The 83,883-nt window shown below is 62.0% G+C and carries 73 protein-coding genes and 2 pseudogenes; 26 read left to right on the top strand and 49 right to left on the bottom strand.

The annotated features are described in order from the left end of the window. Positions 1-64: 64 nt before the first annotated feature. The 9 genes from ACO6VD_RS07410 to ACO6VD_RS07370 form a co-directional block, all read right to left on the bottom strand. On the bottom strand, positions 65-388 hold the full coding sequence (locus tag ACO6VD_RS07410; protein ID WP_285863107.1) for a DUF3392 domain-containing protein: 324 nt from the start codon (positions 386-388) through the stop codon (positions 65-67). A 9-nt stretch (positions 389-397) separates the two neighbouring features. Further along, positions 398-1,612, bottom strand: a complete 1,215-nt coding sequence (gene hemW, locus ACO6VD_RS07405) for a radical SAM family heme chaperone HemW (protein WP_422418015.1) — start codon at positions 1,610-1,612, stop codon at positions 398-400. Beyond that, positions 1,609-2,205, bottom strand: a complete 597-nt coding sequence (gene rdgB, locus ACO6VD_RS07400; protein WP_400173713.1) for an RdgB/HAM1 family non-canonical purine NTP pyrophosphatase — start codon at positions 2,203-2,205, stop codon at positions 1,609-1,611. The genes hemW and rdgB overlap by 4 nt, the downstream gene beginning before the upstream one ends. Further along, positions 2,202-2,636: a DUF4426 domain-containing protein gene (locus ACO6VD_RS07395; protein ID WP_422418013.1), complete on the bottom strand. Its 435-nt coding sequence runs from the start codon at positions 2,634-2,636 to the stop codon at positions 2,202-2,204. The genes rdgB and ACO6VD_RS07395 overlap by 4 nt, the downstream gene beginning before the upstream one ends. 24 nt (positions 2,637-2,660) lie before the next feature. Then, a complete protein-coding gene (metW, locus tag ACO6VD_RS07390; protein WP_038997652.1) occupies positions 2,661-3,281 on the bottom strand; it encodes a methionine biosynthesis protein MetW in 621 nt (206 codons plus the stop codon). A gap of 7 nt (positions 3,282-3,288) precedes the next feature. Next, on the bottom strand, positions 3,289-4,428 hold the full coding sequence (gene metX, locus ACO6VD_RS07385) for a homoserine O-succinyltransferase MetX (protein WP_422418012.1): 1,140 nt from the start codon (positions 4,426-4,428) through the stop codon (positions 3,289-3,291). 125 nt (positions 4,429-4,553) lie between these two features. After that, positions 4,554-5,144, bottom strand: a complete 591-nt coding sequence (locus ACO6VD_RS07380) for a YggT family protein (protein ID WP_400174105.1) — start codon at positions 5,142-5,144, stop codon at positions 4,554-4,556. Between the two features lie 10 nt (positions 5,145-5,154). After that, positions 5,155-5,973 carry a pyrroline-5-carboxylate reductase gene (gene proC / locus ACO6VD_RS07375; RefSeq protein ID WP_422418011.1) on the bottom strand — a complete coding sequence of 273 codons (819 nt, stop codon included), beginning with the start codon at positions 5,971-5,973 and terminating at the stop codon, positions 5,155-5,157. Between the two features lie 37 nt (positions 5,974-6,010). Further along, complete coding sequence (locus ACO6VD_RS07370; protein WP_422418010.1) at positions 6,011-6,697, bottom strand: YggS family pyridoxal phosphate-dependent enzyme; 687 nt, start codon at positions 6,695-6,697, stop codon at positions 6,011-6,013. Positions 6,698-6,763: 66 nt separating this feature from the next. Here ACO6VD_RS07370 and ACO6VD_RS07365 point away from each other — a divergent pair, with 66 nt between their 5' ends. Beyond that, positions 6,764-7,792, top strand: a complete 1,029-nt coding sequence (locus ACO6VD_RS07365) for a type IV pilus twitching motility protein PilT (protein WP_422418009.1) — start codon at positions 6,764-6,766, stop codon at positions 7,790-7,792. Here the strand turns inward: ACO6VD_RS07365 and ACO6VD_RS07360 are convergent. Continuing rightward, positions 7,789-8,214: pseudogene (locus ACO6VD_RS07360) on the bottom strand (C40 family peptidase); the annotation flags it as partial. The gene ACO6VD_RS07365 and the pseudogene ACO6VD_RS07360 sit on opposite strands and share 4 nt — an antisense overlap. A gap of 92 nt (positions 8,215-8,306) precedes the next feature. Continuing rightward, positions 8,307-8,409 (bottom strand): annotated as a pseudogene (locus tag ACO6VD_RS07355) (peptidase P60); the annotation flags it as partial. Positions 8,410-8,655: 246 nt separating this feature from the next. Between ACO6VD_RS07355 and ACO6VD_RS07350 the strand changes: the two are divergent. After that, positions 8,656-9,075, top strand: a complete 420-nt coding sequence (locus ACO6VD_RS07350; RefSeq protein ID WP_422418008.1) for a TM2 domain-containing protein — start codon at positions 8,656-8,658, stop codon at positions 9,073-9,075. 41 nt (positions 9,076-9,116) lie between these two features. On the opposite strand, the gene ACO6VD_RS07345 is transcribed toward ACO6VD_RS07350, so the two are convergent. The 3 genes from ACO6VD_RS07345 to ACO6VD_RS07335 all read right to left on the bottom strand — a co-directional run bounded on the left by ACO6VD_RS07345 (position 9,117) and on the right by ACO6VD_RS07335 (position 13,943). Next, entirely contained in the window at positions 9,117-9,806 is a 690-nt protein-coding gene (locus ACO6VD_RS07345) for an SPOR domain-containing protein (RefSeq protein WP_422418007.1), read from the bottom strand. A 1-nt stretch (position 9,807) separates the two neighbouring features. Then, positions 9,808-11,544 carry an arginine--tRNA ligase gene (gene argS, locus ACO6VD_RS07340; RefSeq protein ID WP_422418006.1) on the bottom strand — a complete coding sequence of 579 codons (1,737 nt, stop codon included), beginning with the start codon at positions 11,542-11,544 and terminating at the stop codon, positions 9,808-9,810. Between the two features lie 179 nt (positions 11,545-11,723). Beyond that, positions 11,724-13,943, bottom strand: coding sequence for a primosomal protein N' (locus tag ACO6VD_RS07335; RefSeq protein ID WP_400174099.1), 2,220 nt, complete (start codon positions 13,941-13,943; stop codon positions 11,724-11,726). A gap of 168 nt (positions 13,944-14,111) precedes the next feature. Between ACO6VD_RS07335 and rpmE the strand changes: the two genes are divergently transcribed. The 3 genes from rpmE (at position 14,112) to ACO6VD_RS07320 (ending at position 16,595) form a co-directional block, all read left to right on the top strand. Next, entirely contained in the window at positions 14,112-14,324 is a 213-nt protein-coding gene (gene rpmE / locus ACO6VD_RS07330; protein ID WP_038615552.1) for a 50S ribosomal protein L31, read from the top strand. A gap of 2 nt (positions 14,325-14,326) precedes the next feature. Beyond that, positions 14,327-15,148, top strand: a complete 822-nt coding sequence (locus tag ACO6VD_RS07325) for a thermonuclease family protein (RefSeq protein WP_422418005.1) — start codon at positions 14,327-14,329, stop codon at positions 15,146-15,148. Between the two features lie 178 nt (positions 15,149-15,326). Further along, complete coding sequence (locus tag ACO6VD_RS07320) at positions 15,327-16,595, top strand: malic enzyme-like NAD(P)-binding protein (RefSeq protein ID WP_422418004.1); 1,269 nt, start codon at positions 15,327-15,329, stop codon at positions 16,593-16,595. Between the two features lie 239 nt (positions 16,596-16,834). On the opposite strand, the gene ACO6VD_RS07315 is transcribed toward ACO6VD_RS07320, so the two are convergent. Continuing rightward, positions 16,835-19,282 (bottom strand): penicillin-binding protein 1A, encoded by a 2,448-nt coding sequence (locus ACO6VD_RS07315; protein WP_422418020.1) that lies wholly within the window; start codon positions 19,280-19,282, stop codon positions 16,835-16,837. A 180-nt stretch (positions 19,283-19,462) separates the two neighbouring features. On the opposite strand from ACO6VD_RS07315, the gene pilM reads away from it, so the two are divergent. The 11 genes from pilM (at position 19,463) to ACO6VD_RS07260 (ending at position 34,465) form a co-directional block, all read left to right on the top strand. Beyond that, the gene (pilM, locus tag ACO6VD_RS07310) at positions 19,463-20,401 is read left to right on the top strand and encodes a type IV pilus biogenesis protein PilM (protein ID WP_422418003.1); all 939 of its coding nucleotides are present in this window, start codon (positions 19,463-19,465) and stop codon (positions 20,399-20,401) included. Continuing rightward, a complete protein-coding gene (locus ACO6VD_RS07305) occupies positions 20,389-20,916 on the top strand; it encodes a PilN domain-containing protein (protein ID WP_422418002.1) in 528 nt (175 codons plus the stop codon). Before pilM ends, ACO6VD_RS07305 begins: the two co-directional genes overlap by 13 nt. A gap of 2 nt (positions 20,917-20,918) precedes the next feature. Further along, positions 20,919-21,851, top strand: coding sequence for a pilus assembly protein PilP (locus ACO6VD_RS07300; RefSeq protein WP_422418018.1), 933 nt, complete (start codon positions 20,919-20,921; stop codon positions 21,849-21,851). A 42-nt stretch (positions 21,852-21,893) separates the two neighbouring features. Further along, positions 21,894-23,165: a type IV pilus secretin PilQ gene (locus ACO6VD_RS07295; protein ID WP_422418001.1), complete on the top strand. Its 1,272-nt coding sequence runs from the start codon at positions 21,894-21,896 to the stop codon at positions 23,163-23,165. 4 nt (positions 23,166-23,169) lie between these two features. Continuing rightward, positions 23,170-23,688 carry a shikimate kinase AroK gene (aroK, locus tag ACO6VD_RS07290; RefSeq protein WP_274294971.1) on the top strand — a complete coding sequence of 173 codons (519 nt, stop codon included), beginning with the start codon at positions 23,170-23,172 and terminating at the stop codon, positions 23,686-23,688. A gap of 99 nt (positions 23,689-23,787) precedes the next feature. After that, positions 23,788-24,885 carry a 3-dehydroquinate synthase gene (aroB, locus tag ACO6VD_RS07285; RefSeq protein ID WP_422417999.1) on the top strand — a complete coding sequence of 366 codons (1,098 nt, stop codon included), beginning with the start codon at positions 23,788-23,790 and terminating at the stop codon, positions 24,883-24,885. Positions 24,886-24,901: 16 nt separating this feature from the next. Then, the gene (locus ACO6VD_RS07280) at positions 24,902-26,506 is read left to right on the top strand and encodes an SPOR domain-containing protein (RefSeq protein WP_422417997.1); all 1,605 of its coding nucleotides are present in this window, start codon (positions 24,902-24,904) and stop codon (positions 26,504-26,506) included. A gap of 363 nt (positions 26,507-26,869) precedes the next feature. Next, the gene (gltB, locus tag ACO6VD_RS07275) at positions 26,870-31,315 is read left to right on the top strand and encodes a glutamate synthase large subunit (RefSeq protein WP_422417996.1); all 4,446 of its coding nucleotides are present in this window, start codon (positions 26,870-26,872) and stop codon (positions 31,313-31,315) included. Between the two features lie 33 nt (positions 31,316-31,348). After that, positions 31,349-32,767, top strand: coding sequence for an FAD-dependent oxidoreductase (locus tag ACO6VD_RS07270; protein ID WP_422417994.1), 1,419 nt, complete (start codon positions 31,349-31,351; stop codon positions 32,765-32,767). 174 nt (positions 32,768-32,941) lie between these two features. Continuing rightward, positions 32,942-34,006 carry a uroporphyrinogen decarboxylase gene (hemE, locus tag ACO6VD_RS07265; protein WP_422417992.1) on the top strand — a complete coding sequence of 355 codons (1,065 nt, stop codon included), beginning with the start codon at positions 32,942-32,944 and terminating at the stop codon, positions 34,004-34,006. 111 nt (positions 34,007-34,117) lie between these two features. Next, the gene (locus tag ACO6VD_RS07260; RefSeq protein WP_422417990.1) at positions 34,118-34,465 is read left to right on the top strand and encodes a YgiW/YdeI family stress tolerance OB fold protein; all 348 of its coding nucleotides are present in this window, start codon (positions 34,118-34,120) and stop codon (positions 34,463-34,465) included. A gap of 30 nt (positions 34,466-34,495) precedes the next feature. Here ACO6VD_RS07260 and ACO6VD_RS07255 read toward each other — a convergent pair whose 3' ends face one another. Further along, the gene (locus ACO6VD_RS07255) at positions 34,496-35,725 is read right to left on the bottom strand and encodes an MFS transporter (RefSeq protein ID WP_422418017.1); all 1,230 of its coding nucleotides are present in this window, start codon (positions 35,723-35,725) and stop codon (positions 34,496-34,498) included. A gap of 153 nt (positions 35,726-35,878) precedes the next feature. Between ACO6VD_RS07255 and ACO6VD_RS07250 the strand changes: the two genes are divergently transcribed. Next, positions 35,879-36,781: a LysR substrate-binding domain-containing protein gene (locus ACO6VD_RS07250; protein WP_400172013.1), complete on the top strand. Its 903-nt coding sequence runs from the start codon at positions 35,879-35,881 to the stop codon at positions 36,779-36,781. Positions 36,782-36,809: 28 nt separating this feature from the next. On the opposite strand, the gene ACO6VD_RS07245 is transcribed toward ACO6VD_RS07250, so the two are convergent. Genes ACO6VD_RS07245 through ACO6VD_RS07165 form a run of 17 tightly spaced genes read right to left on the bottom strand, consistent with a single transcriptional unit; the run spans position 36,810 to position 51,650 of the window. Continuing rightward, the gene (locus tag ACO6VD_RS07245) at positions 36,810-38,036 is read right to left on the bottom strand and encodes a beta-ketoacyl-ACP synthase (RefSeq protein WP_422417988.1); all 1,227 of its coding nucleotides are present in this window, start codon (positions 38,034-38,036) and stop codon (positions 36,810-36,812) included. Continuing rightward, positions 38,036-38,764, bottom strand: coding sequence for a 3-oxoacyl-ACP reductase FabG (gene fabG / locus ACO6VD_RS07240; protein ID WP_422417986.1), 729 nt, complete (start codon positions 38,762-38,764; stop codon positions 38,036-38,038). Before fabG ends, ACO6VD_RS07245 begins: the two co-directional genes overlap by 1 nt. After that, positions 38,757-39,227: a 3-hydroxylacyl-ACP dehydratase gene (locus tag ACO6VD_RS07235; protein WP_422417984.1), complete on the bottom strand. Its 471-nt coding sequence runs from the start codon at positions 39,225-39,227 to the stop codon at positions 38,757-38,759. Before ACO6VD_RS07235 ends, fabG begins: the two co-directional genes overlap by 8 nt. Beyond that, a complete protein-coding gene (locus ACO6VD_RS07230) occupies positions 39,224-40,423 on the bottom strand; it encodes a beta-ketoacyl-[acyl-carrier-protein] synthase family protein (protein ID WP_422417983.1) in 1,200 nt (399 codons plus the stop codon). The genes ACO6VD_RS07235 and ACO6VD_RS07230 overlap by 4 nt, the downstream gene beginning before the upstream one ends. Next, positions 40,420-40,905: a DUF3261 domain-containing protein gene (locus ACO6VD_RS07225; protein ID WP_422417981.1), complete on the bottom strand. Its 486-nt coding sequence runs from the start codon at positions 40,903-40,905 to the stop codon at positions 40,420-40,422. The genes ACO6VD_RS07230 and ACO6VD_RS07225 overlap by 4 nt, the downstream gene beginning before the upstream one ends. Next, positions 40,902-43,217 (bottom strand): MMPL family transporter, encoded by a 2,316-nt coding sequence (locus ACO6VD_RS07220; protein ID WP_422417979.1) that lies wholly within the window; start codon positions 43,215-43,217, stop codon positions 40,902-40,904. Before ACO6VD_RS07220 ends, ACO6VD_RS07225 begins: the two co-directional genes overlap by 4 nt. Beyond that, a complete protein-coding gene (locus ACO6VD_RS07215) occupies positions 43,207-43,809 on the bottom strand; it encodes an outer membrane lipoprotein carrier protein LolA (RefSeq protein ID WP_422417977.1) in 603 nt (200 codons plus the stop codon). Before ACO6VD_RS07215 ends, ACO6VD_RS07220 begins: the two co-directional genes overlap by 11 nt. Then, complete coding sequence (locus ACO6VD_RS07210) at positions 43,806-44,231, bottom strand: acyl-CoA thioesterase (protein WP_422417975.1); 426 nt, start codon at positions 44,229-44,231, stop codon at positions 43,806-43,808. Before ACO6VD_RS07210 ends, ACO6VD_RS07215 begins: the two co-directional genes overlap by 4 nt. Beyond that, complete coding sequence (locus ACO6VD_RS07205; protein WP_422417973.1) at positions 44,221-45,768, bottom strand: HAL/PAL/TAL family ammonia-lyase; 1,548 nt, start codon at positions 45,766-45,768, stop codon at positions 44,221-44,223. Before ACO6VD_RS07205 ends, ACO6VD_RS07210 begins: the two co-directional genes overlap by 11 nt. Then, complete coding sequence (locus tag ACO6VD_RS07200; protein ID WP_422417971.1) at positions 45,749-46,687, bottom strand: glycosyl transferase; 939 nt, start codon at positions 46,685-46,687, stop codon at positions 45,749-45,751. Before ACO6VD_RS07200 ends, ACO6VD_RS07205 begins: the two co-directional genes overlap by 20 nt. Next, on the bottom strand, positions 46,684-47,418 hold the full coding sequence (locus tag ACO6VD_RS07195; protein WP_422417969.1) for a glycosyltransferase family 2 protein: 735 nt from the start codon (positions 47,416-47,418) through the stop codon (positions 46,684-46,686). Before ACO6VD_RS07195 ends, ACO6VD_RS07200 begins: the two co-directional genes overlap by 4 nt. Further along, positions 47,411-49,090 carry an AMP-binding protein gene (locus ACO6VD_RS07190; RefSeq protein WP_422417967.1) on the bottom strand — a complete coding sequence of 560 codons (1,680 nt, stop codon included), beginning with the start codon at positions 49,088-49,090 and terminating at the stop codon, positions 47,411-47,413. Before ACO6VD_RS07190 ends, ACO6VD_RS07195 begins: the two co-directional genes overlap by 8 nt. Then, a complete protein-coding gene (locus ACO6VD_RS07185) occupies positions 49,087-49,632 on the bottom strand; it encodes a hypothetical protein (protein ID WP_422417965.1) in 546 nt (181 codons plus the stop codon). The genes ACO6VD_RS07190 and ACO6VD_RS07185 overlap by 4 nt, the downstream gene beginning before the upstream one ends. Next, complete coding sequence (locus tag ACO6VD_RS07180) at positions 49,629-49,883, bottom strand: acyl carrier protein (protein ID WP_422417963.1); 255 nt, start codon at positions 49,881-49,883, stop codon at positions 49,629-49,631. Before ACO6VD_RS07180 ends, ACO6VD_RS07185 begins: the two co-directional genes overlap by 4 nt. Before the next feature lie 9 nt (positions 49,884-49,892). Further along, positions 49,893-50,165: a phosphopantetheine-binding protein gene (locus ACO6VD_RS07175; RefSeq protein WP_422417961.1), complete on the bottom strand. Its 273-nt coding sequence runs from the start codon at positions 50,163-50,165 to the stop codon at positions 49,893-49,895. Next, entirely contained in the window at positions 50,140-50,952 is an 813-nt protein-coding gene (locus ACO6VD_RS07170) for a lysophospholipid acyltransferase family protein (protein ID WP_422417960.1), read from the bottom strand. The genes ACO6VD_RS07175 and ACO6VD_RS07170 overlap by 26 nt, the downstream gene beginning before the upstream one ends. Further along, on the bottom strand, positions 50,928-51,650 hold the full coding sequence (locus ACO6VD_RS07165; protein ID WP_422417958.1) for a beta-ketoacyl synthase chain length factor: 723 nt from the start codon (positions 51,648-51,650) through the stop codon (positions 50,928-50,930). The genes ACO6VD_RS07170 and ACO6VD_RS07165 overlap by 25 nt, the downstream gene beginning before the upstream one ends. Before the next feature lie 316 nt (positions 51,651-51,966). On the opposite strand from ACO6VD_RS07165, the gene ACO6VD_RS07160 reads away from it, so the two are divergent. Continuing rightward, positions 51,967-52,740, top strand: a complete 774-nt coding sequence (locus ACO6VD_RS07160) for a ParA family protein (RefSeq protein ID WP_422417957.1) — start codon at positions 51,967-51,969, stop codon at positions 52,738-52,740. On the opposite strand, the gene trxC is transcribed toward ACO6VD_RS07160, so the two are convergent. The 7 genes from trxC to betI form a co-directional block, all read right to left on the bottom strand. Continuing rightward, positions 52,737-53,171, bottom strand: a complete 435-nt coding sequence (trxC, locus tag ACO6VD_RS07155) for a thioredoxin TrxC (protein ID WP_422417956.1) — start codon at positions 53,169-53,171, stop codon at positions 52,737-52,739. The genes ACO6VD_RS07160 and trxC overlap by 4 nt on opposite strands. Before the next feature lie 138 nt (positions 53,172-53,309). Continuing rightward, positions 53,310-54,770 carry a protein adenylyltransferase SelO gene (gene selO, locus ACO6VD_RS07150; protein ID WP_422417954.1) on the bottom strand — a complete coding sequence of 487 codons (1,461 nt, stop codon included), beginning with the start codon at positions 54,768-54,770 and terminating at the stop codon, positions 53,310-53,312. 58 nt (positions 54,771-54,828) lie between these two features. Beyond that, positions 54,829-58,182: a mechanosensitive channel MscK gene (gene mscK / locus ACO6VD_RS07145; protein ID WP_422417952.1), complete on the bottom strand. Its 3,354-nt coding sequence runs from the start codon at positions 58,180-58,182 to the stop codon at positions 54,829-54,831. A 39-nt stretch (positions 58,183-58,221) separates the two neighbouring features. Beyond that, positions 58,222-59,964: a potassium/proton antiporter gene (locus ACO6VD_RS07140; protein ID WP_422417950.1), complete on the bottom strand. Its 1,743-nt coding sequence runs from the start codon at positions 59,962-59,964 to the stop codon at positions 58,222-58,224. 277 nt (positions 59,965-60,241) lie between these two features. Then, complete coding sequence (gene betA / locus ACO6VD_RS07135) at positions 60,242-61,939, bottom strand: choline dehydrogenase (RefSeq protein WP_422417948.1); 1,698 nt, start codon at positions 61,937-61,939, stop codon at positions 60,242-60,244. Positions 61,940-62,019: 80 nt separating this feature from the next. Then, positions 62,020-63,492 carry a betaine-aldehyde dehydrogenase gene (betB, locus tag ACO6VD_RS07130; RefSeq protein WP_422417946.1) on the bottom strand — a complete coding sequence of 491 codons (1,473 nt, stop codon included), beginning with the start codon at positions 63,490-63,492 and terminating at the stop codon, positions 62,020-62,022. A 31-nt stretch (positions 63,493-63,523) separates the two neighbouring features. Further along, complete coding sequence (gene betI, locus ACO6VD_RS07125) at positions 63,524-64,189, bottom strand: transcriptional regulator BetI (RefSeq protein WP_422417944.1); 666 nt, start codon at positions 64,187-64,189, stop codon at positions 63,524-63,526. A gap of 419 nt (positions 64,190-64,608) precedes the next feature. Between betI and ACO6VD_RS07120 the strand changes: the two genes are divergently transcribed. Both ACO6VD_RS07120 and ACO6VD_RS07115 read left to right on the top strand, forming a co-directional pair. Beyond that, the gene (locus ACO6VD_RS07120) at positions 64,609-66,612 is read left to right on the top strand and encodes a BCCT family transporter (RefSeq protein WP_422417942.1); all 2,004 of its coding nucleotides are present in this window, start codon (positions 64,609-64,611) and stop codon (positions 66,610-66,612) included. Positions 66,613-66,780: 168 nt separating this feature from the next. After that, positions 66,781-67,347, top strand: coding sequence for a hypothetical protein (locus tag ACO6VD_RS07115; RefSeq protein WP_422417940.1), 567 nt, complete (start codon positions 66,781-66,783; stop codon positions 67,345-67,347). A gap of 5 nt (positions 67,348-67,352) precedes the next feature. On the opposite strand, the gene ACO6VD_RS07110 is transcribed toward ACO6VD_RS07115, so the two are convergent. The 4 genes from ACO6VD_RS07110 to gpmI all read right to left on the bottom strand — a co-directional run bounded on the left by ACO6VD_RS07110 (position 67,353) and on the right by gpmI (position 72,493). After that, positions 67,353-68,123, bottom strand: coding sequence for a divergent polysaccharide deacetylase family protein (locus ACO6VD_RS07110; RefSeq protein WP_422417938.1), 771 nt, complete (start codon positions 68,121-68,123; stop codon positions 67,353-67,355). 8 nt (positions 68,124-68,131) lie between these two features. After that, positions 68,132-69,454, bottom strand: coding sequence for a S41 family peptidase (locus ACO6VD_RS07105; protein WP_422417936.1), 1,323 nt, complete (start codon positions 69,452-69,454; stop codon positions 68,132-68,134). A gap of 91 nt (positions 69,455-69,545) precedes the next feature. Continuing rightward, the gene (locus ACO6VD_RS07100; protein WP_422417934.1) at positions 69,546-70,829 is read right to left on the bottom strand and encodes a murein hydrolase activator EnvC family protein; all 1,284 of its coding nucleotides are present in this window, start codon (positions 70,827-70,829) and stop codon (positions 69,546-69,548) included. 128 nt (positions 70,830-70,957) lie between these two features. Further along, positions 70,958-72,493 (bottom strand): 2,3-bisphosphoglycerate-independent phosphoglycerate mutase, encoded by a 1,536-nt coding sequence (gene gpmI / locus ACO6VD_RS07095; RefSeq protein ID WP_422417932.1) that lies wholly within the window; start codon positions 72,491-72,493, stop codon positions 70,958-70,960. Positions 72,494-72,708: 215 nt separating this feature from the next. Here gpmI and ACO6VD_RS07090 point away from each other — a divergent pair, with 215 nt between their 5' ends. Genes ACO6VD_RS07090 through secB form a run of 3 tightly spaced genes read left to right on the top strand, consistent with a single transcriptional unit; the run spans position 72,709 to position 73,911 of the window. Further along, positions 72,709-73,125: a rhodanese-like domain-containing protein gene (locus tag ACO6VD_RS07090; protein WP_038615496.1), complete on the top strand. Its 417-nt coding sequence runs from the start codon at positions 72,709-72,711 to the stop codon at positions 73,123-73,125. 1 nt (position 73,126) lies between these two features. After that, entirely contained in the window at positions 73,127-73,381 is a 255-nt protein-coding gene (gene grxC / locus ACO6VD_RS07085) for a glutaredoxin 3 (RefSeq protein ID WP_107024930.1), read from the top strand. A gap of 41 nt (positions 73,382-73,422) precedes the next feature. Beyond that, a complete protein-coding gene (gene secB / locus ACO6VD_RS07080; protein WP_422417930.1) occupies positions 73,423-73,911 on the top strand; it encodes a protein-export chaperone SecB in 489 nt (162 codons plus the stop codon). Positions 73,912-73,963: 52 nt separating this feature from the next. On the opposite strand, the gene ACO6VD_RS07075 is transcribed toward secB, so the two are convergent. Beyond that, positions 73,964-74,419 carry a tRNA (cytidine(34)-2'-O)-methyltransferase gene (locus ACO6VD_RS07075; protein ID WP_400172310.1) on the bottom strand — a complete coding sequence of 152 codons (456 nt, stop codon included), beginning with the start codon at positions 74,417-74,419 and terminating at the stop codon, positions 73,964-73,966. On the opposite strand from ACO6VD_RS07075, the gene ACO6VD_RS07070 reads away from it, so the two are divergent. After that, positions 74,418-74,855, top strand: a complete 438-nt coding sequence (locus ACO6VD_RS07070; RefSeq protein ID WP_157194523.1) for a hypothetical protein — start codon at positions 74,418-74,420, stop codon at positions 74,853-74,855. The two genes, ACO6VD_RS07075 and ACO6VD_RS07070, sit on opposite strands and share 2 nt — an antisense overlap. Before the next feature lie 266 nt (positions 74,856-75,121). Here the strand turns inward: ACO6VD_RS07070 and ntrC are convergent, their stop codons facing one another. From ntrC to glnA, 4 genes are all read right to left on the bottom strand, one after another. Beyond that, positions 75,122-76,558, bottom strand: a complete 1,437-nt coding sequence (gene ntrC, locus ACO6VD_RS07065) for a nitrogen regulation protein NR(I) (RefSeq protein WP_400172308.1) — start codon at positions 76,556-76,558, stop codon at positions 75,122-75,124. Beyond that, positions 76,555-77,640: a nitrogen regulation protein NR(II) gene (gene glnL, locus ACO6VD_RS07060; RefSeq protein ID WP_400172307.1), complete on the bottom strand. Its 1,086-nt coding sequence runs from the start codon at positions 77,638-77,640 to the stop codon at positions 76,555-76,557. The genes ntrC and glnL overlap by 4 nt, the downstream gene beginning before the upstream one ends. 256 nt (positions 77,641-77,896) lie before the next feature. Continuing rightward, positions 77,897-78,445, bottom strand: coding sequence for a chorismate mutase (locus tag ACO6VD_RS07055; protein WP_422417927.1), 549 nt, complete (start codon positions 78,443-78,445; stop codon positions 77,897-77,899). A 141-nt stretch (positions 78,446-78,586) separates the two neighbouring features. Further along, the gene (gene glnA, locus ACO6VD_RS07050) at positions 78,587-79,993 is read right to left on the bottom strand and encodes a type I glutamate--ammonia ligase (protein WP_400172305.1); all 1,407 of its coding nucleotides are present in this window, start codon (positions 79,991-79,993) and stop codon (positions 78,587-78,589) included. A gap of 331 nt (positions 79,994-80,324) precedes the next feature. On the opposite strand from glnA, the gene thiI reads away from it, so the two are divergent. Then, positions 80,325-81,779: a tRNA uracil 4-sulfurtransferase ThiI gene (gene thiI / locus ACO6VD_RS07045; protein ID WP_400172304.1), complete on the top strand. Its 1,455-nt coding sequence runs from the start codon at positions 80,325-80,327 to the stop codon at positions 81,777-81,779. Positions 81,780-81,907: 128 nt separating this feature from the next. Beyond that, positions 81,908-83,731 carry a translational GTPase TypA gene (gene typA, locus ACO6VD_RS07040; protein WP_400172303.1) on the top strand — a complete coding sequence of 608 codons (1,824 nt, stop codon included), beginning with the start codon at positions 81,908-81,910 and terminating at the stop codon, positions 83,729-83,731. Positions 83,732-83,883: the final 152 nt, after the last annotated feature.

Here is an 83,883-nt window from a genome sequence, read left to right as displayed (position 1 = left end):
TGAGAGCTGAGGGGGGGGCAGCCCTCCCTCCGGTGGTGGGGGGGTTTTTTTCCCCGCGATGCTTTTAGCGGCGGTCCGCAACTACGCCAATCAATACCAGCACAATCAGCAATACCGGCGCCAACGCATAGTTGTTGAACTGCGCCAGGCCTTTCACCACCCACGGCGTGGCATAGATCAGCGCCGCACCGCTACCGATCATCACCAGCAAGGCCATGAAGGGAACCCGCAAGGCGCCTGCCAGGCCGCCCAGGCGTTGCTCTACCCAGCCTTTGATGTCGGTGCCGAACAGCACCAGCAAACAGCCCACAAGCGCCAGTGAGATCTCCGACAGATTGCCGCGACTCCAGCGGGAAACAGTCGATAGCAGGTCGAGTACCAAGTCCATTCGCAATCCTTAGGTCAAGAAATACTGCAGCAGGTCGTTGAGGAACAACTGGCCCCGTGGAGTGGCGACCAGTCGCGTGGTTTCGACCTGCAAAAGGCCCTTTTGTTCGGCTTCACGCCGCGCCGCAGTCAGTTGTTCCAGCGCCAACCCTGTGCGCTGGCTGAACAACTCGGCGTCTACACCTTGGGTCAGGCGCAAGGCGTTCATCAGGAACTCGAACGGTAGCTCATCCACCGGCAGCAGCTTTTCGCCGGCCTTGAAGGCCTTGGCCGGGTTCAGGTAGTCCTTGGGCAGACGGGTTTTCCAGGTGCGCAGGATGCGCCCGTCCGGATGGCTGAGTTTGCCGTGGGCACCCGCACCGATGCCGATGAAGTCGCCGAAACTCCAGTAATTGAGGTTGTGCCGTGCAGCCCGGCCAGGCTGGGCGTAGGCCGAGACTTCATACTGGGTATAGCCGTGACTGGCCATCAGGGCCTGGCCGGCTTCCTGGATGTCCCAGAGGATGTCGTCCTCGGGCAGCAGCGGTGGCTGGTTCCAGAACACCGTGTTCGGTTCCAGGGTCAGCTGGTACCAGGAGAGGTGCGTAGGGTTCAGCGCGATGGCCTGGCGCAAGTCACCCAGGGCATCCTCCAGCGACTGATCGGGCAGGCCGTGCATCAGGTCGAGGTTGAAGTTGTCGAACCCGGCATTGCGCGCCATGTCGGCGGCGCGAATCGCTTCGTCACCGTTGTGGATGCGGCCCAGCGCTTCGAGTTTGGCCTGCTGGAAGCTCTGGATACCGATCGACAGGCGATTGATACCCAACTGCCGGTAGGCCTTGAACTTCTCCTGCTCGAACGTCCCGGGGTTGGCTTCCAGGGTGATTTCGATATCGCTGGCAAACGGTATGCGTTGCTCCACAGCCTGCAACAGCCGACCCAAAGCGCGGGCGCTGAACAGGCTGGGGGTACCGCCGCCGAAGAAGATCGAGCTGATCGGCCGGCCGTAGACCGCACTCAGTTCCTGATCGAGGTCAGCCAGCAGGGCATCGACGTACGCTTCTTCCGGCAGCTCCGGCGTAGCCGCGTGGGAGTTGAAGTCGCAGTACGGGCATTTACGCACGCACCAGGGGATATGGATGTACAGCGCCAGGGGCGGCAGCTGTGGCAAGGCCGCCCGCGGTGCTTGGGAAGTAAAGCCAGCCTCGCCCAGGTGCAGTGGCTGTGCCGGCGAACGATCGGTCATGCCAGGCCCAGACGTTGACGCAACAGGCTCATGGCACGGGCACGGTGGCTGATCTGGTTCTTGTCGGCGGGGCTCAGTTCGGCGCTCGAGCAGTTACGCTCCGGCACCCAGAACAGCGGATCGTAGCCAAAGCCGTGCTCACCGCTGGCCTCGGTCAGGATGCGACCGTGCCAAAGGCCTTCGCAGAGGATCGGCAGCGGGTCGTCGGCATGCCGGACCAGTGCCAGGACGCAAACGAACTGGGCGCCACGTTGTTCCTGTGGAACCTCTTTGAGCACATCGAGCAGCTTGGCATTGTTGGCCGCATCGCCCTTGCCGTCGGCGTAGCGCGCCGAGTAGATACCCGGGGCGCCACCGAGGAAGTCCACTGCCAGGCCAGAGTCGTCGGCCAGTGCCGGCATGCCGGAAATACGCGCAGCATTGCGCGCCTTGAGGATGGCATTCTCGACGAACGACAGGCCGGTTTCTTCCGGCTCGACGCTGCTGAATTCGCCAATGGAACGCAGTTGCACGGTATCACCGAGCATGGCCTGCAGTTCCTTGAGTTTGCCGGCGTTGTGGCTGGCCAATACGATTTGCTGAAAAGTCATCATTCGCCTGGGAAAAGCTCTTGGTTGAAACTGATGGTTTCGGTTTTGCCGCCAGTATCAACATTGATGGTGAAAGTACGGGTTTCCTGCTGCTCCACAGGGAACTGGGCGAGGTAGTAGATCGCACCTTGTTCGTTGACCTGCTTGAACTTCAGCGGGATCGAATTGCTGGTGAGGTCTTTGACGCTGCCGCTGACCTGGGTGACCACGGGCTTGCCGGCCTTGATCACCGAAATGTTGATCACGCCCTGATTCTTGCTGCGAACCAACTCGGCAGCTTTGGCGATATCCGGCTGCAGGAAGGTCGAGATGAAGGTGCTGTAGTGCACCGTGGTATCCCCGAACACCTCCTGGCGTTCGCCCTTGATGGCGTCGGCGGCGACTGCGCTCATGCTCAGGCAGGCAGTCAGTAAAAAGCTCAACAAGCGACCCATGATCGTTCTCCTCCAGTGTGCGGGTTAAACCGCGACCTTGTGTTCGGTAAGGCCGGGGCTGCTGACACGGTAAATGCCGATCTCCCCTAGAAGATTAGGCCATAGCTTGCTTGCCCACCCGTGGCGGTGCAAATGGTCGACGGCCAGACGGTCGAGGACCTGGGCGCGACGTTCGCTGCACAGCGCCTCGAAGTCTTCAAAGGTGCAGAAGTGAATGTTCGGCGTGTTGTACCAGGTATACGGCATGAAGTCCGAGACCGGCATGCGACCTTTGGTCGCCAGGTACCAGCGGCAACGCCAATGGCCGAAATTGGGGAAGGTAATAATGCACTGGCGGCCTACACGCAGCATTTCGTCGAGGATCCGGTCCGGGTACTCCACGGCCTGCAGGGCCTGGGTCATGACCACCACGTCGAAGCTGTTGCTGGCGAAATTGCCCAGGCCCTTGTCGAGGTCCTGTTCGATGACGTTGACGCCCTTGGCTACGCACTGGGCGATGTTGTCGGGGTCGATTTCCAGGCCGTAGCCGGCGACCTGCTTGTGGTCGCGCAGCGAAGCCAGCAGTTCACCGGTACCGCAACCGAGGTCGAGTACCCGGCTGCCGGCGGGGATCCAGTCTTGGATGATTTCCAGGTCGGCTCTCATAGCTTCCTCAGCAGACGATGCGGTTCATGTAGTTCGTGAATCCCGTGATGTAGCGCGGGGTCGGGATCAGGAAGGCATCGTGGCCATAGGGCGAGTCGATATCCAGGTAGCAGACGTTCTTGCGCGCGGCGATCAGGGCGTCGACGATCTCCCGCGAACGGGCCGGCGAGAAACGCCAGTCGGTGGTGAAGGACATCACGCAGTAGTCGGCGGTGACATTGGCCAGGGTCGCGGCCAGGTCGCCACCGTGGGCGGCGGCCGGATCGAAGTAGTCCAGGGCCTTGGTCATCAGCAGGTAGGTGTTGGCGTCGAAACGGCCGGAGAACTCCTCGCCCTGATAGCGCAGGTAGCTTTCGACCTGGAACTCGACACTGTGGAAGTCGTAGTTGAGCTTGTCGCTTTTCAGCTCGCGGCCGAATTTCTCGCCCATGGAGTCATCGGACAGGTAAGTGATGTGCCCAACCATGCGCGCCAGCATCAGGCCGCGCTTGGGGATCACGCCCTGGTCCTGGAACGAGCCGCCGTGGAACTCGGGGTCGGTGAGGATGGCCTGGCGGGCCACCTCGTTGAAGGCGATGTTCTGCGCCGAGAGCTTGGGTGCCGAGGCAATGTCCAGGCAGTGACGCACGCGATCAGGGTAGGTGATGGTCCACTGCAGCGCCTGCATACCGCCCAGGCTGCCACCGACGACGGCGGCCCACTGCCGGATGCCCAGGCGGTCGGCCAGGCGCGCCTGGCTGTGCACCCAGTCTTCCACGGTCAACACCGGGAAGTCGGCGCCGTAGGGCTTGCCGGTGAGCGGGTTGATGCTGCTGGGGCCGGTGCTGCCATTGCAACCGCCAAGGTTGTTCAGGCTGACCACGAAGAAACGATTGGTGTCGATCGGCTTGCCCGGGCCGATGCAGCTGTCCCACCAGCCCGGCTTGCGGTCGTCGGGGCTGTGATAGCCCGCCGCATGGTGGTGGCCGGACAGCGCATGGCAGATCAGCACGGCGTTGCTGGCCGCGCTGTTCAGGGTGCCGTAGGTTTCGTAGACCAGTTCATAGGTGGCCAGCGAGCGACCGCAGGCCAGGGCCAGGGGCTCGTTGAACTGTGCCAGTTGCGGTGTTACCAGACCGACCGAATCTTCGGGAAAGACAGTGGACATCGACCCTGCTCACGCTTAAATGAGGCGTAAGTCTAAAGACCGCGGGGGTGGGGGGCAAGGAGCGTATCGCGGGGCAAGCCCGCTCCCACAGTGCTTCTGTGGGAGCCGGCTTGCCCCGCGATAGATCAGACCAGCAAGCGCAGCATCTCCGGCATCCCGGTCATGGCCGCCAGGTTGTTGATGACCAGCATATCGATCAGTTTCAGCGCCATGAACGCCAGGATCGGCGAGATATCCAGGCCACCGAGGTTCGGCAGCAGGCGGCGGAACGGCGCCAGGAACGGGTCGCAGATCTGGTTGATCAGCTCGGCGCCCGGATTGTGGCTGCCCGGAGCAACCCAGGAGAGGATCACGCTGATGATCAGAGCGAAGAAGAAAATCTTCAGGAACAGTGCGGTAACGCCAATCATCGACCAGACCAGCAGTTGCAGCGGATTACCGGTGGTGCCGTAGGCCAGCAGCAGGGTCAGGCCCATGATCAGCAGCTGGACGATGATCGCCAGCAGCAGCGACGACATGTCCAGGCCGAACAGGCTCGGAACGATCCGGCGCATGGGCTTGAGCAGCGGCTGGGTAGCGCGCACGGCGAACTGGCTGAGCGGGTTGTAGAAGTCGGCACGAACCAGCTGCAAGATGAAGCGCAGCATGATGATCAGCAGGTAAAGACTGCCCAGGGTTTGCAAAATGTAGATGGCAGCGGTGTTCAATCCGATCATGTTCGGCTCCTTAGTTGCCCAGTTGTTCGGCCATCTCGGCCGAGCGGTGTGCGGCAGCGCTCAGCGCTTTCTCCACCAGCGCTTCGAATCCATCGGCCTGGAACGACTTGATCGCCGCTTCAGTGGTACCGGCAGGGGAGGTGACGCGGCGACGCAGTTCGGCGGCGTCGACGTCGCTGCTGACGGCCATGTGCGCAGCACCCAGCGCGGTTTGCAGGGTCAGTTTGGCTGCGGTTTCGCGTGGCAGGCCAAGTTTTTCACCGGCTGCGGTCATGGCTTCGATCAACAGGAAGAAATACGCCGGTCCGCTGCCGGAGACGGCGGTAACGGCGTCCAGCTGTTGTTCGCTGTCCAGCCACAGGGCAATACCCACGGCCGACAGCAGTTGTTCGGCCTGCTGGCGTTGCGCCGTAGAAACCTCGCTGGTGGCGTACAGGCCGCTCACGCCCTGGCGCAGCAGCGCCGGGGTGTTGGGCATGCAGCGTACGATCGGTTGCGCACCGAGCCAGTTGTTCATGCTGGCGCAGGTGATCCCGGCGGCAATGGAAACCACCAGTTGCTCGGGCTTGAGGCTGGGTTTGAGTGCTTCGCACACGGCTTTCATGGCCTGGGGTTTGACCGCCAGCACGACAACGTCGGCGCCGTCGACGGCCTGGGCATTGTCGGCGAACAGTTCAATACCGTGCTCGGCATGGACTTTCGCCCGCTGCTCGGCACCCGGATCACTGGCGCGGATCTGTGAGGCGTCCAGGCCCTGGGCGCGCAGGCCGCCAATCAGGCTGGCCGCCATGTTGCCGGCGCCGATAAAGGCAATACGAGTCTTGCTCATGTCAGGTCCTTTAGGAAAAAGTTGAAAAAGGCATAGGTCAGGGCTGGCCGTAGTCACGCGCGCCAAACAGCGCAGTGCCGATACGCACCCAGGTCGCGCCCTGGGCAATTGCCGCTTCCAGGTCGTGGCTCATGCCCATGGAAAGGGTGTCCAGGTTCAGGTCCAGGCTGGCTTGCAGCTCGCGAACCCGGGCAAAGGCGGCTTCCTGAGCGAGGCGATCGTCGGTCGGCTCGGGAATCGCCATCAATCCGCGCAGCCGTAGTCGCGGCAAGGCGGCGATGGCAGTAGCCAGCGCGGGCAGGTCTGCGGGCGTGCAACCGGATTTGCTGGCCTCGCCGCTGACGTTCACCTGCAGGCAAATATTCAGCGGCTCAAGGCCCTCGGGTCGTTGTTCGGACAGGCGTTGGGCGATTTTCAGGCGGTCCACGGAATGTACCCAGTCAAAATGCTCGGCAATCGCGCGAGTCTTGTTCGACTGAATGGGGCCGATGAAGTGCCAGGTCAAGGGCAGGTCGGTCAATTCGCCTTGTTTGTTCAAGGCTTCCTGCAGGTAGTTCTCACCGACATCGCGAACCCCGGCGGCGAAGGCTTCACGCACGGCGGCGGCAGGTTTGGTCTTGCTCACCGCCAGCAGGCGGATGTCGGAAGATGCGCGTCCAGCGGCTTCGGCGGCAGCGCTGATGCGTGCGGCGAGCGTGGAAAGGTTGTCTGCTATGGTGGACATTGATCGATGCCAGCGGCTCTTTGGGTCTGCGGCATTCTACCTGCTTGGCAGCCTTTGGGGAGTCTCATGGATGTGACTGAACTGTTGGCCCCGGCAATAAAGGCCGGGGCCTCGGATATACACCTTGCGGCAGCAGAGGTGCCGGCCATGCGCGTGGAGGGGCGCGTGTGCCGTCTGGATTTACCGCAGTTGAACACTGAGCAGGTGCTGACGCTGCTGGGGCAACTGATGACTGAGGGGCAGAAAAAGGATTTCGAAACGCTTCAGGACGTCGATTTCTCTGTTGCCGTACCAGATCTGGCGCGCTTTCGGGTCAATGCGTTTATTCAATGCAGAGGCCCTGCAGTGGTGCTTCGGGTGATTCCGAACCGGGTGAGCAGCCTTGCCGAGCTGGGCCTGGGCCGCGTGTTTGAGCAAATTGCCGAGCTGCCTGCGGGGTTGGTACTGATCACCGGTCCCTCCGGGTCGGGCAAGTCCACTACCCTGGCCGCGTTACTTGATCACCTGAACCGTGAGCGGCAACTGCACATCATCACCCTCGAAGACCCCATCGAGTTTATCCACAGCCCTCGTCGCAGTCTGATCAGCCAGCGTGAAATAGGCAGACATAGCCGTGGCTTTACCGAGGCTTTGCGCGGCGCGCTGCGTCAGGACCCGGATGTGATCATGCTCGGTGAGCTGCGCGATGCGCAGAGCATACGATTGGCCCTGACTGCGGCTGAAACCGGGCACTTGGTGCTGGCGACCGTGCACGCAGGCTCGGCGGCCAAGACCATCGACCGGCTGGTGGACGTTTTTGCCGCTGAGGAAAAACAACTGGTCCGCGCCATGCTGGCCGAAGCCCTGCAGGCGGTGGTGTCGCAGGTTCTGGTGGAGAAGTCCGGCGCAGGGCGGGTGGCCGCTCACGAGATACTGCTGGCCACGCCGGCGGTGCGCAACCTGGTGCGCGAGGGCAAGGTGGCGCAGCTGTATTCGGTGATGCAAGCCGGCGGCGCGCTGGGTATGCAGACCCTGGACAGTTGCCTTCAGGGCTTGGCGACACGGGGAGTGATCAACCTTGAAAGTGCCCGCTTGCTGGCACATGAATGGCGTTAGCGCTTGGCCAGGGCCAGCTGCTGGCTTTTCGGTAGGACACGCTTGGCAACGACATAGCGGCTGCGCCAGTAGGGCTTGTTCAGGGTGTCGATGCTGACACGCTTGCCGGTGCGCGGGGCATGGATGAAGCGATCGTTGCCCAGGTAGATGGCAACATGGTTGACCCGCCGACTCTTGATGTTGAAGAAGATCAGGTCGCCGGGCTTGAGGTCGTTGCGATCGACCTTCACGCCGTGACCCTGGGCCATGGCGTTGGAGGTGCGAGGCAGGTCGACTTCATCGATGTCGTTGAAGGCGTACTTGACCAGGCCGCTGCAGTCGAAGCCTTTGCTCGGGCTGCTGCCGCCCCAACGGTACGGGGTGCCGAGGACGTTGACGGCGCGACTGAGTACATCGCTGCTCTGTTCGGGCGACATCGAGGCGATCGGCAGGCTCGGCTGGTTGCTGCGCGACCGATGCTGGGCTTTGCTGCTGACATTCTTGTTCGAACGCGCAGCCGCGGAATAAGTGGACTTGGTGGAGAAACCGTTGGGTAAACGTTGCTCACGGTTGGTGGCGTGGGCGGCCAGTGGCAATAATAGGCAAAGGGTCAGCCATGTCTTGAAAAAATGACGCATGGGCAGGGCTCTTGTTGGTTAGCGCGAAACTTTATAACAGCTTTTTGGTCAATTTCTGATCCGTCTGTCGATTGCAACGACCGCGAAAACCGGCCACATTGCGGCAAAAAAACATAAATAAAGCGCGCAGGCCAGGCAGGATAGGCCTTTGCGCGAAGGGGTGGGGCCAATTGCCACACGTCGGCTCGTCACCAGAAAGTCACATTTTTTCTTAGAAAATTTTTCGATAACCCGCAGAGGCTATGAATGAACAGTTATCAACAGGACGGACAGCTGCATGACACTCACAGCAAAGTGATCGGTTATCTGCTGTGGATTTTGGGTTTCACCGGCGCTCACCGTTTCTACTACGGCAAGCCGGTCACCGGGACGATCTGGTTCTTCACCCTGGGCCTGCTGGGTATCGGCTGGCTGATCGACCTGTTCCTGATTCCGGCGATGGACCGCGAAGCCGACCTGCGCTTTCATGCCGGCCCTCTGGACTACAGCCTGAGCTGGATCCTGCTGACCTTCCTGGGCATTTTCGGCGTGCACCGTATGTACCAGGGTAAATGGATCACCGGGATCATCTACCTGTTCACGGGCGGGCTGTTTCTGGTGGGGGTCTTGTATGACTTCTGGACGCTGAACACCCAGGTGTCACTGGCCAACGCCCAGCGGCGTTGAACGCGCTGGCCTTGCCGTTGCCGGCAAGGCCATCTGCGGGATTACTGGCGGGTCTGGCGCTGCTGCAGCAACAGGTTGCTGAAGCCGCTGCCGGCCAGTTGTTTCTGAGCCACGGTCAGCTGCTCGCGATTGCTGAACGGGCCGACCAGCACCCGGTACCAGGTTTCGTCCTTGACGGTACCGGACTCCACCTTGACCGCCTGGCCGAGCAGAATGATCTGCGCGCGGACCTTGTCGGCATCTGCCTGTTTTCGGAACGAACCGGCCTGCAGGAAGAACTGCGTGGTGGCCGCCGGCTTGATCACCGGTGGCGCCGGTGGTGGCGTCTGCCCCATCAGCGCTGCCTGGGCCCGTGCGGTATCGATCTTCGCCGCTTCCGCCGGGGTGACCGGCGGTTGTGCCGGTACCGGTGGGGTCTTCTCCGGTACGGCTTCAGGCGGCACGATCACTTCAGACTCGGGCAGCAAGGTATAGAAGTCGTACTTGGGCTTGACCGGTTGTTGCGGGCTTGGCGCGGTCTTGTTGGCTTCGGCGGCCTTCTCGGCTTTCTGCTGTTCAGGCTTGCTGCGCTTGACCTCTTCGTTGCCCGGCTCAAGTTTCATCAGAAAAACGACGAAGGCGCCGACGGTCAGGCCGATCGCCAGCCACAACCAGCCCGGAATCGGTTGCTTTGCCGGGGCCTGGTTGCGGCTGGCGCCGCGCTTGGGTGCAGGTTTTTTCTTGGCAGCCAACTTACATACGCTCCAGGGTTTCCAGGCCGAGCAGCTCCAGACCTTGCTTGAGGGTACGGCCAGTCAGGGCGGCCAGGCGCAGGCGGCTCTGCTGTTGTTCGGGCGTTTCGGCACCCAGGATCGGGCAGTTCTCGTAGAAGCTGGAGAACAGGCCGGCGACGTCGTACAGATAGGCGCAGAGTACGTGCGGGGTACCTTTTTCGGCGACGTTGTTCAGGATTTCGCCGAACTGGGCCAGGCGCGCGGCCAGATCTTGTTCCTGGGCGGCTTGCAGAACGATCTGACCGTCCACTTCCTCGAAGTTTTTGCCCAGCTTGCGGAACACACCGGCAACGCGGGTGTAGGCGTACAGCAGGTACGGCGCAGTGTTGCCTTCAAAGTTGAGCATCAGCTCGAAGTTGAAGCTGTAGTCGCTGGTACGGTGCTTGGACAGGTCGGCGTATTTCACCGCATCGATGCCGACCACCTGGCCGATAGCGCGCAGTTCGTCTTCTGGCAGCTCCGGATTTTTCTCTTTGACCAGGGCGTAGGCGCGCTCCTTGGCTTCGGTGAGCAGGTCGATCAGCTTCACCGTGCCGCCGTCGCGGGTCTTGAACGGGCGGCCATCGGCGCCGTTCATGGTGCCGAAGCCCATGTGTTCCATCTGCATCGGGTGGCCGACGAAGCCGGCAAGGCGGGCCACTTCGAACACCTGGTTGAAGTGCAGGGCCTGACGTTGATCGACGAAGTACAGGGCGCGATCAGCGTTGAGTACGTTGCTGCGGTAGCGGATGGCAGCCAGGTCGGTGGTGGCGTACAGGTAGCCGCCGTCGGCCTTCTGTACGATTACCGGCAGTGGCTCGCCCTCGGCATTCTTGAATTCGTCGAGGAACACGCACTGGGCGCCGTTGCTCTCGACCAGCAGACCCTTGGCCTTGAGGTCGGAGACCACGTTGGCCAGGTCGTCGTTATAGGCACTTTCACCCATGACGTCGGCCATGGTCAGTTTGACGTTGAGCAGTTCGTAGGTTTTCTGGCAGTGCGACAGCGAGATGTCCTTGAAGCGGGTCCACAGCTTCAGGCATTCCTCATCACCCGCTTGCAGCTTGACCACCAGGCCGCGAGCACGGTCGGCGAACTCTTCCGACTCGTCAAAACGCTTTTTCGCGGCGCGGTAGAAGTTTTCCAGATCCGACAGTTCGTCGCTGGTGATTGGGTTTTCCTGCAGGTAAGCCATCAGCATGCCGAACTGGGTACCCCAGTCGCCAACGTGGTTCTGACGAATCACGGTGTCGCCAAGGAATTCCAGAACGCGCGACACAGCGTCGCCGATGATGGTCGAGCGCAGGTGACCGACGTGCATCTCTTTGGCCAGGTTAGGCGCCGACAGATCGACCACGACCTTCTGCTGCGGGCCGGCCTTGCTGACGCCGAGCTTGGCATCGGCCAGCGCGGCATCCAGGCGAGCGGCCAGAGCCTGGGTATTCTGGAAGAAGTTGAGAAAGCCCGGGCCGGCGATCTCGACCTTGCTGACCTGCTCGTCGGCAGGCAGCGCGGCAATGATTTTCTCGGCCAGGTCACGCGGCTTCATGCCGGCCGGCTTGGCCAGCATCATCGCGATGTTGCTGGCGAAGTCGCCGTGGGTTTTGTCCCGGGCGTTTTCCACCTGGATCGCCGGCGTCAGCCCTTCAGGCAACACACCGTCGGTGACGAGTTGGGTGAGGGCTTGCTGGATAAGCTGGCGAATGGTGTCTTTCATGGGCTTCTCTTTCGACCGCAAGCGCGGCGGCGCTTCGATGCGCAGGTGGAAAAACTGGACATTATCCGTTGCCGGGGCGAGGTTGCCAACCTTTGGTGTCGCAAGTACACCGCAGACCTGTAGGAGCGAATTTATCCGCGAAGGGTGTTCGCGGATAAATCCGCTCCTACAAAGGTTCATCAATACAGATCCACCGGATCTACATCCAAAGACCAGCGTACCTGGCGCCCGGACGGCATTTGTTCCAACAGTAGCAACCAGGCACTGATCAGTCGATGCAAAGGCGCCCGTGCATTGGCCTGGAGCAATAGTTGTGCACGAAAACGTCCCGCGCGTCGTTCCATCGGTGCCGGAACCGGGCCGAGCAGCTCGATGCCCTGCAGGTTGTGTTCGGCAAGTAGCTGTTCTGCTGCGCTGCAGGCTTCGTCGAGGAAACCTTCGGCCTGTCCCGGTTTATGCGCTTCAGCCCGCAGCAGGGCCAGGTGGGCGAACGGCGGAAGACCCGCTGCACGCCGCTCGCTTAGCGCTTGCTCGGCGAAGGCGAAGTAACCCTGTTCGGTCAATTGCACCAGCAGCGGGTGGTCAGCCAGATGGGTCTGGATGATCACCTTGCCGGGCTCCTCGGCGCGTCCGGCGCGACCGGCAACCTGCACGATAAGCTGGGCCATGCGCTCGCTGGCGCGAAAATCACCGGAAAACAGGCCGCCATCAGCATCGAGAATCGCCACCAGCGTCACCCGCGGAAAGTGGTGTCCTTTGGCGAGCATCTGAGTGCCGACCAGAATGCACGGCTGGCCGCGCTGGATGGTGGCGAACAGCTGGTTCATGGCGTCTTTGCGCGAGGTGCTGTCGCGGTCCACGCGTAGCACCGGAAAGTCGGGAAAAAGAATGCTCAGGCGTTCTTCCGCCCGCTCGGTGCCGGCGCCCACCGGGCGCAGGTCGACCTTGTTGCATTGCGGGCATTGGCGCGGCACGCGCTCGTCGTATCCGCAGTGGTGGCAGCGTAGTTCGTTGGAGCGCTGGTGTACGGTCATGCGCGCATCGCAGCGCGGGCACTCGGACATCCAGCCGCAGTCGTGGCACAACAGGGTCGGGGCAAAACCGCGGCGATTGAGGAACACCAGTACCTGTTGGCCGGCGGCCAGGGTCTGGCCGATGGCCTGTTGCATTGGCCCGCTGATGCCGCTGTCCAGTGGCCGGCTCTTCACGTCCAGGCGCAGGAAGCGCGGTTGCTGGGCGCCACCGGCGCGCTGATTAAGGCGTAGCAGGCCATAGCGGCCACTGTGGGCGTTGTGCAGGCTTTCCAGTGATGGCGTTGCCGAACCCAGTAAAATCGGGATGTTTTCCTGGCGCGCGCGCACCAGGGCCAGGTCGCGGGCGTGGTAGCGCAGGCCTTCCTGCTGCTTATAGGAGCCGTCGTGCTCCTCGTCGATGATGATCAGACCGGGGTGCTTCATCGGCGTGAACAGCGCCGAGCGGGTGCCGATGATGATGTCGGCCTCGCCATCGCGGGCTGCCAGCCAGGCGTCCAGGCGTTCACGGTCGTTGACCGCCGAGTGCAGCAGGGCGATGCGGGCGTTGAAACGCTGTTCGAAGCGCGCCAGGGTCTGCGGCCCGAGATTGATCTCCGGGATCAGGATCAGCGCCTGCTTGCCGGCCTCCAGGGTTTCGCGGATCAACTGCAGGTAAACCTCGGTCTTGCCGCTGCCGGTAACACCGGCCAGCAGGAAGGCATGAAAACTGTCGAAGCCTGAGCGCACAGCGTTGAAGGCGGCACGTTGTTCGTCGTTCAGGGGCAGTTCGGGTTGTGCCAGCCAGTGTTCATGGCGCTCCTGGGGCAGGTGGCGGCGCACCTCGACCTGAACCAGCTCCTTGGCCAGCAGCAGGTCGAGGCTGTCCTTGCTCAGCATCAGTTTGCTCAACAAGGTATGTGCGACCCCGTGAGGGTGTTGCGCCAGTGTCGCCAGGGCCTCGCGTTGGCGCGGAGCACGGGCGATGCGCGGATCGTCCTGGCGGGCGCCCGGCGCAACTTGCCAGAAACGTTCCTGGCGGGCTTCGGCCGGTTCGCCCTGGCGCAACAGCACCGGCAAGGCCCAGCTCAACGTGTCGCCAAGGCTGTGTTGATAGTACTGGGCTGTCCACAGGCAGAGCTTGAACAGGGCCGGGGGCAGCGGCGAAACCGGGTCGAGCAGAGCGATTGCAGGCTTGAGTTTGTCTGCCGGGACTTCGCTCTTGTCGGTGATTTCGATCAGGATGCCGATCATTTCCCGTCGCCCGAACGGCACGCGAATACGCATGCCCGGGCTCAGCGCCTGGCGTGCCATGCTCGCCGGGGCCCTGTAGTCGAACAGCCGCCGCAGGGGCGAGGGCAGGGCGAGGCGCAGAATGACGTCGGACACGCGATGAGTTCTCTGAAGAGGATTTCCAAGACCCGGCGAGCCTAGCAGACGACAGCCGGTGCAAGCGACAACTTGCGTTGCCTGGATGCTCTGGTATTATTCGCCGCCTAATTACGTGCGGTATTCAACAATGGTGTTGGGTGGCGGCACGCAGTCGAGGAAGTGACCATGAAGCCAGAAATTCACCCGAATTATGAAGTAATCGCAGTCACCTGCAGCTGCGGTAACAAGTTCGAAACTCGTTCGACCCTGTGCTCCCCGCTGGGTACCGACGTATGCAACGAGTGCCACCCGTTCTACACCGGTAAGCAGAAGACTCTGGATACCGGCGGCCGCGTCAAGCGCTTCGAAGACCGCTTCGCAGCGTTCGGCAAGAAGTAAGATTGCGCGTAGCCGGCCCGATGGGTTTGGCAATGCTGCTGAAAAAGGCGTCCCTCGTGGGCGCCTTTTTTGTGGGCGCAATTTGGCAACTGCCGGCTCTGGCCTTCTGCCCGCTACCGGTTGATCCACAGGTTGTCAGTGTGCGCCAAGTGGTCGATGGCGATACCTTGCGTCTGAATGATGGCCGCAGCGTGCGCCTGATCGGTATCAATGCCCCGGAGATCGGCCGCAAGGGCCGTACCAGTGAAGCCTTCGCCGAGGCTGCGCGCCAGCGTTTACAGGCCTTGGTCAAGGGGAGCGGCGGCCAGGTCAGCCTGGTCCCGGGCGTCGAGTCGCGTGACAAATACGGACGCACACTGGCGCACGTCTACGGCCGCTCTGGCGACAATTTTGAAGCACAACTGCTTAGCGAAGGTCTCGGTTACCGGGTCGCGGTGGCGCCGAACGTGTCGCTGAGCGGCTGTCAGCAGCAGGCTGAAAACGCCGCTCGTCAGGCGGGCAAAGGCCTGTGGCGGCAATCGCCGCTGACGCCGGCCAGCCAGATTCGGCAGTCCGGCTTTGCGTTGATCAGCGGCAAGGTTCAGGGTATCGAGCGCAATCGCGGGGGCATCTGGATCGAAATCAATGATTCGCTGGTGCTTCAAGTGCCTGCGCGTTTGCAGCGCAACTTCCCGACTGCTTTTCTCAATGATCTGAAAGGTCGATCCATCGAAGCTCGCGGCTGGGTGCTGGATCGTTCCCGCAAAGGCGGTCTGAAACCTGGGCAGCAGCGTTGGCTGCTGCCGTTGACCGACCCTTCGATGCTGGAACGGGTCGAAAGATAAAATATTGTCTACATTTTTTATTTCGATTGTACACATCGAAACCCTTGCAGGCCGCGGCTCTTGGCGGAAAGTCGTAGGTTAAAGGCCTTGACACAAGTGACCGACCAGTCTTGTCGGCCCATTGCTCTTTGCGTATCCTCGGCGGTCCGTCAGAACAGTAAATAGCGGAATGCCCACCATGTCAGATTTGAAAACCGCCGCTCTCGAATATCATGCTCAGCCTCGTCCGGGGAAACTGAGCGTCGAGCTCTCCAAACCTACCGCGACTGCTCGCGACCTGGCGCTGGCCTACAGCCCCGGCGTGGCCGAGCCGGTACGCGAAATTGCTCGCGACGCAGAGCTGGCGTACAAGTACACCGGCAAGGGCAATCTGGTAGCAGTCATTTCCGACGGCACCGCCATTCTCGGCCTGGGCAACCTCGGCCCATTGGCGTCCAAGCCTGTCATGGAAGGCAAGGGTGTTCTGTTCAAGCGTTTCGCTGGCATCGACGTATTCGACATCGAAGTCGAATCGGAGAGCCCGCAGGCTTTCATCGACACTGTCCGCCGCATTTCCATCACCTTCGGTGGCATCAACCTCGAAGACATCAAGGCACCTGAGTGCTTTGAGATTGAACGCACCCTGATCGAGCAGTGCGACATCCCGGTTTTCCACGATGACCAGCACGGTACCGCTATCGTCACCGCGGCCGGCATGATCAACGCCCTGGAAATCGCTGGCAAAACCCTGGCCGACGCCAAGATCGTCTGCCTGGGTGCCGGTGCTGCCGCCATCTCCTGCATGAAACTGCTGGTGAGCATGGGTGCACAGATCGAAAACATCTTCATGGTTGACCGTACTGGCGTGATCCACGCTGGCCGTGACGACCTGAACCAGTACAAGGCAGTGTTTGCCCACGCTACCGACAAGCGCAGCCTGGCTGATGCCCTGGACGGCGCTGACGTGTTCGTCGGTCTGTCCGGTCCGAACCTGCTGAGCGCCGAAGGCCTGAAGTCGATGGCGCCAAACCCGATCGTCTTCGCCTGCTCCAACCCTGATCCGGAAATTTCTCCAGAGCTGGCGCACGCTACCCGTAGCGACGTGATCATGGCCACCGGTCGTTCCGACTACCCGAACCAGGTCAACAACGTACTGGGCTTCCCGTTCATCTTCCGTGGTGCTCTGGACGTTCGCGCCAAGCGCATCAACGAAGAAATGAAGATCGCTGCTGCCAACGCCCTGAAAGACCTGGCCAAACTGCCGGTGCCGAAGGAAGTGTGCGCAGCCTACGGCGTCGACGCGCTGGAGTTCGGCCGTGAGTACATCATTCCGAAGCCAATGGATGCCCGTCTGATCACCGTCGTCTCCGATGCTGTAGCCAAGGCTGCCATCGAAACCGGTGTGGCGACCCTGCCGTATCCGAAGAACTACCCGCTGAAAAGCGTGGATGACGTGTTCAACGGCTGAGCCGTTGTAGCGTTGTAACAAAAAGCCCCGGCTCGTGAGAGCCGGGGCTTTTTTGTTCCATTGGCATAACCATGTGTTGCGGTACCACACCCCCGGTGGGAGCGGGCTTGCCCCGCGATTGCGGTGTATCAGTCACATCGCATCGCGGGGCAACCTCGCTACCCTCCTCCCCCCCCCCCCCTCCCCACCCCCCCCCCCCCCCCCCCCCCCCCCCCCCCCCCGCTCCCACCTATGGCCGGTCAGAACAGGTCGATCGGTGCTGCTTCATCTGCCGGCAGCGGGCTGCCCGGCGCCGAGCCATTGAGTTCATTGACCGACGGCGGTGTGTCCTCGGCCTTGAACAGCTCGAAGTAGGCATTCGGCGTGCTCGGCGTTGCCGCCCGGCCACTGACCGGGTCAACCCGCAAACTGAGGATACCTTCTGGCTCTGCCGGGGTGTGGTTGGGCTTGTCCTTGAGCGCCGGGCCCATGAAGTTCATCCAGATCGGCAGCGCCACGGTGCCACCGTATTCACGGCGACCCAGGGTTTCAGGCTGGTCGAAACCACTCCAGACGGTAGTCACCAGGTCCGCGTTGTAGCCGGAGAACCAGGCGTCCTTGGATTCGTTGGTGGTGCCGGTCTTGCCCGCAAGGTCAGTGCGACCCAGCGCCAGGGCGCGGCGCCCGGTGCCGCGCTTGATTACGTCCTGCAGCATGCTGGTGAGGATGTAGGTGGTACGGCCGTCGACGATGCGTTCGGCCACCGCTGGTGCCTGGGGGAAGGCCGGCTGATTGCCGGTAGGCGTGGCAGCCGCTTCACCGGGGAACTGAGTGCTGATCGGCGCTTCTGGCGCGCCGATACCGGCTTCGACCTGTTCCACTTGCGGTACCCGTGGCGGGTTGGCAGTGAACAGGGTTTCACCGTTACGGCTCTCGATGCGCTCGATCAGGTACGGGGTGATCTTGTAGCCGCCGTTGGCAAAGGTGCTCCAGCCCGTGGCGATTTCCATCGGCGTCAGGGTGGCGGTACCCAGGGCCAGGGACAGGTTGGGCGGCAGGTCCTGCTTGTTGAAGCCGAACTTGCTGATGTACTCGATGGTGCGACCGACGCCCATGGCCTGCAGCAAGCGGATCGATACCAGGTTGCGCGACTTGTACAGCGCTTCACGCATGCGGATCGGGCCAAGGAAGGTGTTGGTGTCGTTCTTCGGACGCCAGACCTTGTCCAGGTACTCGTCGACGAACACGATCGGTGCGTCGTTGACCAGGCTGGCCGCGGTGTAGCCGTTGTCCAGTGCCGCGCTGTAGACGAATGGCTTGAAGCTCGAACCCGGCTGACGCTTGGCCTGCATGGCGCGGTTGTAATTGCTCTGCTCGAAAGAGAAACCGCCAACCAGGGCGCGGATGGCGCCGCTGGTTGGGTCGAGCGAGACCAGGGCACTCTGTGCACCGGGGACCTGGCTGAATTTGAGGCTGTCGTCGTCCAGGCGCTGCACGCGGATCAGGTCACCCACCTGGGCGACGTCAGCAGGCTGCTGCGGTGCACGCCCCTGGCTGTTGGTGTTGAGGAACGGGCGGGCCCATTTCATGGTGTCCCAGGCTACGCTTTCCAGCTTATCGGCACGGGTCAGCACCTGCAGGCCGGTCTTGTCGACGCGGGTGACAATCACCGGCTCCAGGCCGCCCAGCGGACGCTGTTTGCTCAGCTCTTGCAGCCACTCAGCATGGGTCTTGCCCGGGAAGCGCGCCTCAGGACCGCGATAGCCGTGGCGCTCATCGTAAGCGCTGAGGCCGTCGAGTACGGCTTTGTTGGCGATTTCCTGCAGGTCGCTCGGCACCGTGGTAGTTACCCGGAAACCTTCGGTGTAGGCATCGCTGCCATAGCGGCCGACCATCTCGGCGCGGGCCATCTCGGCGATGTACGGGGCGCGGACTTCAGGTGTCGGCACGTGGTAGCTGGCGTTGATCGGCTCGGCCAGTGCGGCCTGGTAGCTGGCCTCGTCAATTTTGCCCAGCTTGTACATGCGCCCCAGAATCCAGTCACGACGCTCTTTGGCGCGCACCGGGTTGGCCAGCGGGTTGAAGCGCGAGGGTGCCTTGGGCAGGCCGGCGATCATGGCCATCTGCGCCAGGCTGATGTCGCGGATCGATTTTCCGTAATACACCTGGGCTGCGGCTTCGATGCCGTAGGCGCGGTTGCCCAGGTAGATCTTGTTGACGTACAGCTCAAGGATCTCGTCCTTGGTCAGCTCGCGTTCGATCTGCAGGGCCAGGAGGATTTCGTTGGTTTTGCGCGAGAAACTGCGTTCGCTGCTGAGGAAGAAGTTCTTCGCCACCTGCATGGTGATGGTACTGCCGCCGGTCTGGATGTGCCCGGACTTGAGCAATTGTGTTGCAGCACGCATCAGGCTGCTGGGGTCGACCCCATAGTGATTGGCGAAATTGTCGTCTTCGGCCGAGAGCAAAGCCTGGATGAAATGGGGTGGAATATCGGCGAAACGGATAGGAGAACGGCGCATTTCGCCGAACTCGGCAATCAGCTTTCCGTCGCTGCTATAGACCCGCAAAGGGATCTGCAACTGGATGCTTCTCAGGGCCTCTACCGAGGGCAAGCTGGGGCTAAGATACAGAAACGCGCCGCTCAGACCGAGCACGATGGCGCAAATGACTGCGACGAAAGACCACCAGAAGAACTTCAGCAGACGTATCAAGGCTTTTGGGCGTCCAGGTAAAAGAATGGGTTGCGCGCAGGACCAGCGGACAAGGAAAAACGCTGGGCATTATAAGCATTTTTCGCAGGCTCGCGTTATTGGCGCAGCCTTCAGGGAATCAGCCAGGTTTGACAGGGTAAAGCCCCCTGTTGACCTGCGGCGAGCAAGGAAAAACCGATGCTTGGACGCTTGGGCAGGGATGCCGGTTCACTTTTGGGGCTAGAAATTAACCCTCCGTTCATCAGGCTGGTGCGTCTGCAGCGCTATCGCGGTCGTTGGCGCGTCTTGGCCTGGGCGCTTGAGCCCTTGCCTGCGGCGGCTATGGACAATGGCTGGGTCGGTGACCCCGAACAGCTCGGAGCAGCCTTGCTCCAGGCTGTTCGGCGTAGCGCCGGGCGCGGACGGCGTGCGGCCATTGCACTGCCGGCCGGGCTGGTGATCGAAAAGCAGCTGTCGATGCCGGCTGACCTCGAGGACGAATCGATCGCCGAGCGCCTGCCAGGCGATGCCGGCCAGTTCATCCCTTTTGCCCTTGAAGATGCTGCAATCGATTTCCAGGTCATGGGGCCCGATCCTGGCGATCCGCAGCGCCAGCGGGTTGTTGTCGCGGCGTGTCACCTGGCTTTGCTCGATGTTCTCCATGCCAGTCTCGAATCCTCGGGGCTGCGTGCCTGTGTGGTCGAGCCCGACAGCCATGCCTTGCACCGTGCTGTGCAGGCCGATGGTGCTCATGAAGGTCTGCTGCTGCACGTTGAAGCCGATGCTCTGGTTTTTTTCGAGTGGGGTGAAGAACCTCTGCCGTTACGGCGCGAAGCCCCCCGGCCTGCCCAGGGACACTCCGTGCAGTCGTTGACGACGGCTGTGGATAACTACCTGTTGTCCAGCCCGGGGCGGGCGCTACCGAGTCAGTTGCTACTTTCAGGGGCGGGTGCGGCGGAACCGCATGTGCCTGGGCAATTGCAGCAGCGCCTCGGTCTGCCAGTGCGCCATGTTGATCCCTTCAACGGTCTGGTTCTGGCGTCAGGCCTGGAAGCCCAGTCCTTGAAGGTACAGGCACCTTACCTTGCGGTTGCCTGTGGCCTGGCAATGCGGGAGGACGATCGATGCCTGCGTTGAATCTGCTGCCCTGGCGTGAGCAAAGCCGGCACGTCGGTATCCGGCGTTTGCAGGGCTTGTTGTTGGGCGTTGGCTTGCTTGCTGTGTTAATTGTTTGGGTGGCCGATCAACTAGGGCGGCAGGTGCAGCAGCGTCAAATGCGTGAACGCACTTCGATCCACCAAGCCATTGAGCGCTTGGATGCTCAGTTGGCGCAGGTCGCGCAGCTCAAGGTTGAGCAGGAGCAGGTCGAGCATAGGCTGCAAGCGCTGGGGCATCTGCAGGGCAAGCAGCTATTTCTCCTGGAGCTGTTCGAAAGCCTTGAGCGCGCCGTGCCACAAGGGGTGTACCTCACCGCGGTTACTCGAGAAGGCATGCATCTGCATATCCATGGGCTGGCGCGCTCTGGTTCGTTGGTCGCTCAGCTGTTGCGCAACCTGTCCTCAGCGCTTGGGGAGGCTGAAATGCAACAGATGAAGGCGGTGGATGAGGGTGAGGCGTTCGAACTGAGCGTGACCATGGGGGATGAGTCTTGAGCGTGTTGTCCGTGGCCCGATGGCAACAGCTGGCGGCAAGCTCTCGCGTCGGGCAGGCAGCCTTGCTCGCCAGTGTCCTGGTGCTGACGCTGGGGCTTGCCTACTTCGTGCATCTGCGCGCGCTTTTCATCGAGCTCGACAAGGGTGGTGAGCAGTCGCAGCAGTTGCTGATCGAGCAGGCTGAAAAGACCGAACGAGCGCAGGCGCTGGCGCCGCACGAAGCACAATTGGCTGCAGCGTACCAACGCCTGGATGCATCACGCTGGAGATTGGCTGCAGGCGGTGAGCTGGCCGATCTGTTGGAAGAAATTGCGCGCCGAGGGCAGTCGGAAGGGGTGTTTGTCGAGCAGGTGGAGGTGTTACCGGAAGTCCTTCATGAGCACCACGTTGAATTACCGATGCAATTTCAGTTGCGAGGCGCCTACGCGAAATTGGCCAGTTTTGCCCAAGGCCTGGCTCAACTGCCGCGACTTGTCACCGTGCAGGATTTCTCGTTGCTGCCGGTGCAGGCGCCGAACTCCGCAGGGTTGCGGTTGCAGGTTCAGGTCAGTGCTTACCGTAGTCGAGTGGCGAGTACGGGTCCCCACCACAAGCTTCTTGAGCCTGAACCTGTGCGGCCTGTGCCGGATTTTTCGCGCAGCCCGTTCGAGCCATCGCCGCTGATGCAGCACCGCCAGTACCTGGAAACCCTGGCTCTCGACCAGTTCGAGATGATTGGCAGTCTTGCCCGTGGTCAGGCCCGCTTTGCTTTGCTGCAGGTTTCTGGCGTCGTGCATCGCTTGCAGCTGGGCGACCGTCTGGGGCGTGACAGGGGGCGGGTCGTGGGCATCGAGGAGCGGCAGGTTGAAGTGGCCGAGGAAGTTTTCGTGGCGGGCAGGGGCTGGGTCGAGCGACGTCGAACGCTGAGCCTGAGGTTGCCTGCGAGTGCTGGATAAATGTGCGCACCAGGGAGGTCGCAGATGAGAGCAGGATGCTACATGGCTGTATTCACCGTGCTGCTTTCGGTGCAAGGGGTTTGCGTGGCTTCAGCCAGCAGTGTTTCAAAGAGTGAGCCCTTGTCGTTGAATTTCCAGGATGTCGAGGTGCGCTCGGTGTTGCAGGTGCTGGCCGATTTCTCCGGGGTCAATCTTGTTGCCAGTGATGCGGTGCAAGGCAGGATCACCCTGCGTCTGCAGGAGGTGCCCTGGGAGCAGGCGCTGGATCTGGTGCTGCGCAGCAAGGGGCTGGAGAAGCGTAGCGAGGGCAATGTCTTGTTGGTGGCGCCTGCCGGCGAGTTGGCTGGGCAGGAAAGGCAGCGGCTTGAAGATCGTCAACAGGTGGCGGGTCTGGCGCCGACTCGGCGTGAGCTGCTGCCGATTCACTATGCCCAGGCGACAGACATAGCAGCGGTTTTCCAGTCGCTGATGGACAACGACCCATTGCAGCCATCCCAAGGGGCGTTGAGTGTCGATGAAAGAACCAACACCCTGATCGCACGCCAGACCCCGGAGCGTCTGGAGGAGCTGCGCCAGTTGATCGCTCGCCTGGATGTGCCGGTACGCCAGGTGATGATCGAGGCGCGGATCGTCGAGGCGAATGTCGATTACGAGCGCAGCCTTGGCGTGCGCTGGGGCGGGGAGCTGAACCTCGGCAGTGGCCTGGTCCTGGGTGGCGCTGACACCTTTGTCGATCTGGGCGCAGAGCGGGCCACCTCGGCCATCGGCCTCGGCCTGGTGCGCGATAACGTCCTGCTCGACCTTGAGCTCAGCGCCATGGAGAAGTCCGGCAATGGCGAAATCATCTCCCAGCCCAAGGTGGTCACCGCCGACAAGGAGACTGCGCGGATCCTCAAGGGCACCGAAGTGCCTTATCAGGAAACCAGCGGCAGCGGTGCTACCTCGGTGACTTTTCGCGAAGCGTCGCTGTCCCTGGAGGTGACGCCACAGATCACCCCGGACAACCGGGTGATCATGGCCGTGAAAGTGACCAAGGACGAGCCGGACTACCTCAATGCCCTGGCCAGTGTCCCGCCAATCCGCAAGAACGAGGTCAATGCCAAGGTCCACGTCGGCGATGGCGAAACCATCGTGATCGGCGGTGTGTACTCCACGGTGCAAAGTAAAGTTGTCGACAAGGTGCCATTTTTCGGCGATGTGCCGTATGTTGGGCGGCTGTTTCGTCGCGATGTTCTACAAGAGAAAAAATCCGAGCTGCTGGTCTTCCTGACTCCGCGTATCATGAGTGACCAGGCGATTGCTGTGAGTCGTTGATTCTGTGCGAAATTTGATACTTGTGGGGCCCATGGGTGCTGGTAAAAGCACCATCGGTCGCCTGTTAGCCAAAGAGCTGCGCCTGCCGTTCAAGGATTCCGACAAGGAAATTGAACTGCGTACTGGCGCCAACATCCCGTGGATCTTCGACAAGGAAGGCGAACCGGGCTTTCGTGACCGCGAGCAGGCGATGATCGCCGAGCTCTGCGCGTTCGATGGCGTGGTCTTGGCCACCGGCGGAGGCGCAGTGATGCGCGATGCCAATCGCCAGGCCCTGCATGCCGGAGGGCGCGTGGTGTATCTGCACGCCTCGGTCGAGCAGCAGGTCGGGCGGACCGCGCGTGACCGCAACCGTCCGTTGCTGCGCACGGCCAATCCGGAGGCGACGTTGCGGGCCTTGCTGGAGATCCGTGATCCGCTTTACCGCGAGATCGCTGACCTGGTGGTGGAAACCGACGAACGGCCGCCGCGAATGGTCGTGCAGGATATTCTCGAGCGCTTGCAGAAGTTGCCGCCCCGTTAAGCCAGGACTATCCTCGGCGGCCAGTCATGCCGTGACAGGGCACACCGTTATCGCGCGGGTCGAGTCGTCGATGCCGCGCCTTGTTCATTGTGGGGACACATGCAGACACTAAAGGTCGAATTGGGCGAGCGTAGCTACCCGATCTACATTGGCGAAGGCCTGCTGGATCAACCTGAATTGCTGGCGCCGCACATCGCCGGCAGGCAGGTCGCCATTATCTCCAATGAGACTGTCGCGCCCCTCTATCTCGAGCGTCTGAGCAAGACCCTGGGTGCCTGGTCGGTGCTGTCAGTGGTGTTGCCTGATGGCGAGGCTTTCAAGAACTGGGAAACCCTGCAGCTGATTTTCGATGCATTGCTGACCGCCCGCCATGATCGCCGTACCACGGTGGTCGCCTTGGGCGGTGGCGTGATCGGCGACATGGCAGGCTTTGCCGCTGCCTGCTACCAGCGTGGCGTGGACTTCATCCAGGTGCCTACGACCTTACTGTCCCAGGTCGATTCTTCGGTAGGCGGCAAGACCGGCATCAACCACCCGCTGGGCAAGAACATGGTCGGCGCCTTCTATCAGCCCAATGCGGTGCTGATCGATACGCGCAGCCTCAATACCCTGCCGCCGCGCGAACTGTCGGCCGGCCTTGCCGAAGTGATCAAGTACGGCCTGATTTGTGACGAACCCTTCCTGGGCTGGCTCGAAGCGAATATGGATGCATTGCGCAGCCTGGATCAGGTTGCCCTGACCGAGGCAATCGCGCGCTCCTGTGCGGCCAAGGCCGCCGTTGTCGGTGCCGATGAGCGCGAGTCCGGCGTGCGTGCCACCCTCAACCTCGGTCATACCTTCGGCCATGCCATCGAAACGCACATGGGCTATGGTGTGTGGTTGCATGGCGAGGCTGTGGCGGCGGGTACCGTAATGGCCCTGGAAATGTCCATGCGCCTGGGCTGGATCAGCCAGCAGGAACGTGATCGTGGTATCCGTCTGTTTCAGCAGGCAGGCTTGCCGGTGGTGCCTCCAGAGGAAATGACCCCGGCGCAGTTCATGGAGCACATGGCAGTAGATAAAAAGGTACTCGACGGTCGTCTGCGTCTGGTCCTGCTGAGCCGTATGGGCGAAGCGGTGGTCACCGACGACTATCCGAAAGAGATTCTTCAGGCCACGCTGGCCGCGGATTACCGCGCGATCGTGGCCCAGCTTTGAGGTTGATGAGCGTCCGATGACTAGTTTGCATGCCGACGAGGCCTTTCTCGGCCATTACCAGTTGAACCACGACCCCTTCGCTGCGCGGGTGCCTGGTTTCAAATTCTTCCCGGCCCAGCGCAAGCCGGTGCTGGGCCAACTGCACCATCTGGCCCGCTACAGCCAGCTGCTGCTGGTGGTTACCGGTCCCCAGGGCAGCGGCAAGACCCTGCTGCGCCAGGCGCTGGTTGCCAGCACCAACAAACAATCGGTGCAAAGCGTTGTGGTTTCCGCTCGTGGCGCCACCGATGCCGCCAGCGTGCTCGGCCAGGTTGCCCAGGCTTTGGGCGTCGCCCAGCCTGAAGTCCCGGAGCTACTGGCTCAAGTGGTGCAGCTGGCGTTGACCGGCCAGGAAGTCTACTTGTTGGTGGACGATGCGGAACAACTCGACGAGTCGGCACTCCAAGCCTTGCTGGAACTGGCGGCGGGCACTCCGGAAGGACGTCCGCACGTGTTCCTGTTCGGCGAGCCGTCACTGATCGCCGGGCTGGAAGAGCTCAATGCCGACCTGGAGCGTTTCCATGTCATTGAGCTTGCGCCTTACAGCGAAGAAGAAACCCGGGAATACCTCGAGCAGCGCCTGGAAGGTGCCGGGCGAGGGATCGAGGTGTTCACCAGTGAACAGATTGTCGATATTCACGAAAACTCGGATGGCTGGCCTGGAGCAATCAACCAGGTCGCCCGCGATACCTTGATCGAAGCCATGATCGCCAGCCGGACCACGGCCAAGCGACCATCAATGGGGTTCAATATGCCTAAAAAACACGTGCTGGCGCTGTCTGCTGTCGTCGTGGTCGCCGTTGCCGCGGCCGTGCTGATGCCGAAGAAAGGCGATCAGGCGCCAACCGCCCCTGCCGAGCAGGCGCAATTGCCACTGGGCCAGGGTCAGCCGAGCAATGCCCAGTCGAACAATGGCGGCCCGGCGATTGAGTTCGCTGGAAATTCGCAGCCAATGCCACTGCCGTTGGTTGGCCAGTCGCAACCGGTCATGCGTGGCCCGCTGGCTGAGTCCACCGGCATGGGTGACGGTGAAGAAGGTGGTCCGGCCGGTGATACCGCGCTGCAACCGCCGACGGTGACCACGATTGCCCCGCCGGCTGGCGTTGCTGCCGGTCCTGCACCTGCTCCGGCACAGCCGGTGGCCCAGGCGCAGCCTGTCGCTCCCGCGCCACAGCCGGTTGCACCAGTTGCCAGCAAGCCGGTTGCACCTGTAGCCAAGCCTGCACCTACCCAGGTGGCGACGGCCAAGCCTGCGCCGAAGCCTGTCGAGAAGCCTGCAGCCAAGCCCGCCGCCGGCGGCAGCTGGTATGCCGGGCAAAAACCGGGCAACTATGTCGTGCAAATCCTCGGCACCAGCTCCGAGGCGTCTGCCCAGGCCTACGTCAAAGCCCAGGGTGGCGACTATCGCTACTTCAAGAAAAACCTGCAGGGCAAGCCGCTGTACGTGATCACTTACGGTAACTTCGCCAGCCGTGATGCCGCCCTGGCTGCAATCAAAGCCTTGCCAGCCAAGGTCCAGGCTGGTAAACCTTGGCCACGTACCGTCGCCAGCGTCCAACAAGAACTGGCCGCGACCCGCTGATATAGCCTGGTGGCACTACCCCCGCCACCTGCTGAGCGACTCCTGATTTACGGTCAAGCCTGCTGCGTACTGCGCGGCAGGCTTTTCTGTCCCAGACTGCCGGCCACAAGCCCATCTTGCAGTCCAGGCTGAAACGCTTCAGACTCAAGCCATGCCGCTACCACGGCGCACGCTTAAAAACATTCAAAAATGCGACATGGACTTACGACTATCCGTCGTAAATTTGTGGGCTTCCCTGTCGCTGTGCAACAATGGCTCCCCTATTGCCCCCGCAAAGCTGGCATTCGTTCGGCGTGGATGGTAAGTGGTTGTACTAAAAAGAGATTTGCCTTGGTGAGAGGCGAACCTGGTGAGAAAGTGTCTATGAAAACAGGTCTGTACCATCCCGAAGAATTCAAGGATAACTGTGGTTTCGGCCTGATCGCCCATATGACGGGTGAACCCAGCCACCACCTTCTGCAAACAGCTATGCAGGCACTGACCTGCATGACCCACCGCGGTGGTATCAACGCTGACGGCAAGACCGGCGACGGTTGTGGCCTGTTGATGCAAAAGCCCGATCAGTTCCTGCGCGCAGTGGCCCAGGAACAATTCGGTGTCGAGCTCCCCAAGCAATACGCGGTGGGCATGGTGTTCTTCAATCAGGACACCAGCAAGGCTGAAGCTGCACGCGAAAACATGAATCGCGAGATTCTCGCCGCCGGCCTGCAACTGGTGGGTTGGCGCAAAGTGCCGATCGACACCAGCGTCCTCGGCCGCCTGGCCCTGGAGCGCCTGCCACGGATCGAGCAAGTGTTCGTCGGTGGTGAAGGCCTGAGCGATCAGGAATTCGCCATCAAGCTGTTCAGCGCCCGTCGTCGCTCGTCCGTGGCCAACGCCGCCGATACCGATCACTACATCTGCAGCTTTTCGCACAAGACCATTATCTATAAAGGCCTGATGATGCCGGCGGACCTCGCCGCCTTCTATCCGGACCTGGATGACGAGCGTCTGCAGACCGCCATTTGTGTGTTCCACCAGCGCTTCTCCACCAACACCCTGCCGAAATGGCCGCTGGCGCAGCCGTTCCGCTTCCTCGCCCACAACGGCGAGATCAATACCATCACCGGTAACCGTAACTGGGCCCAGGCCCGTCGCACCAAGTTCGCGAATGACCTGATTCCGGATCTGGAAGAACTCGGTCCGCTGGTCAACCGTGTCGGTTCCGACTCCTCGAGCATGGACAACATGCTCGAGCTGATGGTCACCGGTGGCATCGACCTGTTCCGTGGCGTGCGGATGATCATTCCGCCAGCGTGGCAGAACGTCGAGACCATGGACGCCGACCTGCGTGCCTTCTACGAATACAACTCCATGCACATGGAAGCGTGGGACGGCCCGGCCGGCGTGGTACTGACCGAAGGTCGCCACGCGGTCTGCCTGCTCGACCGCAACGGTCTGCGCCCGGCGCGCTGGGTCACCACCAAGAACGGCTACATCACCCTGGCGTCGGAAATCGGCGTGTGGGACTACAAGCCTGAAGACGTTATCGCCAAAGGCCGTGTCGGCCCGGGCCAGATCTTCGCCGTGGACACCGAGACCGGCCAGATCCTCGACACCGACGCCATCGACAACCGTCTGAAGTCGCGTCACCCGTACAAGCGCTGGTTGCGCCAGAATGCCCTGCGCATCCAGGCCGACCTCAGCGACGACCAGGGCGTGGCCAGCTACGACACCGACCAGCTCAAGCAATACATGAAGATGTTCCAGGTCACCTTCGAAGAGCGTGACCAGGTGCTGCGTCCGCTTGGCGAACAAGGCCAGGAAGCGGTCGGTTCGATGGGCGACGATACGCCAATGGCGATCCTGTCCCAGCGCGTGCGTTCGACCTATGACTACTTCCGCCAGCAGTTCGCCCAGGTCACCAACCCGCCAATTGACCCGCTGCGTGAAGCGATCGTCATGTCGCTGGAGATCTGCCTGGGTGCCGAGCGCAACATCTTCCAGGAATCCCCCGAGCACGCCTCGCGGGTGATCCTCAGCTCGCCGGTGATTTCGCCAGCCAAGTGGCGCTCGCTGATGAACCTCGATCGCCCAGGCTTCGAGCGTCAGCTGATCGACCTCAACTACGAAGAAGGCCTTGGCCTGGAAGCGGCGGTGCGCAACATCGCCGACCAGGCCGAAGAAGCCGTGCGCAGCGGCAAGACCCAGCTGGTGCTGAGCGACCGCCATATCGCCCCGGGCAAGCTGCCGGTGCATGCGTCGCTGGCCGTGGGTGCCGTGCATCACCGCCTGACTGAACTGGGCCTGCGTTGCGACAGCAACATCCTGGTCGAAACCGCTACTGCCCGCGACCCGCATCACTTTGCGGTGCTGATCGGTTTCGGTGCTTCGGCGGTATATCCGTACCTGGCTTACGAAGTGCTGGCCGACCTGATCCGCACCGGCGAAGTGCTCGGTGATCTGGACGAAGTGTTCAAGTACTACCGCAAAGGCATCTCCAAAGGCCTGCTGAAGATTCTCTCGAAGATGGGCATCTCGACCATTGGTTCCTACCGTGGTGCGCAGTTGTTCGAGGCCGTCGGCCTGTCCGAGGAAGTCGTCGAGCTGAGCTTCCGTGGTGTTGCCAGCCGCCTCAAAGGTGCACGTTTCGTCGACATCGAGAACGAGCAGAAGCTGCTCGCCGCCGAAGCCTGGAGTGCGCGCAAGCCGATCCAGCAGGGTGGCTTGCTGAAGTTCGTCCACGGTGGCGAGTACCACGCTTACAACCCGGATGTAGTCAACACTCTGCAGGCTGCCGTGCAGCAGGGCGACTATGCCAAGTTCAAGGAATACACCGCGCTGGTCGACACGCGTCCGGTATCGATGATCCGTGACCTGCTCAAGGTCAAGGTCGCCGATCAGCCGCTGGCGCTGGAAGAAGTCGAGCCGCTGGACGCCATCCTCAAGCGCTTCGACTCCGCCGGTATCTCCCTGGGGGCACTGTCGCCGGAGGCCCATGAAGCCCTTGCCGAGGCAATGAACCGTCTGGGCGCGCGCTCCAACTCGGGCGAAGGCGGCGAAGACCCGGCGCGCTACGGCACCATCCGTAGCTCCAAGATCAAGCAAGTGGCGACCGGCCGTTTTGGCGTGACGCCTGAGTACCTGGTCAACGCCGAAGTGCTGCAGATCAAGGTTGCCCAGGGCGCCAAGCCCGGTGAAGGCGGGCAACTGCCTGGCGGCAAGGTCAACGGCCTGATCGCCAAACTGCGCTACGCAGTGCCTGGCGTGACCCTGATCTCGCCACCGCCGCACCATGACATCTACTCGATCGAAGACCTGTCGCAGCTGATTTTCGACCTCAAGCAGGTCAACCCGCAGGCGCTGGTCTCGGTCAAGCTGGTGGCTGAAGCCGGCGTTGGCACCATCGCCGCCGGTGTGGCCAAGGCCTATGCCGACCTGATCACCATCTCCGGTTACGACGGGGGCACCGGTGCTTCGCCGCTGACCTCGATCAAGTACGCTGGCGCCCCATGGGAACTGGGCCTGGCCGAAACCCACCAGACCCTGCGCGGCAACGACTTGCGCGGCAAGGTTCGGGTGCAGACCGACGGTGGCCTGAAAACCGGCCTGGACGTGATCAAGGCCGCCATCCTCGGGGCCGAGAGCTTCGGCTTCGGCACCGCGCCAATGATCGCCCTCGGTTGCAAATACCTGCGTATCTGTCACCTGAACAACTGCGCCACTGGCGTTGCCACGCAAAACGACAAGCTGCGCAAGGACCACTACATCGGTACCGTCGACATGGTGGTGAACTTCTTCACCTACGTCGCCGAAGAGACCCGTGAGTGGCTGGCCAAGCTGGGCGTGCGCAGCCTCGGCGAGCTGATCGGGCGTACCGACCTGCTGGAAATGCTCCCCGGCGAAACCGAGAAGCAGCGCCACCTCGACCTCAGCCCGCTGCTGGGCAGCCCGCACGTGCCGGCCGACAAGCCGCAGTTCTGTGAAGTCGACCGCAACCCGCCGTTCGACAAGGGCGTGCTGGCCGAGAAGATGGTCGACATGGCCCTGCCGGCCATTCGCGACCTGTCCGGCGCCGAGTTCAACCTGGATATCTGCAACTGCGACCGCTCCATCGGCGCGCGAATCTCCGGTGAGATCGCACGTCTGCACGGCAACCAGGGCATGGCCAAGGCACCGATCACCTTCCGCTTCAAGGGCACTGCCGGGCAGAGCTTCGGGGTGTGGAACGCCGGTGGTCTGAACATGTACCTCGAAGGTGATGCCAACGACTATGTCGGTAAAGGCATGACCGGCGGCAAGCTGGTGATCGTGCCGCCTGCGGGCAGCCCGTTCGCTACCCAGCACAGCGCCATTGTCGGCAACACCTGTCTGTATGGCGCCACCGGCGGCAAGCTGTTCGCCGCCGGCACCGCGGGCGAGCGTTTTGCCGTGCGTAACTCCGGTGCCCACGCGATTGTCGAGGGCACAGGCGATCACTGCTGTGAATACATGACCGGTGGTTTTGTCTGCGTACTGGGCAAGACCGGCTACAACTTCGGCTCTGGCATGACCGGCGGTTTCGCCTACGTGCTGGACATGGACAACAGCTTCGTCGACAAGCTCAACCATGAACTGGTGGAAATCCAGCGCATCAGCGGCGAGGCGATGGAGGCTTACCGTAGCCACCTGTCGCGCGTGCTCGGTGAGTACGTCGAAGAAACCGGCAGCGAATGGGGGCGTGAGCTCTGGGAAAACCTGGACGACTACGTGCGGCGCTTCTGGCTGGTCAAGCCGAAGGCAGCCAACCTGAAGAACCTGCTGTCCAGCACCCGTGCCAACCCGCAGTGATATGCGCCTGAAGAGTTTGATGAGGTTTTGAACATGGCTGAACGTCTGAGTAATGACTTCCAGTTCATCGAGGTCGGGCGCAAGGATCCGAAGAAGAAACTGTTGCGTCAACGCAAGAAAGAGTTCGTGGAAATCTACGAGCCCTTCAAACCCCAGCAGTCGGCCGAGCAGGCCCACCGCTGCCTGGGTTGTGGCAACCCGTACTGCGAGTGGAAGTGCCCGGTACACAACTTCATCCCCAACTGGTTGAAGCTGGTTTCCGAAGGCAACATCCTCGCCGCCGCGGAGCTGTCGCACCAGACCAACACCCTGCCGGAAGTCTGCGGCCGGGTGTGCCCGCAGGATCGCCTGTGCGAGGGTGCCTGCACCCTCAACGACGGTTTTGGCGCGGTGACCATCGGTTCGGTGGAGAAGTACATCACCGACACCGCCTTCGCCATGGGCTGGCGCCCGGACATGTCCAAGGTCAAGCCGACCGGCAAGCGCGTTGCCATTATCGGTGCCGGCCCGGCCGGCCTGGGCTGTGCCGACGTACTGGTGCGCGGCGGGGTGAGCCCGGTGGTGTTCGACCGCAACCCGGAAATCGGTGGCTTGCTGACCTTCGGCATCCCCGAGTTCAAGCTGGAAAAGACCGTGCTGAGCAATCGCCGCGAAGTCTTCACCGGCATGGGCATCGAGTTCCGCCTCAACACCGAGGTGGGCAAGGACATCAGCATGGACCAACTGCTCGAAGAGTTCGATGCAGTGTTCATGGGCATGGGCACCTACACCTACATGAAGGGCGGCTTCCCTGGTGAAGACCTGCCCGGCGTGCACGATGCCCTGGATTTCCTGGTGGCCAACGTCAACCGCAACCTGGGCTTTGAAAAGTCGCCGGAAGATTTCGTCGACATGAAAGGCAAGAAGGTGGTGGTGCTCGGTGGTGGCGACACGGCGATGGACTGCAACCGCACCTCTATCCGCCAAGGCGCCAAGGCCGTGACCTGCGCTTATCGTCGTGACGAAGCGAACATGCCGGGTTCGCGCAAAGAGGTGAAGAACGCCAAGGAAGAAGGCGTGAAGTTCCTCTACAACCGCCAGCCGATCGCGATTGTCGGTGAAGACAAGGTTGAAGGCGTGAAGATGGTCGAGACCCGTCTCGGCGAGCCGGATGCCCGTGGCCGCCGCAGCCCCGAGCCGATCCCGGGCTCCGAAGAGATCATCCCGGCCGACGCCGTGGTCATCGCTTTCGGTTTCCGTCCGAGCCCGGCACCGTGGTTCGAGCAGTTCAGCATCCATACCGACAGTCAGGGCCGCGTCGTGGCACCGGAGAAGAACACCTTCAAGCACCAGACCAGCAACCCGAAGATCTTCGCCGGTGGCGACATGGTTCGCGGTTCTGACCTGGTGGTGACGGCGATCTTTGAAGGGCGCAATGCCGCCGAAGGGATCATGGATTACCTGGAAATCTGAATCGCGGGGCAAGCCCGCTCCCACAGAGATTACCGGTGGGAGCGGGCTTGCCCCGCGATGAATTCAACAAATCTATTGACCTGTCACAAGTCGATAGACAAAAGGCACGGTACTTACCGTGCCTTTTCCGTTGGTGTCTGAGAAAATGCCCGCACTTTTTTTCCGGATGCCGACATGACTGCCTTGAAGAACGATCGTTTTCTGCGCGCCCTGCTCAAGCAACCTGTAGACGTTACCCCGGTGTGGATGATGCGCCAGGCCGGCCGCTATCTGCCGGAGTACCGTGCCAGCCGTGCCAAGGCCGGTGACTTCATGAGCCTGTGCATGAACCCTCAGTTTGCCTGCGAAGTCACGATGCAACCGCTGGACCGCTACCCGCTGGACGCCGCGATTCTGTTCTCCGACATCCTCACCATTCCCGACGCCATGGGCCAGGGCCTGTACTTCGAGACCGGCGAAGGCCCGCGTTTCAAGAAGGTCATCAGCACCCTGGCCGATATCGAGGCGCTGCCGATCCCTGATCCGCAGAAAGACCTGGGCTATGTGATGGATGCGGTCAGCACCATTCGCCGCGAGCTCAATGGCCGCGTACCGCTGATCGGTTTCTCCGGCAGCCCCTGGACCCTGGCCACCTACATGGTCGAAGGCGGCTCGTCGAAAGACTTCCGCAAGACCAAGGCCATGCTCTACGACAACCCGCAGGCCATGCACCTGCTGCTCGACAAGCTGGCACAGTCGGTCATCAGCTACCTCAACGGTCAGATCCTCGCCGGTGCGCAAGCCGTGCAGATCTTCGACACCTGGGGTGGCAACCTGTCGGCGGCGGCCTACCAGGAGTTCTCCCTGGCCTACATGCGCAAGATCGTCAGCGGTCTGATCCGGGAGCACGAAGGCCGCAAGGTGCCGGTCATCCTGTTCACCAAGAATGGCGGCCTGTGGCTGGAAAGCATTGCCGACGCAGGTGCCGACGCCCTGGGCCTGGACTGGACCTGCGACATCGGTGAAGCCCGTCAACGTGTCGGCAGCAAGGTTGCCCTGCAGGGCAACATGGACCCGACCGTGCTCTACGCCAAGCCGGAAGCCATCCGTGCCGAAGTCGGGCGCATCCTGGCCAGCTATGGCCATGGCAGCGGTCATGTGTTCAACCTCGGCCACGGTATTACTCCGGAAGTCGATCCGGAGCATGCCGGTGCGTTCATCAACGCCGTGCACGAGCTGTCGGCGCAGTACCACCAGTAAGTACTGCTGCAAGATCAAACGCCCGGCCAATGCCGGGCGTTTTGCTTTTAAGCTTCAGTTCAGCCTGCTTGGGTAATCTGGCTCCATCGAAACCCAGACAGGATCTTCATCATGAAAGCTCGTTACCTCGCTCTGCTGCTTGCCCCGCTGTTCAGCACCGCTGCCCTGGCCACCGGCTACACCGGTCCAGGCGCGCAGCCAGTCACCACGGTTGCAGCTGCCAATGACGCCGCTGATGACACCCCGGTGGTGCTGCAAGGTTATGTGGTGAAGAAGCTGAATAACGATGACAAGTACGAGTTCAAGGACACCACCGGTACCATCAAAGTCGAAATCGACAATGAAGACATGCCGCCAGTGGCCTTCAGCGAGAAGACCAAGGTCAAGCTGACCGGTGAAGTCGAGAAGCACTTGATGAGCCGTGAAGTGGATGTTGATCTGGTTGAAGTAATCAACTAAGTGACAAGGGCCGCTCAGCGGCCCTTTTCTTCAGCTCTTCGCCGGCAATCTGCTGAGGTGCAACGCCACCAGCAATGCCACCACCAGCAAGCTGCCAATGAACAGCCCAATGCCGTTCCACCCGGCCTGATGCCAGAACACCCCACCGGCCGTCCCGGCCACACTCGATCCCGCGTAGTAACTGAACAGGTACAACGACGACGCCTGGCCTTTGGCTTTGGTTGCCCGCCGTCCGATCCAGCTACTGGCCACCGAGTGCGCGCCGAAGAAGCCGAAGGTGAACACCAGCATGCCGACGATCACCAGCGGCAAGGGGCTGAACAGGGTCATCAGCAAACCGCTGAACATCAGCACGATGGTGCCCCAGAACACCTTGCGCCGCCCCAGTTTGTCGGCCAGGGCGCCGATCTGCGCCGAGCTGTAGATCCCCGACAGGTACACCACCGACAGCAAGCCGACCAGCGCCTGGCTCATGTGGTAGGGCTCGGCCAGCAGGCGATAGCCGATGTAGTTGAACAGGGTGACGAAGGCGCCCATCAGCAGGAAGGCTTCGAGGAATAGCCAGGGCAGACCGGCATCGCGAAAGTGCAGGGTAAAGCCTTCCAGCAGGCTGCGCGGGTGCAGCGAGCGCGGGCGGAAGTTTCGCGATTCGGGCAGCACTTTCCAGAACACCACCGCCGCGATCAGGGCCAGGCTGCCGATGACCAGCAGCGCCGTGTGCCAGCTGACGAAATCGATCAAAACCCCGGTGATCAGACGACCGCTCATGCCGCCAATGGCGTTGCCACCGATGTACAGGCCCATCGCCAGACCGATGTGCTGTGGATGGATCTCTTCGCTCAGGTAGGTCATGGCCACGGCCGCCAGGCCACTCAACGACAGCCCCAGCAGTGCGCGGGTCAGCAGCACGCCGTGCCAGTTGGGCATCAGGGCGCTGACGAGGGTGCACAGGGCGGCGCAGAACAGGGCGAAGACCATCACCGGTTTTCGCCCGATGCGATCAGAGATGGGCCCGGTGATCAGCAAGCCGACCGCCAGCATGCCGGTCGATACCGAGAGGATCAGGCTGCTTTGCGCGGCACTGATGGAAAACTCCTGGGACAGCATCGGCATCATCGGCTGTACGCAGTAGAGCAGGGCGAAGGTGGCAAAGCCGCCGCAGAACAGCGCCAGCACGGTGCGCATAAAGGCCGGGGTGCCTTTTTCGATCCAGCGTTCGTTGAGGGTGGCGACGATGTCGTCGAGGGCAGCAGGGGGGATTTCGTGGGCGTGTGGAGCAACAGCAGTTTTCACGGGTGACCTCGGGGGCGCTACGGCCTGTCAGGCAGTGATAAAAGCATATAGCTGGCTAATGATCATTTCCAATATATTGTTCGACCTGTTTAAGAGGTTTAACGACCTATTGGAGCTGCCTTGGAATTGCGTCACCTGCGTTACTTCATCGCCGTCGCCGAAGAGCTGCATTTTGGCCGGGCGGCGCAGCATCTGGGGATCTCCCAGCCGCCCTTGAGTCAGCAGATTCAGGCCCTGGAGCAGGAGCTCGGGGCGCGTCTGTTCGAGCGTACCAATCGTCGGGTCGAGCTCAGTGAAGCGGGGCGACTGTTTCTGGAAGAGGCACGACTGGTCTTGGCCCAGGTCGACAAGGCCGCCGATGTCGCTCGTCGTGCACAGCTGGGTGAGTTGGGCGAGATGAAGATCGGCTTCACCTCATCGGCGCCCTTCAACTCCACGATCCCCAAAGCGATCTATGCCTTTCGCCAGCGCTTTCCGGCTGTGCACTTGAATCTCAAGGAGATGAGCAGCCAGGCGGTGGCCGATGCGGTGCTCGATGAAAGTATTGAAGTCGGCCTGATACGGCCCCTGATGCTGCCGGAAAGCCTGGTGGCCACCGAATTGTTCCGTGAGCCCTTGGTCGCGGTGATTAACGCTGCGCATCCGCTGGCCCAGGGTAGTGAAGGTGGGTTGTACATGGCGGCGCTGGCCGAGCAGCCGTTCGTGTTCTTTCCGCGCAGTTACGGCAGCGGCCTGTATGCGCAGTTGTTGAGCCTGGCCCGGGAGGCGGGCTTCAGCCCGCACTTTGCCCAGGAAGCCGGCGAGGCCATGACCATTATCGGTCTGGTGTCCGCGGGCCTGGGGGTGTCAGTGTTGCCGGCGTCGTTCCAGCGCATGCGCATCGATGGCGTGGTCTACCGGACCTTGCTCGACAGCGATGCGATGACTGCGGTGTGGCTGGTGCAGCGACGCGAATCGAACTCGGCGATGGCCCGCGCATTCGTGTCGTTGCTGGGCGGACGTGGCGTTGATTCGTCCGCATGAGCGAGCGCCCGATCAAGCGGCACCCGCATCAGTGCCAGCGGCGGAAAACCAACGAGGTATTGACCCCGCCAAAGGCAAAATTGTTGTTCATCACGTACTCGTTGCTCAAGTAACGCCAATCGCCGCACAGGTAGTCGAGCTCACCGCACAGTGGGTCAATGTTGTTCAAATTGAGGGTGTGCACATAACGGTCGCTGTTCATCATTTCGATGCTGAACCAGGACTCCAGCGCACCGCAGGCACCCAGGGTATGGCCGAGAAAGCTCTTCTGCGAACTGATCGGCATGCGCGGGCCGAACAGGCTGCTGGTGGCCAGGGTTTCGGCGATATCGCCCTGTTCGGTGGCGGTACCGTGGCCATTGACGTAGCCAATGGCTTCGGGCGCGAGGTTGGCGTCTTCCAGGGCCAGTTCCATGGCGCGGCGCATGGTCACCTGCTCCGGGCGGGTGGTGTGCTGGCCGTCGGCGTTGGTGCCGTAACCGACAATTTCGGCGTAGATGTGCGCGCCACGCGCCAGGGCGTGTTCGAGTTCTTCAAGCACCAGCATGCCGCCGCCTTCACCGATGACCAGGCCGTCACGACCGCTGTCATAAGGGCTGGGGGTGCTCTGCGGGGCGTCGTTTTTCAGGCTGGTGGCATACAGCGCATCGAACACCATGGCCTCGGTCGGGCACAGCTCTTCGGCGCCACCGGCGAGCATCAGCGGCAGGCGGCCGAACTTGATCGCTTCATAGGCGTAGCCGATGCCCTGGCTGCCGCTGGTGCAGGCACTGGAGGTGGGGATCAGGCGCCCGGTCAGGCCAAAGAAAATGCTGATATTGGCGGCGGTGGTGTGCGGCATCATGCGTACGTAGGAGTTGGCATTGAGGCCTTCGGCAACCGAATTGAGCAGCATGTTACCGAAGGTTTTCATCTCGTCGGTGCTACCGGTGGACGAGCCACAGGCGACGCCCATGCGACCATCGCGGATCGTCGGGTCGTCGAGCAGGCCGGCATCGCGCAGGGCGTTCTCGGCCGCGGCCACGGCCAGGCGTGAAACCCGGCCCATACTGCGCAGTTGCTTGCGGGTCCAGCTCTCGGGGACTTTGAAGTCATCGACCGGGCCGGCCAGGCGCGTATTGAGCTCCTCGAAGCGGTCCCACTCGTGCATCCGCCGAATGCCGCTGCGATGCCTGGAAAAGTGCCCGGCGATGGTCGCCCAGTCGCTGCCCAGGGATGTGATGCCGGCCATGCCGGTGACCACCACGCGTTTCATCAGCACAATCCTCCGTTGACTGCCAACACCTGGCGGGTGATGTACGCCGCCTCGGCCGACACCAGGAAGTTGACCGCACTGGCGACCTCTTCGGGAGTGCCCATGCGTTGTGCCGGGATCATTTTCAGCAACTCATCGACCGGTACATGCTCATCGAGCATGGCGGTATCGATCAGTCCGGGGGCGACGCAATTCACCGTAATCTTGCGTTTGCCCAGCTCAATCGCCAGAGCTTTGGCGGCGCCAATCACACCGGCCTTTGAGGCGCTGTAATTGACCTGGCCACGGTTGCCGATCATGCCGGAGACCGAGGTGATACAGACGATCCGGCCCGGCGCTCGGCGGCGGATCATCGGCATCATCAGTGGGTGCAGAACGTTGTAGAAACCGTCCAGGTTGGTGCGCAGCACCTGGTCCCAATCCTCTTCGCTCAGCGCCGGGAAGGCGCCGTCGCGGGTCAGTCCGGCATTGCACACTACGCCGTAGTAAGCGCCATGGGTCTCGACGTCGGCACTGAGCAGGGCCGCGCAGGCGGCACGGTCGGCGACGTCGAACTGCAGTACGCGCGCCTGCCGGCCCAGCGCCCGGACTTCTTCGGCAACGGCGTCGGCCTCGGTGCGGCCACTGCGGCAGTGCAGTACCAGGTCGAAACCGGACTGCGCCAGGCGCAGGGCAATGGCCCGGCCAATGCCACGGCTGGAGCCGGTGACGAGGATGGTGTCAGTCATTCGGGGATTCCTCCGGGCCCGCTTCGGCCAGGTAGCTGGCAGTTTGTGGCGGGCTGAATACGTTCAATCGGGCGCTGGCGTGAATGCCGGGACCTCGCAGATCACACTCGAATACAGCCATGCCGTTGTCGTCTTCCAGTGAGGGACGGGCATGGATATGCAGTTCGGCCCCGGCGGGAAAGGATTCGACATTGCATTCGAACTTGCGCGTACCGAGGAGAAAACCCAGCGCTACAGGTTTGCCTTGGGTTCGGGCACGGCAACCGGCAAACGCTGCAGCGCTCTGGGCCATTAACTCGATGCCGATCCAGGCCGGCAGGCTACCGTCAGCGCCATTGAACAACCCGCCCGGGCGAACGGTCAGGCGGGTATGCACCTGATCTTCGTCGAATGCGTCGATCTGATCGATCAGGATCATGTCGCCGGCATGGGGCAGTAGTTCGGCCAAGGGCCAGGTGATCATGAGGCATCTCCGAGAATCAGGCTGACATTGTTGCCACCGAAGGCGAACGAGTTACTCATCAAGCGCCGTGGGCCTGCAGTCGGCAGGTGCTGGCGGGCATCGACCAGGTTGAGCGTCGGCAGCAGTGGGTCGACCTCGCCGTCCCAGCGGTGTGGTGGAAGCTGCCCATGGCGATTGTGCGCCGACAGGCTTAACCAGCAGAAAGCCGCTTCCAGTGCACCGGCCGCGCCCAGGGTGTGACCGCTCATGGGTTTGCTCGACGAACAGGCCAGCTGGCTGCCGAACAGCGCATGTACGGCGCGGCTCTCCATGGCGTCGTTGTGCTGGGTGGCCGTCCCGTGCAGGTTCAGGTAGTCGATTTGCGCTGCCCGCAGACCTGCATTGTCCAGCGCCTTGGCCATGGCCTGCAAGGCGCCTTTACCCTCGGGCTCGGGCGCCGAGATATGGTGTGCATCGGAGCTGGCCCCGGCGCCAAGCAGGGCAATGCAGGGACCTTCGCGATTCGCCTCGCGGGTCATCAGAAACACGGCTGCGGCTTCGCCGATGTTGATGCCGTTGCGATTGACCGAGAATGGATTGCAGCGCTGCGCGCTGACCGCTTCCAGGGCACTGAAACCGTTGAGGGTCAGCTTGCACAGGCTGTCCACGCCACCACAGATCACCGCGTCGCAGACACCCATATCGAGCAGCCGCCGGGCACTAATCAAGGCACGGGCGCTGGAGGTGCAGGCGGTGGAGATGACGTAGGCCGGGCCGCTCAGTTGCAACCAGTCGGCGAGAAAGTTGGCCGGCGCACTGAGTTCCTGTTCGTGGTAGTCATAGCTTGCCGGGAACTGTTGCTCGCGCAGGTAATGAGCAATACCTGCGCCCGCTTCGGCAATGCCTGAAGTACTGGTGCCCAGCACGATTGCTACCCGCTCGCGGCCATGGCGAGCAATGGCCGCCTGGATCGGCGCGATGATCTGCAGGCAGGCTTCATACAGCAACTGATTGTTGCGGCTGCTTCGCGCCTGCAACTGCGGCGGCAGGTCGAGCAACGTCCCGGACACGGCGGCAACCGGCACGCTGCGTTGCGGCACCCAGCCGTGTTCTTCGCGCATGCCTGAGCAATCACCGGCAAACAGGCGGCGGGCGACTTCGGCTTGATCGCGCCCCAGGGCGCAGACCAGGCCCAGGGCGTTGAGAGAAGCGCTCATGGCGTGGTCTCGCTGGGCAGTGGACTGACTAGATAACGCAGGCCCTGCGTGAGGTTCAAGGTGAAGTCGTCGGTGTGCCGGTAATCGACCCGCCAGCGCTCCGCCAACCAGCGCTGCTGACCGTGCTGACGGGCACCTGGATAGCGTTGCTGCAATTCTCCTGCGGGTGTCAGCGCAAACAGCACAGCGGCGAACAGCTCACGGGCTGCGGGATTTGGCGGTAGGAAACCATCGGCCTGCCACTGACCCTGGTCGAGCACTTGCCGGGCCTGGGGAATGCCCAGCAGATCAAGCAACGACCAGCGCAGGTGGGTGCCTTCACGCTGGATCACCAGCAACCAGTCCTGACGTTGATCGGTCTGTTCGCGCTGGATGTGCAACTGCATCGGCAGCGTCAGCGTCGGCAGCTGTGCAGGCAGTGGCGCCTGGCTGGCGCAGGCACTGAGCAGGACCAGTGCGCAGATCAACAGCAGCCGTTTCATGCGTGCTCCTTGTGCCGGGTGGCGGCCCAGGGCGCGAGGATGAAGCTGAACACCAGCCCCAGGCTCACGGCCAGGCCAAAATTGCTCACTGCTGGTGTGCTCGACACGGCCAGCAGGCCGAACGACAGCCAGGTGGTGGTGGCTGCCAGCAAGGTGCCCAGCAGGCTGACGGCAGCGCCGCCGATCTGCTCATGCATGAGGATGGCGTAGTCGACGCTGATGGCCGTAACCAACAGCAAGCCGAACAGGCTGAACAGGGTCAGTGGCTGCCCCAGCCAGCCAAGACTGGCCAGGCTGCACAGGGCCGCGAGCAGCGGCAAGGCGACGATACGCAACGCCCCACTCATGCCGAAGGGCAGGATCAGCAGCACCACGATCAATGCACAGGACAGCAGCTTCAACTCGGCGGCGCTGACCTGGGTGGCGGCGAACACCCGGTTCAAGTCGCCGAGCCGATCCACCAGTTGTACGCCTTCCAGGCCTTTTGCCTGCTGGTGCAGCAAGGCCGGATCGCTCAAGCCCTGCAGGCTGACGATGGCGGCCACGCCTTGCCCGTCAGTGCCCAGCCAGAGGGGGCGCCAGGGCTCGCCCAGAGGGCCGCTGAGGGCGTGATCGATGTCCAGGGATGGCAGTGCCTGCAACTGGGCCAATTCGGCTTGCAGCGCGCTGTACGGGATGCCCAGAGCCAGCAGCGGCTGCCAATGCTCGGGCAGCCTGGCCAGTGCATCGCGTAGCTGCTGCTGTTCGACCGGGCTGGCGACCAATTGGCTGAGGGCCATGTAATTCTTGAGCTTGTCGGTCTTGACCAGTGCGTCGAGGCGAGCGCCCAAGGCTTGCAGGCGCTCGAGCAACTGGCTCTGGTCGGCGCCGCGGACCAGGTAGAACTGACTCGTCGGCTGATAGCCGGTAATGCGCGCCACGGCCTGGGCTTCTTCAAGCAGTTGCGGTGAAGTGTTGATCCATTGGCGGATGTCGTTACGACTGTCCAGCTGCCACAAACCAGCGATGCAGAACAGGGTCAGCAGGCCGAGCAGCACGGGACTGGGGACCCTGGCCAACAGTTTGCTACGCAGGTCCATCAACCCTTGCGCGACCGTCAGCGGCCACTGCGCCGGTTGCAGCGAGGTACCCTTGAGCAGCGCGGGCAGCAGGCACACCGCACTAAGGTAGGCGCCGAGCAGGCCGGCAGCGGAAAACGCGGCGATCTGGGTGAGGGCCGGGAAGGGCGTGAAGGCCAACGCCAGGTAGCCGATGCAACTGGTCACCAGGCTCAGGCTCAACCCCGGCAGGGTCAAGCGCAGGGCGGGCCAGGCATGCCAGGGGCGCAGGCTCCAGCTTTTCGACAGGTAGTGCAGCGGATAGTCCACGGCCACGCCAATCAGGCTGGAGCCCAGCACCAGGGTCATCACATGCATTTGGCCAAACAGGGCCACGCAGGCGGCGGCACCGAACAGCATGCCGACCAGCACCGGGACGAACGCCAGCAACACCCGTGGGCGCCGAAATGCCAGGAGCAGCAGGAGCAGAATGCCGAGTGTGGCGCCGCCGCCGACCCAGGTGATTTCCTGACTGGCCTGGCGCTGGCCGTTGGCGGCGTACAGCAGACCGCTGGCAGCCAGCAGCTGTGCGCCGTCCTGGCTGGCTTGCTGGCGACTGCTGTCGAGCAAGGCCGCGACTTGCAGCGGTAGCTGCAGATCGAAGGCATTGCCCAGGGTCCGGGCTCGCAGTAACACCCAGAACTGGCCGTCGGCCTCGGCCAGCAGCGCGCCACTGGCGGTGTCCAGCTGCACGGCGGCAGGGCGTGGCTGACTGTCGAGGATGCGCCCGGTCAGGCCCAGCCAGTCGTCCTGGCTGGGCACCAGGCTGAAGCCGCTGAACGGGTCGTAAAGGCTTTGCACACGGTGTTCGACAAACGCCTGAGGTGCGTCGATCAGCGTGGTACGGTCGGCACGTGAAAGCATCGCCAGACGGCCTTGCAGCAATTGCGCACGCAGTGCCGGTAAATCGCTCTGTACGCTCCACTGAACCTTCTCGAACAGGCCGCTGGCTTGCCATCGCTCACCCAGGCGCTGAGCCAGGGCAATGGCCTGTTCGCGCCGGGGATGGCCGACCAGCACCAGCATCTCGCGGTTCAACGGCTCCTGCATGCGTTGTTCGGCGCGTTGCACCAACGGGTCTTGAGTAGCGCCGGGCACCAGGGTCATCAGGTCGGCCGACAGCGGCGCGCCGCGATGCCACTGCCAGGCGGTCAAGGCCAGGACCGCGACCAGAAGCACCAGGAACAGCCGCGGCAACACACGCTCACTGGGCAAAGTCGCGGCGCTCCGTGTCGCTCAGCTGGCTGGCGCTGCTGCTGGCAGGCATGCGCAACACGGTACTGTCGCCCTGGATTTCGAGCATCTGGATACGTTCGACAAAGCGTCCGCCGTCGATGTCGATGTGCTGGAACACCTGCTTGAGCAGCAGCGAGCGCGGGGTCAGGCGCAGTTGCCAGTGCTGGGCATCGCCTTGCAGGCTGAGTTCGAAATCGCGCTGCAGGCCGCTGCTGTCACCTTGCAGCACGGCGAAGAACAAGCGGTTTTGCTCGGCGCCGGCACTCTTGCCCGGCAGCCTCTGCCAGCCTGCGGGGTCGCGGCGGGCAATGCCCTGGGCGTCGAGGCGGTAGTCCTGCTTGAGCGGCGTGTGCAGCAACCAGAGCAAACCGTGATCGCGGGCCAGGACGAACTGGCCTTTGCTCAGCAAGGGCTGAGGCAGGGCGCGCAAGTGTTTTTCCTGGATGAACGGGCCCTTGACCACTGCCGGCTCAGCCAGCTGTTTACTCAGATCGTCCAGGCCGAACGCATGGACCAGGGCGCTGGTGAGCAGCAGCGCGGCGCCCAGCAGGCCGCGCAACAGGCCTTTCATTTCAGTACCCCGGCCACGGCGTCGAGCATTACCTGTGGCGAGGCCAGTTGCATCTCGCCGCTGGCGATGTCCACCGCTACCTGTACCGAGCTGGCGCGGGTCATGCGCTCACCGCTGATCGCGTCGCTGATCAGGTAGTTGATCTTCAGACGGTTCTCCCACTCCACCAGGCTGGCGCGCACATTCAGGCGCTGGCCGAAGATGGCGCCGCGCACATAGCGCAGCTGCAGGTCGATCACCGGCCAGGCATAGCCCGAGTCGCGCATCTGCAGGTAGTTGTAGCCGAGCCGGTCGAGCAGCGCGCAGCGCGCCACTTCGAGGTATTTGACGTAGTGGCCGTGCCAGACCACCAGCATGCTGTCGACATCGAAGAACGGCACCAGGACTTCGGTGTCGACGTGCAGCACTCCTTTACTGCGCATGCAGCCTCCAGTGTTGTTCGGCAATTCGACTCAGGCACAGGCGCAGGTCGCTATCCAGGGCGCGGTCCTCGATGACCGGGGCGAAATCTGCCAGCAGCTCGCCGTGCATCGCCGCCAAGGCCGGCGGCAAGTCGCGGGTATCGGCTTCGCGGCTGCGCAGCCAGACGCCCTGATTGGCCGCCAGCAGGGTGGCGGCGGCAACCTGTTCGGTCAGTTCCAGCACGCGCAAGGCGTCTCGGGCAGCGATGGTGCCCATGCTCACTTTGTCCTGATTGTGGCATTCGGTGGAGCGGGAAAACACGCTGGCCGGCATGGTCTGCTTCAGGGCCTCGGCAGTCCAGGCGCTGGCGCCGATCTGCACCGCCTTGAAACCATGATTAAGCATCGCCCGCTCGGCACTGGCGCCGGACAGGTTGCTGGGCAGGCCGTGGTTGTAGCGCACGTCTACCAGCAGGGCGAGCTGGCGATCGAGCAGGTCGGCGACGTTGGCTACCAGGGTCTTCAGGCTGTCCATGGCGAAGGCGATGTGGCCGCCGTAGAAGTGTCCACCGTGCAGCACCCGTTCGGCTTCGGCGTCGATGATCGGGTTGTCGTTGGCGCTGTTGAGTTCGGTCTCGATGAAACTGCGCAGCCAGCCCAGGCTATCGGCCAGCACGCCGAGCACATGGGGCGCGCAGCGTAGCGAATAGCGATCCTGCAAGCGGTGCAGCGGTGCGGTCGGCGCGTCGATGGCCAGGTCCTGGCGCAGCCAGGCGGCCACCTGCATCTGCCCCGGGTGGGGTTTGGCCGCGAACAGGCGCTCGTCGAAGTGTTCCGGATTGCCTTGCAGGGCGACCACGTTCAGCGCCGTGATGCGTGTGGCCAGCTTGAGCAGGTAGTCGGCGCGGGCGAAGGCCAGGCAGGCGAGGCCGGTCATTACCGCGGTGCCATTCATCAGCGCCAGGGCTTCTTTGGGCCGCAGCACCAGCGGCTGCCAGCCCAGCTCGCGGTGGACCTCAGCGGCACTGCGGCGCTCGCCGTGGTACATGACCTCGCGCTCGCCGGACAGGGTCGCGGCGACATAGGACAACGGTGTCAGGTCGCCGCTGGCGCCGACCGAGCCCTCTTCCGGGATCAGCGGCAGGATGTCGTGGGCGAGAAACTCCTGCAGACGCTCCAGGAGTTCTACGCGCACACCGGAAACGCCCTGGCACAGCGACTGCAGCCGGGCTGCCAGAACCGCGCGGGTCGCCGGCGCATCGAGCAGTCGCCCCAGGCCACAGCCATGGAAGGTGTACAGATGCCGCGGCAAGGCTTCGACGTGTTCCAGGGGAACAGCCACCACACAGGAGTCGCCATAGCCGGTGGTGACGCCGTAGATAACCCCTTCCTTGTCCAGCAGGGTGTCGAGAAACTGCGCGCCACGGGTGATACGCACACGGTACCGGGCATCATCCTGCAGACGGCTTTCAGCCTGGCGGTTGGCCAGGGTCAGGACGTCTTCGATCGCCAGCGGTGACTCACCGAAGGTTACAGGCTCATGCACAGGCATCGTCATCGGTCTTCCAGAAAGGGTAGAAATTGAACCATTGCTGCGGCGCTTGCAGGCAGTAATGTCCCAGGCGTTCGGCGTAGCGTTGAGCCCACTGCGCGATGACTTGATCGCGCTGGCTGCGGCGCCATTCGATGGCGGCGGCGAAGGGTTCGAGAATCACCTGGTAGCGCCCGTGTTGCTTGAGGCAGAACAGCAGGTTGAGCGGGCACTTGAGCAGCCCGGCAAGCAGCCAGGGACCCTGTGGAAAGGCCGCCGGATAGCCGAGAAAGTCTACCTCGACTGTGCGCGCTCCGTGCAGTGGTACGCGATCACCGGCAATTGCCAGCCACTCGCCGCGCTCCAGGCGCTGGCTCAGTTGCAGCATGATCGCCGGGTCCAGCTCGCTGACCTGTATCAGGCGCAGATTGCTTGCCCCGGCTTCGCCCAGCAGGCGATTGAAACGTTCGGCATGGCGGGTGTGCACCAGCACGTTCATGGTCACCTGTTCGCCCAGTTCCGCCAGGGCACGGCAGACTTCCAGATTGCCCAGGTGAGCACCCACCAGCATCTGCCCGCGCTCGCCACGCAACTGTGGGCGCAGCAGGGCCGGGTCGATGATTTCGATCTGCTCCAGGCGCAGCTTGCCGTTCCACACGTCGAGCTTGTCGAGCAGGGCGTCAGCGAACGCCATGAACTGGCCGAATACCCGCCAGTGGCTCGGACGCAAGGCGGGCTGGGCGCTCCAGGCGGCCAGGCGCTGCTGGTACTGCCAGGCACTGCGCCGGGCCGTGCGGCCAAACAGGAAGAAATACACCACCACGCCATACAGGATCGGGCTCAGCAGGCGCCGTCCGAGCAGCCGGACGCCGACAGCGGTCAGCTTCATCAACCAGAAACTGCCACGTTCCTGCTGCTCGGCCCAGTGCTGTTCGCCGCGGCTCATGCCTGCCACCGCCGCCAGAGGATCATGGGGGCACGCAGCAACATGCCGACGAACAGCTTGGCGTGCATCTTCGAGATCAACAGGTTGTCGTGGAACAGGCGAAAGTGCGACAAGCCGTCCGCCGGGTAGTGGACGCGGGTTGGCAGCCAGCGCATCGGCTGGTTGCGCCAGGCCAGGCGCACGAGGATTTCGGTGTCGAAGTCCATGCGCTTGCCCAGCCTCACCTGGTCGATCAGGGCCAGGGTCGGCGCCAGGGGATAGACCCGGAAGCCGCACATGGAGTCGGGAATCTGCAGCGACAGGCAGTTGATCCACACCCACACATGGGTCAGGTAGCGAGCATACAGGCGGCCCTTGGGTACGCTGGCGTCGAACTGTGGATAACCGCAGATCAGCGCCTCGGGATGCACAGCCGAGTGGTCGAGAAAGCGCCTGACATCGGCCAGGTCATGCTGGCCATCGGCATCGACTTGCAGGGCATGGCTGAAGCCCAGGCGCGTGGCCTCGCGCAAACCGGCCATGACTGCGCCGCCTTTGCCCTGGTTGACCGCCAGCGGCAGCAGAAACACCTGCTCTTGCGTAGCCAACTGCCGCAATACAGCGGCGCAGGCCGGGCTGCTGGCGTCGTCGACCAGCACGCAGGGCAAACCGGCCGCAAGCAGCGCGGCGACCACGGCCGGCACTGCCAGCTCGTGGTTGTAAACCGGGATCACTGCACAGGGTTTATTCACCGCGGGCCTCCAGCACAATGCGCCCGCTGGAACAGGCTTCGCCGTCATTGCTGTAGCTGAAGTAGAGCTTGCCGCGTTCGCTGTCGAAATGCAGGTTCAGCGTCAGCAGATCGCCAGGGCGCACCACACGCTGAAATTTCACCACTTCCATGCCGACAAAGCGCCGTGGACAGTCGAGCAACGCCTGGCCCAGCGCGATGGCCCAGTCGACCTGGACCACTCCTGGCAATACCGGCGTCTGCGGAAAGTGGCCGCTGAAGTAGGCCAGGTCCGCCGAAACGGCCAGTTGCAGCTGCAGTTCGCTGCCTTGCTGCGTCTGGTTGAGGATCTCCGGGCCTGTGCCGCGCGGTGCGAGTAACAGGGCTTCGACCTCGGCTTGCGGTAGTTTGCCCTGGCTGTTGAACGGTAGCTGGCGCAGCAGACGCCAGCGCCGGGGCAGGGCCAGGGCTTCACAGTGCTGGCTCAGATGTGCGCGCAAGCCTTCGGTGATCGCCCGCCGCCCCTGATTGCGCAGGGCATGCAGCCCGGCGCTGGTCAGTACCAGCAAGGCGCCGAGTGAGGCGCGGTTGGCCTGGATCAGTGTCAGCCGAGTGTCTGCCACCCAGGGATGCTCGAGCAGGGCATTTTCCAGCATCGGCAGGGCGATGCGTTTTTCCTCGAGCTTGACGATGCGGTCCAGGCGCCCGAGCAGGCGAAAGCGTCCGTCAGCCATGAACTCGACGGCATCGGCACTTTGTTCGATGTGGCCAACCGGTAGATAGGGCGATTCGATGCGTAATGCGCCCTCGGCGTTCTGGCTCAGGCGTACTTCGGCGAACGGTTGCCACAGACTGTCGCCCTGGCGCCAGGCAATACCGCCGGTCTCGGAACTGCCGAGGATTTCCGTTGGCCACTGCTGCAGGTGCTGCTGCAAGGCTTGCGCTGCCCTGGCGGGCAATTCGCCGCCGGAGGAAAACACGCGGCGCACCTGCCGTAGCGCCGGCCAGTCGAGGTTGTCACCCATGCGCTTGAGCAGGGCCGGGCTGGCGACCCAGGCAAAGCCAGGTTGCAGGCGGCTGGCGCGCTGCAGATCTTCGGGGAAAGGCAACTGTCGGCGCAGGAACGGACGTCCGGCGCACAGTGGCCAGAGTAGGCGAAACAGTAAACCGTAGATGTGCTGGGCGGACACACTGCTGATGATGCACGCATCGCCCAGATCGGCACCCCACTGTTGCTCCAGGGCACCTACTTCGTTGCTCAACTGGCGCAGGGTTTTGTCGATGCGCTTGGGTTCACCGCTGGAACCGGAGGTGCACAGGCTCAGGCAGCTACTGTCCAGATCAAGGTCGGCGGCGGCCAGGGGCGCGTCGTACAAATCTTCAAGCTGATGGTCCTGGGGTTGCGCGCTGATCCACAGGTCGACATCGTCTTGCCAGCGCAGACGGGTCTGCGGCTGCAGGTCGGCGGGCAGCAGCACCTGCACGCCGGCGCGCCAGGCGCCGAGCAGGGTGACCGCCAGCAGCGCGGCATCTTCCAGGTACACCGCCAGGCGTCGCACGCCGCGGCGCTGAAGGCCTGCGGCGAGCTGCAGGGCCTGCGTGCAGAGCTCGGTGTGATCCAGCGTCGGGTCCAGGGCAACCGGGCGTGGTGCCTGCAGCGGGTACAAGAGCTGCTCAAGGTTCAGCCAGTTCATGAGCGTCCTCGCACACGTTGTCTTATCAGCCATTCAGCGGCGAACAGCAGGCCCATCAGGCCGTAGGCAATCAGGCCGTTGTACAGGGTCCACCAGCTCAAGGGAGCCCAAAGGGTCAGGGCGGCGGCGACCAGGCCGTTGCCCAGGAAGAACAGGCACCAGACCTGAGTCACCTGGCGGGTGTAGTGGATCGCCGCGTCCGGCAGTTGCGGCTCACGCAGTCGTGCCAGGCGTTCGACCAGCGGCGGGCCGAATTTCAGGCTCAAGCCGAACAGGCCGAGCAGGCAAGCGTTGATCAGCACCGGATACCAGCGCAGCAGTGCCGGGCTGTCGAGCAGCGCCAACAGCGCGCAGAAAGCCATGGCTACCAGCGCCATCCAGTGTCCGCCAGGACGGCGCAGTTCGTTCAGGGCGCGGGCCAGCCACAGGCCGCCAAGCAGCAGAGCGAATTGCCAGGGGGCAAAATGGCTCATGCCGAAATACACCGCAAACGGATACAACAGACCGGCCAGGACCAGGCCGAGGCCGATCAAGCGTTTCATGCCGCCGGGCTGACCAGGCGATACACGGCCTCGACCACGTCATTGACGGTGCGCACCGACTTGAAGTCTTCGGCGGTGATTTTCTTGCCGGTCTGACGCTTGATGTGATCGAGCAGGTCGACCGCGTCGATGCTGTCGATTTCCAGGTCCTGATACAGGTTCGATTGCAGACTGATGCGCGCGGGCTCCAGTTCGAACAGTTCGACCAGCGCATCGCGCAGGGTGTTGAAGATGTCTTCGCGGGTTTGCATGGTGCTGTCTCAGGCGGCCTGTTTGGCGGTGACGAAAGCGGCGAGGCTGGTCACGCTGGTGAAATGATTGCGGGTGTCCTTGGCGTCGGCGTCGATCTTGATGCCGTACTTTTTCTGGATGGCCAGGCCGAGTTCCAGTGCGTCCACGGAGTCCAGGCCAAGGCCTTCGCCGAACAGGGGTTGATCGTCGTCGATATCGTGGGCGCTGATGTCTTCCAGGCCCAGCGCCTCAATGATCAACAGCTTGATGTCACGGTTAAGTTCTTGCTGTGGAACGCTCATCTGTGGCGAGCTCCTTGATGAAATACTGGTGCAGGTAATCGTTGAGTTTACGCGAGGCTTGGGGCGCGGGCCCCAGGGCCGCGAACGCCTGCGGGTCGATATCGTCACCGATGTGCAAACTGAAGTGCACCCTGCGCAGCGGGATGCGGTACCAGGGCTCGGCTTTGGTCAGTGTCGCGGGGCTGACCTTGATGGTCACCGGTGTAATGATCTTCGCACCGCGCAGGGCAATCGCGGCGGCGCCGCGATGAAAGGCGGGCGCCTGGCCGGGCGGGGTGCGCGTGCCCTCGGGAAAGATGATCAGGGTCTGGCAATCGTGCAGGGCATTTACGGCACTGTCGAGCATCTCCATGCTGCCGTCGTTGCTGATGTACTGCGCCGAGCGCACCGGCCCGCGGGTAAAAAAGTTGTCGAACAGGCTCTGCTTGACCACGCAGTTGGCCTGGCGCACCAGGCCGATCAGAAACACCACGTCGATCAGCGAGGGGTGGTTGGCCAGGATCATTTGTCCGGGGCGCCCGAGTTTGTCTGCGCCACGCACTTCGTAGGTCAGTACGCCAGTGACGGACATGAAGCGGATGAAGCGCCAGAACAGCCAACTGATGATGCGCCGGACCCGTTGCCGATGGCGCGCGCGGTCACCGGGCAGGCAGGTCAGCAGCGGAAATACCAGGACGCGCAGACACAGGCCGCCAACACCGAACAGAGCGAAGCTGAGAGCAGTGGCCAGCAGGCGCCAATAGTAGTGGTCTTGTGCCTGGTTCACGGTTTGCGTCGCCAGTGCCATGTGCGGCGCTTGCCGGGGTGGGTCCAGGCCGTCTGGTCGGTCAGCAGATTACGCAGCCAGCTCAGGGCATGCGGCGGGTTATCTACAGCGGAGTTTGCGCTGTCCTGCGTGCCCAGGGCCAGGGTCCAGCCATCACCGGGGGTCAGCAGCATGCCCAGCGCATAGTCGAAGGGTACGTCGTCAACCCAGGCGCGATACGCCTCAGGCGCTTGTTCTTCGACGATGATCAGCAACACCGCGGGGGCGCCGTCGTGCAGCAGGCCAGCGGCTTCCAGCAGCCCTTGCTCAAAGCCATCTGCGGCGGCGGCAATTGCGCTCATCTCGCTGGTTTCGCCACGCATGATCGACCACAGACCAATGACGGCATTGTGCACCGAGAGGCTGAACTGGGTAGGCGAGAGCGGTTGCTCCAGGGCCACGTCACTGAGGATGGCATAGGTGCGCGGGGTTTCACCGTGGCGCGAGACGAACACCAGCGGCAGGTCTTGCAAGCCATCGGCCAACGGCCAGCCAACGGCGAAGGCCATACGCGCCAGATGACTCAGGCGGCGGCGTTGCATGGCGGGCAAAAACGACACATCCGGCGCCTGGTCAGTTGGCGTGAAGTCCTGCGTTGCCTGGCTCCAGTGCTGCCAGTCGGCAGTCGTCTGCAGGCCGGGCGCCCAGGCTCGCCACTGGCTGATGTCGAATGTGATCACGATGCTTGTTTCCCGCCCTGAGGGACTTCCTTGCCGAGACTATGACTCGCAGCTAACGAACTGGCAGGGTGTGGCGCAATCGCCGAGTGGCGCGCATTATCCCGGTGACTCTGGCGTGTAGCAAATGCTCGATGCAAATTCACCCGCCTGTAAAAGACCTCGAATGACCAGATTCGTCAGGTTGGTCAGATTTTTCCCGACAGACGGCAGTAATCGGTTGTCGGTCGATTCCTTGGCAACTTGAGGTAGGCGGTACTGGTCAAGCCCGCGCCGGCACCACATACTCGGGCATTCCCAGACACACGGAGGTCTTTCCATGCGGCGCGTGGTGTTCAATCAGAAAGGTGGTGTGGGCAAATCGAGTATCGCCTGCAACCTGGCGGCGGTGAGTGCCAATGAAGGCTATCGAACCTTGCTGATCGACCTGGATGCACAGGCCAACTCTACCCAGTACCTCACCGGCCTGACCGGCGAGGACATTCCCATGGGCATTGCCGACTTCTTCAAGCAGACCCTGTCATCCGGGCCGTTTGCCAAGAAGAACAAGGTCGATATCTACGAAACGCCCTTCGACAACCTGCATGTGGTGACCGCCACCGCCGAGCTGGCAGACCTGCAGCCCAAGCTCGAAGCCAAGCACAAGATCAACAAGCTGCGTAAATTGCTCGATGAGCTGGACGAGGATTACGAGCGGATCTACCTGGATACGCCGCCAGCCCTGAACTTTTACGCGGTTTCCGCGCTGATCGCCGCTGATCGCGTGTTGATTCCCTTCGATTGCGACAGCTTTTCCCGCCAGGCACTGTATGGCCTGCTGGCCGAAATCGAAGAACTCAAAGACGACCACAATGAAGGTCTGCAAGTCGAAGGGATTGTCGTCAACCAGTTCCAGGCGCGGGCCAGCCTGCCGCAGCAGATGCTCGACGAACTGCTGGCTGAAGGCCTGCCGGTGCTGCCGGTGTACCTCAACAGTTCGGTGAAGATGCGCGAGTCGCACCAGGCCAACCTGCCGTTGATTCATCTGGAACCCCGCCACAAGCTGACCCAGCAGTTTGTCGAGCTGCACGCGCTGCTCGAAGAAAACGCCTAGACCCCTTGGCTGCGTAGCCACTCCAGGAGTTGCTGGAGTGGAAATGCGCCGCTCTGGCGCGCCACTTCGCGGCCGTTCCTGAACAGGATCAGGCTGGGAATCGAGCGAATCGCCAATTGTCCCGCCAGTTGCTGGTTGGTCTCGCTGTCCAGCTTGGCCAGGCGACAGCGCCCGCTCAGCTGGCTGGCGGCCTGTTCGAAGATGGGCGCGAACGATTTGCACGGCCCGCACCAGTCGGCCCAGACGTCGATCAACAACGGCAGGTCGCCCTTGATCTGGCTGGCGTAGTCGCCTTGCTTGAGGTCGAAAGGTTTGCTCAGCAGCACCGGTTTTTTGCAGCGGCCGCATTTGGGCATGTCGCCAAGGCGCTCACCGGGGATGCGGTTCAGGCCGTTGCAGTGAGGGCAGGGGATTACTAGCGGGTCAGTCATTGGTACTCCAGGATTTAGCTCAGACCTGTAGGAACGGATTCACCGGGGCGCCGGACCGCCGCGATGGCCTGTGTAGCAGGCCCATTTTTGGGGTCGCTACGCGACCCATCGCGGATGAATCCGCTCCTACAGACAGGGTCAGGACGAGCAGCTGATTTCCAGATGTTTGCCCCACTCCGGCGGCCGTTCGGCATAGGCCTGCATTCCCGGCTGCTCCTCGAACGGCTTGCACAGCACCTGATGCAGGCGCCGCACTTCTTCGTAATCACCGCCTTCGGCGGCCTCGATGGCGCGTTGGGCCAGGTAGTTGCGCAGGATGTACAGCGGGTTGACCGCGTGCATGCGCTCGCGGCGGCCTTCGGCGTTGTCGGGTTCGCGGGCGATACGGGCCAGGTAATCCACGGCCCAGCCATCGAATCCGGCGAGGTCGATGAAGTCATCGCGTACCACGCGTACAGCCTCCTCGGCAGGCTGATCGCCCAGCTTGCGGAAGAACAGGGTGTAGTCCACCGCGCCGGGCTGCATCAGTTGCAGTAGCCGTTCGATCAGCGCTTTGTCACCGTCCTCTGCTTGCAGCAGACCGAGGCGACGGCGCATCAAATGCAGGTAATGGGCCTCGTACAGCGGCAGGAACAACGCCAGGGTTTCTTGCAGCGCCTCGACACTGATGAACGGTGTCAGCGCCTGGGCCAGAGCACTGAGGTTCCAGTGGGCGACCGGTACCTGGTTGCTGTAGCTGTAGCGGCCCTGATCGTCGGAGTGATTGCAGATGAAGTTGGCGTCGAAGTCATCGAGAAAGGCAAACGGCCCGAAGTCGAAAGTAATGCCGAGGATCGACATGTTGTCGGTGTTCATCACCCCATGGCAGAAGCCATAGGCCTGCCACAGGGCAATCAGCTCGGCATTGCGCTCGACGATGGTGCGAAACATCGCCAGGTACGGCTCGGGTTCGGTCTGGCACTCGGGGAAATGCAGGCTCAGCACATGCTCGGCGAGAATCCGCTGCTGCTCGGGCTGACGGGTGTAATAGAAATACTCGAAATGACCGAAGCGCACGTGGCTGGGCGCCAGGCGCAGGAGCATCGCCGCGCGTTCCTGGGTTTCGCGCCATACCGGTGTGCTCGAGCCGATCACGCACAAGGCGCGGCTGCTGGGGATACCCAGCGCGTGCAGGGCTTCGCTGGCGAGGAACTCGCGGATCGAGGAGCGCAGTACCGCACGGCCGTCGCCCATGCGCGAATACGGGGTCTGGCCGGCACCCTTGAGGTGCAGGTCCCAGTGTTCGCCCGCGTCGTTGTAGACCTCACCCAGCAGCAGGCCGCGGCCATCACCCAGGCGTGGGTTATAGCCGCCGAACTGGTGCCCGGAATAGACCATCGCCCGTGGTTCGGCTTCGCTCCAGAGTTTATGTCCGCCGAACAGTTCGGCGAACACCGGTGAGTGCGCTTCGGTCGGCTCCAGGTCCAGCAGGGCCATGGCGGCCTCACTGGCCACTACCAGGCGCGGTTCGGCAATCGGTTCGGGCAGTACCGAAGTAGAGAAAACGTCGCCCAGGCGGGCAAAACGGTTGTCGAAGGTCAGTTCGTCGAGGGCTTTCAACGGCCATCTCCAGCAGAATATCCGATCATTCTGCAAGGGTATGGCCGTCGACGTCCAGTCAGGCGGGTTTGCCAGGCGCCGCGTTGTTCGGCTTGTCGTCGTCGCTCAGGGGTTGAATCACGGTCTTGTCCAGATTTTCCACCGGAACCATTTTGTATTCCTGGCCCTGCATGTTCTTCAGGTAGACCTCCATCTGCCGGAACGAGATGTTGATCTTCTGCTTCTTGAATTCCTTGTTGATGAAGCGGTTGATCTCATCCAGTACCGGGTTGCGGTCACCGAGGTCACGCACGTGCATGCGCAGTTCGTGGTCCAGGGTGCTCTCGCCGAAGTTCAGGAAGTAGACAATCGGTTCAGGCTCCTTGAGCACCCGCGGGTTGTCGTTGGCAGCCTTGAGCAGCAGGGTACGCACCAGGTCGAGGTCCGAGCCATAGTCGACACCGAGCTTGAGGGTGACGCGGGTGATGGTGTCGGTCAGCGACCAGTTGATCAGTTGCCCGGTGATGAAGGTCTTGTTCGGGACAATGATGTCCTTGCGGTCGAAGTCGGTAATGGTCGTGGCGCGGATACGGATCTTGCTCACCGTGCCGGACAGGTTGCCGATGGTGATGGTGTCGCCGATACGTACCGGGCGTTCGAACAGGATCATGATGCCGGAGATGAAGTTGGCGAAGATCTCCTGCATACCGAAGCCCAGACCCACCGACAGCGCGGCCACCAGCCATTGCAGTTTGTCCCAGCTGACGCCCAGTGCCGACAAGGTCGAGACAAAGCCGACCCCGGCAATCACATAAGACAGCAGCGTGGTGGTGGCATAGGCACTGCCCTGGGCCAGGTTCAGGCGCGACAGCACCAGTACTTCGAGCAAGCCTGGCAAGTTGCGCGCCAGGGCAAAGGTAATGCCGATGATTACCAGGGCGCCGAGCATGTCGCTGAGGCTGATCGGTACCATGCTCATGGTCGCGCCGGTGCCGCTGGTGTACTCGTACAGGGTGATGTTGTCGAGGTAGGCCACCACACTGATCAGGTCGGACCAGACCCAGTACAACGCGGCGATGAAGCCGCCGAGCAGGGCCAGGCGGATCAGGCGCAGGGATTGCTGGTTGACCTGCTCGATGTCCAGGGTTGGCTCTTCGACGATGACTTCGCCATCCAGGCCTTCCTTGGTGGTCGCCTGGCGCTTGCTCAGCGCCCGCTGATAGGCGAGGCGTCGGGCAGCCACGGCCAGGCCACGTACGAACGCAGCCTCGATCACCAGCCACAGCATCAGCAGGTAGAGGGTGTCGATCAGGCGGTCGGTGAGCTTCAGCGCGGTGTAGTAGTAGCCGAAGCACACCGCGATGAACAAGGCCACCGGCAGGGCCGTGAAGGCCACGCCCACCGCCTGGCGGAACAGCGAGGTGTTGCGGTGCGCCGGGCTGCTGAGCAGCAGGCGACTGAGCAGCCAGGCCATCAAGGCGTAGCAGGTCAGTACCACACCAATGCCGAGCACATCGTCAGCCAGCGCCGAAGGTTGGTGCTCGGCCACGGCGACCACGCCGACCAGGGCCAGCACCACCGCGCCAAGACGGCGGATCCAGCGGCGCAGGAACTCGACCTGCGACTTGTCCCAGCGGAAATGCAGTTCGGCCACGCCGCCTGGGGCCAGCACGCGGTAAGCGGTATAGAACACCAGCCAGGCTTGAGCGATCTGCCACAGGGCGGCACCGAGGTTGGCGTTCTGCCCGCGGGCGTCGATTTGCAGGGCATAGCCGCACAAGGCCAGGCCCATGCTCAGGGGCATGGCCAGGAGAATATTGATCAGGATTGCCTGGGGCGTGTGCCACTGGCTGTCGCGCTTGAAGTGGCCGACGTCCTGGTGAACCTTGTTCAGGCGCTGGTACAGGTATTTGCGCCGCCACAGCAAGGCGCCGATCAACAGCAGCAATGGCAGGAACAACAGCGGGCGCTGGGTCAGGCCGTCACCCAGTTCTTTGATACCAGAACCCCACGGCAAGCTGACCAGCTGTTTCTGCAGGCGCTGGGGGACCGCGCGCAGCCATTCCAGGTCCAGTGGCTTGTTGCTCGGAATCCAGAACATCTGCTCGTCGAGCGTGGTGCGCAAGCTCTGCGAGGTGCTCAGCAGCTGCTTTTCGTTCAGTTGCAGGGTGATCGATTCATTGAGCAGGGCGCTCAGTTCACGGTTCAGGCGTTCCAGCAGGTCGCTGCGGGTAATCGCCACTTCCAGCAAGGCTTTGCGCAATTGCGGGGTGACGTTTTCGTCAGGTTGATTGGCCAGCAGTTTGTCGACGTAGGCACTCGGGCTGGTGATCTGCTCGCGCTGCTGGTTGATCTCGAACTGGTACAGGCGGATATCGGCGATCTGGTCGGCGAGGTTGCGGTCGACCTTCAGGTGCGGCAGCGCCTGTTTCTGCTTGTAGAGGATCTTCGACAGCAGCAGGCTGCCCTTGAGCACACTGATCTGTTCTTCCAGGGCCTGGTCGGCCTGGGTCAGGCTGTCCAGTTGCTGCTTGGTCTTGAGGTTCTGCTGGGTCAGTTCATTGAGACGGTCGGTGCTGCGCAGCAAGTAGTCGGAGAGCTTGAGGTTGGCTGCACTTTCGGTGGCCAGCAAGGTACTGCCGCCGGCTTTTTGCGCTTCGATGGATTGTTCGGTAACGGTTTGCTGGGACTGGGCCAGGCGTTTCTGGTTGATCAGTGTCTGCAGGTCCTGGATTTCCTGTTCAAGGCGCGCGGTGCGTTCGATCAGCAGGTCGTGCTGACTGTTGCCCAGGTCTTGCAGCAGGCTGTTGCCGGCCAGTTCCTGGCGGCGCAGCAGGGTCACGGCGTTGATTGCGCCCAGTTCGGCGTTGAGCTTGTTGCGCTGATCGGCGGTCAGCGGCTTACCGCCATCCTTGCCGACCTTGAGGATGTTGTTGATCTGCTGTGCGCGGGTCTGGTTGGCGCTGATTTCAGCCTGGGCGCGCTCCGGGCGGGTCTGCGAGGTGATGGTCAGGCTGTTGGCTTCAGACAGGGCCTTTTGCAGTTCGCCCTGTTCAGTGCTGCGCTCGGCCAGCAACTGCTCTAGCTGCGGCACCGTATGCGCGGCATAGCGCTGGGCTACCGGAATCACCTTGCTGTCATTGAGCTTGGCCAGTTCGCGTTGGTTCTCGCTGGTCTGGCGCGGCGCATCGCTGAGCTGTTGCTTGAGGGCGACGAGTTTTTTCTCGCTGTCTTCCTTGGTGCCGAGGAAGCTCAGAGTCTGTTCGAGGACTTGTTGCAGGGCCTTCTGCTCGGCTTCGGGCAGTTTGCGCTCGGCGATCTTGTCCAGGCTGTGTTGAACGGACGCACGGGTTGGCGGTTCCGCCGCCCAGGCGTAGGAGAGTGACAGACACAGCCCGAGCAGGGCTGCGCATATGGAGGTGCGCAGTGACATAGGCAGAAAATTCTTACAACCAGAGGCGAAGTTTGCAGTTTAAAGGAACAACCCAGGGCCGGGTCGAGTACCTTCGGGGAATTTGACGCCCACTTTGCTGATCTTGTTCCCTTCCATCACCGCCACCGTCCATAGTGTGTTGTTCCATTCGATCTGGTCGCCGACCACCGGTGCACCGCCAACCTTCTGGGCGATGAAGCGGCTGAGTGGCATATGCGCGTCCTGGCCATCGAGCTGCAAACCGTACAACGCCGCTACAGCCCCCAGTTCTGCGTCACCTTCGAGCACGAAGTCACCAAAGAAGCGCAAATCGAGACCGCGTTGCGGGGCCTGGCTGAACAGCTTGCCGAGGGCCGGCAGGTTGTGTTCATGGCCGATCACACAGAGCAAATCGTCGACTTCCAGGGTGGTACTTCCCGACGGGTGGAGCAGTTGCTGGCCACGAAACAGGGCGGCGATACGCGTGCCTTCGGGCATTTTCAGCTCGCGCAGGGCGGCACCGATGCACCATTTTTCCGCACCGAGGCGGTAGACGAACAACTCCCACTCGCTGGTGATGTGCACTTCCAGGGCCGAGCGCGAAATCGGCGCCGGGTCTGGCGGTACCGTGACCTTGAGCAGTTTGGCCACCCACGGCAGGCTGGTGCCCTGGACCAGCAGCGAGACCAGCACGATAAAGAACGCCAGGTTGAAGAACAGCTGGGCATCGGGCAGCCCGGCCATCAACGGGAACACCGCAAGAATGATCGGTACCGCGCCGCGCAGGCCGACCCAGGAGATAAACCCTTTCTCACGGCCATGGAAGGCCTTGAACGGCAGCAGGCTGACCACCACCGACAAAGGCCGGGCGAAGATGATCATCCACAACGCCAGGCCCAGAGCCGGGAGGGCGATGGGCAGCAGGTCGTGCGGGGTGACCAGCAGGCCAAGGACCAGGAACATGCCGATCTGCGCCAGCCAGGCCATGCCGTCGAGCATGTGCAGAATGCCGTGGCGGCTGCGGATTGGCCGGTTACCCAGCACCAGGCCGCACAGGTAGACGGCGAGGAAGCCACTGCCGTGCAAGGCGTTGGTCAGCGAGAACACCACCAGGCCGCCCGCCACCACCAGGATCGGGTACAGACCGCTGGCAAGGTTGATGCGGTTGACCAGTTGCAGCATCAGCCAGCCGCAGCCGAGGCCCATCAGGCCACCGATGCCGAACTCGCGCAGCAAGTGGGTGAGCAGGCTCCAGTGCAGGCCGGTCTGGCCGCTGGCGATCATGTCGATGAGGGTGACGGTGAGGAACACGGCCATCGGGTCGTTGCTGCCCGATTCGATCTCCAGGGTCGCGGTGACCCGTTCGTTCAGGCCCTTGCCGCCGAGCAGCGAGAACACCGCCGCGGCGTCGGTGGAGCCGACGATGGCGCCGATCAGCAGACCCTGGATCAGGCTCAGGTTGAACAGCCAGGCGGCGACCAGGCCGGTTAGCGCAGTGGTGATCAGCACACCGACCGTGGCGAGCGACAACGCTGGCCACAGGGCCACGCGGAAACTCGCCACGCGCGTGCGTAAACCACCATCGAGGAGGATGACCGCCAGCGCCAGGTTGCCGACCAGGTAGGCGGTCGGGTAGTTGTTGAAAATGATGCCGCCACCATCCACGCCGGCGAGCATGCCGACGGCGAGGATGATGACCAGGATCGGAATGCCCAGCCGTGATGACAGTGAGCTGACCAGAATACTTGCACCTACCAGCAATGCGCCGATCAAGAACAGGCTATTGATGGTGGACGCATCCAAAGGCAGTACTCCGGGGAAAAGCAGGAAGGGGGCGGTTTGCTGTGGATAAGCAGGTCGCGTGCCAAGGATTCTAACCTGAGGGGTTGGCGGGCTGTAAAGGGTTAATCGCAGGCACAAAAAAGGCACCCATCGGATGCCTGATCTGTATTGCTTGAGCGAGCCTCAGACACCCGTTGGGTGCCTGTTCTTTATGTCTGGAGCGAGGTTAATCGCGGGGCAAGCCCGCTCCCACAGGTTAAATACAACCACGGTGGGAGCGGGCTTGCCCCGCGAAGCATTAAGCCTGCTTGACCTCACGCATAGCCTTGCCTTTGACCGGCGCCTCATTGGCGACGTAGTACTTGGCAGTGCTGCGCGGCAACGACTGGCGGCCACGGATCTTGTCGGAGATTTTCTCGGCGATCATGATCGTGGTGGCGTTGAGGTTGCCGGTGATGATGATCGGCATGATCGAGGCGTCGACCACGCGCAGACCCTGCATGCCATGCACGCGACCCTGGCCATCGACCACGGCCATCTCGTCGGTGCCCATCTTGCACGAGCAGGACGGGTGGAACGCCGTTTCGGCGTGCTCACGGATGAACGTGTCCAGTTCTTCGTCGGTCTGCACGTCGGCGCCCGGGCTGATCTCGCGGCCACGGTAAGGGTCGAGCGCCGGCTGGGCCATGATTTCACGGGTCAGGCGGATGCCGTCACGGAATTCCTGCCAGTCCTGCTCGGTAGCCATGTAGTTGAACAGGATGCTCGGGTGCTGGCGCGGGTCTTTCGACTTGGCCTGGATACGGCCGCGGCTTGGCGAACGCATCGAACCCATGTGCGCCTGGAAACCGTGTTCCTGTACGCCGTTGCTGCCGTTGTAGTTAATCGCAACCGGCAGGAAGTGGTACTGGATGTTCGGCCATTTGAATTCTGGACGGGTACGGATGAAACCACCGGCCTCGAACTGGTTGCTGGCGCCGATGCCGGTACCGTTGAACAGCCACTCGGCACCAATGGCCGGCTGGTTGTACCAGAGCAGCGACGGGTACAGGGAGACCGGTTGGGTGCAGGCGTACTGCAGGTACAGTTCCAGGTGGTCCTGGAGGTTCTCACCGACGCCCGGCAGGTCGTGGACCACCGGAATGTCGAGGCTTTTCAGCAGTTCGGCCGGGCCGACGCCGGAGCGTTGCAGCAGCTGCGGCGAGGCGATGGCGCCGCTGCAGACGATGACTTCTTTGCGGGCACGGGCTTCAACGCGCTCTTCGCTGGCGCCAACCAGGTAGGTCACGCCAACGGCACGCTTGCCGTCGAATACGACGCGATCGGTCAGGGCGTGAGTGACGATGGTCAGGGTCGAGCGCTTCTTGGCGGTGTCCAGGTAGCCGCGGGCGGTGCTGGAGCGACGGCCTTTAGGCGTCACGGTACGGTCCATCGGACCGAAACCTTCCTGCTGGTAGCCGTTGAGGTCTTCGGTGCGCGGGTAACCGGCCTGCACGCCGGCTTCGACCATGGCGTGGAACAGCGGGTTGTTGCCGGCTTTAGGCGTGGTCACGCTGACCGGGCCTTCACCACCGTGGTAGTCGTTCGCGCCGATGTCACGGGTTTCCGCTTTACGGAAGTACGGCAGGCAATCCAGGTAGGTCCAGTCTTCCAGGCCTGGCAGTTCTGCCCAGCCGTCGAAGTCCATGGCGTTACCACGGATGTAGCACATGCCGTTGATCAGCGACGAGCCACCCAGGCCCTTGCCGCGACCGCATTCCATGCGGCGGCCGTCCATGTGTGGCTCTGGATCGGTCTCGTAGGCCCAGTTGTAGCGACGACCCTGCAGCGGGAAGGCCAGGGCGGCCGGCATCTGGGTGCGGAAGTCGGCGCGGTAGTCCGGGCCGCCGGCTTCGAGCAGCAGGACAGTGACGCCTGCGTCTTCGGTCAGACGGGTCGCCAGGGTGTTACCGGCAGAGCCGGCACCGACGATGATGTAATCGAATTCATGGGACATTTCTGTTCCCTCATTTTGGCGGTAGACAGGAAAGCGGGGAGCGCCCGGGCCTTGCGGACCGGGCGCGGCTACAGGGGTGCTTAGAACACCGAGTTGTAGTTGCCCAGCTCTACCTGTACCGACTTGATGCGCGTGTACTGAGCCAGCGAGCTCACGCCGTTTTCACGGCCGACACCGGACTGCTTGTAACCGCCAACCGGCATTTCGGCAGGCGACTCGCCCCAGGCGTTGATCCAGCAGATACCGGCTTCCAGCTGGTGGATGATGCGGTGGGCGCGGCTGATGTCGTTGGTGCAGACACCGGCGGCCAGGCCGTATTCGGTATCGTTGGCGCGACGGATGACTTCTTCCTCGGTCTCGTAGGAGAGGATGCTCATCACTGGGCCGAAGATTTCTTCCTTGACGATGGTCATGTCGTCACGGCAGTCGGTGAACACGGTCGGAGCCACGAACGCGCCCTTGGCGAATTCGCCTTCGGTCAGACGCTCGCCGCCGCACAGAACGCGTGCGCCTTCTTCCTTGCCCTTGGCGATGTAGCCCAGCACGCTTTCCATGTGGGCGAAGCTGACCAGCGGGCCGAAGTTGGTGTTTTCGTCTTCAGGGTTGCCAACACGGATGCGTGCAACGCGTTCGGCGATCTTGGCTTCGAACGCTGCTTTCATCGAGGCAGGGATAAACACGCGGGTGCCGTTGGTGCACACCTGGCCCGAGCTGTAGAAGTTGGCCATCATGGCGATGTCGGCGGCGCGATCGAGGTCGGCGTCTTCGCAGATGATCAGTGGCGACTTGCCGCCCAGTTCCATGGTGACTTCCTTGAGCGTCGAGCTCGAGGCGCTGGCCATGACTTTCTTACCGGTGGTGGTGCCGCCGGTGAAGGAGATTTTTTCGATGCGCGGGTGTTCGGTCAGCCAGGTGCCGACTTCACGGCCGCTGCCGGTCAGAACGTTGAACACGCCGTCTGGCAGGCCGGCTTCGGTGTAGATCTCGGCCAGTTTCAGGGTGGTCAGCGAGGTGACTTCGGACGGCTTGAAGATCATCGCGTTACCGGCCGCCAGGGCTGGTGCGGATTTCCACAGGGCGATCTGGATCGGGTAGTTCCAGGCGCCGATACCGACGGTCACGCCCAGCGGCTCGCGGCGGGTGTAGACGAACGAGCTGTCGCGCAGCGGGATCTGCTCGCCTTCGATGGCCGGGACCAGGCCTGCGTAGTACTCCAGTACGTCAGCACCGGTGACGATGTCGACGTAGCGGGTTTCCGAGTAAGACTTGCCGGTGTCCAGGGTTTCCAGGGCAGCCAGTTCATCGTTGCGCTCGCGCAGGATGTCGACGGCGCGGCGCAGGATGCGCGAACGCTGCATGGCGGTCATGGCAGCCCAGACTTTCTGGCCACGCTCGGCACTTTCTACTGCGCGCTCGACGTCTGCCTGGGTAGCGCGTTGCACCTGAGCGAGGACTTCGCCGTTGGCCGGGTTGATGGCGTCGAAGGTAGCGTCGCTGGAAGCGTCGACATAACCACCATCAATGTAGAGTTTTTGCAGTTCGAAACGGGCCATAGTGTCCTCGCAAGTGCATATGTGTGTTTGGCTATCCGTGCAGCGCTCCTGCTTGTTTGGCATTCGCGGCGCGCGGTGGTTCAGAGGCCTGGTTTTGCGTGTCCGGGCTCGTCTGTTTCGCCAGTTGTAGATCCATGTATTCGTAAGCGATTTGCTTCGCCTGGTCGGTGTCGAAGGCGTCTCCGGACAGCGCACCGCGCAGCCACAGACCGTCGATCAACGCTGCCAGTCCGCGGGCTGCGCTGCGTGCTTCAGGCAACGGCAGGGCGCGACGGAACTGGCAGCACAGGTTGGAATACAAGCGGTGATCGTTGATCCGCTGCAACCTGTGCAAAGACGGCTGGTGCATGCTGGAGGCCCAGAAGGCCAACCAGGTTTTCATTGCCGGGCCGTTGACCTGGCTGGCGTCGAAGTTGCCTTCGATGATCACCTGCAGGTGGGCACGCGGGCTGTTGTCCTTGAGCGCCTGCCGGTTGGCGACGACGTTCTCGTTCAGCACGCTCATCAAGTACCGCATGGTCGCTGCGATCAGGCCGTTCTTGTCCTGAAAGTAGTGACTGATGATGCCATTCGACACACCGGCCAAACGGGCGATCAGCGCAATGCTGGCGTCACCCATGCCGACCTGGTCGATGGCCAGCAATGTGGCTTCGATCAACTGCTGACGGCGAATGGGTTGCATACCGACCTTGGGCATCTTGCAAATCTCCTCAGGCCTGCGAGCAGTCGACGAGCGGCTGCCTCGGCGAAGGCCAGTCTATTTTGTTTTGATTGAACGTTCAATCAACAAAGAATAAGCTCTGCGACAATCTGTGCCATTGACAGGATTTTCCTACCGTCAGTTGGCCCAAATTGGCACCCCAAAAAGGCGTGGAACCCCCGGAATACAAGGTGTTGACGGGTGTGAACGGCGCGTTGAGCAGATCTGCCGAACGGTCAATGACTGCGCGGCCAACCCTCGGAGCGGGGTTTTTGGTCTGTTTTTTTCAACGCGATCGATTCGGGATCACGGTTTTCCAAGGTGCTTTTATAACACCTGACGCAGTGGGGCTATTGCACCATTTGCTCAGGCAAAGGTCGTTTCGTTTCTCTCGCACTGCCCGGAGCCTACGTGCAATGAGTTCTGCCTCCCTTATCAAGACCCCCACCGAGAGGGTCCGGGTCAACAGCGTGGTGTTCATCACCTCAGCGTTGCTGATCCTTGTGTTGACTGCCTTGCTTATCGCTGTACCCGAGAAAGCCGGCGAAGTGCTCAACGTCGCCCAGACCTGGCTGACCCGCAGCTTCGGCTGGTACTACATGCTGGTGATCGGCGGCTACCTGGTATTCGTGGTCGTCCTGGCCTTCTCCAATTTCGGCAAGCTCAAGCTTGGCGGCAAGGACGATAAACCCGACTTCAGCTACGGCGCTTGGGCCGGCATGCTGTTCTCCTCGGGGATCGGTATCTCGCTGCTGTACTTCGGCGCCTCCGAGCCGCTGGATCACTACTTCAACCCGCCAGAAGGCGCCTCAGCCAGCGCCGAGGCGGCGCGCCAGGGCCTGCAACTGACCTTTCTGCACTGGGGCCTGCACGGCTGGGCGATCTATGCTTTGGTCGGTCTGGCCGTGGGCTACTTTGCCTACCGTCACAACCAGCCGCTGGCACTGCGCTCGGCGCTGTACCCGCTGATGGGCGAGCGCTGGGTCAAAGGTGGCGCCGGTCATGCGGTGGACATCTTCGGCATGTTCGTGACCCTGCTGGGCCTGGTGACCAACCTCGGCATCGGTTCGATGCAGGTGTCTTCGGGCCTGGAATACCTGTTTGGCATGGACCACAGCAAGACCAACCTGCTGATCGTGATTCTGGTCATGGCCACTGTGGCCACCGTGGCCGCAGTGTCCGGCGTGGAGAACGGCATTCGTCGTCTGTCGAACCTGAACATCATCCTGTTCAGCGGTCTGCTTATCTTCGTCCTGCTGGCCGGTGACACCCTGCACCTGCTCAACGGTTTCGTACAGAACATCGGCGACTACCTCAACGGCATCGTGCTGAAGACCTTCGATCTCTACGTCTACGAAAGCGAAGCGGGCAAGTCCGAGCGCTGGCTGGGGCTGTGGACCGTGTTCTACTGGGCCTGGTGGATTTCCTGGGGCCCGTTCGTCGGCATGTTCATCGCCCGTATTTCCAAGGGCCGCACCGTGCGTGAACTGGTTGCCGGGGTTCTGCTGATCCCGCTGGGCTTCACCCTGGCCTGGCTGTCGATCTTCGGCAACACCGCGCTGGACCTGGTGATGAACCATGGCGCCGTGGAGCTGGGCAAGACTGCGCTCGAGCAGCCGTCGATGTCGATCTACCAACTGCTGGAATTCTTCCCTGCAGCGAAGATTGTCATTGGTGTAGCGGTGTTCGTCGGCTTCGTGCTGTTCCTCACCCCGGCCGACTCTGGCGCGGTGATGATGGCCAACCTGTCGTGCAAAGGCGGCCAGGTTGACGAGGACGCGCCGCACTGGATGGTGGTGTTCTGGTCGGTGGTGATCACCCTGGTGACCATCGGTCTGCTGTTTGCCGGCAACTTCGCCGCCATGCAGACCATGGTGGTACTGGCCGGCCTGCCGTTCTCGGTGGTGCTGGTGCTGTTCATGTTCGGCCTGTACAAGGCCATGAAACAGGACAGCCAGGTTGAACAGGAGCAAGCCGAGCTGGCGGCCCGCGGTCGTCGCGGTTTCAGCGAGCGCTTGAGCCAGCTCGACCTGCAGCCGACCCAGGCGATTGTCCAGCGTTTCATGGACAAGCAGGTCAGCCCGGCGCTGAAAGAGGCGGCAGTGCAACTGCGCAACCTCGGCGTCGAGGTTGAGACCCGCGTCGGCCAGTCGCGTTCGACCATGGGTCTGCGGGTGATGATGGAAGAGGGCAACCCTTTCGTCTACGAAGTGAGCCTGGACGGCTACCTGGCCGCGCCAAGTGAAGCGCCGGTCGAAGGTGAAAGCGAAGTACGCCAGCGCTTCTACCGTGCCGAGGTGTACCTGCACAACGGCAGCCAGGAGTACGACCTGATGGGCTTCACGCCTGATCAGATCACCCGTGATGTGCTCGATCAGTTCGAGAGCCATCGCCAGTTGCTCGGGCGGGTTTACAGCTAACCTGCGCTGAGTGAAAGCAAGGCCCTGTTCGCAAGAACAGGGCCTTTTTCGTTTTCAGGCCCTGCAGGCCAGCAATATGTAGCACCGCTGCAAATGAACGGCTGGGTAGCGTGGGCGCCTACCCATTGCTGAGGAGTCTTACGTTCATGAGCAACCACGCAACGAGCCTTGCGGCTCTGGATTTCAAGCAAGCCGTGGCGTTGCAGTTCGCCAGCCGTTTTGCCCGGGATTGAGGGGCATACAGAGAAACTGAAGGAGGCGTTGGCGGCCTTGCCGCGATCTGCTCCTGATGACGAGCTGATTGAGGAGCTGGATGGCAACATCCGCCGTTTGAGCAATGCGCGGCGCGACATGCTCACCAGCCTTTATCTCAATACCCAGTACCCAACGGCGAACAGCCTGCGCTTTCCGTATCAGGAGCAACGAATCACAATCGAACCGGCGGTACACCGCAAAGCATTGTCATCCAGCGATTACCTGGATGTATACGAAGTCCGACGTCTCCCTGAGGCAGGGCAGAGTAAAGGCGATGGATTGTGGGAAGCGCACTTCCATTACCCGAGCGCCGAGACTTCTGGACAGCAATTCAGCAAAGGTCATCTCAAGGTCTGGTGGAAGCGCAAGTTGGGCCGGGAGGCGCAATTGCGAGCGGCAGGTCCGGGGAAGGACCTGCTGGAAATCTACCGTAGTGAACTGCGCCTGCAGGATGTGGAGGGCATCATTCCCTTCGACTGAGACATTCATCGATTCGTGTAACGGCCCTGTCGGCCGTGTGCCGGCATGGCCTGGTTGCTACGCTCGGATATCATTTGCTGAATATTGATCAGTTCAATGCCCTGGCTTTTTAGCCGGGGCATTTCCCGTTCCAGCACCTCGAGCGTTTGCGGATAGGGGTGGCCGATCAATACGGCCGAACCCTGTTTACGCGCCAGTTCGATGCCCAGCTGCAATTGCCGGACTATGGCTTCGGGGGTACGCACATCATCGAGAAATACATCCCGTGAGACCTGCGCCAGATCGATCGACTGGGCGCTGGCCGCCGCGACAGTCGCGGCGCTGGTGCGGCTGTCGACAAAGAACAGGTGGCGGCGCTGCAGTTCGCCCATCAGCCAGGCCATGGCCTCGGCTTGCGAGGTCATGCGGCTGCCCATGTGGTTATTGATCCCGGCGGCGTAGGGCACCTTGGTCAGGGCGGCATCCAGGCGCTGGGCCAGCTCCGGCAATGGCGTGCCGGGATGCCAGGCGTAAGGGCCGGTGGCCGGGTCCATGGGCATGTGCAGGATCACCGTTTTGCCCGCCTTGTGGGCCTGGCGGGCAAATTCAGTAGCGTGCGGGGTGTCGGGCATGATCGCCATGGTCACCGGGCCGGGCAGGGCCAGGGTGCGGCTATCGCGGGCGCTGCTCTGGCCAAGATCGTCGATGATCAGGCTCATGTAGGCCTTGCCCTGCTGGGCGGGCGCCGCGATCACGGCGCCGCCAAACAGGCACAGCAGGAGAAGCAGGTAACGCATGCAGGGGATCACTTGCTGTGGGTAATGCTCAAACCCTTGAGCAGGCTGAGGGCCTGGCTGAGCTGGAAGTCATTGTCCTGTGGGCGTTCTTTGCGCTTGCTGCTGCCTGAAGGTCGATCAGCACCGCCGTTGCCGTTACCCAGGTGGCCTTGCAGGTCGGCTTCCTTGAAGTTGTCGTTGTCCGCCTCAGCGGTCAGTTTGGCCTGGCGCACTTCAATATCCGGGAGGATGCCCTGGGCCTGGATCGAGCGGCCATTCGGGGTGTAATACAGCGCAGTGGTGAGCTTGAGCGCGCGGTCATTGTTCAGCGGCAGCACGGTTTGCACCGAGCCTTTGCCGAAGCTGTCGGTACCCATCAGCACGCCGCGTTTCTGATCTTGCAAAGCGCCGGCGACAATTTCCGAGGCCGAGGCACTGCCACCGTTGATCAGCACCACCAATGGCACACCTTCGCTGGCGTCGGCCGGGTCGGCAGAGAAGCGCAATTCGGAGTTGGCTATTCGGCCCTTGGTGTAGACGATCAGGCCTTTGGTCAGGAAGTGGTCAGCCACTTCCACCGCCGACTGCAGGACGCCACCGGGGTTGTTGCGCAAGTCCAGGACCAGGCCGCGCAGCTTCTTACCATTGTCTTTGCGCAGCTTGGCCAGGGCCTTGCCGACTTCTTCGCCGGTCTTGACCTGGAACTGGGTGATGCGGATATAGCCGTAGCCGTCTTCGAGCAGCTGGCTTTTCACGCTCTTGACCTGAATCACCGCGCGGGCAAGGGTTACGTCGAAAGGCGTACCGCCATCACGGACCAGGGTCAGGGTGATCTTCTCGCCGATCTTGCCGCGCATCTTGTCGACCGCTTCGGTCATGGTCTGGCCGCGGGTCGGCTGGCCGTTGATCTTGACGATCAGGTCACCCGCCTCGATTCCGGCACGGGAGGCCGGGGTGTCATCGATCGGCGATACCACTTTGACAAAGCCGTCCTCCATGCCAACTTCGATGCCCAGGCCACCGAACTCGCCGCTGGTGCTTTCCTGCAGTTCCTGGAAGTCTTCCGGGCCGAGGTAGGCGGAATGCGGGTCGAGGTTGCTGAGCATGCCCTTGATGGCATTCTCCAGCAGGGTCTTGTCGTCTACCGGTTCGACATAGGCCGCCTTGATCCGGTCCATGACCTCGGCAAAGGTACGCAGTTCATCCAGCGGCAGTGGCGCCTTGGTGGTAGCCGATACCGTCGTGGCCGGCACCGAGGTCGGCTTGGCGGGCTCGGCCGCCCGGGCCAGGGGCGCGCCGAGGACCAGAGCGATGGTCAGGGCCAGCGAGGTGAGGCGAGGCGAATGCAGCATGTCGAACGAACTCCTGATCCTGGTAGCGCTCCGGCTGGAGCCTCGGTATAGCTCAATTGTGCGCTACACCGTCAAAAAGGGGTGGTGGTACCTATCCCTGGGCACGGCACCATTGTGCGGGGTCGCTTGGGCGACCTTGCTGACGGATGGCGAAGTACAGGCCCGAGCTGTCCTGGCCGCCGCTGTTGCCGACGGTGGAAATCGCCTCGCCGGCCTTGACGACGTCTCCGGCGCTCTTGAGCAGGCTCTGGTTATGGCCGTACAGGCTCAGGTAACCATTACCATGGTCGAGAATGACCAGAAGTCCAGCGCCGCGCAACCAGTCGGCAAATACCACCCGGCCGCCGTGCACGGCGCGCACCTGGCTGCCAGGAGAAGCGCTGATCATCACGCCATCCCATTTTGCCCGCGAGTCATCGCCGCGGGTTTCGCCAAAGCGTGCCAGCAATCGACCATTGACTGGCCATGGAAGTTTTCCACGGGCAGAAGAAAAAGCCCCGCCGAAGGTCTCACCGTTGTTGGAAACCAACGGGCCGAGGACTGCCTTGGGCTTGCTCGGCGCCTCGCGGTTGGCTGCCAGGGCTTCGCGCTGGCGCTGCTTCTCTGCCTCCTGGGCTGCGAGCAGGGCCTTCTGGCGTGCTTCTTCCGCTTCACGGGCCTGACGGGCGAGGGTTTCCTCGATGGTCTTGAGGACTTTGCTCAGGTCGGCCTGATCCTGCTCACGCGCCTGGAGTTTCTGGTCGCGGGCTTTAACGTCGGTGTTCAGCTTGGCCAGCACCTGCTGGCGCTCGCTACGTACTTTTTCCAGTTCCTGGCGCTGGGCGTCGAGGTTGCCCTGCTGAGCCAGCAACTGGGCCTGCTGCAAGCTGATGTCCTGCTCGACGTTGGCCAGCTGGCGCAAGGTTTCGTTGAAGTTGCGCAACTGCTCGAGGCGCGCCTGGCTCAGGTAATCGTAATAGGTCAGGGTGCGAGCGAATTTTTCCGGGTTCTGCTGATTGAGCAGCAGCTTGAGGTATTCCTCGCGGCCGTTCTGATAGGCCGAACGGGCCTGGATAGCAATCAGGCGTTGTTGTTCAACGCGGGCGCTCTGGAGTTTTTTTTTCTCGTGATCAAGGCGCTCCAGTTCGCCTTCAGTCTTTTTTAGTTCCTGTTGCAGGGCCTCCACCTGCTTCTCCAGCTTACCGATGTCGGTTTCTGTACTGCGCAGGTCTTTCTGCACACCGGATTTTTCCTGCTGCAACTGGCCGAGCATTTTCTTCAGCTCGGCAATGTCCTGACGCGTGGCGTCGAGTTGCTGCTGGGTTTGCGCGCGCTCATCGGCAAACGCCGGGCTGAGCAGGCAAGACAGGGCTAGAACAATCAAGGCGCGAAACATGGAGTGGGCGACACCAGGGATAGAGACTGGCCTAGTATGCCCGCCGCGGCTTGCAAAAAAAACGCCTCAAGGCAACTGCATTGAGGCGTTTGTCCGGAAAACCGACCGTTGCGGCCGGTTTAGCCGCTTCAGGCGTCGATCAGAATCGACGTACCGGTCATTTCTGCAGGCTTTTCCAGGCCCAGCAGCTTGAGCATGGTCGGCGCGACATCGGCCAGCACACCGCCCTCGCGGACCTGTACAGCGCGCTTGCCGACATAGATGAACGGCACCGGCTCGGTGGTATGCGCGGTGTGCGCCTGACCGGTGCAGGCGTCTTCCATCTGCTCGACGTTGCCGTGGTCGGCGGTGATCAGGGCTTCGCCGCCGACCTTGTCCAGCGCTTCGACGATGCGTCCGACGCACAGGTCGAGGGCTTCGACCGCTTTCACTGCGGCTTCGAACACGCCACTGTGGCCCACCATGTCGCCGTTGGCGTAGTTGACCACGATCACGTCGTAACGCTGCTGCTCGATGGCTTCAACGATGCGGTCGGTGACTTCCGGAGCGCTCATCTCCGGCTGCAGGTCATAAGTAGCGACCTTCGGCGACGGGATCAGAATGCGCTCTTCGCCTTCGAACGGCTCTTCGCGACCGCCGGAGAAGAAGAAGGTGACGTGGGCGTACTTCTCGGTTTCGGCAATACGCAGTTGGGTCTTGCCGTTCTTTGCCAGGTATTCGCCGAGCACGTTGTCCAGGCTGCCCGGAGCGAAAGCGGCCGGGGCCGGGATTTTCGCCGAATACTGGGTCAGGCCGATGTAAGCGGCCAGTTTTGGCAGGCGTGCGCGTGGGAACTCGTTGAAGTCGGCTTCGACGAACACCCGCGACAGTTCGCGGGCACGGTCGGCGCGGAAGTTCATGAAGATCACCGCGTCGCCGTCTTCGACCTTGACCGCTTCGCCGATGCGCGTGGCTTTGACGAATTCATCGCTTTCGCCACGGGCGTAGGCCGCTTCGAGGCCGGCCAGGGCGTTGTCGGCGGTGTATTCGGCGGCGCTGTCGACGATCAGGTTGTAGGCCGCCGAGACGCGGTCCCAACGGTTGTCGCGGTCCATGGCGAAGTAGCGGCCGATCAGACTGGCGATACGGCCTTTGCCCAGTTTGGCAAAGGTGGCGTCGAGCAGCTCGATGGACGATTGCGCGCTTTTCGGTGGAGTGTCGCGACCGTCGAGGAAGGCGTGCAGGTAGATTTTTTCGGCGCCACGCTGTGCGGCCAGTTCGGCCATGGCGATCAGGTGGTCCTGGTGACTGTGCACGCCGCCATCGGACAGCAGGCCGAGGATATGTACGGCCTTGCCGGCCCTGGCAGCCTTGTCGACGGCGCCGCAGAGTACGCTGTTATCGAAGAACTCGCCGTCCTTGATGGCCTTGGTGACCCGGGTGAAGTCCTGGTACACCACACGGCCGGCACCGAGGTTCATATGGCCAACCTCGGAGTTGCCCATCTGCCCGTCAGGCAAGCCGACATCCATGCCGGAGCCGGAGATCAAGCCGTGCGGCTGGGTAGCGCGCAGGCGATCGTAGACCGGCGTGTTGGCCGAATAGATGGCGTTGTATTCGTGGCTTTCGCTGTGACCGAAACCATCCAGGATGATCAGGACCAAAGGTTTTGGCGTGCTCGTCATCAATCCCACTCACGGTTGTTCAGATGATAAAGACACGCATTTTAGGGCAAATTGGTCATGAATGACGAATTAACCTTGTTCGCCACCGGCCGCTGGCCGACGGACTGCAGGGCCTGGATGAGAATTACTGCCGACAACCCGGTCAGGCGGGCTTTGGCCGACCTTGGGGGCTGTGTATACTGGCCAACATTTTTAATGGCCTGGAACACCCTCCGATGGTTGCTCACCTGATTGAATTCGCAACAAATCACTATCTGCTGGTTGGTATCTTCGTCGTTCTGCTGGTGCTGCTGATCATCACCGAAGCGCGCAAAGGCGGACGCAGCCTGAGCACTGGCGAACTGACCGCACTGGTCAACAGCGATAAAGGCCTGGTTATCGACATCCGCTCGACCAAGGATTACGCAGCGGGTCATATCGTCGGTGCCCTGAACATTCCCCAGGACAAATTCGCCGCACGTATCGGCGAGCTGGAAAAGCACAAGGCCAATAAGACCCTGATCGTGGTCGATGCCATGGGCCAGCACGCCGGCACCACTGCCCGCGAACTGCTCAAGGCCGGTTTCACCGCCGCCAAGCTGTCCGGTGGTGTGTCGAGCTGGAAAGCCGATAACCTGCCGCTGGTGAAGTGATATGGCCAACGTCATCGTCTACTCCAGCGACTACTGCCCTTACTGCTCGCGCGCCAAGTACCTGCTCGAAAGCAAAGGTGCGGCGTTCGAAGAGATCAAGGTCGATGGCAAGCCCCAAGTGCGCGCCGAAATGAGCCAGAAGGCCGGCCGTACCTCGGTGCCGCAGATCTGGATCGGCAACACCCACGTCGGCGGTTGCGACGACCTGTATGCCCTTGAGCGCGCCGGTAAACTCGACGGTTTGCTCAAGGCTTGAACCAGAACCCCTATTAAAGACCCTGGAAAGAAGGATCTGTCATGACTGATCAACAGAACAACGAAGCAGCCGCAGCCGACGAAAGCACCCCTCAATTCTCCCTGCAGCGCATCTATGTGCGTGACCTGTCGTTCGAAGCGCCGAAAAGCCCGGCGATCTTCCGTCAGCAGTGGGAGCCGAGTGTTGCCCTGGACCTGAACACCAAGCAAAAAGGTCTGGAAGGCGATTTCCACGAAGTGGTGCTGACCCTGTCGGTCACCGTCAAGAATGGTGACGAAGTTGCCTTCATTGCTGAAGTCCAGCAGGCCGGTATCTTCCTGATCAAGAACCTCGACGCGGCGTCGATGAGCCACACTCTGGGTGCGTTCTGCCCGAACATCCTGTTCCCGTATGCGCGTGAAGCGCTGGACAGCCTGGTGACCCGTGGTTCGTTCCCGGCCCTGATGCTGTCGCCGGTCAACTTCGACGCTCTGTACGCTCAGGAAATGCAACGCATGCAGGAAGCTGGCGAAGCCCCTTCGCTGCAGTAAGCCTGTTGCAAATGCAATGAAAAAGCGCCCTGAGGGGCGCTTTTTTCTTGGCTCAAGCAAAACCTTGCTGGCGCCAGGCTTCATACACCGTCACTGCCACGGTATTGGACAGATTCAGGCTGCGGCAACCCGGCCGCATCGGCAGGCGCAAGCGTTGCTCGGCGGGCAGGCTGTCCAGTACCTCGGCAGGCAAGCCACGGCTTTCCGGGCCGAACAGGAAGGCGTCACCGGGCTGGAAGGCTGTTTCGTGGTAAGGGTGCGAGGCCTTGGTGGTGAACGCGAACAGGCGTGGCTGGCCGAGGCTTTCCAGGCAGCTCGAAAGGTCGGCATGGCGCTTGAGGGTGGCATACTCGTGGTAGTCCAGCCCGGCGCGGCGCAGGCGCTTGTCGTCCAGCTCGAAGCCGATGGGCTCGATCAGGTGCAAGTGACAGCCGCTGTTGGCGCACAGCCTTATAATATTGCCAGTATTCGGCGGAATCTCTGGTTGAAAGAGGATGACGTGAAACATGCACGGCTCCGAGCATAAAGATGGCGAGCATTCTACTCCTGAACCGGACCCGCGTTCCCAACAATGGCCGCGCGTGCTGTTTTCCCTGGCAATTTTCGGCATGTTGGTGGGCTTGATGATCGGGCGCCTGACCGCGCCCGAGCCACGGGTGCTGGAGCAGGTACAGGTGGTCGAAGGCGGGCTGGACCTGTGGTTCAACGAAGAACCCAAGCTGCACGGCGAAGAAGTCGACGGTACGTTGGCTTTGCTGTTCGAGGCGGAAGGCAAGGTGGCCCGAGGCCAGTTGCGCCAGCAGGGCAAGCCCGTCAGCTGGCGGGTGCAGAAAAGTGATGGCGGGTTGCTGGTGACCCTGGTCGCGGCCCGTCCCCTGCACGGCAACTGGGCCGGAGCAGAGGACGATGGGCGCTGGCGCGTACAGGTGAGACTGCACGAATAAAAGAGGGGAATCCCCGGCCTGCCTGTACCAAGGCCCCCAAAACTGGAAGTACTGATACTAATGCAGGGTGTGTGCCAGTTTTATTGCAGCCCGCAAATAGGCGTGTTTGAGGGCTTGGAGCGAGTTTCGCCGGGAATGTGTGCCTTGCTGCGGTGCATCGGGCACAGGTTCGGTGCATGCGGGGGCGGTGGGAGCAGGCTTGCCCCGCGATACGATTGACTGACAAGCCGCCATCGCGGGGCAAGCCCGCTCCCACCCGAGTCCCATCAGGCTTCGTCGTCGCCGTCCTCTTCACCGCCGGCGACCTTCATCCCCAATTCCTTGATCTTGCGCGTCAGGGTGTTGCGACCCCAGCCGAGCAATACCGCGGCATCGCGACGGCGGCCAGCGGTGTGCTTGAGGGCGATCTCAATCATGATCCGTTCGAAGCTTGGCACGGCGCTGTCGAGCAGGTTGGTCTGGCCGCGGGCCAGGGCCTGGTCGGCCCACTGGCGCAGAGCCTGTTCCCAGTTGGTTACCGGAGCGCTGTCTTGCGGCAGGTTGAGTAGTTCTGGCGGCAGGTCGCCGATGTGCACTTCACGGCCCGAAGCCATTACCGTGATCCAGCGGCAGGTGTTTTCCAGCTGGCGCACGTTACCCGGCCAAGGCAGGTTGCGCATGAACTCTTCGGTCTCGGGTTTGAGCAGCTTGGGCTCAACCGCAAGCTCCTGGGCGGCGCGACCGAGGAAATGGCGGGCCAGGGTCGGAATGTCTTCACGACGGTCAGCCAGGCGCGGGATATGGATGCGGATCACGTTCAAGCGATGGAACAGGTCTTCCCGGAACTTGCCGGCCTGCACCAGGGTTTCCAGGTTCTGGTGGGTCGCGGCGATGATCCGTACGTCGACCTTCACAGGCACATGACCGCCGACCCGGTAGAACTCACCATCGGCCAGAACACGCAGCAGGCGGGTCTGGGTGTCGGCCGGCATGTCGCCGATCTCATCGAGGAACAGGGTGCCGCCATCGGCCTGTTCGAAGCGGCCGCGCCGCAAATTGGCCGCGCCGGTGAACGCGCCTTTTTCGTGACCGAACAGCTCGGACTCCATCAGGTCCTTGGGAATCGCCGCCATGTTCAGGGCGATGAACGGTGAGGCGGCGCGTGGGCTGTGGCGGTGCAGGGCGTGGGCGACCAGCTCTTTACCGGTACCCGACTCGCCGTTGATCAGCACGGTGATATTGGAGTGGCTGAGGCGGCCGATAGCGCGGAACACCTCCTGCATCGCCGGCGCCTCGCCGATGATCTCCGGGGTGCGGGTCAGGCTCGGAGCAATGTCCAGGCCCTGCTGTTCCTGGGCGTGCTGGTTGGCGCGCTTGACCAGCGACACGGCCTCGTCGACGTCGAACGGTTTGGGCAGGTACTCGAACGCACCGCCCTGATAGGAGGCCACGGCACTGTCGAGGTCCGAATGGGCAGTCATGATGATCACCGGCAGACGCGGGTGCTGTTCGCGAATCTGCGCCAGCAAGTCCAGGCCGCTGGCGCCGGGCATGCGGATGTCGGAGATGATTACGTCCGGCTGTTGCCGGGCCAGGCGGCTCATGACGCCGTCGGCGCTGTCGAAACTCTGGGTGGTCATGCCTTCCTGTTGCAGGGCTTTTTCCAGGACCCAGCGGATGGAGCGATCATCGTCGACGATCCAGACGGTTTCACTACGGCTCATGAGGCGGTGGCTCCTTGTTCCAGCGGCAGAAAGATCGAGAAGGTGGTGTGGCCTGGATGGCTGTCACATTCGATCAGGCCCTGGTGCTGGCTGATGATGTTCTGGGTAATGGCCAGGCCCAGCCCGGTACCGTCCGGACGGCCGCTGACCATGGGGTAAAAGATGGTTTCCTGGAGTTCGGCGGGGATGCCCGGGCCGTTGTCGATGATTTCGACCTTGGCCACCAGGCGATGCCGGGTGTGGCCGATGGTGAACTGGCGCATGGCGCGGGTGCGCAGGCTGATACGGCCCAGGCGCAGCTCGTTCTGGCCGCTGATGGCCTGCATGGCGTTGCGCACGATGTTGAGGACGGCCTGGATCATCTGCTCGCGGTCGATCAACACGTCCGGCAGGCTCGGGTCGTAGTCGCGCACCAGGGTGATACCGCCCTGGCTTTCAGCCTCGACCAGGCTGCAGACCCGCTCCAGCACTTCATGGATGTTGGTCATTGCCAGTGACGGCAGCTTGTTCGAACCGAGCATGCGGTCGACCAGGTTGCGCAGGCGATCGGCCTCTTCAATGATCACATTGGTGTAATCCTTGAGGCCTTCTTCGGGCAATTCCCGCGACAGCAATTGCGCCGCGCCGCGAATGCCGCCCAGCGGGTTCTTGATCTCGTGGGCCAGGCCGCGCACCAGCAGCTTGGTGGTTTCCTGCTTGGACAGCTGGGCCTCTTCCTTGGTGATGCGCAGCAACCGGTCGCGGGGATGCACCTCAAGCAGCAGCAAAGTCTGGCCACTGCTGAGGATCGGCGTTACCGCATAGTCGACGGTCTGGGTCTGGCCGGTCAGCGAGGTCAACTGCGCTTCGCGCTTGGTGAACGGGTGCGCGTGCTCCACCGCCTGGCGCAGGGAATTGAGCGCTTCAGGTGATTCGGTGAACAACTCGCTGATGAATTGCCCGTGGCTGCGCTGGCCGCTGATGGCCAGGAGCATCTCCGCTGCCGGGTTCATGTACTCCAGGCGCAACTCGGCGCTGAGCAGGATGGTGGCAGTCGTCAGGTTGTCCAGTAGCAGTCGGTGCAGGGCATCGCTGATGGTCATGGGGCGTCGGTGACCTCTTTTGGCTCATGACGACCCCGGCTGGGCCAGGGTCGCGGGCGCTGGTTGTCTGCTGGTGACAAGAAAATGCAAAAAACAAACCAAGGCTCCGAAAAGAAGCGGATCCGCCGGAAAAAGACCTGTAATTGCGCTAAATATGGCTACAAAGCCCTGATCTGGCCGTTTGCTTGAACCAAAATGGGCTGGTTTGTTCAGGTGTACGCGGTTGCGTGCACCAATATAGAGCATAGAGGAAGATTTATTGCGGGGAGCACAAATGGGCGGTCGCGCGGATCAGTGCCAGGGTTTGTTGCGGGCTTGTCTCTCGCTGTTCGATGGCTTGGGCCAGTGCGGGCGGACAAGGCTCGGGTCGGTTGCGATCGAACTCGGCCAAGTCGCTGAGCAAGGTTCGTTGCAGGCGGTCCAGCTGCGGGCGTAATTGCTTTGCCAGATCAATGCGCGGCGTTGCAGGTGCGCGGCCTGTCGCATGCCAACGGGACAGCGCGCTGTACTGGAGCAGTTTATTGGCTTCGATCTGGTCGGCAAAGAATTCGGCTGCCCGCTGGCCATCGATGCCAAAGCGTGTGGCCTGAGCCTGGGCGCCAGCAATAACCTGCTGTTCGCGTTCAGTCGCTTGTATCGGTTGGCCGGAGTCCCATTTGCTCAAGGCAACGGCTTCGGCGATGTCCAGGCGTTGTTCCACTGTGTTCAGCACGCGCTGCAGTGCGTTGTTTGGCGGCGGTGGCGAAGCACAACCTTGGGTGAGGAGCAGGGGAGTGAGCAAGAGGGCAAGTAGCGGTGTGCGCATGATCGGGTGTCCTTACGGGAAGAATGCCAGTGTGCCGCCTTCTGAGCGTTTTACCTGTCGGCTGATACGCATGCCTGTGTCAGAAAAAGAAAAGGCCTCCCGAAGGAGGCCTCTCTTTGATGGCGTAACACCGTCAGTGGATTAGCAGCTGTAGTACAGCTCGTATTCCAGTGGGTGTACGAAGGTGCGGACCTTGATTTCTTCTTCGCTCTTCAGCTCGATGAAGGCATCGATGAAGTCGTCGGAGAACACGCCGCCCTTGGTCAGGAACGCACGGCCCTTGTCCAGCTCTTCCAGGGCTTCTTTCAGGCTGCCGCAAACCTGCGGGATGTCCTTGGCCTCTTCAGGCGGCAGGTCGTACAGGTTCTTGTCGGCGGCATCGCCTGGGTGGATCTTGTTCTGGATACCGTCCAGACCGGCCATCAGCAGCGCGGCGAAGGCCAGGTACGGGTTGGCCGACGGGTCCGGGAAGCGCGCTTCGATACGGCGGGCTTTCGGGCTGGAAACGTAAGGGATACGGATCGAAGCGGAACGGTTGCGAGCCGAGTAGGCCAGCATTACCGGAGCTTCGAAGCCTGGAACCAGACGCTTGTAGGAGTTGGTCGACGGGTTGGTGAAGCCGTTCAGGGCCTTACCGTGCTTGATGATACCGCCGATGAAGTACAGGGCGGTGTCGGACAGACCGGCATAACCTTCGCCTGCGAAGGTGTTCTTGCCTTCTTTCCAGATGGACATGTGAACGTGCATGCCCGAACCGTTGTCGCCGTACAGCGGCTTCGGCATGAAGGTGGCGGTGCGGCCGTAGGCATCGGCAACGTTGTGCACGACGTACTTGAGGGCCATTACTTCGTCAGCTTTCTTCACCAGGGTGTTGAACTTGACGCCGATTTCGTTCTGGCCGGCAGTCGCCACTTCGTGGTGGTGGACTTCGACGGTCTGACCCATTTCTTCCAGTGCGTTGCACATGGCAGTACGGATTTCGTGGTCGTGGTCGAACGGCGGAACCGGGAAGTAGCCACCTTTGACGCCTGGACGGTGGCCTTTGTTGCCGCCTTCAACGTCCTGGTCGGACATCCACGAGCCTTGCTCGGAGAAAATCTTGAACATCGAGCCAGAGATGTCCGACTTGAATTTCACTTCGTCGAAGATGAAGAACTCAGGCTCTGGGCCGGCGAACACGGTGTCACCGATGCCGGTGCTCTTGAGGTACTCTTCGGCACGCTTGGCGATCGCGCGCGGGTCACGGTCGTAGCCCTGCATGCTCGAAGGGTCGACGATGTCGCAGGTCAGGATCAGGGTCGGCTCTTCGGTGAACGGGTCCAGCACGGCGGTTTCGTCGACCGGCATCAGGATCATGTCCGAGGCCTCGATACCTTTCCAGCCAGCGATGGAGGAACCGTCGAACATCTTGCCGACTTCGAAGAAGTCTTCGTCCAGCGCATCACGGGCCGGCATGGTCACGTGGTGCTGTACGCCCTTGGTGTCAGTGAAGCGCAGATCAATCCATTTAACGTCATGATCTTTGATGAGTTGAACCGACTTCGACATAGTGTCCTCCGGGTGGGGTAGAGCTTGCCTGTGCAGCCCTTGAAATTGGGTGATGCCGGGCGCGAATAGTCGGCCAAGGCAACCTGCATCACAAGGGAGCAAATTGCATGCCAGTGCCCCGGTTTGGAATCCTCGCCCCAATCCCAAGCGTTTCAGGGGGATTACGGCGGAATGTCGGACAATTTGTGCACACTTAAGAGGCGAAAATGAAGCGCAATGCTTCATTTTGGTGCGAGCAAAACCTTCTGTACGATAATTGGTTAAACCTTGAGCAATTTCCGCTATAATCCGCGCCCCACTTTTTTAGTCGGCAGCTCGCGCACAGTTTTTCATGAAACTAATCGTAAAAGTCTTCCCAGAGATCACCATCAAGAGCCGCCCGGTTCGCAAGCGCTTCATCCGTCAACTGGGCCGCAACATCCGCACCGTGCTCAAGGACCTCGATCCTGCGCTCGCGGTTGACGGTGTCTGGGACAACCTCGAGGTGGTCACCCGCATCGAGGACGAGAAAGTCCTGCGCGAGATGACCGAGCGCCTGACCTGCATGCCGGGCATCGCCCATTTCCTGCAGGTCGACGAGTACCCGCTGGGTGACTTCGACGACATCGTCGCCAAGTGCAAAACCCACTTCGGCCACCTGCTGGCCGGCAAGCACTTCGCCGTACGCTGCAAGCGTGGCGGCCACCACGACTTCACCTCGATGGACGTCGACCGTTATGTTGGCAGCCAGTTGCGCCAGCAGTGCGGCGCCGCCGGTATCGACCTGCGCAACCCCGAGGTCGAGGTGCGCATCGAGGTGCGTGACAAGCGCCTGTACGTGATTCACAACCAGCACAAGGGCATCGGCGGCTACCCGCTGGGCGCCCTTGAGCAGACCCTGGTACTGATGTCCGGTGGCTTCGACTCCACCGTGGCGGCCTACCAGATGATGCGCCGCGGCCTGATGACCCACTTCTGCTTCTTCAACCTTGGCGGCCGTGCCCACGAGCTGGGGGTGATGGAAGTCGCCCACTTCCTGTGGAAGAAATACGGCAGCAGCCAGCGCGTACTGTTCGTCAGCGTGCCGTTCGAAGAAGTGGTCGGCGAGATCCTCGGCAAGGTCGACAACAGCTACATGGGCGTGACCCTCAAGCGCATGATGCTGCGTGCGGCGACCAACATTGCCGACCGTCTCGAGATCGATGCGCTGGTCACCGGCGAAGCGATTTCCCAGGTGTCGAGCCAGACCCTGCCGAACCTGGCAGTGATCGACTCGGCCACCGAGAAGCTGGTGTTGCGCCCGCTGCTGGCCAGCCACAAGCAGGACATCATCGACCAGGCCAACCAGATCGGCACCGCCGAGTTCGCCAAGCACATGCCTGAGTACTGCGGCGTGATTTCGGTGAACCCGACCACCTGTGCCAAGCGTCATCGTGTTGACCATGAAGAGAAGCAGTTCGACATGGCCGTGCTCGAGCGCGCCCTGGAGCGCGCTCGCCTGATCTCCATCGACCATGTGATCGATGAACTCAGCCAGGATATCCAGATCGAAGAAGTCAGCCAGGCGCTGGCCGGGCAGGTGGTGATTGATATTCGTCACCCCGATGCCCAGGAAGACCAGCCCCTGGAACTGGACGGCATCGAGGTCAAGGCCTTGCCGTTCTACGCCCTGAACAGTCGCTTCAAGGAACTGGACGCTACGCGCCAGTACCTGCTGTATTGCGACAAGGGTGTGATGAGTCGCCTGCATGCCCATCATTTGCTCAGTGAGGGACATGCCAATGTGCGCGTTTATCGTCCGACATAAAACGCCGGGGCTATATGGCGGGAGCATCCGCCATCGCCCTCCCGACCTGCGGGCCCGTTGAGCGCCATTCATTCATATTCGCCGCCTAGACTGGGCGGCAACCCGAATCCTCTGATCGAGATACACACGTGATCGAAAATCTGCGTAACATCGCCATCATCGCCCACGTTGACCATGGTAAAACCACTCTGGTCGACAAACTCCTGCGTCAGTCCGGCACTCTGGAGCGTAACGAGCTCAACGACGAGCGCGTCATGGACTCCAACGACCAGGAAAAAGAGCGCGGTATTACCATTCTGGCGAAAAACACCGCCATCAACTGGAACGGCTACCACATCAACATCGTCGACACCCCCGGCCACGCCGACTTCGGTGGCGAGGTTGAGCGTGTAATGTCGATGGTTGACTCCGTGCTGCTGCTGGTCGACGCCCAAGACGGCCCTATGCCGCAAACCCGTTTCGTGACCAAGAAGGCCTTCGAAGCCGGCCTGCGTCCGATCGTCGTGATCAACAAGGTTGACCGTCCGGGCGCGCGTCCTGACTGGGTTCTGGACCAGATCTTCGACCTGTTCGACAACCTCGGTGCCACCGAAGAACAGCTGGACTTCAAAGTCGTCTACGCCTCGGCCCTGAACGGCATTGCCGGTCTGGACCACACCGAAATGGCCGAAGACATGACCCCGCTGTACCAGTCGATCGTCGACAACGTTCCAGCGCCAGCTGTTGACCGTGACGGTCCGTTCCAGATGCAGATCTCGGCTCTGGACTACAACAGCTTCCTGGGTGTTATCGGTGTTGGCCGTATCGCTCGTGGTCGCGTCAAGCCGAACACCCCGGTTGTCGCTATCGACGTCGACGGCAAGAAGCGTAACGGCCGTATCCTGAAGCTGATGGGTCACCACGGTCTGCACCGCGTTGACGTCGAAGAAGCCCTGGCTGGCGACATCGTCTGCATCAGCGGTTTCGACGAGCTGTTCATCTCCGACACCCTGTGCTCCCCGGACGCAGTTGAAGCGATGAAGCCGCTGACCGTTGACGAGCCAACCGTTTCGATGACCTTCCAGGTCAACGACTCGCCGTTCTGCGGTAAAGAAGGCAAGTTCGTGACTTCCCGTAACATCAAGGAACGTCTGGACAAAGAGCTGCTTTACAACGTTGCACTGCGCGTTGAAGAAGGCGACTCGGCTGACAAGTTCAAGGTTTCCGGCCGTGGTGAGCTGCACCTGTCGGTACTGATCGAAACCATGCGTCGCGAAGGCTTCGAAATGGGCGTTGGTCGTCCGGAAGTGATCATCCGTGAAGTCGACGGCGTCAAGAACGAGCCGTTCGAAAACGTCACCATCGACATCCCTGAAGATTCGCAGGGCAAGGTCATGGAAGAGATGGGTCTGCGTAAAGGCGACCTGACCAACATGGTTCCGGATGGCAAGGGCCGTGTACGTCTGGAATACAACATTCCAGCCCGTGGTCTGATCGGTTTCCGTAACCAGTTCCTGACCCTGACCAACGGTGCAGGCATCCTGACCTCGATCTTCGATCGCTACGCTCCGATGAAGTCCGGCCACATGTCCGGTCGTCAGAACGGCGTACTGGTATCGGTAGAGACCGGCAAGGCACTGACCTACTCCCTGGAAACCCTGCAGGCTCGCGGCAAGCTGTTCGTTGAGCACGGTCAGGAGATCTACAACGGTCAGATCGTTGGTCTGAACAGCCGTGACAACGACCTGGGCGTCAACCCTACCAAGGGCAAGAAGCTCGACAACATGCGTGCTTCGGGTAAAGACGAAACCATCGCTCTGGTTCCACCTGTTCGCTTCACCCTGGAACAGGCTCTGGAATTCATCCAGGACGACGAGCTGTGCGAAGTGACTCCTAAGTCGATCCGTCTGCGTAAGAAGATCCTCGACGAAGGCGAGCGTACCCGCGCTGCCAAGAAAGCCAAGGCTAACTAAGCCCGGCTGAAACGAAAACGCCCCCGGTCGCAAGGCCGGGGGCGTTTTTGTTTGTCTGCAGTAAATGTGGGAGGCAGCCAGTGGGAGCGGGGGGGGGGGGGGGGGGGGGGGTGTCTTCTTCCCCCTCCCTTCCAATGGACACAACCTCCCCC

The sequence above is a fragment of the Pseudomonas sp. GZD-222 genome, assembly GCF_049310525.1.
GTDB lineage: Bacteria > Pseudomonadota > Gammaproteobacteria > Pseudomonadales > Pseudomonadaceae > Aquipseudomonas.
Note: the sequence above shows the minus strand (reverse complement) of the source record. Positions and strands in the feature narration are given on the sequence as shown.

What these genes read in the sequence shown, in the direction of transcription:
- ACO6VD_RS07410 (WP_285863107.1), bottom strand. Translation starts at nt 388, where the DNA reads ATGGACTTGGTACTCGACCTGCTATCGACTGTTTCCCGCTGGAGTCGC.
- hemW (WP_422418015.1), bottom strand. Translation starts at nt 1,612, where the DNA reads ATGACCGATCGTTCGCCGGCACAGCCACTGCACCTGGGCGAGGCTGGC.
- rdgB (WP_400173713.1), bottom strand. Translation starts at nt 2,205, where the DNA reads ATGATGACTTTTCAGCAAATCGTATTGGCCAGCCACAACGCCGGCAAA.
- ACO6VD_RS07395 (WP_422418013.1), bottom strand. Translation starts at nt 2,636, where the DNA reads ATGGGTCGCTTGTTGAGCTTTTTACTGACTGCCTGCCTGAGCATGAGC.
- metW (WP_038997652.1), bottom strand. Translation starts at nt 3,281, where the DNA reads ATGAGAGCCGACCTGGAAATCATCCAAGACTGGATCCCCGCCGGCAGC.
- metX (WP_422418012.1), bottom strand. Translation starts at nt 4,428, where the DNA reads ATGTCCACTGTCTTTCCCGAAGATTCGGTCGGTCTGGTAACACCGCAA.
- ACO6VD_RS07380 (WP_400174105.1), bottom strand. Translation starts at nt 5,144, where the DNA reads ATGATCGGATTGAACACCGCTGCCATCTACATTTTGCAAACCCTGGGC.
- proC (WP_422418011.1), bottom strand. Translation starts at nt 5,973, where the DNA reads ATGAGCAAGACTCGTATTGCCTTTATCGGCGCCGGCAACATGGCGGCC.
- ACO6VD_RS07370 (WP_422418010.1), bottom strand. Translation starts at nt 6,697, where the DNA reads ATGTCCACCATAGCAGACAACCTTTCCACGCTCGCCGCACGCATCAGC.
- ACO6VD_RS07365 (WP_422418009.1), top strand. Translation starts at nt 6,764, where the DNA reads ATGGATGTGACTGAACTGTTGGCCCCGGCAATAAAGGCCGGGGCCTCG.
- ACO6VD_RS07350 (WP_422418008.1), top strand. Translation starts at nt 8,656, where the DNA reads ATGAACAGTTATCAACAGGACGGACAGCTGCATGACACTCACAGCAAA.
- argS (WP_422418006.1), bottom strand. Translation starts at nt 11,544, where the DNA reads ATGAAAGACACCATTCGCCAGCTTATCCAGCAAGCCCTCACCCAACTC.
- rpmE (WP_038615552.1), top strand. Translation starts at nt 14,112, where the DNA reads ATGAAGCCAGAAATTCACCCGAATTATGAAGTAATCGCAGTCACCTGC.
- ACO6VD_RS07320 (WP_422418004.1), top strand. Translation starts at nt 15,327, where the DNA reads ATGTCAGATTTGAAAACCGCCGCTCTCGAATATCATGCTCAGCCTCGT.
- pilM (WP_422418003.1), top strand. Translation starts at nt 19,463, where the DNA reads ATGCTTGGACGCTTGGGCAGGGATGCCGGTTCACTTTTGGGGCTAGAA.
- ACO6VD_RS07305 (WP_422418002.1), top strand. Translation starts at nt 20,389, where the DNA reads ATGCCTGCGTTGAATCTGCTGCCCTGGCGTGAGCAAAGCCGGCACGTC.
- ACO6VD_RS07295 (WP_422418001.1), top strand. Translation starts at nt 21,894, where the DNA reads ATGGCTGTATTCACCGTGCTGCTTTCGGTGCAAGGGGTTTGCGTGGCT.
- aroB (WP_422417999.1), top strand. Translation starts at nt 23,788, where the DNA reads ATGCAGACACTAAAGGTCGAATTGGGCGAGCGTAGCTACCCGATCTAC.
- ACO6VD_RS07280 (WP_422417997.1), top strand. Translation starts at nt 24,902, where the DNA reads ATGACTAGTTTGCATGCCGACGAGGCCTTTCTCGGCCATTACCAGTTG.
- gltB (WP_422417996.1), top strand. Translation starts at nt 26,870, where the DNA reads ATGAAAACAGGTCTGTACCATCCCGAAGAATTCAAGGATAACTGTGGT.
- ACO6VD_RS07270 (WP_422417994.1), top strand. Translation starts at nt 31,349, where the DNA reads ATGGCTGAACGTCTGAGTAATGACTTCCAGTTCATCGAGGTCGGGCGC.
- hemE (WP_422417992.1), top strand. Translation starts at nt 32,942, where the DNA reads ATGACTGCCTTGAAGAACGATCGTTTTCTGCGCGCCCTGCTCAAGCAA.
- ACO6VD_RS07260 (WP_422417990.1), top strand. Translation starts at nt 34,118, where the DNA reads ATGAAAGCTCGTTACCTCGCTCTGCTGCTTGCCCCGCTGTTCAGCACC.
- ACO6VD_RS07245 (WP_422417988.1), bottom strand. Translation starts at nt 38,036, where the DNA reads ATGAAACGCGTGGTGGTCACCGGCATGGCCGGCATCACATCCCTGGGC.
- fabG (WP_422417986.1), bottom strand. Translation starts at nt 38,764, where the DNA reads ATGACTGACACCATCCTCGTCACCGGCTCCAGCCGTGGCATTGGCCGG.
- ACO6VD_RS07235 (WP_422417984.1), bottom strand. Translation starts at nt 39,227, where the DNA reads ATGATCACCTGGCCCTTGGCCGAACTACTGCCCCATGCCGGCGACATG.
- ACO6VD_RS07230 (WP_422417983.1), bottom strand. Translation starts at nt 40,423, where the DNA reads ATGAGCGCTTCTCTCAACGCCCTGGGCCTGGTCTGCGCCCTGGGGCGC.
- ACO6VD_RS07225 (WP_422417981.1), bottom strand. Translation starts at nt 40,905, where the DNA reads ATGAAACGGCTGCTGTTGATCTGCGCACTGGTCCTGCTCAGTGCCTGC.
- ACO6VD_RS07215 (WP_422417977.1), bottom strand. Translation starts at nt 43,809, where the DNA reads ATGAAAGGCCTGTTGCGCGGCCTGCTGGGCGCCGCGCTGCTGCTCACC.
- ACO6VD_RS07210 (WP_422417975.1), bottom strand. Translation starts at nt 44,231, where the DNA reads ATGCGCAGTAAAGGAGTGCTGCACGTCGACACCGAAGTCCTGGTGCCG.
- ACO6VD_RS07205 (WP_422417973.1), bottom strand. Translation starts at nt 45,768, where the DNA reads ATGACGATGCCTGTGCATGAGCCTGTAACCTTCGGTGAGTCACCGCTG.
- ACO6VD_RS07200 (WP_422417971.1), bottom strand. Translation starts at nt 46,687, where the DNA reads ATGAGCCGCGGCGAACAGCACTGGGCCGAGCAGCAGGAACGTGGCAGT.
- ACO6VD_RS07190 (WP_422417967.1), bottom strand. Translation starts at nt 49,090, where the DNA reads ATGAACTGGCTGAACCTTGAGCAGCTCTTGTACCCGCTGCAGGCACCA.
- ACO6VD_RS07185 (WP_422417965.1), bottom strand. Translation starts at nt 49,632, where the DNA reads ATGAAACGCTTGATCGGCCTCGGCCTGGTCCTGGCCGGTCTGTTGTAT.
- ACO6VD_RS07180 (WP_422417963.1), bottom strand. Translation starts at nt 49,883, where the DNA reads ATGCAAACCCGCGAAGACATCTTCAACACCCTGCGCGATGCGCTGGTC.
- ACO6VD_RS07175 (WP_422417961.1), bottom strand. Translation starts at nt 50,165, where the DNA reads ATGAGCGTTCCACAGCAAGAACTTAACCGTGACATCAAGCTGTTGATC.
- ACO6VD_RS07170 (WP_422417960.1), bottom strand. Translation starts at nt 50,952, where the DNA reads ATGGCACTGGCGACGCAAACCGTGAACCAGGCACAAGACCACTACTAT.
- ACO6VD_RS07160 (WP_422417957.1), top strand. Translation starts at nt 51,967, where the DNA reads ATGCGGCGCGTGGTGTTCAATCAGAAAGGTGGTGTGGGCAAATCGAGT.
- trxC (WP_422417956.1), bottom strand. Translation starts at nt 53,171, where the DNA reads ATGACTGACCCGCTAGTAATCCCCTGCCCTCACTGCAACGGCCTGAAC.
- mscK (WP_422417952.1), bottom strand. Translation starts at nt 58,182, where the DNA reads ATGTCACTGCGCACCTCCATATGCGCAGCCCTGCTCGGGCTGTGTCTG.
- betA (WP_422417948.1), bottom strand. Translation starts at nt 61,939, where the DNA reads ATGTCCCATGAATTCGATTACATCATCGTCGGTGCCGGCTCTGCCGGT.
- betB (WP_422417946.1), bottom strand. Translation starts at nt 63,492, where the DNA reads ATGGCCCGTTTCGAACTGCAAAAACTCTACATTGATGGTGGTTATGTC.
- betI (WP_422417944.1), bottom strand. Translation starts at nt 64,189, where the DNA reads ATGCCCAAGGTCGGTATGCAACCCATTCGCCGTCAGCAGTTGATCGAA.
- ACO6VD_RS07120 (WP_422417942.1), top strand. Translation starts at nt 64,609, where the DNA reads ATGAGTTCTGCCTCCCTTATCAAGACCCCCACCGAGAGGGTCCGGGTC.
- ACO6VD_RS07110 (WP_422417938.1), bottom strand. Translation starts at nt 68,123, where the DNA reads ATGCGTTACCTGCTTCTCCTGCTGTGCCTGTTTGGCGGCGCCGTGATC.
- ACO6VD_RS07105 (WP_422417936.1), bottom strand. Translation starts at nt 69,454, where the DNA reads ATGCTGCATTCGCCTCGCCTCACCTCGCTGGCCCTGACCATCGCTCTG.
- ACO6VD_RS07100 (WP_422417934.1), bottom strand. Translation starts at nt 70,829, where the DNA reads ATGTTTCGCGCCTTGATTGTTCTAGCCCTGTCTTGCCTGCTCAGCCCG.
- gpmI (WP_422417932.1), bottom strand. Translation starts at nt 72,493, where the DNA reads ATGACGAGCACGCCAAAACCTTTGGTCCTGATCATCCTGGATGGTTTC.
- ACO6VD_RS07090 (WP_038615496.1), top strand. Translation starts at nt 72,709, where the DNA reads ATGGTTGCTCACCTGATTGAATTCGCAACAAATCACTATCTGCTGGTT.
- grxC (WP_107024930.1), top strand. Translation starts at nt 73,127, where the DNA reads ATGGCCAACGTCATCGTCTACTCCAGCGACTACTGCCCTTACTGCTCG.
- secB (WP_422417930.1), top strand. Translation starts at nt 73,423, where the DNA reads ATGACTGATCAACAGAACAACGAAGCAGCCGCAGCCGACGAAAGCACC.
- ACO6VD_RS07070 (WP_157194523.1), top strand. Translation starts at nt 74,418, where the DNA reads ATGCACGGCTCCGAGCATAAAGATGGCGAGCATTCTACTCCTGAACCG.
- ACO6VD_RS07075 (WP_400172310.1), bottom strand. Translation starts at nt 74,419, where the DNA reads ATGTTTCACGTCATCCTCTTTCAACCAGAGATTCCGCCGAATACTGGC.
- ntrC (WP_400172308.1), bottom strand. Translation starts at nt 76,558, where the DNA reads ATGAGCCGTAGTGAAACCGTCTGGATCGTCGACGATGATCGCTCCATC.
- glnL (WP_400172307.1), bottom strand. Translation starts at nt 77,640, where the DNA reads ATGACCATCAGCGATGCCCTGCACCGACTGCTACTGGACAACCTGACG.
- ACO6VD_RS07055 (WP_422417927.1), bottom strand. Translation starts at nt 78,445, where the DNA reads ATGCGCACACCGCTACTTGCCCTCTTGCTCACTCCCCTGCTCCTCACC.
- glnA (WP_400172305.1), bottom strand. Translation starts at nt 79,993, where the DNA reads ATGTCGAAGTCGGTTCAACTCATCAAAGATCATGACGTTAAATGGATT.
- thiI (WP_400172304.1), top strand. Translation starts at nt 80,325, where the DNA reads ATGAAACTAATCGTAAAAGTCTTCCCAGAGATCACCATCAAGAGCCGC.